The organism is Cellulomonas sp. HD19AZ1 (assembly GCF_004535805.1).
Classification (GTDB): domain Bacteria; phylum Actinomycetota; class Actinomycetes; order Actinomycetales; family Cellulomonadaceae; genus Cellulomonas; species Cellulomonas iranensis.
The window spans coordinates 288,358-403,700 of the sequence record NZ_SPHX01000005.1 but is presented as its reverse complement, the minus strand read 5'-3'; the positions used below and the strand labels follow the sequence as shown (position 1 = coordinate 403,700).

Annotated in this window: 101 protein-coding genes, 3 tRNA genes, 1 pseudogene and 1 riboswitch (2 of these 106 only partly in view); of the genes and pseudogenes, 62 read left to right on the top strand and 43 right to left on the bottom strand. The window is 75.2% G+C overall.

Features of this window, described 5'->3' with window-relative positions:
• The 3 genes from E4A51_RS12910 to E4A51_RS12900 form a co-directional block, all read left to right on the top strand.
• A protein-coding gene (locus E4A51_RS12910) for an MFS transporter (protein ID WP_046530176.1) crosses the window boundary here: on the top strand, positions 1 to 1,113 show its 3' portion. The gene continues 210 nt to the left of window position 1, outside the view; the window shows 1,113 of its 1,323 coding nt (coding positions 211–1,323); its start codon lies beyond the left edge, outside the window; its stop codon occupies positions 1,111 to 1,113.
• A 106-nt stretch (positions 1,114 to 1,219) separates the two neighbouring features.
• Entirely contained in the window at positions 1,220 to 3,028 is a 1,809-nt protein-coding gene (locus E4A51_RS12905; protein ID WP_134851976.1) for a DUF4012 domain-containing protein, read from the top strand.
• 137 nt (positions 3,029 to 3,165) lie between these two features.
• Entirely contained in the window at positions 3,166 to 3,861 is a 696-nt protein-coding gene (locus E4A51_RS12900; RefSeq protein WP_134851975.1) for an LPXTG cell wall anchor domain-containing protein, read from the top strand.
• Between the two features lie 76 nt (positions 3,862 to 3,937).
• Here E4A51_RS12900 and serC read toward each other — a convergent pair whose 3' ends face one another.
• Entirely contained in the window at positions 3,938 to 5,080 is a 1,143-nt protein-coding gene (gene serC / locus E4A51_RS12895) for a phosphoserine transaminase (protein WP_240696471.1), read from the bottom strand.
• A 125-nt stretch (positions 5,081 to 5,205) separates the two neighbouring features.
• Between serC and E4A51_RS12890 the strand changes: the two genes are divergently transcribed.
• The 4 genes from E4A51_RS12890 (at position 5,206) to E4A51_RS12875 (ending at position 8,930) form a co-directional block, all read left to right on the top strand.
• Complete coding sequence (locus E4A51_RS12890) at positions 5,206 to 5,895, top strand: metal-dependent transcriptional regulator (protein ID WP_046530178.1); 690 nt, start codon at positions 5,206 to 5,208, stop codon at positions 5,893 to 5,895.
• Between the two features lie 283 nt (positions 5,896 to 6,178).
• Positions 6,179 to 6,401: riboswitch (cyclic di-AMP (ydaO/yuaA leader) on the top strand.
• A 3-nt stretch (positions 6,402 to 6,404) separates the two neighbouring features.
• On the top strand, positions 6,405 to 7,184 hold the full coding sequence (locus E4A51_RS12885; RefSeq protein WP_046530179.1) for a C40 family peptidase: 780 nt from the start codon (positions 6,405 to 6,407) through the stop codon (positions 7,182 to 7,184).
• Positions 7,185 to 7,393: 209 nt separating this feature from the next.
• Positions 7,394 to 7,888, top strand: a complete 495-nt coding sequence (locus E4A51_RS12880; RefSeq protein ID WP_052748567.1) for an HNH endonuclease — start codon at positions 7,394 to 7,396, stop codon at positions 7,886 to 7,888.
• Between the two features lie 109 nt (positions 7,889 to 7,997).
• Positions 7,998 to 8,930 (top strand): universal stress protein, encoded by a 933-nt coding sequence (locus E4A51_RS12875; protein WP_134851974.1) that lies wholly within the window; start codon positions 7,998 to 8,000, stop codon positions 8,928 to 8,930.
• A 19-nt stretch (positions 8,931 to 8,949) separates the two neighbouring features.
• On the opposite strand, the gene E4A51_RS12870 is transcribed toward E4A51_RS12875, so the two are convergent.
• A complete protein-coding gene (locus E4A51_RS12870; RefSeq protein WP_226236958.1) occupies positions 8,950 to 9,447 on the bottom strand; it encodes an Lrp/AsnC family transcriptional regulator in 498 nt (165 codons plus the stop codon).
• A 162-nt stretch (positions 9,448 to 9,609) separates the two neighbouring features.
• Between E4A51_RS12870 and E4A51_RS12865 the strand changes: the two genes are divergently transcribed.
• Together E4A51_RS12865 and E4A51_RS12860 are read left to right on the top strand one after the other, a co-directional pair.
• Positions 9,610 to 10,806 carry a hypothetical protein gene (locus tag E4A51_RS12865; protein ID WP_134851972.1) on the top strand — a complete coding sequence of 399 codons (1,197 nt, stop codon included), beginning with the start codon at positions 9,610 to 9,612 and terminating at the stop codon, positions 10,804 to 10,806.
• A gap of 92 nt (positions 10,807 to 10,898) precedes the next feature.
• A complete protein-coding gene (locus E4A51_RS12860; protein ID WP_134851971.1) occupies positions 10,899 to 11,351 on the top strand; it encodes a GNAT family N-acetyltransferase in 453 nt (150 codons plus the stop codon).
• Between the two features lie 55 nt (positions 11,352 to 11,406).
• Here the strand turns inward: E4A51_RS12860 and rocD are convergent, their stop codons facing one another.
• The 3 genes from rocD to E4A51_RS12845 form a co-directional block, all read right to left on the bottom strand.
• Positions 11,407 to 12,633 carry an ornithine--oxo-acid transaminase gene (rocD, locus tag E4A51_RS12855; RefSeq protein WP_070318628.1) on the bottom strand — a complete coding sequence of 409 codons (1,227 nt, stop codon included), beginning with the start codon at positions 12,631 to 12,633 and terminating at the stop codon, positions 11,407 to 11,409.
• Positions 12,630 to 13,457, bottom strand: coding sequence for a dimethylargininase (gene ddaH / locus E4A51_RS12850; RefSeq protein WP_046530184.1), 828 nt, complete (start codon positions 13,455 to 13,457; stop codon positions 12,630 to 12,632). The genes rocD and ddaH overlap by 4 nt, the downstream gene beginning before the upstream one ends.
• A gap of 201 nt (positions 13,458 to 13,658) precedes the next feature.
• Positions 13,659 to 14,150 carry an SRPBCC family protein gene (locus E4A51_RS12845; protein ID WP_134851970.1) on the bottom strand — a complete coding sequence of 164 codons (492 nt, stop codon included), beginning with the start codon at positions 14,148 to 14,150 and terminating at the stop codon, positions 13,659 to 13,661.
• 33 nt (positions 14,151 to 14,183) lie between these two features.
• Between E4A51_RS12845 and E4A51_RS12840 the strand changes: the two genes are divergently transcribed.
• Complete coding sequence (locus E4A51_RS12840; RefSeq protein WP_134851969.1) at positions 14,184 to 15,176, top strand: aldo/keto reductase; 993 nt, start codon at positions 14,184 to 14,186, stop codon at positions 15,174 to 15,176.
• Positions 15,177 to 15,192: 16 nt separating this feature from the next.
• Here the strand turns inward: E4A51_RS12840 and E4A51_RS12835 are convergent, their stop codons facing one another.
• The 4 genes from E4A51_RS12835 to E4A51_RS12820 form a co-directional block, all read right to left on the bottom strand.
• The gene (locus E4A51_RS12835) at positions 15,193 to 15,567 is read right to left on the bottom strand and encodes a hypothetical protein (RefSeq protein ID WP_134851968.1); all 375 of its coding nucleotides are present in this window, start codon (positions 15,565 to 15,567) and stop codon (positions 15,193 to 15,195) included.
• A gap of 29 nt (positions 15,568 to 15,596) precedes the next feature.
• Positions 15,597 to 16,250, bottom strand: a complete 654-nt coding sequence (locus E4A51_RS12830; RefSeq protein ID WP_134851967.1) for a nucleotidyltransferase domain-containing protein — start codon at positions 16,248 to 16,250, stop codon at positions 15,597 to 15,599.
• Between the two features lie 91 nt (positions 16,251 to 16,341).
• The gene (locus E4A51_RS12825; protein WP_070318622.1) at positions 16,342 to 17,115 is read right to left on the bottom strand and encodes a hypothetical protein; all 774 of its coding nucleotides are present in this window, start codon (positions 17,113 to 17,115) and stop codon (positions 16,342 to 16,344) included.
• A gap of 1 nt (position 17,116) precedes the next feature.
• Complete coding sequence (locus E4A51_RS12820) at positions 17,117 to 17,614, bottom strand: OsmC family protein (protein ID WP_134851966.1); 498 nt, start codon at positions 17,612 to 17,614, stop codon at positions 17,117 to 17,119.
• A gap of 304 nt (positions 17,615 to 17,918) precedes the next feature.
• On the opposite strand from E4A51_RS12820, the gene E4A51_RS12815 reads away from it, so the two are divergent.
• The 10 genes from E4A51_RS12815 (at position 17,919) to E4A51_RS12770 (ending at position 32,967) form a co-directional block, all read left to right on the top strand.
• Positions 17,919 to 18,326 carry a transferase gene (locus E4A51_RS12815; protein ID WP_233421030.1) on the top strand — a complete coding sequence of 136 codons (408 nt, stop codon included), beginning with the start codon at positions 17,919 to 17,921 and terminating at the stop codon, positions 18,324 to 18,326.
• Positions 18,327 to 18,459: 133 nt separating this feature from the next.
• Positions 18,460 to 19,551, top strand: coding sequence for an AraC family transcriptional regulator (locus E4A51_RS12810; RefSeq protein ID WP_070318620.1), 1,092 nt, complete (start codon positions 18,460 to 18,462; stop codon positions 19,549 to 19,551).
• Between the two features lie 212 nt (positions 19,552 to 19,763).
• Positions 19,764 to 26,723, top strand: a complete 6,960-nt coding sequence (locus tag E4A51_RS12805; RefSeq protein WP_134851965.1) for a DUF5979 domain-containing protein — start codon at positions 19,764 to 19,766, stop codon at positions 26,721 to 26,723.
• A gap of 117 nt (positions 26,724 to 26,840) precedes the next feature.
• Positions 26,841 to 27,512, top strand: a complete 672-nt coding sequence (locus tag E4A51_RS12800; RefSeq protein ID WP_134851964.1) for an AIM24 family protein — start codon at positions 26,841 to 26,843, stop codon at positions 27,510 to 27,512.
• A gap of 221 nt (positions 27,513 to 27,733) precedes the next feature.
• Entirely contained in the window at positions 27,734 to 28,993 is a 1,260-nt protein-coding gene (locus tag E4A51_RS12795) for a hypothetical protein (protein ID WP_134851963.1), read from the top strand.
• A 211-nt stretch (positions 28,994 to 29,204) separates the two neighbouring features.
• Positions 29,205 to 30,017, top strand: a complete 813-nt coding sequence (locus E4A51_RS12790; RefSeq protein WP_240696470.1) for a hypothetical protein — start codon at positions 29,205 to 29,207, stop codon at positions 30,015 to 30,017.
• Positions 30,018 to 30,244: 227 nt separating this feature from the next.
• Positions 30,245 to 31,327 carry a hypothetical protein gene (locus tag E4A51_RS12785; protein WP_134851962.1) on the top strand — a complete coding sequence of 361 codons (1,083 nt, stop codon included), beginning with the start codon at positions 30,245 to 30,247 and terminating at the stop codon, positions 31,325 to 31,327.
• Positions 31,324 to 31,872 (top strand): hypothetical protein, encoded by a 549-nt coding sequence (locus E4A51_RS12780; RefSeq protein ID WP_134851961.1) that lies wholly within the window; start codon positions 31,324 to 31,326, stop codon positions 31,870 to 31,872. Before E4A51_RS12785 ends, E4A51_RS12780 begins: the two co-directional genes overlap by 4 nt.
• Positions 31,873 to 31,894: 22 nt before the next feature.
• Positions 31,895 to 32,614: a trypsin-like serine protease gene (locus tag E4A51_RS12775; RefSeq protein WP_167748910.1), complete on the top strand. Its 720-nt coding sequence runs from the start codon at positions 31,895 to 31,897 to the stop codon at positions 32,612 to 32,614.
• 41 nt (positions 32,615 to 32,655) lie between these two features.
• On the top strand, positions 32,656 to 32,967 hold the full coding sequence (locus tag E4A51_RS12770) for a hypothetical protein (RefSeq protein WP_134851959.1): 312 nt from the start codon (positions 32,656 to 32,658) through the stop codon (positions 32,965 to 32,967).
• Positions 32,968 to 33,141: 174 nt separating this feature from the next.
• On the opposite strand, the gene E4A51_RS12765 is transcribed toward E4A51_RS12770, so the two are convergent.
• The 5 genes from E4A51_RS12765 to E4A51_RS12745 all read right to left on the bottom strand — a co-directional run bounded on the left by E4A51_RS12765 (position 33,142) and on the right by E4A51_RS12745 (position 38,270).
• On the bottom strand, positions 33,142 to 34,716 hold the full coding sequence (locus E4A51_RS12765; RefSeq protein ID WP_134851958.1) for a hypothetical protein: 1,575 nt from the start codon (positions 34,714 to 34,716) through the stop codon (positions 33,142 to 33,144).
• A gap of 53 nt (positions 34,717 to 34,769) precedes the next feature.
• A complete protein-coding gene (locus tag E4A51_RS12760) occupies positions 34,770 to 35,009 on the bottom strand; it encodes a hypothetical protein (protein ID WP_134851957.1) in 240 nt (79 codons plus the stop codon).
• A gap of 354 nt (positions 35,010 to 35,363) precedes the next feature.
• Positions 35,364 to 35,837 carry a hypothetical protein gene (locus E4A51_RS12755; protein ID WP_167748909.1) on the bottom strand — a complete coding sequence of 158 codons (474 nt, stop codon included), beginning with the start codon at positions 35,835 to 35,837 and terminating at the stop codon, positions 35,364 to 35,366.
• 199 nt (positions 35,838 to 36,036) lie between these two features.
• Positions 36,037 to 36,621 (bottom strand): hypothetical protein, encoded by a 585-nt coding sequence (locus tag E4A51_RS12750; RefSeq protein ID WP_134851955.1) that lies wholly within the window; start codon positions 36,619 to 36,621, stop codon positions 36,037 to 36,039.
• An 8-nt stretch (positions 36,622 to 36,629) separates the two neighbouring features.
• Positions 36,630 to 38,270: a hypothetical protein gene (locus E4A51_RS12745; protein ID WP_134851954.1), complete on the bottom strand. Its 1,641-nt coding sequence runs from the start codon at positions 38,268 to 38,270 to the stop codon at positions 36,630 to 36,632.
• Between the two features lie 521 nt (positions 38,271 to 38,791).
• Here E4A51_RS12745 and E4A51_RS12740 point away from each other — a divergent pair.
• Positions 38,792 to 38,864: transfer RNA gene (locus E4A51_RS12740), tRNA-Arg, on the top strand.
• Between the two features lie 303 nt (positions 38,865 to 39,167).
• Here E4A51_RS12740 and E4A51_RS18395 read toward each other — a convergent pair.
• On the bottom strand, positions 39,168 to 39,335 hold the full coding sequence (locus E4A51_RS18395) for a hypothetical protein (protein ID WP_167748908.1): 168 nt from the start codon (positions 39,333 to 39,335) through the stop codon (positions 39,168 to 39,170).
• A gap of 147 nt (positions 39,336 to 39,482) precedes the next feature.
• Between E4A51_RS18395 and E4A51_RS18860 the strand changes: the two genes are divergently transcribed.
• The 3 genes from E4A51_RS18860 to E4A51_RS12730 all read left to right on the top strand — a co-directional run bounded on the left by E4A51_RS18860 (position 39,483) and on the right by E4A51_RS12730 (position 40,723).
• Entirely contained in the window at positions 39,483 to 39,617 is a 135-nt protein-coding gene (locus E4A51_RS18860; protein ID WP_255430620.1) for a hypothetical protein, read from the top strand.
• Positions 39,614 to 39,994, top strand: coding sequence for a HicB family toxin-antitoxin system (locus E4A51_RS12735; protein WP_134851953.1), 381 nt, complete (start codon positions 39,614 to 39,616; stop codon positions 39,992 to 39,994). The genes E4A51_RS18860 and E4A51_RS12735 overlap by 4 nt, the downstream gene beginning before the upstream one ends.
• A 204-nt stretch (positions 39,995 to 40,198) precedes the next feature.
• Positions 40,199 to 40,723, top strand: a complete 525-nt coding sequence (locus E4A51_RS12730; protein WP_134851952.1) for a hypothetical protein — start codon at positions 40,199 to 40,201, stop codon at positions 40,721 to 40,723.
• A 99-nt stretch (positions 40,724 to 40,822) separates the two neighbouring features.
• On the opposite strand, the gene E4A51_RS18590 is transcribed toward E4A51_RS12730, so the two are convergent.
• Complete coding sequence (locus E4A51_RS18590; protein WP_134851951.1) at positions 40,823 to 41,707, bottom strand: hypothetical protein; 885 nt, start codon at positions 41,705 to 41,707, stop codon at positions 40,823 to 40,825.
• A 92-nt stretch (positions 41,708 to 41,799) separates the two neighbouring features.
• Between E4A51_RS18590 and E4A51_RS12720 the strand changes: the two are divergent.
• Positions 41,800 to 42,698 (top strand): annotated as a pseudogene (locus E4A51_RS12720) (IS5 family transposase).
• Here E4A51_RS12720 and E4A51_RS18855 read toward each other — a convergent pair.
• From E4A51_RS18855 to E4A51_RS12705, 4 genes are all read right to left on the bottom strand, one after another.
• Positions 42,695 to 42,820, bottom strand: coding sequence for a hypothetical protein (locus E4A51_RS18855; RefSeq protein WP_255430619.1), 126 nt, complete (start codon positions 42,818 to 42,820; stop codon positions 42,695 to 42,697). The pseudogene E4A51_RS12720 and the gene E4A51_RS18855 overlap by 4 nt on opposite strands.
• Before the next feature lie 180 nt (positions 42,821 to 43,000).
• Positions 43,001 to 43,249 (bottom strand): hypothetical protein, encoded by a 249-nt coding sequence (locus E4A51_RS12715; RefSeq protein WP_134851950.1) that lies wholly within the window; start codon positions 43,247 to 43,249, stop codon positions 43,001 to 43,003.
• 117 nt (positions 43,250 to 43,366) lie between these two features.
• Positions 43,367 to 44,425, bottom strand: coding sequence for an IS110 family transposase (locus E4A51_RS12710; protein WP_206120048.1), 1,059 nt, complete (start codon positions 44,423 to 44,425; stop codon positions 43,367 to 43,369).
• A 533-nt stretch (positions 44,426 to 44,958) separates the two neighbouring features.
• Positions 44,959 to 45,291: a hypothetical protein gene (locus E4A51_RS12705; RefSeq protein ID WP_134851949.1), complete on the bottom strand. Its 333-nt coding sequence runs from the start codon at positions 45,289 to 45,291 to the stop codon at positions 44,959 to 44,961.
• Positions 45,292 to 45,374: 83 nt separating this feature from the next.
• Here E4A51_RS12705 and E4A51_RS12700 point away from each other — a divergent pair, with 83 nt between their 5' ends.
• Positions 45,375 to 45,875: a hypothetical protein gene (locus E4A51_RS12700; protein ID WP_134851948.1), complete on the top strand. Its 501-nt coding sequence runs from the start codon at positions 45,375 to 45,377 to the stop codon at positions 45,873 to 45,875.
• Positions 45,876 to 46,334: 459 nt separating this feature from the next.
• Here E4A51_RS12700 and E4A51_RS12695 read toward each other — a convergent pair whose 3' ends face one another.
• From E4A51_RS12695 to E4A51_RS12690, 3 genes are all read right to left on the bottom strand, one after another.
• Positions 46,335 to 46,694: a hypothetical protein gene (locus E4A51_RS12695; RefSeq protein WP_134851947.1), complete on the bottom strand. Its 360-nt coding sequence runs from the start codon at positions 46,692 to 46,694 to the stop codon at positions 46,335 to 46,337.
• A gap of 91 nt (positions 46,695 to 46,785) precedes the next feature.
• Complete coding sequence (locus tag E4A51_RS18985; protein ID WP_370297500.1) at positions 46,786 to 47,037, bottom strand: HGGxSTG domain-containing protein; 252 nt, start codon at positions 47,035 to 47,037, stop codon at positions 46,786 to 46,788.
• Between the two features lie 43 nt (positions 47,038 to 47,080).
• Positions 47,081 to 47,515 (bottom strand): hypothetical protein, encoded by a 435-nt coding sequence (locus tag E4A51_RS12690; RefSeq protein ID WP_134851946.1) that lies wholly within the window; start codon positions 47,513 to 47,515, stop codon positions 47,081 to 47,083.
• A 522-nt stretch (positions 47,516 to 48,037) separates the two neighbouring features.
• Between E4A51_RS12690 and E4A51_RS12685 the strand changes: the two genes are divergently transcribed.
• Positions 48,038 to 48,457 (top strand): nitroreductase family deazaflavin-dependent oxidoreductase, encoded by a 420-nt coding sequence (locus E4A51_RS12685; RefSeq protein ID WP_134851945.1) that lies wholly within the window; start codon positions 48,038 to 48,040, stop codon positions 48,455 to 48,457.
• A 117-nt stretch (positions 48,458 to 48,574) separates the two neighbouring features.
• Here the strand turns inward: E4A51_RS12685 and E4A51_RS12680 are convergent, their stop codons facing one another.
• On the bottom strand, positions 48,575 to 50,962 hold the full coding sequence (locus E4A51_RS12680; RefSeq protein ID WP_134851944.1) for an endo-1,4-beta-xylanase: 2,388 nt from the start codon (positions 50,960 to 50,962) through the stop codon (positions 48,575 to 48,577).
• A gap of 377 nt (positions 50,963 to 51,339) precedes the next feature.
• On the opposite strand from E4A51_RS12680, the gene E4A51_RS12675 reads away from it, so the two are divergent.
• Together E4A51_RS12675 and E4A51_RS12670 are read left to right on the top strand one after the other, a co-directional pair.
• The gene (locus tag E4A51_RS12675; RefSeq protein WP_134851943.1) at positions 51,340 to 53,226 is read left to right on the top strand and encodes an endo-1,4-beta-xylanase; all 1,887 of its coding nucleotides are present in this window, start codon (positions 51,340 to 51,342) and stop codon (positions 53,224 to 53,226) included.
• Between the two features lie 402 nt (positions 53,227 to 53,628).
• Complete coding sequence (locus E4A51_RS12670) at positions 53,629 to 55,776, top strand: DEAD/DEAH box helicase (protein WP_134851942.1); 2,148 nt, start codon at positions 53,629 to 53,631, stop codon at positions 55,774 to 55,776.
• A 3-nt stretch (positions 55,777 to 55,779) separates the two neighbouring features.
• On the opposite strand, the gene E4A51_RS12665 is transcribed toward E4A51_RS12670, so the two are convergent.
• Positions 55,780 to 56,325 (bottom strand): DUF427 domain-containing protein, encoded by a 546-nt coding sequence (locus tag E4A51_RS12665; RefSeq protein WP_134851941.1) that lies wholly within the window; start codon positions 56,323 to 56,325, stop codon positions 55,780 to 55,782.
• 94 nt (positions 56,326 to 56,419) lie between these two features.
• On the opposite strand from E4A51_RS12665, the gene E4A51_RS12660 reads away from it, so the two are divergent.
• Both E4A51_RS12660 and E4A51_RS12655 read left to right on the top strand, forming a co-directional pair.
• On the top strand, positions 56,420 to 56,677 hold the full coding sequence (locus E4A51_RS12660) for a type II toxin-antitoxin system Phd/YefM family antitoxin (protein WP_134851940.1): 258 nt from the start codon (positions 56,420 to 56,422) through the stop codon (positions 56,675 to 56,677).
• A complete protein-coding gene (locus E4A51_RS12655) occupies positions 56,662 to 57,069 on the top strand; it encodes a PIN domain-containing protein (RefSeq protein WP_134851939.1) in 408 nt (135 codons plus the stop codon). Before E4A51_RS12660 ends, E4A51_RS12655 begins: the two co-directional genes overlap by 16 nt.
• Before the next feature lie 47 nt (positions 57,070 to 57,116).
• Here E4A51_RS12655 and E4A51_RS12650 read toward each other — a convergent pair whose 3' ends face one another.
• Complete coding sequence (locus E4A51_RS12650; protein WP_134851938.1) at positions 57,117 to 58,310, bottom strand: Fic family protein; 1,194 nt, start codon at positions 58,308 to 58,310, stop codon at positions 57,117 to 57,119.
• A 150-nt stretch (positions 58,311 to 58,460) separates the two neighbouring features.
• Between E4A51_RS12650 and E4A51_RS12645 the strand changes: the two genes are divergently transcribed.
• The 6 genes from E4A51_RS12645 to E4A51_RS12620 all read left to right on the top strand — a co-directional run bounded on the left by E4A51_RS12645 (position 58,461) and on the right by E4A51_RS12620 (position 64,461).
• Positions 58,461 to 59,345 (top strand): siderophore-interacting protein, encoded by an 885-nt coding sequence (locus E4A51_RS12645; RefSeq protein WP_134851937.1) that lies wholly within the window; start codon positions 58,461 to 58,463, stop codon positions 59,343 to 59,345.
• Between the two features lie 87 nt (positions 59,346 to 59,432).
• Positions 59,433 to 60,395, top strand: coding sequence for an ABC transporter substrate-binding protein (locus tag E4A51_RS12640; protein ID WP_206120046.1), 963 nt, complete (start codon positions 59,433 to 59,435; stop codon positions 60,393 to 60,395).
• Between the two features lie 25 nt (positions 60,396 to 60,420).
• A complete protein-coding gene (locus tag E4A51_RS12635; RefSeq protein ID WP_134851936.1) occupies positions 60,421 to 61,479 on the top strand; it encodes an iron ABC transporter permease in 1,059 nt (352 codons plus the stop codon).
• Positions 61,476 to 62,600 carry an iron chelate uptake ABC transporter family permease subunit gene (locus E4A51_RS12630; protein ID WP_233421028.1) on the top strand — a complete coding sequence of 375 codons (1,125 nt, stop codon included), beginning with the start codon at positions 61,476 to 61,478 and terminating at the stop codon, positions 62,598 to 62,600. The genes E4A51_RS12635 and E4A51_RS12630 overlap by 4 nt, the downstream gene beginning before the upstream one ends.
• Positions 62,597 to 63,421, top strand: a complete 825-nt coding sequence (locus E4A51_RS12625; RefSeq protein ID WP_134851935.1) for an ABC transporter ATP-binding protein — start codon at positions 62,597 to 62,599, stop codon at positions 63,419 to 63,421. The genes E4A51_RS12630 and E4A51_RS12625 overlap by 4 nt, the downstream gene beginning before the upstream one ends.
• Before the next feature lie 143 nt (positions 63,422 to 63,564).
• Positions 63,565 to 64,461 carry a L,D-transpeptidase gene (locus E4A51_RS12620; protein WP_134851934.1) on the top strand — a complete coding sequence of 299 codons (897 nt, stop codon included), beginning with the start codon at positions 63,565 to 63,567 and terminating at the stop codon, positions 64,459 to 64,461.
• 58 nt (positions 64,462 to 64,519) lie between these two features.
• Here E4A51_RS12620 and E4A51_RS12615 read toward each other — a convergent pair whose 3' ends face one another.
• A complete protein-coding gene (locus E4A51_RS12615) occupies positions 64,520 to 66,388 on the bottom strand; it encodes a glycoside hydrolase family 15 protein (RefSeq protein WP_134851933.1) in 1,869 nt (622 codons plus the stop codon).
• Positions 66,389 to 66,490: 102 nt separating this feature from the next.
• Positions 66,491 to 66,685 (bottom strand): hypothetical protein, encoded by a 195-nt coding sequence (locus tag E4A51_RS12610; protein ID WP_134851932.1) that lies wholly within the window; start codon positions 66,683 to 66,685, stop codon positions 66,491 to 66,493.
• Between the two features lie 134 nt (positions 66,686 to 66,819).
• On the opposite strand from E4A51_RS12610, the gene E4A51_RS12605 reads away from it, so the two are divergent.
• Together E4A51_RS12605 and E4A51_RS12600 are read left to right on the top strand one after the other, a co-directional pair.
• The gene (locus tag E4A51_RS12605) at positions 66,820 to 68,445 is read left to right on the top strand and encodes a DNA polymerase ligase N-terminal domain-containing protein (protein ID WP_240696468.1); all 1,626 of its coding nucleotides are present in this window, start codon (positions 66,820 to 66,822) and stop codon (positions 68,443 to 68,445) included.
• Positions 68,446 to 68,600: 155 nt separating this feature from the next.
• Entirely contained in the window at positions 68,601 to 69,347 is a 747-nt protein-coding gene (locus tag E4A51_RS12600; RefSeq protein ID WP_070318589.1) for a GAF and ANTAR domain-containing protein, read from the top strand.
• Between the two features lie 9 nt (positions 69,348 to 69,356).
• On the opposite strand, the gene E4A51_RS12595 is transcribed toward E4A51_RS12600, so the two are convergent.
• From E4A51_RS12595 to E4A51_RS12585, 3 genes are all read right to left on the bottom strand, one after another.
• Positions 69,357 to 70,040 (bottom strand): response regulator transcription factor, encoded by a 684-nt coding sequence (locus E4A51_RS12595; protein WP_046530206.1) that lies wholly within the window; start codon positions 70,038 to 70,040, stop codon positions 69,357 to 69,359.
• Complete coding sequence (locus E4A51_RS12590) at positions 70,037 to 71,281, bottom strand: sensor histidine kinase (RefSeq protein WP_240696467.1); 1,245 nt, start codon at positions 71,279 to 71,281, stop codon at positions 70,037 to 70,039. Before E4A51_RS12590 ends, E4A51_RS12595 begins: the two co-directional genes overlap by 4 nt.
• A 117-nt stretch (positions 71,282 to 71,398) precedes the next feature.
• On the bottom strand, positions 71,399 to 72,598 hold the full coding sequence (locus E4A51_RS12585) for a TIGR04053 family radical SAM/SPASM domain-containing protein (protein WP_134851931.1): 1,200 nt from the start codon (positions 72,596 to 72,598) through the stop codon (positions 71,399 to 71,401).
• Between the two features lie 122 nt (positions 72,599 to 72,720).
• Here E4A51_RS12585 and E4A51_RS12580 point away from each other — a divergent pair, with 122 nt between their 5' ends.
• The 3 genes from E4A51_RS12580 (at position 72,721) to E4A51_RS18385 (ending at position 75,497) form a co-directional block, all read left to right on the top strand.
• Positions 72,721 to 73,716, top strand: a complete 996-nt coding sequence (locus E4A51_RS12580) for a CPBP family intramembrane glutamic endopeptidase (protein WP_134851930.1) — start codon at positions 72,721 to 72,723, stop codon at positions 73,714 to 73,716.
• A 121-nt stretch (positions 73,717 to 73,837) separates the two neighbouring features.
• The gene (locus E4A51_RS12575; protein WP_134851929.1) at positions 73,838 to 75,133 is read left to right on the top strand and encodes a helix-turn-helix transcriptional regulator; all 1,296 of its coding nucleotides are present in this window, start codon (positions 73,838 to 73,840) and stop codon (positions 75,131 to 75,133) included.
• 217 nt (positions 75,134 to 75,350) lie between these two features.
• The gene (locus E4A51_RS18385) at positions 75,351 to 75,497 is read left to right on the top strand and encodes a hypothetical protein (protein WP_167748907.1); all 147 of its coding nucleotides are present in this window, start codon (positions 75,351 to 75,353) and stop codon (positions 75,495 to 75,497) included.
• A gap of 133 nt (positions 75,498 to 75,630) precedes the next feature.
• On the opposite strand, the gene E4A51_RS12570 is transcribed toward E4A51_RS18385, so the two are convergent.
• A complete protein-coding gene (locus E4A51_RS12570) occupies positions 75,631 to 76,773 on the bottom strand; it encodes an SLC13 family permease (RefSeq protein WP_134851928.1) in 1,143 nt (380 codons plus the stop codon).
• Positions 76,774 to 76,887: 114 nt separating this feature from the next.
• Positions 76,888 to 78,189: a nitrate/nitrite transporter gene (locus E4A51_RS12565; protein WP_240696466.1), complete on the bottom strand. Its 1,302-nt coding sequence runs from the start codon at positions 78,187 to 78,189 to the stop codon at positions 76,888 to 76,890.
• Between the two features lie 465 nt (positions 78,190 to 78,654).
• Between E4A51_RS12565 and E4A51_RS12560 the strand changes: the two genes are divergently transcribed.
• Entirely contained in the window at positions 78,655 to 83,349 is a 4,695-nt protein-coding gene (locus E4A51_RS12560) for a hypothetical protein (RefSeq protein ID WP_240696465.1), read from the top strand.
• 545 nt (positions 83,350 to 83,894) lie between these two features.
• The gene (locus tag E4A51_RS18380) at positions 83,895 to 84,059 is read left to right on the top strand and encodes a hypothetical protein (protein ID WP_167748906.1); all 165 of its coding nucleotides are present in this window, start codon (positions 83,895 to 83,897) and stop codon (positions 84,057 to 84,059) included.
• 122 nt (positions 84,060 to 84,181) lie between these two features.
• On the opposite strand, the gene mscL is transcribed toward E4A51_RS18380, so the two are convergent.
• From mscL to E4A51_RS12545, 3 genes are all read right to left on the bottom strand, one after another.
• Positions 84,182 to 84,829, bottom strand: a complete 648-nt coding sequence (mscL, locus tag E4A51_RS12555) for a large conductance mechanosensitive channel protein MscL (protein WP_087509007.1) — start codon at positions 84,827 to 84,829, stop codon at positions 84,182 to 84,184.
• Between the two features lie 43 nt (positions 84,830 to 84,872).
• A complete protein-coding gene (locus tag E4A51_RS12550; RefSeq protein WP_240696464.1) occupies positions 84,873 to 85,595 on the bottom strand; it encodes an SAF domain-containing protein in 723 nt (240 codons plus the stop codon).
• A gap of 105 nt (positions 85,596 to 85,700) precedes the next feature.
• Complete coding sequence (locus E4A51_RS12545; protein WP_134851926.1) at positions 85,701 to 86,051, bottom strand: FmdB family zinc ribbon protein; 351 nt, start codon at positions 86,049 to 86,051, stop codon at positions 85,701 to 85,703.
• A 180-nt stretch (positions 86,052 to 86,231) separates the two neighbouring features.
• Here E4A51_RS12545 and E4A51_RS12540 point away from each other — a divergent pair, with 180 nt between their 5' ends.
• Complete coding sequence (locus tag E4A51_RS12540; protein ID WP_070318577.1) at positions 86,232 to 88,802, top strand: penicillin acylase family protein; 2,571 nt, start codon at positions 86,232 to 86,234, stop codon at positions 88,800 to 88,802.
• Positions 88,803 to 88,851: 49 nt separating this feature from the next.
• Here E4A51_RS12540 and E4A51_RS12535 read toward each other — a convergent pair whose 3' ends face one another.
• Entirely contained in the window at positions 88,852 to 89,511 is a 660-nt protein-coding gene (locus E4A51_RS12535; protein ID WP_134851925.1) for a 5-formyltetrahydrofolate cyclo-ligase, read from the bottom strand.
• Between the two features lie 134 nt (positions 89,512 to 89,645).
• On the opposite strand from E4A51_RS12535, the gene glp reads away from it, so the two are divergent.
• From glp to E4A51_RS12505, 6 genes are all read left to right on the top strand, one after another.
• Positions 89,646 to 90,890 (top strand): gephyrin-like molybdotransferase Glp, encoded by a 1,245-nt coding sequence (gene glp, locus E4A51_RS12530; protein ID WP_134851924.1) that lies wholly within the window; start codon positions 89,646 to 89,648, stop codon positions 90,888 to 90,890.
• 35 nt (positions 90,891 to 90,925) lie between these two features.
• Entirely contained in the window at positions 90,926 to 91,528 is a 603-nt protein-coding gene (locus tag E4A51_RS12525) for a GNAT family N-acetyltransferase (protein WP_134851923.1), read from the top strand.
• A gap of 93 nt (positions 91,529 to 91,621) precedes the next feature.
• Entirely contained in the window at positions 91,622 to 92,788 is a 1,167-nt protein-coding gene (locus E4A51_RS12520; protein ID WP_134851922.1) for a hypothetical protein, read from the top strand.
• 102 nt (positions 92,789 to 92,890) lie between these two features.
• Positions 92,891 to 92,966 (top strand) — tRNA-Ala (locus tag E4A51_RS12515).
• Between the two features lie 326 nt (positions 92,967 to 93,292).
• Positions 93,293 to 94,429, top strand: a complete 1,137-nt coding sequence (locus E4A51_RS12510) for an NlpC/P60 family protein (RefSeq protein WP_134851921.1) — start codon at positions 93,293 to 93,295, stop codon at positions 94,427 to 94,429.
• Positions 94,430 to 94,487: 58 nt separating this feature from the next.
• Positions 94,488 to 94,560 (top strand) — tRNA-Ala (locus E4A51_RS12505).
• 180 nt (positions 94,561 to 94,740) lie between these two features.
• Here the strand turns inward: E4A51_RS12505 and E4A51_RS12500 are convergent.
• The 3 genes from E4A51_RS12500 to E4A51_RS12490 all read right to left on the bottom strand — a co-directional run bounded on the left by E4A51_RS12500 (position 94,741) and on the right by E4A51_RS12490 (position 98,129).
• The gene (locus E4A51_RS12500; RefSeq protein WP_082740278.1) at positions 94,741 to 95,667 is read right to left on the bottom strand and encodes a PHB depolymerase family esterase; all 927 of its coding nucleotides are present in this window, start codon (positions 95,665 to 95,667) and stop codon (positions 94,741 to 94,743) included.
• A 159-nt stretch (positions 95,668 to 95,826) separates the two neighbouring features.
• Entirely contained in the window at positions 95,827 to 96,900 is a 1,074-nt protein-coding gene (locus E4A51_RS12495; protein WP_070320630.1) for a methyl-accepting chemotaxis protein, read from the bottom strand.
• Positions 96,901 to 97,013: 113 nt separating this feature from the next.
• Positions 97,014 to 98,129, bottom strand: coding sequence for a YeiH family protein (locus tag E4A51_RS12490; RefSeq protein ID WP_240696463.1), 1,116 nt, complete (start codon positions 98,127 to 98,129; stop codon positions 97,014 to 97,016).
• Between the two features lie 115 nt (positions 98,130 to 98,244).
• Between E4A51_RS12490 and E4A51_RS12485 the strand changes: the two genes are divergently transcribed.
• On the top strand, positions 98,245 to 99,174 hold the full coding sequence (locus E4A51_RS12485) for a LysR family transcriptional regulator (RefSeq protein WP_070320629.1): 930 nt from the start codon (positions 98,245 to 98,247) through the stop codon (positions 99,172 to 99,174).
• A gap of 116 nt (positions 99,175 to 99,290) precedes the next feature.
• The gene (locus tag E4A51_RS12480) at positions 99,291 to 100,688 is read left to right on the top strand and encodes a UTP--glucose-1-phosphate uridylyltransferase (RefSeq protein ID WP_070320628.1); all 1,398 of its coding nucleotides are present in this window, start codon (positions 99,291 to 99,293) and stop codon (positions 100,686 to 100,688) included.
• 98 nt (positions 100,689 to 100,786) lie between these two features.
• Here the strand turns inward: E4A51_RS12480 and E4A51_RS12475 are convergent, their stop codons facing one another.
• The gene (locus tag E4A51_RS12475) at positions 100,787 to 101,053 is read right to left on the bottom strand and encodes a GlsB/YeaQ/YmgE family stress response membrane protein (RefSeq protein ID WP_070320627.1); all 267 of its coding nucleotides are present in this window, start codon (positions 101,051 to 101,053) and stop codon (positions 100,787 to 100,789) included.
• 176 nt (positions 101,054 to 101,229) lie between these two features.
• Between E4A51_RS12475 and E4A51_RS12470 the strand changes: the two genes are divergently transcribed.
• On the top strand, positions 101,230 to 102,723 hold the full coding sequence (locus E4A51_RS12470; RefSeq protein WP_134851920.1) for a family 20 glycosylhydrolase: 1,494 nt from the start codon (positions 101,230 to 101,232) through the stop codon (positions 102,721 to 102,723).
• Between the two features lies 1 nt (position 102,724).
• Here the strand turns inward: E4A51_RS12470 and E4A51_RS12465 are convergent, their stop codons facing one another.
• Positions 102,725 to 104,665: a dolichyl-phosphate-mannose--protein mannosyltransferase gene (locus E4A51_RS12465; RefSeq protein ID WP_233421213.1), complete on the bottom strand. Its 1,941-nt coding sequence runs from the start codon at positions 104,663 to 104,665 to the stop codon at positions 102,725 to 102,727.
• A 280-nt stretch (positions 104,666 to 104,945) separates the two neighbouring features.
• On the opposite strand from E4A51_RS12465, the gene rsmI reads away from it, so the two are divergent.
• Positions 104,946 to 105,818, top strand: coding sequence for a 16S rRNA (cytidine(1402)-2'-O)-methyltransferase (rsmI, locus tag E4A51_RS12460; protein ID WP_070320634.1), 873 nt, complete (start codon positions 104,946 to 104,948; stop codon positions 105,816 to 105,818).
• A 109-nt stretch (positions 105,819 to 105,927) separates the two neighbouring features.
• On the opposite strand, the gene E4A51_RS12455 is transcribed toward rsmI, so the two are convergent.
• A complete protein-coding gene (locus tag E4A51_RS12455) occupies positions 105,928 to 106,536 on the bottom strand; it encodes an isochorismatase family protein (RefSeq protein ID WP_070320625.1) in 609 nt (202 codons plus the stop codon).
• Positions 106,537 to 106,898: 362 nt separating this feature from the next.
• Between E4A51_RS12455 and E4A51_RS12450 the strand changes: the two genes are divergently transcribed.
• The 7 genes from E4A51_RS12450 to E4A51_RS12420 form a co-directional block, all read left to right on the top strand.
• Positions 106,899 to 108,212, top strand: coding sequence for a sorbosone dehydrogenase family protein (locus E4A51_RS12450; protein WP_240696462.1), 1,314 nt, complete (start codon positions 106,899 to 106,901; stop codon positions 108,210 to 108,212).
• A gap of 91 nt (positions 108,213 to 108,303) precedes the next feature.
• A complete protein-coding gene (metG, locus tag E4A51_RS12445) occupies positions 108,304 to 110,091 on the top strand; it encodes a methionine--tRNA ligase (protein ID WP_070320543.1) in 1,788 nt (595 codons plus the stop codon).
• Positions 110,092 to 110,106: 15 nt separating this feature from the next.
• Positions 110,107 to 111,039 carry a TatD family hydrolase gene (locus tag E4A51_RS12440; RefSeq protein ID WP_134851919.1) on the top strand — a complete coding sequence of 311 codons (933 nt, stop codon included), beginning with the start codon at positions 110,107 to 110,109 and terminating at the stop codon, positions 111,037 to 111,039.
• A 162-nt stretch (positions 111,040 to 111,201) separates the two neighbouring features.
• Positions 111,202 to 112,398: a ubiquitin-like domain-containing protein gene (locus E4A51_RS12435; protein ID WP_134851918.1), complete on the top strand. Its 1,197-nt coding sequence runs from the start codon at positions 111,202 to 111,204 to the stop codon at positions 112,396 to 112,398.
• Between the two features lie 239 nt (positions 112,399 to 112,637).
• On the top strand, positions 112,638 to 113,915 hold the full coding sequence (locus E4A51_RS12430) for a resuscitation-promoting factor (RefSeq protein ID WP_134851917.1): 1,278 nt from the start codon (positions 112,638 to 112,640) through the stop codon (positions 113,913 to 113,915).
• A gap of 397 nt (positions 113,916 to 114,312) precedes the next feature.
• Positions 114,313 to 115,266: a 16S rRNA (adenine(1518)-N(6)/adenine(1519)-N(6))-dimethyltransferase RsmA gene (gene rsmA, locus E4A51_RS12425; protein ID WP_070320546.1), complete on the top strand. Its 954-nt coding sequence runs from the start codon at positions 114,313 to 114,315 to the stop codon at positions 115,264 to 115,266.
• Positions 115,263 to 115,343: the start of a 4-(cytidine 5'-diphospho)-2-C-methyl-D-erythritol kinase gene (locus E4A51_RS12420; RefSeq protein WP_070320547.1), read on the top strand. Its footprint extends 852 nt past the window's final position; 81 of the gene's 933 nt are visible here — the first part of the coding sequence; the start codon lies at positions 115,263 to 115,265; its stop codon lies off the right edge, out of view. The genes rsmA and E4A51_RS12420 overlap by 4 nt, the downstream gene beginning before the upstream one ends.

Genomic DNA, 115,343 nt, shown 5'->3' with positions numbered 1-115,343 from the left:
CTCGCCGACCGGTTCGACCGGCGCAAGCTGCTCGTGCTGACGCAGGTCGCGCAGGGCGCGCTCGCGGCGGGCCTCGGTGCCCTGGTGCTGTCCGGGCACGCGCAGCTGTGGCACGTGTACGCGTTCGCGGGCCTGCTCGGGGTCGTGACGGCGATCGACGCGCCCGTGCGGCAGACCTTCGTCGCCGAGCTCGTGCCGCAGTCGCGGCTCTCGAACGCCGTCGGCCTCAACAGCGCGTCCTTCAACGCGGCACGGCTCATCGGACCGGGGCTCGCGGGCCTGCTCATCGCGGCCGTCGGCAGCGGCTGGGTGTTCGTCATCAACGCGGCGACGTTCGCCGCGACCATCGGCTCGCTCGCGCTCATGCGCCGGTCCGAGCTCTACCCGATGCCGCACGCGCCGCGGGCCAAGGGGCAGATCCGCGAGGGCATCGCCTACGTGCGCAACCGGTCCGACATCCTCGTCATCATGGTCGTCGTCGGCGTGGTCTCGACCTTCGGGCTGAACTTCCAGCTCACGAGCGCGCTCATGGCGCGCACCGAGTTCGGGCGGGGCGCGCAGGAGTACGGCGTGCTCGGCTCGGTGCTCGCGATCGGCTCGCTCACCGGTGCGCTGCTCGCGGCCCGGCGCGACCGCCCGCGCGTGCGCCTCGTGATCGGCGCGGCGTTCGGGTTCGGGGTCGCGACGGGCGTGCTCGCGCTGATGCCGACGTACACGTCGTTCGCGGTCGCCTGCATCCCCGTGGGCCTCGCGTCGCTCACGATGATGACGGCGGCGAACTCGAGCATCCAGATGTCGACCGACCCGGCGATGCGCGGCCGGGTGATGTCGCTCTACATGATCGTGTTCCTCGGGGCGACGCCCGTGGGGTCGCCGGTCGTCGGGTGGATCGGCGAGACGTTCGGGGCCCGCTGGTCGATCGGCATCGGCTCGATCACGGCGCTCCTCGTGTCGGTCGGTGCGGCGTGGTGGGCGCGCAGGCGCTGGGACGTGCGCGTGCGCTACCGCGTGGGCGCACGGCCGCACCTGCAGGTGCTGCACCCGGCGGACCGGGCGCGGGCGTCGCAGCGCGTGGCCGCGCAGGACGCCGCGGACGCGCAGCACGCCGCCTGACGCCACGGCGTCGCACGCGGGGCGCCGTGGTCCGACCGGGCGAACTGCGGGGTGAAAGCCGCCACGCCCGACATGTCCGGAAAGCGTGCTGTGTCACGATCCACGCATGGACGTGACGCCGACGGTGACGGGCCGGCCCGCCGAGGCCGCCCCTCCGCTCCGGCCGCCGCAGGCGGGCGGGACCCCGCGCCCGCACCGGGGGCGGACCGTGCGGCGCGCGCTCGCCGGGCTGCTCCTGCTGGTGGTGCTCGCCGGTGCGTGGGTCGGCTTCCGCGCGTGGCAGGCGGCGACGGCGCTGCAGGACGCGCGGCGGCAGCTCGCGGGCGTCGACCTCGACGCCGCGGCGCTCACGTCCGCCGGGGACCTCACGGGCCTGCACGCCGCGACGTCCCGGGCCGCGGCCGCCGCCGAGGACCCCGTGTGGCGGCTCGCCGAGCACGTCCCGTGGCTCGGGGACCAGCTCGCGGCCGTGCGCGTCGTCGCGACCTCGCTCGACGACGTCGTCGCCGGCGCGCTGCCCGCGGCCGACGACCTCGCCGTGCTGCTCGACGGCGGCGCCCGCGGGGCCGACGGCCGGTTCGACCTGGCGGCGCTCGGCGCGGTGGCGACGCGCGTGGCGGACGCGGCGGGCGCGGTCTCCGCGGCGCGCGAGCGGCTCGACCGCGTGGAGCCCGACGCCCTCGTCGGGCCCCTCGCGGGCCCGGTGCGGCAGGCGCAGGGCGCCGTGGACCGCCTGGACCGCGCGGTCGGCCCCGCGGCGCGCGTGGCGGGCGTGCTGCCCGCGATGCTCGGGGCCGACGGGCCGCGCACGTACCTGGTGCTCGCGCTCAACCCGGCCGAGCTGCGCGCGGCGGGCGGCATCGTGGGTGCGGTCGTCGAGGTGCGCGTGGCCGACGGCGCCGTCGACGTCGTGGCGATCCGCACCACGGCCGACCTGCGCGGCGTGCGCGACCCCGTGCTGCCGCTGACCGACGAGGAGCGCGCGCTGTGGGGCGACGGGCTGGGCCGGTGGGTGCAGAACGCGTCCTCGACCCCCGACTTCCCGCGCACCGCGGCGCTCGTGGCGGCCCACTGGGCCACCGTGTCGGGCGACCCGGTGGACGGCGTGCTCGGCACCGACCCGGTCGCCGTCGCGGCGCTGGTCGACGCCACGGGCCCCGTGCCCGACCCCGACGGCGGCGCGCTCGCGGGCGACGGCCTCGTCCGGGCGCTGCTGCGTGACGCGTACGTGCGGCACCCGGGGGCGGAGGCCTCCGACGCGTACTTCGCGCACGTCGCGTCGAACGTCGTGGCGGCGGTCGGCGCCGGGCAGGGCGACCCGCAGCGCCTGCTCGCCGCCGGGCGGCGCGCGGTCGACGAGCGGCGGCTGCGCGTCTGGTCGGCGCGTGCCGACGAGCAGCGCGTCCTGGCGGCGACGGTCGCCGGGGGAGCGTTCACGTCGGGCCCGTTCGCCGACGACCCCGGCCTCTTCCTCGACGACGCGACCCAGGGCAAGCTCGGCGCCTACCTCGACGCCGACGTGACGTTCCGTGACGCCCGCTGCGTGGGGCCGGACCCCTCCGTGACGGCGGTCGTGCGCCTGCACCTCGAGCCGCCGGGCGCCGTCGCGTCGGCGTTGCCGGTCGTCGTCGGCGCGCCGGGCGAGGGCGTCGCGCCCGGGACGCTCCTGACGTCGGTGTCGGCGTGGTCGGGGCGCGACGGCGAGCCGCTCGTGGTCCGGCGGGACGGCGCGCCGGCCACGGGCCGCGTGACGCGCGCCGACGGTCGCGTCGTCGTGCAGGTCGCGTCCCGGCTCGCGCCCGGGGCGACCCAGGAGCTCGCGGTCGACCTGCCGCTGCACGACGGGGCCGTGACGCTGTGGACCACGCCGACCGTGACGTCGCCCGGTGCGGCGACCTTCCGGTGCCCCTCCTGACCGGTCGACCACGCCCGGACGGGTGAAAGACGCCCGAGACGTCCGAATCACCCGTCCAGGAGTAGGCCAGGGGCTCTCGACGCGCGAAGATGGTCCCGAATTGTCCGTTTCTTCTCACCCCGTCTCGGGAGGCAGCCATGCGCACGTCCGTCCGGGTCTGCGCCGTCGCAGGCCTTCTCCTGCTCATGACCGGGCTCGCCCCGACGGTCGCCACCGCCGCCCCGAGCGACGTCGCCGCGGCCGACGACTGCACGCGCGGCACCGACGACTACGGGGCCGAGCTGCCCTGCGAGGTCGACGTCGCGGCGCTGAGCGCGGTGTGCGACGCCGACGTCCCGCGCCTGCAGTACGCGCTGGACCCCGTGGGCACCGACCACCGCACCGTCACGATCACGTTCGTCAACCCGACCGGCGGGCCGGACGTCGTCTACGCCGACCAGCCGCTGTCCGGCTCGGTGCCGTGGCCCGGCGCCGTGACCGACGCGTCGGGGCGCGGGGTCGACTGGCCGGGCTGGCGCCTCGAGGGCGGCCGCTGGGTCGAGGGCGACGAGTACGACTGGGCGCGCGGCTCGGTCCAGGTCGACTTCCACGTCAACCCGACCGCGTCGGCCGTCACGACGTACCCGCAGTCCTCCGCGAGCTGCCTCACGTCGCCCGAGCGGTCCGACGTGCTCGTCGCCGGCGGCGACGTCGCGTCGGCGGCCGGGCCGCGCGTCCGTGCCGAGGTGCTGTCCGCCACGGGGGCGACCGCGGGACCGGTCGTCCTGGTCGGGGCCGGCCTGGTGCTGGCCGGGGCGGCCGGGGTGCTGGTCGCACGCCGTCGCCGCGCCTGACGCGCGGGTCGCGCCTGACGCGACGGAGCCCGGCACCGCGCGGTGCCGGGCTCCGTCGCGTCGTCCTGCCGGCGGGTCAGACGAGCTGCGCGACCACGTGGTCGACGCACGCCGTGAGCGCGCGCACGTCCTGCGGGTCGACCGCGGGGTACATGCCGACGCGCAGCTGGTTGCGGCCGAGCTTGCGGTACGGCTCGATGTCCACCACGCCGTGCCGGCGCAGCACGGCCGTCACGGTCGGTGCGTCGATCTCGGGCGCGAGGTCCACGGTCCCCACGACCGGCGAGCGCAGCGCGGGGTCGGCGACGAACGGCGTCGCCCAGTCGCGGCTCTCGGCCCACGCGTACAGGTGCCCCGACGACTCGGCGGTGCGGGCCGCGGCCCACGCGAGCCCGCCGTGCGCGAGCATCCACTCGACCTGCTCGGCCAGCAGCACGAGCGTCGCGACCGCGGGCGTGTTGAGGGTCTGCTCGGCGCGCGAGTTGGTGACCGCGGTCGTGAAGGACAGGAACTCGGGCACCCAGCGGCCCGACGCCTCGACGCGGGCGGCGCGCTCGACGGCCGCGGGCGACGCGAGCGCGAGCCACAGCCCGCCGTCCGACGCGAACGACTTCTGCGGCGCGAAGTAGTAGACGTCGGTCTGCGCGACGTCGAGCGTGGTGCCGCCGGCCGACGACGTGCCGTCGACGACCACGAGCGCGCCGGACTCGCGCGACCCCGGCACGCGCCGCACGGGCGCGATCGCGCCCGTCGACGTCTCGTTGTGCGGCCAGGCGTACGTGTCGGCGCCGTCGACGAACGCGGGGACCGCGACCTCGCCGGCCGGTGCCGACACGACGTGCGACGGCTCGAGGAACGGCGCGCGCGTGGTCGCGGCGGCGAACTTGGCGCCGAACTCGCCGAACCGCGCGTGCGCGGCGCGGCGCTCCACGAGGCACAGCGTGGCGACGTCCCAGAACGCGGTCGAGCCGCCGTTGCCCAGCACGACCTCGTAGCCGTCGGGCAGGTCGAACAGCGTCGCGAGGCCCGAGCGCACGCGCGCCACGACGTCCCGCACGGCGGCCTGCCGGTGCGACGTGCCCAGCACCGTGCGCCCGACCGCGGCCAGCGCCTCGACCTGCTCGGGGCGCACGAGCGAGGGGCCGGACCCGAACCGGCCGTCGCGCGGCAGGAGGTCGGCGGGGATCGTCACACGGGCGAGGGCGTCGGCGGCGGGCACGAGGCGAGGATAACGACGCCCGACCTGCGGCCCGCAGCCCGTTCACGTGGGCGGGTCCGACTACCCTGGGCACCTGAGGCGGTCCCGCAGCACGGGCCGTGGCACGCGACGTGGGAGGCCGAGCGGTGAGCGACCTGATCGACACGACCGAGATGTATCTCAAGACGATCTACGAGCTCACCGAGGAAGGCATCACCCCGCTGCGTGCGCGCATCGCCGAGCGGCTCGGGCACTCCGGCCCGACGGTCTCGCAGACCGTCGCCCGCATGGAGCGCGACGGCCTCGTGGTCGTCACGGGGGACCGGCACCTGGAGCTCACGCCCGACGGCCAGTCGAAGGCCGTGCGGGTCATGCGGAAGCACCGTCTCGCCGAGCGGCTCCTCACCGACGTCATCGGCCTGGACTGGCCCCACGTCCACGAGGAGGCGTGCCGCTGGGAGCACGTCATGAGCGAGCGCGTCGAGCAGCGGCTCGTGGCGCTGCTCGACCACCCGCACTTCGACCCGTACGGCAACCCGATCCCCGGGCTCGACGAGATCGGGGAGGCGCGCACCGAGGTGCGGTTCCTCGACGGCGTCGTGCCGCTCACCGGCGAGCGGGCCGCCGCCGGCGGCACCGCGGTCGTCGCGCGCATCGCCGAGCCGCTGCAGGTCGACGTCGAGCTGCTCGCGCGGCTCGCCGAGGCGGGCGTGCAGCCGGGTGCGCACATCACGGTCGAGCGCGTGGCGGGCGTCGTGACGGTCGGCGTCGCGGGCTCCGGCACGGTCCTGGACCTGCCCGAGGACGTCGCGCGCCACATCTTCGTCGGGGTCTGAGCCCGCGCGCGGGCCGTGCCCGTCGCGCAGGTCGTCGACCCGTCGGGACCCACGAGGGCGGCCCCGCACCGGACCGGTGCGGGGCCGCCCTCGTCGTGCCGTCGTGCCGCCGTCGACGTGCGCGCGTCAGGTGTCGACGACTCGAAGGTTGGCCTGGCGTGTCGCGCGGCGTGTCGGACGTCGGTCCATGACCTCCCCGAGATCTTCGTGACCAGAGCGTGACAATCGCGCCGGGGGTCATGTACGTTCGTCCTGCTTCTCGGAACCCTCCTCCGTGGAGCCCTCGAGCGGAACGCCGAACCCTGCCGCCGCTCGCAGGTCCGTACGACTCGCCGGCAGGGGCGGGGGAACCACTTTGCGGGTACCGGTGACGGTGCCCTTGGGGTGAAGCCGGGCGGACGGTACGGCAGCACGCACGAAGGTGCGGGTGGCCGTGGCGGACGACCGGCCGGGTGATCTCCCACCCGAACCCGACAGCTCACCTCGTAGGCGCCAGGAGAGGCACCACGTTGTCCGAAAGCACCACCCGGGCGCGACACCGCGCCGCGCGTCGTCCTTCGACGCCGCTCACCGAGCTGGCCTCCGCCGCGTCGGAGCAGATGGGGACCGTCGGTCGGCGCACCGCCGTCGTCGCGGCCTCGTCGGGTCTCATGGTCTCGATGGTCGCGGTCCCCGCGACCGCCGCGGACCACGTCGCCGCCCCCGCGCTCGCCGCCGTCGACACGGCCGCCCTCACGGCCTCCGCGCGTGCGGTCCTCAACACGTCCCCCGTGGTCGCGTCGCCCGCCGAGGCCGTGTTCACGGTCGACGCACCGGCCGTCACGGCCGAGAAGCCGGCCCCGCCGCCGCCGCCGGAGCCGGTCCGCACGCGGACGGCGTCCCGCACGGCCGAGCGTGCGGCCGCGACCCCCGCGGCGCAGACGCAGGCGACCAACAACCCGATCCCGCAGTCGGTCTCCGGCAACGCGGTGCTCGAGGTCGCGGCGCGCTACGTCGGCGTCCCGTACGTCTCGGGCGGCTCGACGCCCGACGGGTTCGACTGCTCGGGCTTCACGTCGTACGTGTACGCCCAGCTCGGCATCTCGCTGCCGCGGACCTCGTCCGCCCAGCGCAACGCCGGCCAGGTCGTCTCCCGCGCCGACGCCCAGCCGGGCGACCTGATCTGGAGCCCCGGCCACATCGGCATCTACGCCGGTGGCAACCAGATGATCGACGCCCCTCGACCGGGCAAGACGATCCAGTTCCGGTCGATCTGGCAGAGCAACCCCACGTTCATCCGGATCGGCTGAGCCGGTCCGATGCCGCGAGGCCCCGACGACGTCCACGTCGTCGGGGCCTCGTCGCGTTCTCCCGGGCCGCAAAGGACGTGCGCGTACGCTGGTCCGGCATTCACGCTGTTCCTCGCCCACGGCCGGCAGCCAGCCGGTCCGACCACCGGGAGTGCACCGTGCTGACGACCGCCGCCGACCAGGCCCCCCGCACCGACGCGCGCGCGGACGTGCCCGCGCGGACGCTGCTGCTCAACGCGAGCGGCGAACCGCTCTGCATCGTCACGCTGCACCGCGCGGTGGTGCTCGTCATGACCGGCAAGGCGACCGTCCTGGAGTCCGACGGTCACGTGCTGCACTCCGCGCGCGTGCAGATGCCCGCGCCCGTCGTGCTGGTGCTCACGCGGTACGTGCGCGTGCCCACGCGGCGTCCCGTGCCGCCGACGCGGCGCACGGTCCTGCAGCGCGACGACCACCGCTGCGCGTACTGCGGGGGCGGCGCCGACACCGTGGACCACGTGCACCCGCGGTCGCGCGGCGGCCGGCACGAGTGGACCAACGTCGTCGCGGCGTGCCGGCGCTGCAACCACCGCAAGGCCGACCGCACGCTGCACGAGCTCGGCTGGGAGCTGCCCTTCCTGCCGCGCGCCCCGCGCTGGTCCGTCACGGTCGGCGGCGCCGCCGGGCGGCCCGAGCCGGCGTGGTCGCCGTACCTCGTCGCCTGACGCGCGACCCGCGCGGACCCGGTGCCGTCGGGCGCCGCGCCCTGTGCCACGATGGCAGGGCCGGACCATCGGGCGCACCGGGGCGCCGCACGCGACGCAGGAGGGCGACATGACGCGCGAGCACGAGATCCTCGTGGGGGTCGACGGGTCCACGGCGAGCCTGCACGCGCTCGACTGGGCCGCCGCCGAGGCGCGGACCCGCGGACTGGGGCTGCGCGTGCTCGTCGCCTACTCGTTGCCGTCGTTCACCGCCGCGTCCCTCGACGGGGGCTACGCCGCGCTCGACGACGACACCATCCGCGCGGGTGCGCAGGCCGTGCTCGACGAGGCGCTGGGGCACCTCGGCTCGCCGGGGGTCCCCGTGCAGGGGCGTGTCGTCACGGGCGACGCGGCGGCGGCGCTGGTCGAGGAGTCGCGACGCGTCGAGCTCGCGGTCGTCGGCACGCGGGGCCGCGGCGGCTTCGCCGACCGGCTGCTGGGCACCGTGTCGTCGGCGCTGCCGGCGCACGGCTGGTGCCCGACGGTCGTCGTCCCGCTGCGGGGCGACGACGGGCACCCGCTGCCCGACGGGGAGGTCCCGCTGCTGCGTCCCGTGCGCCGCATCGTCGTGGGCGTCGACGGGTCGGCGCCCGCCGAGGCGGCGCTGCGCGCGGCGATCCGCGAGGCAGCCGCGTGGGGTGCCGAGCTGTTCGCGGTGTCGGGCGTGCCGATCGCGTCGATGGCGGGTGCGCTCGCGTGGCTCCCGTCGGCGGTCGACCACGAGCAGGTCCTGAGCGACGCGCAGGAGGGCCTCGACGTGGTCGTCGACCGCGCGCTGGCCGGGCACCCGGGCGTCGTGGTGCAGCGGCGCGTGCTGGACGGCACGGGCGCGGAGCTGCTCACGGAGTTCTCGGAGGCCACCGACCTCATCGTTGTGGGGTCGCGCGGTCGGGGCGGGTTCGCCGGGCTGCTGCTGGGCTCGACGAGCCAGGCCGTGCTGCACCACGCGCGGTGCCCGGTGATGGTCGTGACGACGCGCTGCGAGGACCCGGCCGCGGGCTGAGGTCGAGCGCGGTCCGGGGTCAGGCGTCCCGGGGCGCGTCCGGCGCGGCGACCGCGGTCGCGGGCACGGCGTCGGGTCGGCGCACGAGTGCCGACAGGACGACCGTCGAGCGGGTGCGCGCCACGAACGGCTCGGCGGCGAGCCGCTCGACGACCTCCTCGAGGTGCCGCATGTCCCGTGCGCGGACCTGCACGACGAGGTCGACGTCGCCCGTCACGGTCGACGCGGTGACGACCTCGGGGTAGCGCTCGACGGCCGTGCGCATGGTCGCGGGGCTCGTGGAGCCCTGGCAGAAGATCTCGACGAACGCCTCGGTGTGCCAGCCCAGCGCGGCGGGGTCGAGCTGCACGGTCCAGCCGCGGATCACGCCGCGCTCGCGCAGCCGGTCGACGCGTCGTTTGACGGCGGGTGCCGAGAGCGAGACCTCCGCCCCGACCTGGGCGAACGTCGCGCGGGCGTCGCGTGCGAGCGCGCGCAGGATGGCGCGGTCGAGGGAGTCGAGCCGGTCGGGGTCCACGGCACCCATCGTGGTCCATCGAGACGACCGCGCCCTGATCGCCGCAAATGCACGGATGTGCAGGACATCTGGCCATATGTGCCACCGATTGCGACACGCAGCCTCACGTCGGAGGCTGCACGTGCCGATGCGTCCAGCAGGCGCGACGACGTGGGGGAGACCATGAGCGAACGGCAGGGCACCGGGGCAGGCCGCGACGGCCGACCCGCGGGGGGTGCCGCGGCGCCCGTCGAGGCACCTGCACGCGCGGTCCCCCTGATCCCCACCCAGGCGGGGCACGTGCTGTCGGGCCCCGTCCCGGTCGTCCCCGCGTCCGGTGTGCCGCAGCAGCGCACGCCCGCGAACGGCGACCCCGGCGAGCCCCCGGCCACGGACGCCGCGTCGCCCGCGTACCCGTCGCACCGGCGCCAGGTCGTCGCGCTGCTCACCGCCGCGGCCGTCCTGGTCTCCGCGGGCGGCGTGTGGGCCGTGCAGCAGGAGCGTGCGGCGCGCGCGGACGCGGCCCGTGCCGCGCAGGCCCGCGTCGACGCCGTGCGCGCGGGCGTGGGCGACGAGCTCGCGGCCGCCCGCGTCGACGGCGTCGTGGCGGGTGCCGCGGTCGCGACGGTGCAGCGCGCGGCGGCCGGTGACCAGGCGCGTGCGGCGGTCGAGCACGCGTCGGCGACGCTCGCGTCCGCACCGCAGGCGGGCGACGGACCGCGCGGCGCGCTCCAGCAGGCGATCGACGCGACGTCCGGGGCGGTGGGTGCACCGGCCGTCTCGCTCACGACGCTCCGGACCGTGACGGCCGGTCTCGCGGCGCCCGAGAAGGGCGTCGTCGACGCGCAGGCCGCGTGGCAGGCCGCCGAGGACGCGCGCGTCGCGGCCGAGGAGGCGGCACGTGCCGCCGCCGCGCAGGCGGCCGCCGCGCGCGCGCCGAAGGCCGCGACCACGCGTCGCGCGCCCGCTCCCGCCCGCAGCGGCGGCGCCGCCGCGGCCGCACCCGCCGCGCCCGCCGCTGCGGGACTGCCCGTGGCCGGTTCCGAGGGCTCCGCGGGGGCCGTGGGAGCGGCGCTCAACGCGCACCGCGTCGCCAACGGGCTCGGCGAGCTGAGCATCGTGCGGTCGGGGGCGCGCGTCGAGCATGCGATGCAGATGGCGGCGTCCGACAGCATCTGGCACTCGGGTACGCGCGCGGGGTCGGCGAAGGCCCGGCCCGAGATCGTCGGGCGCGTGAGCCCCGGCGACGCGACCCGCATGATCCGGGCCTACGCCAACTCGAGCGGCCACAACGCGCAGATGCTCGGCGCGTACTCGACCGCGTACGTCGGCGTCGTCATGCACGACGGGTGGATGTACACGTCGATCACGTTCGGCTGACGGGGCCGCGCGGCGGGTCGTGCGACGGGGGTCGGCCGGGGCGGGTGGCAGGATGGCGCCCGCCCACCCGCCGCCCACGCGAGGAGAACGCCGTGCTCGCAGCGACCGTCCGCCCGTGCGCCGGGCCCGCCGAGCACGCGGCCCTGGCGCGCGTCTGGCGGCGCGCGGTCGACGCGACGCACGACTTCGTGGCGCCCGCCGACCTCGACGAGATCGAGTCGCAGCTCGTGCCCGCGTACCTGCCGGGCGTCCGGCTGACGGTCGCCGAGGCCGGCGGCGTCCCCGTCGGGTTCGCCGGCACGAGCGGCGACGAGCTCGCGATGCTGTTCGTGGACCCTTCCTGGCAGGGCAGGGGCGTCGGCGGCGCGCTGCTCGCGCACGTCGTGCACGAGCAGGGAGTGACGCGCGTCGACGTCAACGAGCAGAACGCGGCCGCCGCCGAGTTCTACGCGCGGCGCGGGTTCACGGTGGTGGGGCGCAGCGCGACCGACGAGGCCGGGCGGTCGTACCCGTTGCTGCACCTGCGGCTGACCGCCGCGGGCTGAGCCGGACGCGCGGCGGGCCGGCGCCCGGGCGCGCGCGGTGCGCACCCGGGCGGGCTCAGCGCGCCGTGAGCGCGTCCGTGAGGCGGTCGAGCGCGGTGTCGAGGTCCGCGACGTCGACCGTGAGCGGCGGCGCGAGGCGGATCGTCGCGCCGTGCGTGTCCTTCGCGAGCACGCCGCGCGCGAGCAGCCGCTCGCACAGCTCGCGACCGCTCGCCGGGCCCCCGGGGGCGGACGGTGCGACGTCGACGCCGGCCCACAGGCCGATCGTCCGCACGTCGGACAGCAGGCCGCGGTCGACCAGCGGGTCGAGGCGGTCGCCCACGTGCTCGCCGAGCGTGCGGGCGCGGGCCTGCAGCGTGCCGGGCGTCAGCAGGTCGACCACGGCGAGCGCGACCGCGCACGCGAGCGGGTTGCCGCCGAACGTCGAGCCGTGCGTGCCGGCGGTCAGGACCTCGAGCACGTCGGCGCGGCCGACCACCGCCGACACGGGCACGATCCCGCCGCCCAGCGCCTTGCCGAGCGTCACGAGGTCGGGCCGCACGTCGAACCGCTCGCACGCGAGCGTCGACCCCGTGCGGCCGAGGCCCGACTGGATCTCGTCCGCGACCAGCAGGACGCCCGCGTCGTCGCACGCGCGCCGCACGGCCGCGAGGTAGTCCAGCGGCGGCACGACCACGCCCTGCTCGCCCTGCACGGGTTCCAGCAGCACGGCGACGGTGGTCTCGTCGATCGCGCGCGCCAGGGCCGCCGCGTCGCCGTACGGCACGGTGACGAAGCCCGGCGTGAACGGACCGAACCCGCGGCGCGCGTCGGGGTCGGACGAGAACGACACGATCGTGGTCGTGCGGCCGTGGAAGTTGCCGTCGGCGACGACGACCGTCGCGCGGTCGGCGGGCACGCCCCGCACCTCGTAGCCCCACTTGCGGGACGCCTTGATCGCGGTCTCGACGGCCTCGGCGCCCGTGTTCATGGGCAGCACGAGGTGCGACGTGCCGGCCAGCAGCGGCCCGACGAGCCCGGCCAGCGCCTGCGCGAACGGCTCGAGCAGGTCGTGGTCGAACGCGCGGGAGGTCAGCGTGAGCCGGTCGAGCTGCGCGTGCGCGGCGGCCACGAGCGCCGGGTGCCGGTGGCCGAAGTTGAGCGCCGAGTACCCCGCGAGCATGTCGAGGTAGCGGCGACCGTCGGTGTCGGTGACCCACGCGCCCTCACCCGTCGCGAGCGTGACGGGCAGCGGGTGGTAGTTGGGCGCCAGGGCCGACCCGACGACGGGCGTGGTGGTCACCGGCGGATCTCCAGCGTGCAGCACTTCGCGCCGCCGCCGCCCTTGAGCAGCTCGGACGTGTCGACCGGGATCGGGGTGTAGCCGCGGTCGCGCAGCTCGCCCGCGAGGTGCGTCGCGCGCGGTGCCACGACGACGTGCAGACCGTCGGAGACCGCGTTGAGGCCGAGCGCCGCGGCGTCGTCGTCGGTCGCGACCACGGCGTCGGGGAAGAGGCGCTCGAGGACCGCGCGCGACCCGGCCGAGAACGCGGGCGGGTAGTACGCGACCTGCGGGGACGCGGGGTCGGACGACAGCACGGCGAGCGCGGTGTCGAGGTGGTAGTACCGGTCGTCGACGAGCTCGAGCGAGATCACGGGGCGGCCGACGAGCTCCTGCAGCTCGGCGTGCGACGCCCGGTCGGACCGGAACCCGGTGCCGGCCAGGATCAGGTCGCCGACGACCAGCAGGTCGCCCTCGCCCTCGTTGACCTGCTCGGCGGTGTGCGTGACGAAGCCGCGGTCCGCGAACCACTTCTGGTACGCGGGGCCCTCGGCGGCGCGCTCGGGGTAGCGGAAACGTGCCGAGTACACGACTCCGTCGACGACGGTGGCGCCGTTGGCCGCGTAGACCATGTCGGGCAGGCCGGGGATCGGGTCGATCGTCTCGACCGTGTGGCCGAGCTCGAGGTACGTGTCGCGCAGCGTGCGCCACTGGCGCACCGCCAGGTCGGTGTCCGTCACGCGCTGCGGGTCCATCCACGGGTTGATCCGGTAGGACACCGTGTAGTGGGTCGGCTCGCACATGAGGTAGTGGCGGGGCGTGGCACCGGGTGCGTGCGCGGTCATCGGGCTCCTCGAGGGGGACGGGGCCGCCACGGGGGTGGGGGCGGCCGACCCTTCGAGGGTACGAGCGTCGCGGCGTCCTCCTGGACAGGTGACGTTGCGCGTGCGGGCGCGATCCGTTGCGCTGTGGGTGCACGCAGGGTCGATCCGTTGCGTCGAAACGCCTGCGAAACACCGATCCCGCGCGTCGGCGTGCCGCGAGGCTCAGCCCGCGCGCAGGTCGCGCGCCGCGCGGTGCAGCACCACCCGCAGCATGAGCCCCAGCACGGGCGCCGTCAGGCGCGCCGTGAGCGCCGCGGGCAGCGGCCCCGCGAGCGGCACGCGCTCGGACCACGTCACGCGGCACGCACCCGGGCCCGTCGGCAGCACGACGATCGTCGCCTCGCCCAGCAGCACCGGGCCCCGCTTGGTGAACACCGCGACACCCGCCGCGCCGCCCGCGTCGGCGCCCGGGGCGTCGTACCGCGTGACGACCATGCGGTCCACGAACCCCGGCAGCCCGCGGCGCGCTCCGGGCCCCGACACCGCCTCCACGCGGGTGCCCAGGCGCGGCGGCCCGTCGGTGCGCACGCGCGTCAGCGGGACCCACGCCGCGTGCCGGCGCGCGTCGGTCAGCGCCGTCCACGCGGCGGCCGCGGGCACGGGCAGCGCGCGCGTGACCGCGACGGCACCGGGGGCAGCAGGGGGCGTCGGCATGCGTCGATCCTCCACCGGGGTACGGTCGTCGGCATGCGGAGCAGGGTGCTGGGACGGACGGGTCGTGAGGTCGGCGTGATCGGGCTGGGCTGCTGGCAGCTCGGCGGCGACTGGGGCGAGGTCGGCGACGACACGGCGCACGCCGTGCTCGAGGCCGCGGTCGCCTCGGGCGTGACGTTCCTTGACACGGCGGACGTGTACGGCGACGGGCGGTCCGAGCGCGCGATCGGCGCGTTCCTCGCGTCGCGCCCCGACCTCGCCGGGTCGGTCACGGTCGCCACCAAGATGGGCCGCCGCGCCGACCCGCACGTCGCGGAGGCGTACACGTACGACGCGTTCTGCCGGTGGACCGACCGCAGCCGCGTCAACCTGCGCACCGACACGCTCGACCTCGTGCAGCTGCACTGCCCGCCCAGCGCGGTGCTGCGCAGCGACGACGTGTACGACGCGCTCGACCGGGTCGTCGAGGACGGCCGCGCGGCCGCCTACGGCGTGTCCGTCGAGACCGTCGACGAGGCGCTCGCGGCGATCGCGCGCCCGCACGTCGCGTCGGTGCAGATCATCCTCAACGTGTTCCGCCGCAAGCCGCTCGAGCAGGTGCTGCCCGCGGCGGCCGAGGCGGGCGTCGGAATCATCGCGCGCGTGCCGCTCGCGTCCGGCCTGCTGTCGGGGAGGTACGACGAGCAGACGCAGTTCGCGCCCGACGACCACCGCGCCTACAACCGCCACGGCGAGGCGTTCGACGTCGGCGAGACGTTCTCGGGCGTGCCCTACGACGTCGGCGTCCGCGCCGCGCGCGAGGTCGCCGCCCTCACGCCGTCGGGCATGACGACCGCGCAGCTCGCGCTGCGCTGGATCGTGCAGCAGCCCGGCGTCTCGGTGGTGATCCCCGGCGCACGCACGCCCGCGCAGGCGCAGGCCAACGCGGCTGCCGACGCGTTCCCCGACCTGTCGGACGAGACCCTCGCGGCGCTCGCCGACGTGTACGACCGCGACGTGCGGGAGCACGTGCACGCACGCTGGTGACGCCGCCCGCGGCGCTTCAGTCGATCGAGGAGAGCGCCTCCACGAGGTGCTCGGCGTGGCGCAGCATGGTCCGTACCTTCTCGACCGTCAGGTACTCGGTGCCGTAGTGCGCCGCGGACTTGTCCCGGATGACGGATCGGAAGTGGCGGGCGAGCTGAGCGCCGTCAGGCTGCGTCCGCTCGAGGAGCTCGCCCGCGCGGGCATGGTCCTGACCGGCGTACCGCTCGCCCGAGCGGTGCCCGCAGACCGCGTCGGCCGCCGCGATGGCGGCGAGCGCCGCGAGACCGGCGGCCACCTGCCTGTACGCCTCGTCCTCTTCGACCGCGAGCTGGGCGACCTGGAGGTAGGTGCGTGCCACACGGGCGCGCATCCGCACGTCCGTGGCCGACATCGCGCGATGGCGGTCCTCCTTGCGCGGCGTCACGAGGCGGGGCGGAGCAGCTCGTCGACGGACGGCCCGAGCACCCGACGGGCGTCCGCGCGCAGGGACTCCACGAGGGGGTCGCCCGCGTCGCGCGCGAGGGCGAGGCGGCGGGGTGTCGTCAGGTAGACCTGGACGGCCTGCCCTGTCCATCGCCTGCCCTCGACCTCGAGCCGGTCGGCGAGGTGGTCGCCCCCGGTGCCGTCGGGGACGACGACGAGCAGGTCGAGGTCCGACTTCTCGTCCGCGGTCCCTCGCGCCACCGACCCGAACACGCTCACGGTGACCTGGGGCGTCAAGGTCTCGCCGGTCTCGCCGTCGGCGACCGGAGGGTGGCTCTCTGCGACGAGGTCGGCGACGCGGCGTGCCAGCGCCTGCCAGGGGTCGAGGGCCCGGAAGGCGGCGTCGACCGCCGGGTACGCCAGGTGCGCGTCGTTGAGCTCGTACACGTTCGACGCGCCGACGGCGTGCGTCGTGACGATGCCCTGGGCGACGAGCCGGGCGAGTGCGTAGCGCACGCCGCGCTCCGAGCCGGTGCGCGCCAGCCGGTGCACCTGGGCGCCGGTCAGCGGCGTGCCCGCGCGCCAGAGCGTACGGAGCACCGTCGGGTCCAGTGAGGGGCCGAACACCCGTTCGGGGTAGGGCCAGTCCATGGAAGCACCTTCGTCGGCAATATTCTGCGGATATCCGCAGGATATCTCCGAATCCGTGCCTGGGGAAGCAGCAGGTGCCTCGGATCGGCGATCAACGTCGGCGCAGCAGACCCCGTCGGCGCGCGGGTCGGCCGGAGGTGGGCGAAGGCGCGACCGCGTCGGCCTGCCCGACGACGTGCGGGGCGGTCGCGAGCTGCGCGTGCACGGGCACGGCCTCGACGACCCGCGGGAACGTCTCGGGGGCGGGGCCGAAGGCCAGGCGCGCGCCCTTGACGACGCCCTGCCCGAGCGCGCGCCCGCCCGCGACGCCGATCGCGGCACCCAGGCCGTAGGGCGCGAGCCGCCCGACCGCGAGCCCGCCGAACCGGGCGGCCTGCGTGCGCAGCAGCTTGCGCGTGAGCTGGTTGTTGACCTTCTTGACCGTGCCCATCGGCATGCGGGTGAGCAGCACGCGGCCCACGCGGAACGTGGTCAGCTCGGTCGCGTCGCTCACGACCTTCGCGCCCGACTCGCCGAGCAGGGTCGACAGCAGCAGCGCCTTGCGGCGCTCGGTGTCGGTGACCTCGATGCCGTGCACCGACGCGACGGCGAGCGCGAACGCCGCGGACGCGCCGAAGAACGTCGCGACGTCGCTCACGGTCAGGGCGGTCGCGAGGCCCGTGCCGACGATCGGCGCGGCCGCCGCGGCGCCGACGGCGCCGCCCGTGCCCGCCACGACCAGCAGGTACTCCTTCTCGAGGAGCTCGACGACCCGGGCCGGGCTCGCGTCGGGGTTGCGGCGCCGCACGCTCTCGACGTGCGCGTGGATCGTCGCTGACGGGATCGTCACCGCCTTGTCGAGCGCGCCCTGCACGAGCCGCGGCACGTCAGCGCTCCCCGGACACCGTGAGCGTCGTCGTGGCGCCGTGCTCGAGCGTGCGCCCGACCGTGCAGTGCTGGTCGACCGCGCGGTGCACGACCGTCAGCAGTCGGTCGCGCGTCGCGTCGTCGAGGCCCGAGAGGTCGACCTCCATGACCTCGGCCAGCGCGGGGTAGCGGTCCTCGGTGGGGTGCGTCGCGCCGCCCACGCGGATGGTGACCCGGACGTCGTCGCCGAGGCGGTGCACGAGCGCGGCGTCGGCGGACAGGCCGCTGCACGCGCCGAGCGCGATCTTCAGCAGCTCGCCGGGGGAGAACGCCTCGGGGTCGCCCACCGACCCGATCCGCACCTCGGCGCCGCGCGAGCTGCGGCCGACGTACTGCCGCGTGCCGGTGCGCTCGAGCCACAGCGCGGTGTCGCCCGCGTTGGCGAGCGGGTCGGGGGTCGCCGTCCCCGTGGGTGCCGGGCTCCCGGCGACGTCGCGCGCGTCCTGGTCGGTCGTCATGGGGCGATCCTCGCACGCGGTCGCGCCGGGTTCTCGGTGAGTGCGCGACGGTGCACGGGCCGCCGCGCGGGGCCCGCCGAGCGCGGGCTTCGGCCGCTCCCGGGCCGCGGGAGGCGGACATTCCCCGCGTTCGGCGACCGCCCTGGCTCGGGCCGCGTGCGTCGTGCGGGGGGCGGGGGTGGCGACGGGGGACGGTGGCGCAGGTCACGGCGTCGGGGACCGGGTCGCGGGACTCGCGTGAAGGTCGTGTGACGGGCCTTCCCGTGGGAACAGACCATGGGGTCGGATCGTTGCGATGAGCAGGATGAAGCGATACGAGGAACTCGAGACCGAGGACGGCAAGGTCGTCCGCTACCAGCGACACGAGAACGGCGGCGGCCTCGTCGCCAAGGGTGCGCGCGTGCACGACAGCGCGTTCGTGGCCGACTCCGCGTGGGTCGACCCGGGCGCCGTCGTCGAGGCCGGCGCGTCGGTGGGCCGGTTCTGCTGGATCGAACCGGGCGCCGTCGTCTCCGAGCGCGCGCGACTGGGTTCGCACGTGCACGTCGGCCGTGACGCGGTCGTCGGCCGCGGCGCCCGCCTGGGTGCGCGCGTCGAGGTCGGTGCGGGTGCGCACCTGGACCCGGCGCTCGTCGTCGAGCCCGAGGCGCGGATCGCCGACGGCGCGCACGTCGAGCGCACCGGCTTCCCGCCGCACGTGCTCGCCGCCTGACGCACGCCTGAGAGCCGGCACGCCGCCCGGGCCGCCCCGGGCGGCGTGAGCGTGCCCGCGCGGGTCGTGCAGCGCGGTCGTGAGCAGCGACTTCACCCGGAGGGGCACCGTGCGGCCCGTTAGCGTCGGGGCCATGTCCCACGCGCAGCCCCCGCCGGCGGACCCGACCTCCCCGCCGACCACCGCCCCTGCGGGCGACGCCCGCCCCGCCGACGAGGCCCGTCCGGCGGTCGTGCTTCGCCAGGACCGCTCGACCGAGTCCGTGCTCGAGTGGGTCGAGCGGCTGGTCGGCCAGGGCCCGCAGGCCGTGGGGCGCGGCGAGATCAGCGCGCTCATGGCGCCGATGGGCTGGGACCTGACGTTCCCCGACGGCGCCGCGACGTCCGCGACTCTGCACCCGGTGGTCGCCGACCGCATGGTGCTGTTCCGCTACGCCGGCTCGCGGTACACGGCGGTGTCCGACCGCGCCCCGCTCGCCGTGCCCGCGGGGCCGCGCCTCGCGGTGGTGGAGCTCGTCGAGCAGGGGCACGGGCGCGTGCTGCGCGGCGACCACGAGCTGCCGATCGGCCCGGGGGACGTCCTGCTGCACCCGCCGCGCGGCCGGTACGGCGTCGCGTGGGAGACGGGCCCCTGCCGGCGGACCGTCGTGCTGCTGACGACGTCCCTCTACGGCCGGCGCCCCGACGCGATCCTGCGCGACGAGGACCTCGTGCTGCGCGACGCGCCTCTGGCGCCGGCCGCGCAGCACCTGCTGGAGGTGCTCTTCGACGACGACGTCGATGCCGTGGTGCGTCTCACCGCGACGCAGGCGCTGCAGGGGCTCGTGGCGGCCACGGTCGCGTCGGCCATCGACCGCGGGCAGGCGCCGCCCGAGCCGGGGATGCGCGACCGGGTCCGGGCGCTGCTCGTCGAGCGGTACGCGGACCCGGACCTCGACGCGGACGTGGTCGCGCGCGAGCTGCGCATCAGCAAGCGGCACCTGTTCGCGCAGTTCGAGGACAGCCGGGACTCGTTCGCGACGACGCTGCGGGACATCCGGCTCGAGCACGCCGCGGAGATGCTCGCGGGTGCCGACGACGGCGTGACGGTGCGGCGCGTCGCGCGCGAGACGGGGTTCGCCGGGACCGCCCAGCTGGGCCGGGCGTTCCGTGACCGTTTCGGGCTGACGCCCACGCAGTTCCGCGCCGCGGCGCTGCGCGGCCAGCCGCTGCCGACGTCGCGCTGACGGAGCGGCAGGTCAGGGCCCCGGCGGGGCCGTCGGCCGTGTGCGCCGCCTCACCTCCGCGACCACCTCCGCGACCGAGCCGAATGCGGCGAACCGGACCGCGTTGACGATTCGTGCGCGCGTGCGTGACGTACCGCGCAGTCTCACCCCGGTGAGGGGACCTAGGGCCTCCATGGTGTGGGCGACCCCCACCCCTCGTCGGAGGCTCCCGCATGCCCACGCAGTCCCGAGGTCGCGCTCCCGTGCGCCGCCTCATGTCGTTCGTCGCAGCGGCGCTCGCCGCGTTGCTCGCGCTGCCCGTGCTCACGGCACCGGCGGCTGCGGCAGACCCCCAGTACCTCGGCATCACCAAGTCGGTGGACCGCGGCGAGCTCGCGCCGGGCGACACGTACACGTACAGCGTGCAGGTGGCGTGCTCGGAGGCGTCGTGCCTCGACGCGGTGCTGACGGACCCGCTGGGCGAGCACGCGGGGCACGAGCTGCTGGACGTCGAGCTGCTGCCGTCGACGCCGGGTCTGACGTTCGTCCCGACGTGGACGTCGGGCGGCACGACGTCGGCGACGGCGCCCGCGGTCGTCGCGGCCGACACGCGGCTCGACGTCGCGTTCACGCAGCCGACCGTCAGCCCGACGGGTGAGGGCATCCAGGCGGGTCAGACGTTCTCGGTGCAGCTGACGCTGCGCGTGCCGACCGACCTGCCGCCGGGCACCACGACCACGCACGTCAACACCGCGACGGTCACGGCGACCAACTCGGCGCCCGCGACCGCGTCGGCGCAGGTCGAGGTCACGGTGCCGGTGACCGTGGCCGTCACCCCCGCCAAGTCGTGGACGCCGGCCCAGCAGGCGTTCGCCGCGGGTGCGCCGTCGACCATCACGATCGGCGCGACCAACGCCGCCAACGTGCCGGCCGACGCGCTCGTGCTGCAGGAGCCCGCGGTCGCGCCCGAGGGTGCCGCGACCCTCGACGCCGCGAACCCGTTCACGCTCGTCGACCTCGTGTCGCTCAGCGGCGTGCAGGTGCCGACCGGCTGCACCGCGGTGCGCGTCGACGCGTACGTGCAGCGTGCGGGCTCGTGGACGTGGGTCGCGGGCGACGGCGGTCTCGTGCTCCCCGGCGGCGTCGACGCGGACGCCGTCGGGGGCCTGCGCGTGACGTGCGACGGCCCCGTGGCCGTCGGCGACACGCTGTCGCTCGACCTGGGCGTCGCGCAGCGCGCGACGCACCGCACGACCGGCGCCGATCTGTCGGTCGCGACGAGCTCGCTCACCAACACGGTCGCGGCGACCGTCGAGGTCGACGGGCAGGACCCGGTGTCCGCGACGGCGACCGCGCCGTACCGCGTCGACCCCGCGCGCCTGGGCACCGAGGTCGTCAAGGACTTCGCGCCGGCGCGCGTCTCGGCCGGCGAGCCGAGCGTGCTGAGCCTCGTGGCGTCGCAGACGTCCGACGTGCCGGTCCGCGAGCTGCGCGTGAGCGACCTCGACTTCTTCGGCGCCGACCCCGCGTTCGGCGGGTTCGACGGCGCGCCGTCGTGGCCGACCGGCGCGACGGGCGCGTCGGTCGTCTACCACCTGTCCGACGGCTCGACGCCGTCCGTCACGTTCGCCGCGGGCGACGTGCCGGCCGCCCCCGCGCTGGGCGCGGGCGTGCACGTCACCGGGTTCGAGCTCGTGTTCACGGGCTCGATCGCGCCGGCCGCCGAGCCCGCGCGCGCCCGCGTCACGGTGCTCACCGCCGAGACCGCGACCGGCCCGGTGCGCCAGCTCGACAACACCGCGACGGTGCGCGTCGAGGCGCCCAACGGCAACACCGCGCAGGGCACGGACAACGCGCGCCTCACGGTCGTGCCCGCGTCCATCGAGGTGGGCCTGGCCAAGACGGTCCGCCCGAACGCCCAGCTGCGCCCGGGCGACACCGCGGTCACCGAGCTGCGCACGACGCTCGCGGTGTCGTCGTCGTACGTCACGGCGCGCGACCTCGTCGTCACCGACGCGTGGGACGGCGCCGCGCGCGGCTTCTGGGACGGCTTCGACCTGACGGCGATCGCGCCGACGCAGGTGCCGTCGGAGACGTCGGTCGAGGTGCGCCTGCAGACGTCCGTCGGCACGTGGGTCACGGTCCGCACGGAGCCCGCGCAGGGCGCGGCGTGGCTGCTGCAGCTCGACGCCGCGGAGCTCGCGGCCGGGCTGCCCGGCGGCACCGCCCTGTCCGACGTCACGGGCGTCGAGCTGCGCCTGCACGACGCCGACGGCTTCGAGGAGAACACGACCGTCACGCCGTACCTCGTGACGACCGCGCGCGGCACGCTGCGCAGCGGCGGCACCCTGCCCGAGGGCACGACGACGCTGCGCAACGCGGCGACCGTGGTCGGCAGCGGCACGACCGGCGGCGGCACCCCGGTGTCCGACGGCGACGACGCGGACGACGACGCGGCGGTCACCCCGCCGCCGCCCGGCACGGGCCCGGTGGAGGTCCGCAAGACGTGGACGCAGCCGACGGTCGCCGCGCAGTCGGGCCAGCAGCGCACGACGCGCGTCGCGTGGCGGACCGCCGCGGGGGCGTCGTCGGTGACGCTCACCGACCCGGCCGCCGCGACGGACCCGGCCGCGGCCGACCCGGCGGGCACGCTGCTCGACGCGTTCGACCTGGTGCGCGTGCAGCCGATCGCCTACTCGGCGACGCCGTTCACGAACGGCTGGTACCTCAGGTACGACCGCGTGACCGACGTGCGGCTGCTGCTGCCGGACGGCGCGGGCGGCCGGTCCTGGCAGTCGGTCACGGCGCCCGCGGGCGGCTGGACCAACGGCGGCGGGTTCGTCGGGTACACGCTGACGGCGCAGCAGCGCGCCGACGCGTGGGGCGTGCAGCTCGTCCTGGAGGAGAACGGCCCCGCGCGCGCCGCGGCCCGCCAGGCCGGCGCCGCCCTCGACCCGTTCGCGCCGGCCGTGGGCACGGGCGTCGCGGCGTCGTCGATCGACCGCACGCTCGACCTGCAGTGGCAGATCCGTGAGGTGCGCCGCACGGGCGGCTGGGTCACCGACGAGGAGACCTACAACGCGGGCGCCGCGGGCGTCGTGCGCAACACCGTGGGCATCGCGGCGCAGCGCACCGACGGCGTCGTGACCGCGCAGGAGCGCGCGGACATCACGATCACGGGCTCGACGCCGCTCGTGCGCGTCGACAAGACCGTGTCGACGGGTGACGTCGCGTACGTGCCGCGGCCCGGCGTGGTCCCGGCGGACCAGTGGCCCACGCGCACGTTCGGCCTCACGGCGTGGAACGACGCCGTGGCCCGCGCCTCGTACCTGCGCATCACCGACCCGGCCTGCTCCGACGTCGACGTGCAGGGCACGGCGTGCGCGCTCGCGGACCCGACCGCCGACCCGTTCGCGGCGTCCGTGGACTGGCTCGCACCCGGCAGCGGCGAGAGCCCGTTCGACCGGTTCGACCTGACGAAGGTGCGGTTCTCCGCGACGCGTCCGGCCGAGGTGGACCTCGCGGCGTCGACCGCGTGGCTGCTGCGGTACGCCGACGGCGACTACACCAGCGAGCGCACGACCGTCGCGGCGCTGCTCGCGATGACGCCCGCGCAGCTCGCGGACGTCGTGGCGCTGAGCGCGACGTTCCAGGGCACCGACCCGGCGGTGACGGGCGGCACGATCACGCAGGGCAACCGCCTGCGGCTCGACCTCGACACGCGCCTGCGCACCGAGGTCCGGTCGACGGGCCAGGCGCAGACGCTGCGCGCCGGCGAGTCCGTGACGGTCGAGAACCACATGTACGCCCAGTCGTACGACCCGGTGCTGGACCCGGCGGGCGCGACGATCGCCGCCGGCACCGACGGCGTCGACGTGCGCCTCACGGGCGGCGAGATCAACGTGGGCGTCGCCAAGACGATCTCGCCCGCGGTGGTCACCGAGCCGACGCGCGACGAGCCGCTGACGGTGCGCCTGACGGCGACGAACGGCACGGCCCCGGCGGGCACGCTCGCGCCGGCGCAGGTGCGTCTGCAGGACGACGCGACGACGTCGCCGGAGTTCTGGGACCGGTTCGACCTGGTGGGCCTGGGTGCGGTGACGCTGCCTGCGGGCGCCGACCAGGTGCAGGTCGACGTGCACGGGCCGTTCGGGCCCGGCGGCGCGGACGCCTGGGTGACGGGTACGCCGGGGGCGACCCCGACGCTGCCGGTCGCGGCGGAGCGCGCCGGTGAGGTCGACGGCGTCCGGTTCGTGCTGTCGCGCGCCGACGGTGCGTTCTTCTCGGACGCGGTGCCCGCACCGGGCTGGTCGACGACCGCGCAGCTGCAGGTGCGGCTGCGGGACGTCACGCGCACGGGCGGCGACCCGATCGTGCTGGACGCCGACCACCACGAGGTGACCAACACGGTGGTGGGCCAGGCGGACCGGCTCAACGGCGAGGCGTCGCAGGAGCGCGCGAGCGCCGCCGCGGTCGACCTCTTCGAGGGCACGCACCGCCTCGCGGTCGACAAGCTCGCCAACGAGGGCAACCGCACCGTGCAGGTCGGCACGGCCGTGCCGTGGGACCTGTCGTTCCGCAACGCGGGCAGCGGCTACCTCGACGTCGCCGAGCTGCGCGACACGCTGCCCGAGCACCTCGTGTGGACGGGTGAGACCGCGCCGGTCGTGACGGTGCCCGCGGGCAGCGCCATGGGTGACCAGGTGACCGTGTCGGTCGACGGCGACGACCTGGTGCTCGCGTGGCCGCAGGACGCGCGCCGCCTGGCGCCGGGCGAGCGCGTGGCCGTGCGTCTGGTGCTCGAGCTGCAGCCCGGTCTGTCGGCGGGGCAGCGCGCGGTGAACACCATGGCCGTGCGCACCGCGCAGACGCTCGAGGCGTGCACGCCGCTCGACGGCTCGCGCCCCGTGACGGGCGCGTGGGCGGACGACGCGACCACGTGCGGCTCGGCCGACCACGTGTCGCCGCGCGCGGGGTCCAACCTGTTCGCCGTCAAGGGCGTGCGGGGCTCGCAGCCCGGTGCGGCGACGGCCGACGGCCAGGAGTGCACGACGCGCCTGACCGCGACGGGCGGCCACTACCACCGCACGCCGTGCATCGCGCGATCGCTGGCCGGTGCGCAGGACGACTGGGTGCTGCGCGCGCAGAACGCGGGCACGACGAGCGTCGACGAGCTGACGATCTTCGACCCGCTCGCGGCGACCGGTGACCGCATGATCATCACGGGCGGCGAGCGCGGCTCGGTGTACCGCCCGCAGGTCGTGCCCGGTTCGCTGCAGGTCACGGCGCCCGCGGGTGCCGTGGTGGTGACCGAGGTGACGACGACGGCGGACGTGTGCGCCGGCACGTGGGCCGGCCTGCAGGACCAGGCCGTCTGCGAGCAGTCGGGCGAGACGTGGTCGGTGGCCGACGACGCGACCGACTGGTCGGCCGTCACGGGCCTGCGCGTGCACGTGGACCTGCGGCCGTCGGCCGCGGGGGCGCTGCTGAGCGGGCAGTTCGTCGACGTGACGTTCTCGACCGTCAACGTGCTGGCGGGCGACGACGTCGTCGACGGCGTGCCCGCGGGCTCGGCGGCCGACGCGGTGGTCGCGTGGAACCAGTTCGGCGTGAAGTACCACGACGTGGGTGCGCCGACGTGGTCGAAGATCGCGCCGCCCAAGATGGGCGTCGAGGTGCTGACCGGCCCGATCGAGGTCCGCAAGGTCGTCGAGGGCCCGGCGGGCGGCTACGCGCCGGCGTCGTTCGGCGCCGACGTGGTCTGCACGCTCGACGGCGTCACCCTCGACCTGGGGGCCGCCGCGACGCTCACGCTCGACGAGGGCAACGGCTGGACGGCCCGCGTCGACGGCGTGCCGGTGGGTGCGCGGTGCGACGTCACCGAGACCGGTGAGCCCGGCAGCCACGGCGAGACGACGCGGTCCGGCACGGTCCGGCTCGAGGTCGACGCGCCCGCGGGTGCGGACGGCGCCGTGCCGACCGCGCAGGTCGCGACGCTGACCAACACGTACGCGTTCGGCGGCCTGAGCGTCACCAAGCGCGTGGACTCGACCGCGACCGCGGGCCTCGAGGGGCCGTTCACGTTCGCGCTGACCTGCACCGCGGCGGGCACGGGTGCGCCCGTGACGTTCGACGGCGCCGACGCGCTGACGTTCACGCTCGCCGACGGCGAGACGTTCACGGCCCCGGACGAGGTCATCCCCGCCGGTGCGACGTGCGCGCTGACCGAGACCGACAGCCGCGGCGCCGACCGCGTGCTGCTGGTCGGGGATGGCGTCGTGCCGACCGGTCCGGGTGCGGCCGACGTGACCGTGGGCGCCGACGGCGCAAGCGTCGAGGTCGTCAACGGGTTCGACGCGGGTGTGCTCGAGGTCCGCAAGGTCGTCGACGGCGCCGGTGCGGCCACGTGGGGCGCGGGTGCGTCCTTCGGGTTCTCCGCGGTCTGCACGTACGACGCGCGCACGGTGCTCGACGAGTCGTTCGACCTGCTCGCGGGCGGGCTGCGGACGTTCGGGCCGTTCCCGGTGGGCACGTCGTGCCGCGTGCTGGAGACGGCCGCGGGCGGCGCCACGAGCTCGGTGCTCGCACCGGCCGACGGCGTCGTGACGGTCGAGCCCGCGTCCGACGAGGGCGAGGTCCCGGCGGCCGTGGTGACGGCGACCAACACGTTCGACGTCACGTCGGTCGAGGTCGTCAAGCAGGTCGCGGGCGCCACGACGGCGCCGGGCGCGGCCGGGCCGTTCACGGTCGAGCTGGTGTGCACGTGGCCGGTCGACGGCCAGGACGTGCCGCTCGACGTGCCCGGCGGTGCGCAGCGCACGCTGCGGGCGCCGACCGCGCTGACCGCGTCGTGGACGGGCCTGCCCGTCGGCGCGGACTGCACGGTCACCGAGACGGAGACGGGCGGGGCCGCGCAGGTGGCCGCGACCGTGCGCGTCGAGGGGCGCGAGCCCGTGAGGTCGACGGGTGCCCGCGTGCCCGTCGTCGGGCTGGCTGGGACGACCGCGCCGGGGCAGGCCGTGGTCGAGCTGGTCAACACGTTCGACGCGCCGCCGGCGGACGGCGGCACGACCGCCGCGGACCGTGACCCGCTCGCGCTGACCGGTGCGGACGTGCTGCGCGCCGGCCTGGGGGCCCTGCTGCTGCTGGCAGCCGGTGGCCTGCTCGTCGCCCTGCGGAGGCGACGGGCCTGAGGACCGGTGGCGGCCGGCATCCCCCCCGACGCCGGCCGCCACCGCTGCACGACGCCGTCCGGGTGAACTCACCCGGGCGGCGTCGTCGTGCCCCCGTGGGGGTGCAGGATGACGCCCATGCGTAGCGACATCTTCGACCAGGCGAACCTCGAGGTCGAGAACGGACAGCGGTTCTTCCTGCAGAACTCCAAGATGCTCAAGGTGACCCTCGGCGAGCCCGTGCTCGCCGCGAAGGGTTCGATGGTCGCCTACCAGGGGGCCGTGCAGTTCCACCACAAGGGCTCGGACACGCTGGCGAAGTTCGTCAAGCGCGCGATCAGCTCCGACGACCAGGCGCTCATGACCGTCTCGGGGCAGGGCGACGTGTTCTTCGCACGGTTCGCCGAGACGGTGTTCATCATCCACCTCGAGGGCGACGCGATCAGCGTCGGCGGCGCGTCGCTGCTCGCGTTCGACGCGACCCTGCAGTGGGACCTGCACCGCACGCGCGGCGCCGGCATGATGACCGGCGGCCTGTTCAACACCCTCATCCAAGGCCACGGGTCCGTCGCGCTGACGTCCGACGGCCAGCCCGTCATCCTCGACTGCTCGCAGCAGCCCACGTTCGTCGACCCCAACGCCGCTGTGTGCTGGTCGGCGAACCTCGTGCCCGAGGTCGTGTCGAGCATGAACATGAGCTCGCTACTGCGCGGCGGCACGGGGGAGGCGTTCCAGTACAAGTTCCACGGCCCGGGCTTCGTGGTCGTGCAGCCGTCCGAGGGGTTCGCGGGGCTGGGGCAGACGAGCTGACGCCCCGTCCCGGCCTGCGGGTGTGAGGGGTTGTCGTCGCCTCGCGACGGCAACCCCTCACGCTCTCCCGGGGCGGGCGGGCGGGAGGTGCGGGGCGGGCGGGAGGTGCGGGGCGAGGACCAAAGGGCCGCGCGCCGGTCAGGGCGGGGCCGAGAGACTGCACCCGGCGCCGCGACCTCGGCGGCGCACGTCGCTCACCACCGGGCTCGAGGACGGGACGCATGGCACGACTCTCGTGGGCCGGCCCCGCGGCCCTGCTGGCCGCCGCGCTCGTCGCGTGCACGCCCGCCGCACCGCCGCCGGTCGAGGCGGAGCTCGAGCGGGGGCCAGGTCCGTCGCAGGCCGTCGTCGACGGTCCGGTGACGCTTCGCCTGCCGGACGGCGCCGAGGTGGTCCCCACGCCGCTCGCGCTCGCCTCCGCGCGCGCCGCCGTCGAGGGTGCCGACTTCGCGGTGCTGTCGCGCACGCCGGCCGACGACACGCTGCTGGGGCTCGACGTGCTGCCGACCGGGGATCTGGTTGTTCAGCGCGTCCCGGAGAACCAGTACCAGGGCGGTGCCGCGGTCGCCGAGCCCTCGGCCATCGGCACGTACGACGGGCACCGTTTCGAACCCTGGCCTGAAACGGACGGCATGGTGCCCGGGGACGCACCGCGTCAGCTCTACGGCGCGGACGCAGGGCAGGGCGCCGTGGCGTGGGCCGAGACAGCCAGCATCCGGCTCGACCAGTCGAACTGGCGGGTGTTCGCGCGGGACGACACGGGGCGGACCTCGCTCGTGGCCACGTCGGAGGAGGTGATCGACGGGCCGATGCCGGTGCTGAACGGCGACGCCCGCCCCGTCGTGGCCGACGGCCGCGTGTACTGGGCGACACCCGCCCCGGCCGGCGCCGGCGATCTTCAGATGCAGGTGGTGTCACGCGACGTGCGCGGCAGGGGACCGCTCAGCGTCGAGGCGCGGGGCGCGGCCAGGCCCGCCGTGGGCGACGACGGGCTGTACGTCGTGCGCACCTACCGCGACGACCCGACGATCGCGGACGGTCGGTCCGTCGTCGCGGCTGCGGCGGGCGGGGGCGACACGGCGCCGCTGCTGACGGTGGACGGGCCACCCGGTGTCAACGTCGTCGACCTGGTCGCCGACGGCTCACGCCTCGCGTTCGTCACGTCCGCACCGTCCTTCAGCACGGGCACGGTGTACGTGCACGACCCGTCGAGCGGCAGCCTGGTCGCCGTCCCGACCGCGGGCGCCGGCCAGCGCACGGACCTCGCGCTCTGCGGCGACCGGCTCGTCTGGACGACGAACGACGGCAGCGGTGTGGCTGCCGGCACCGTCTTCGTCCTCGACGTGCCGACCCTCGACCTGCGCGAGGTCGAGGTGGAGGGCGGTTACGGCACGGTCATGTGCGCGGGTGACGTCGTCGCCTGGCAGTCGCTGCCGTCACCGGACGGGTTCGCGACGACGACCGTGGTGCGCTGGGGGTGAGGTCCCGCGCCGTGCGCGCGATGCAGCGCACGGTGCCGGCCGGCCGGTGCACGCCGAGCGGTGGGGGCCGAGCGGTGCGGGCCGGGCGGTGCAGCCCGGACGGTGGGTGATCGCCCGGTCGGCGCCTGTCACAGCGGGCGGTGCGGCGTGGGTCGGACGTCACGCCCGCGGGGGCTGGCCTGCGGGTTCGCGTGTCGGTACGTTCGCGACCGTGCGTCTGAACCGGCCGTCGGCCCGTCCCGCCCTGCTCGCCGTCGCCGCGGTCGCGGCCCTCGCCGCGTGCTCGTCCGGCACGTCGCCCACGCCGGGTGCGTCGCCCAGCACGTCGGCGCCGACGGTCGTCGCGTCGCCGTCGCCCACCGCGTCCGCGACGCCCGACGTACCCGTGGTCGCGGCGCCCGCGGAGTGCGACGCGGTCGAGCTCGCGCCTGGGGCGAGCGTCACGGGCGCCGACCTGTCGGCGTGCGTCATCGGGTTCTCGCTGGCCGCGGGCAGCGGCCACGAGCACGTGCAGTCCGGCGACTCCACCGCCGAGGTCGACTTCGTGTTCTCCGACGCGCCCGCCATGACCGGCACGATGGTCGACGCCGACGGCACCACGTCGTTCGTGCTCACGCAGGACCGGTCGTGGATCACGATCGACGGTCGCTGGGTCGAGGGCGACGTCACCAGCAGCGACTCCGAGAAGGTGCTCGCCGGCACGGTCGGCACCGGGTACCGCACGCTCGCCGACCCGTCCGTCAGCGCCGGCATGATCGCGATGTCGCCCACGTACACGGTGCAGCCCGACCAGGACGTCGTCGACCTGGTCAACGGCGGCGAGGTGCACGCGTGGCGCCTGCAGTCCGACGCGCCGTTCAGCATGGCCGGCGTCGACATGCAGGAGCTCATCGTGTGGCTCGCCGACGGGCACGTGGTCGTCGGGACGCAGGGCACCGGGACGTTCGGGGGAGTGCAGACGACGACCGTGCAGCAGTTCACCGACTGGGGCGTGCCCGTGGTGGTCGAGCCGCCGGTGGGGTGAGGTGGGGCGTCCGGGTGGAGAGGCAGACCTTCGAAGAGCCTGTCGTCGATCGGACTGCCGTTCGCCCACGGTGGGCCCCCGTGTGTCGCTACGGTTCCGCTCACCACGTGATGCCCCGCGTGCTCATCCCTGGGGCTCACCCCGTCGAGCAGGAGGTCCAGCGCCGCATGCGAGCTGCCTCGACAACTATCCGCACCGTGGGAAGTCTCACGGTCACGTTGCTCACCGTGTCTGTGCTCGTCGGCGCTGCGCCAGTCGACACCCCCGGCGGAGAAGTGATCGCCGAGGGGACTTTCGATCTGAGCGACGCGGACGCGGCTCCCCCTCCCTCGGCCACCCTCTTCGCCTGGCCCGCCAACGAGGTGCTCGCCGACCTCGAGGTCGGCGAGCAGGTGCATCTCGAACCTGTTGGCGCTGCGGAGGTCGCGGGCGACGGATCCTTCACGGTGACGGTCGACGACGCCGAGACCCTGGAGAGCTACGCCTCCGGCTACGGCGAGGTGAACCTCTACCTGAGCGCCGACAACGGCGCGTCGGAGTTCGCCAGCTCCTTCGCCGTCTCTGTCGCCGATGTCGCCCAGGGGAGCGGCGACGACGCCAGCGTCGTCGATCTCGGAACCGTGAGCGAGGTAGGACACCTGGTCGAGGAACCTGCTGCTGCCGGCGAGGTCGAGCTCGGGGGCTACGTGGAGAAGTCGTGCTCCACGGCCAAGCGCACGAACCTGGGGAACTTCTGGGTACCGATCGGCGGTCTGTTCTCCACGAACCCCGGTTCGTCGGTCGACTTCCAGTACTCCACCGGTCAGTCCAGCACGCTTGGTGTCGCTGCTTCGACGAAGGGGCCGACGACGGGATTCAGCGTCAGCGGCACCAGCTCCATCAGCTCGACGAGCACGGTCGACTACCCGACCATGTCCGGTAAGGGAAGCAAGCTCGCGCGAACGCAGGTGCGGTACGGCAAGTACGCGGTCACGTGCCAGACGGTGCGGCAGCAGCCCAAGCCCGTCTCCGTGACGACCTACACGGTCAGGCCCGATCTGTGGGTCGGTGGGACGAGCTTCGCTGCTGTGTCGACACCGTCCGCGAGCTACTGCACGTCCTACCTCAAGGGCTCGACCTTCACCAAGGACAAGAGCAAGCAGGTTCAGTGGAACGGTGCCGTCACGGTGTACGGGGTGGGCCTGAGCGCGCAGACCGGGTGGAGCTCCAAGGGCAAGCTCGTCGTCAAGTTCCCGAACGCCGGTGGCAAGGTGTGCGGGTCCGGTGGGTACGCGACGGAGTCCACGGCCTACCAGATCGTCGTCAAGTGAGCAGGGCGGGGGTGCGCGCGTCCGCGGTGGCCCTCGGGTTGGTCGTCGCGGGGGCGGTGCTGAGCGCGTGCGCCCCCGCCGACGACGGCCCGCTGACGGGGCCGCGCCCGGAGGCGGACGACGTCCACGTGTGCCTGCCCGCGGGCACCGACCGGCAGGTGTACTTCGGTGAGCCGTTGACCAACACGGGGGACGAGCCGGTGGAGATCACCCGGATCACCGGGTCGGGGGACAACCTCGACACGGTGCACTACTTCGTCGACGTCGAGGGCCCTGCCCGGGGAGAGCTCCTCGGGGGGTTCGCGTGGCCTGCCGGTGACGACCTGATCGGCCCCGAGGAGCAGGTGCTGGCACGTATGGCCGCGCCTGACGGGACGGTCGTCGAGCCCGGGGCCACGGTGTCGCTGATCGTGCAGGCCGTGCCCGAGTCGCCGGACGAGTACGCGGCGGTCAGCAGAACCGTCGTGTACTACCGCAGCGGCGGGGACACGTACCGCGAGCCGGTGCTGGTCGAGTACGGGGTCGCACCCGGTGCGCAGTGCTGAACGTGGTGCCGCCGTCGCGCTGGTGACGCTGCTCGCGGCCGCCGGGTGCACCGGCCCTGCCGCCGAGGGCTTGCCGGCGGGGGCGTACGTCGCCGTGCTCAACGCCAGCGCGGCACCGTCCCGCACATGGGCGAACACCTTCTGCTCGGGTGCGTTGGTCGCCCCGGACCTGGTCGTGACCGCCGCGCACTGCTTGCGCGACGGCCCCCTGCCCGACGTGCTCGTCGGCGAGCACGACCTGTGCGCCGACCCCGTCGCCGGTGAACGCCGCGCCGTCGTGCGACGCCTGCTCGGGGAAGGTCCGGCCGCCGAGCTGGCGTTGCTGCGGCTCGGGCAGCCCGTCGCCGCCGACGTCGCGGAGGTCGCGTCGCTCCCCGACATCGGCACCACGACGGTCGCCGTCGGCTGGGGGCGTGTCGACACCGACCAGAGGCGGCCCTGCCAGGCCAAGACGATGCCCCTACGGGTCGTGGACGGCCACGAGTGCACACCGGTCCTCGCCGCCGCTGATGACGCCGACCGCGCACCCGGCCGGTGGGTGTGCATGACCCCGACCGGCACGCAGAACACCTGCATCGGCGACAGCGGATCCGGTGCCTACACCCTCAAGGGCGGGCGCCTCCGTCTGCAGGGCATCACCCTGGGAGGGCTCGGCTGTGGACCCGACGAACCTGGCCTGTACGCGAGCCCCGACGCCGTCGCGGTGCTGCTGCAGCAGGCCGGGCAACCGGGGGCTTCGTAGGCTGGGTCGAGGGCGACGTCACCAGCAGCGACTCCGAGAAGGTGCTCGCCGGCACGGTCGGCACCGGGTACCGCACGCTCGCCGACCCGGCCGTCAGCGCCGGCATGATCGCCATGTCGCCCACGTACACGGTGCAGCCCGACCAGGACGTCATCGACCTGGTCAACGGCGGCGAGGTGCACGCGTGGCGCCTGCAGTCCGACGCACCGTTCAGCATGGCCGGCGTCGATATGCAGGAGCTCATCGTGTGGCTCGCCGACGGGCACGTGGTCGTCGGGACGCAGGGGACGGCACGTTCGGGGGAGTGCAGACGACGACCGTGCAGCAGTTCACCGACTGGGGCGTGCCTGTGATGGTCGAGCCGCCGGTGGGATGAGGTGGGTCGGGCCAGGGCATCGAGCCGGCCGACGAGGCTGCGTGCAGGCGCGCCGGCCGATGTCCGGCCACCTGGCCGTCGGGTACCGCCGGTCACGCACGTGGTCCCCGGCTCATCCGCGAGCCGGGGACCACGGCGCCGTGCATCGACGTCAGCAGGTGAAGGCCGCCTGGCACACGCGGACGTCGTACGGGCTGAAGTCGACCTGCATCAGTGGCCAGGACGACACGATGCCGACCGCCTGGCCGTTGATCGTCCCGCCGCCCCAGTTCAGGCCCACGAACGTCACGTCGTTGGCCGACGGGCTGTTGGTGACCCGGAACACCGGGCCGCCCGAGTCGCCGCCCTGTGACGAGTAGGTGCCGATGTACTGGCAGTTCTGCGCGATCCCCGGCATGCCGTCGATGTTGGCGATCCGCACGCAGCTCTGCGTGATGGAGCCGGTGCTCATCCCCGACGTGCGCCCGACCGCGCGGACGGCTCCGGTCGGCGCACCCGCGGCCGTGATCCGGTAGGTGCTCGTCCCGTTCCAGGTGCTGTGGTCGTTCAGGGAGGACGGCCGGGCGATGTAGCCGCGCGTGGTTCCGGTGTAGTCGCCGTCGTACGCGCCGAACGCCGCGTCGCTCAGGCGGCACTGGTTGCCGGAGGGGCAGTTCACCGAGCCCGACGTGTCGCCGTACGGGTTGCCCGTGTAGAGCGGCGGGTCGAGGACCTCGTAGCCGATCCGGTTGGCCGTGTTGATGATGCTGCCGAGCGGCACCGACGGCTGCCAGTGGTAGGTGCCGTCCGCCTGGGCGTAGTCGATCGAGCAGTGCGAGTTGGTGAGGTACCCGTTGAGCGGGGTCGTGAGGTTCACGATCCGCGCGTTGACGCCGAGAGTGCAGTTGTACGCGCTGAAGATGGTGCCGATGTCCCCGAAGATCGGCTTCACGAACTGGATCTGCTGACCGCCGGCGACGGGACGGTGGTCGTCGCGCAACGTCGGGGAGAAGTCCGCCTCCACGATCTTCAGAGCGTCGTCGGGAATGCCGAGACCCTGCGCTCGTGCAGTGATCGCGGTCGAGTCGGACCCCGGTGGGACTCCGATCGTGACGGTGTTGTGGCGTTCGTCGGCGTCCGAGAAGACCAGGCCGGAGAGGTGCTCGTCGATCGTCGCCTGCCACTGCTTGAGCTGGTCGAAGGTGTAGGTGGCCGAGGTGGTGCGCACGCGCGCTCCCTCGGCCAGGGCGCCGAGCACGTCCAGACGCTCGATGTGCTGCTGCGTCGCGCGCGCCGTCATCGCGCGGGCGATGTCCCCGGCTGAGCGCAGCCGGAGCGACGTCGGTGCCGTGGTGGCGACGGTGACGACTTGCCGACCTCCCTCCTCGTCCAGCCACGCGCCGGCGAACCCGTCGAGGCCGCGGGTGGCCTCCAGGAGGGCCTGGTCGGCGTCGACCAGGCTCGGGTCGACCTGCACGGGTGTGGTGATCTGGCTGAGCTGCCTCTGCACCGCTGTGAGCGTGACCGGGTCGACGGTGGGTGCCGGCTGGGCGGGCTCGGCCGCGGTCGGGCCGACCCCGGCAGCGCTGGAAGCGCCGGCCAGGACGAGCAGAGTCAGCGCGGCAGCGGTGCAGGACAGTGAACGGGTACGGCGGAGCATGTCGATCCCTCCCCGGGATGGCATGTGACCGGTTCGCCGGGCGACATCGTCGTCATCCCGACCCTGACGAGTGATGACGCTAGTCATGGGTCATGCGCAGGAGAGACCGCCGAATGAGGCTCTTCTTCACTCGAACGGGTTCACAACCAGGGCATCGCCCAGAGAGTCCACGCAGCGACTGCGGTCATGACGACCAGCGCTCCGATGATGACGACGACGGCCGCCGCGCTCAGGGTGCGAGGACGCGCAGCCAGGAGCACGGACGTCAGCACGGACACGGCGAGCGCCGCCGTGAGGGGCCACGCGGCGCCCACGCGCCGCGGCTCGCAGCCCGCCGGCGCGGGTGCGATGGCGAGGCAGGTGCCGTCGACAGGGGTCACCCACCGCACGGCGAACCACGACCATGCGCTCAGGAGAAGCCCACCGACGACGCTGATCACGACCACAGGCACGCGGCGCCGGCGCGGTCCCTGGGCCTGCGGGTGGCGATGCTGTTCCATCGGAGAAGTCTGCCGTAATCGACGCTTCTCTTGCCTGCCTTTCGGCGCGGCGGCGCGAGGCCGTGGTGACGGACTCCGTCGTGAGCCGCTGGCCGTCTCGTGTCGTCGCGGCCCGCGTGCTGCTCAGCAGTGCCGGTCGAGATCGTCGACAGGTCTCTGACCACGCCTCTCGCCTGTCCCCTCAGCCAGCCCCGCCGAGGACAGGTCACGCACGCGGACGAGTGCCGCGCAGCGTCAGTCTTGCACGGGCCGCGAGCGGCGAACCAGGTACCCGATCAACGTCAGAGCAGCCAGCGGAAGGACCGGGAACACCGCGAACAACGTCACCGCTTGCGGCACCGCCGTGCACTCCTGCGCGAAGCACCTACCGTCCAGCGTCGCCCACAGCGCCACCGCCCACACCGCGACCACGACGCACGCGACGGCCTTCGCCAGGACATCGCGCCGCAGCGGCCCGCGCTCGCGACGCGCGGTCGCGACGTCCATGAACACCGCCACGACTCCTGCGGCGAGTAGCAGGCCGTCGGCGGTGATGCACCAGATCCACCCGGGGATCACTGCGCTCATGAACAGCGTCACGTAGTCGACGGCTGCCAAGCCCATCGTCACGGCGAACGCCACCCAGATCGCCGACCACAGCCGCTTGCTTGTCACCAGGTGAGCGTCGGTGTCCTGGCTAGCCACATTCGGGGATGTCGACATGCCCATGCTTCCCTGCCTCCGATACGTCGATCTGGGCTCCGGCGGTCAGTTCCGATTCCACCCAGGGGGTTTGAATGTCGTCGCTCAGGACGGTGAAGCAGGTCCGTTCGGACGGCCGACACGAGGGCGGCCAGGCAACCGATCATCCCAAGGAAGGCGAGCGCGACCACGATCCAGCCCGCGGTGCGCCTCCAGGTCGTGAAGGTCACCTTGACCTGGTGCTGACGGCTTCATCGACGGCCAGGAGGTGAGCGATGCAGCCGGTGGCGATCGAGCGCAAGGAGCTCGCGTCGATCAGCACTCGGTCCCCGGCGAGAGCGATGCTCGCGTTCTTGAGCTGCGTCTCAGTGGATTTACGCGATTTCAACTGCATCCTGGTGAGACTTCCGAGCCCGTGGGCTATCGAGTTCCGGGCGGTCGCAACCCCCATCACGAAATCCCACGAGATTCCTCGAATGCCGAGCCAGTCCTTGTAGTGGTCTCGTTGGCTTTTCCAGGAGGATGTCGCGTTGATTGCTGCGGATTGCCACAGTTCCAAAAGGCGTTGCGCCGTGGGTAGATCCATCTCCGCCTCGACCTCGTCGATCAGGCGGTCGGCGCAGAACGCTTCGGTGATCGAGGCGATCCGGATGACTGCGGCGTCGCGCTGCTCCCCGAGGCGGGATTGCTGTGCTGAGCGCAGGCGCCGGCGCGCAGGCGGGGAGCTCGCCGCGGTGCGTTCGGCTGTGAGGTACCCGGCGACCGCGCGGTTGATCAGGGTGCACGCAGTCTCGGCCGCCTCGGTGGCCACGTAGGGGATCACGGTCGCGCGTGCCCGCGCCGCACCCGGGTCGGCTTCCCCTTGCGGGGCGCTGTCCCCCCGACCATCACCCGGTCGACGCCGTCCTCCGCGACTTCCTGCGCCAGCGCGGTTGAGACGCGAGCGAGGCCCCACAGGGCCAGGCTCCGCCAGGTCGGGCCGATACGTCCTAGAGCCGTGACGAGGTCTTCCCCGTCACCACGGCCGATGTTTCCGAGAGCTGCGGCCGCGTGAGCAGCAACCGCGTCTGGCTTGGTCTCGATGCACTCGCGCAGCCACAGGACGTGCCGTCGAGCGAGGCCGCTGCCGCGTTGGTAGCTCGCGACGTGCGCGATCCAGATCGCCTGCCAGTCGCTGAGGATCGAGCTCGTGACGACGTTGTCGAGCAGGTCGCGGACCTTGGTGCGGTGATCGGGTCCACCCTGCGAATAGCGGATCAGATAGTCGGCGAGCTGTGGGGTGAGGGACGGTGCGCTAGCCAAGATCCCGATCGCGTGGTCGAGTACCGTCGGCGAACCGCTGGCCCCGAGAATGGGCAAAGCGCGCCCGAGCAGCGACTGCGTGATTGCGACGCTGGTTCGGGATCGTGTTTCGGTAGATCGATCCGCTTCCACCCACTTGGCAAGGGCGCGCTCGGCGGCGTCCATAAGAACCGGGGTCGCGTCGATCTCCCTCAGTTCCCCCGCAGTGGCTACAAATGCGGCAGATTCCTCGTCGTCGTTCCCGCTGAGCGGATCCGCCGCGAGCGACGTCGGCTGTGCGATCGCTTCCTCACCCGCATAGGTGTCCACCCAGAAGTTCTGAAGCTCTTCGGCGCCCACGAAAAGCTCACGCTCGGCCCTGGCGAACTTGTCGAGATCATCGCGGTAGCTCTGCAGCGAGTAGGTGAACGTCTTCCGCTCGTTCATCACTAGGCCGAGGTGCCGCATCTCGAAGGCGCACAGCTCGAGTGCGCGTCGAGCCTCGCTCAGGCTCGGCGCCCCGATCCGGAAGTCGTCGGAGTACGTGACGGTCTTGAAGCCGCGGCGACGCATCTGGCGGCGGACGCGATCGATGTAGACGTCTCCCAGGACATCACTCGAGGCGTGAATCTGGGGGATGCCGACGCTGCGGCCCATCACGCCGGCCGCCAGGGTGAGCAGCTGGTCGACGATCGGTTCGTCGCCGGTCTGCGCAACGAGTTCGTCGGCCAGCAGCCCGTGGTCGACGAACTCGTAGTAAGCAGTCACGTCCGTCACCGCGATGTGCGAGAGTGGAGTCTCGCCAGGCTGGGCACGCTCGGCTTCCTCGATCAAAGCCCGTTTGAACTCGGCGGACGGCGTTCGCCGCGTCACGGTCTCAGGGAGCCGCGGGGCCAGGAGGTTGCAGAGGTGCCGGTAGGCGACGGCGTCGAGCAGACCCATCACCGTGAGCGGACGGCTGCCGCTGACGTCCTTCTGGGCGAACACGACGTCGCCGAGGTCCGGCGGCGTCCCCAGAGAAGCCCTGCCTTTCACGAGTCGAGCGATCTCCTCGCCGTGTCCTAGCAGGGCCGCGTAGTCCCGACGGTGGGGTAGCAACCGGTGCTGCGAAGCCAGCTCGGCCTCCACCGCGGTGGCCAGGACATCGGGTGAGGCGGTGGCGACGTCGACGAGCTCCATGGGCACCATGGTGGCCGCTGGAGTCGAGTGGCGTGTGTCGTTCGCGCCCACATGTAGTCGCGCTCACCCGGACGGCGGCACGCAAGCCCTGTTCGGCTGCGTTGGCAGCCGGATGTCGGTTGCCTGCGAGCCGGTTCGCTCGACGACGGACCAGGATGGAGGTGGTCTCGTGCCCGCGATGTCCGAGTCCGCGGCCGACGGCGCGATGGCCGAAGTGACTCAGATCCGCCCCGCGCTCTCAGTGTGCTGCGGCGCGACCATGGTCACCGATCCAGACCCCGACGGGACCGGCGATCAGTACCGCTGTAGCGCGTAAGGCTCTACCCCGAACCGAACGGTGACGACACCAGCCCTCTCGAGGGGCTGTCGGCGCACCCCGAGTCACGGCACCGGTAGGCTGAACCCGCGCCGATCGGACCGCACGGCCCCGACCGGTGCAGCACGGGACCAGCGAGACCACGATCAGCAGTGCCGGTCGAGATCGCCGGCGGGTTTCTGACCACGATTCCCGCATGTCCCGCGCGCCTGTAGCTCAGGGGATAGAGCACCGCTCTCCTAAAGCGGGTGTCGGCAGTTCGAATCTGCCCAGGCGCACACCGGTATCACCACAGGTCAGGTGCCATTTCCTGCTGTGACAGATCGTGTAGCACCACGCCGCTGGGGGCTCGTCGGGTGCTCCCGAGTGCACGCCCGTGACCAGGGCTTACAGCCACATCCCGTGACGCGTAGCACCTAGGGAGCCCCCAGAGATGGCGCCTGATCGAACCCCCGACCAGGTCCGTGCTGCGGCCGCGGCGCCACACAGACCTCGGTCGGGTCCTCGCCGAGCCCGCGGCGCAGATCGTCGACGAGGTGCTGTGGTGGGTCATCCGGAACCGGCTGCGCGGCCGCCGGTAGTCAGCGGCGGCGGATGTCCGGCGCGCCGAGCCACACGTACTTGGTCTGCCACCGGCGGTCGCTGATGTCGACGAGGGCGTCGCGTCTGACCCGGTCGACCGCGCGGGTGGATGTGCTCGACGCCGTCGTGCTGCCAAACGATGTGTGCGGCATCGACTGCCTGATCATCGGCGATGATCGTCGGACATAGCAGCGCTCAGAACACTGCGATCGACCGACACGCCACGCGACGGAGAAGCGCGCACCGCGGAATCGATCGGTGGCGTGTGGATCGACGCCACCGGACCAACTCCCGGACTTGAGCGGCAGGATGTGGTGGCGAACGTTGTCGCGTCCCACACCCGGTGGCAGCGCCCCAGCGGCGTGAGCATCACGGTCCCCGACGGGCACCGCACCATCAGCCCCGGCGTCTACCGCCAGATCACCAAGGCCCTCAAGGAGACCCGATGAGCACCACCTACACCGCCACCGCGGCCCGCGAGGGCCGCTGGTGGACCATCACAGTCCCCGACGTCGGCGTCACCCAGTCCCGCCGGCTCGACGACGTCGAGGGCATGGCACGCGAGCTCGTCGCCGTCACCCTCGACGTCCCCCTCAGCGACGGGACCGTGACCGTCGAGGTCGCGAAAGTCGGAGACGTCGACGTCGCTGACCGCCTCGCGACTCTCCGCCGGGAGCGCGCCGAGGCGGAGCGCCTCGAGGCGGCCGCGCGCGAGCACACCGCGGCGCTCGCGCGGGACCTGGTCGCGCGCGACGTTCCTCTGCGGGACGTGGGTGCGATCCTCGGGGTGTCGCACCTGCGCGCGCACCAGCTCGTCGCCGGCTGAGGCGCGCCGGCCACGTGGCGGAGCCCACGAACATCAAGCGCGAATCAGGCATGGCTGAGACCTCCTGGCGCTACGTTGTGGCGCATGATGCGCGCGCGCGTTCGTGAGGGGGTGGGTCGAGCTGGGTTACGGCTCCACCATTGGGCGGAGCGACGGACGTGGCGCCCGAGGGGGCTCAGCTGGCACCTCATCCGGGTCCGCCCGGTGGTGTTCGAGGACACAGACTCGCTGCGGTTGCTGCTCGAGCGGCTCAAGCCGCTCGGGGTCAAGGAGTTGGTGGTCGGCCCCCTGTTGCTCGCCGAGGTGCATCAGTTTGATGCGTCCGATCCGGGTGCGGCTGCTGAGGCTGCAGCGGAGCATGGGCGCGTCGAGAGGCGTGAGCTGCAGATCACAGGTGCGTGCTCGACACCGCTAGCGAACGGCATGTTCGGTGTGAACCCCTGGGTCGTCACGTTCACACCAAAGGAGACGACCATCCAGGCGGTCGCATCCGGCCCCGACGACTGGAGCGGCGAGCGCGCGGAACGCGAGACCCGTGCTATTGCCGACGTGGTGGACATGTACACGAGGCCGGTCCGATGGGTGCGGCGGAGGCGGCCCGTGCTGGATCCGGGGAGGATGATCGCGGCGCTGCAGCGGGAGCACGATCGCAAGATGGCGTGGTTCGCGGCGATGTGGGGATTCCTCGGCGGTCTGCTACCGGGTGTCGTGGCGCTGCTACTCGACTGAGCAGGGGCGGGTCGACGATGCGACCCGGCCCCGGTGTTCAGCCCTCAGGGAGTCGCCCGCCAACCGGCTCGAACGACCCGTCCTCGAAGACGTGCAGCGTCATCGGAACCGGGACGCTGTGCGCCGCTGCGGAGCGCGGACCGCGTCCCCCGAGTGCGCCGGCAGGAACAACGCCGTCAGCCCGTGCGTGAGCGCGTCGATCCGGTCCGGGGAGTCCCCATCACCCGTCCACGAGAGCATCTGCCCCTCGAGCTTGCTGAGGCGGTCCGTGCCGTCCGCGGCATGGTGAACCCGGCCCGTCTCGTAGTACGCGGCGACGGCCTCCGCGCGGACACGCTTCGACTGTCGGGCCGTTACCGGGGTGACCTTCGGCGCGAGCTGGGTGACGCGGCGGCGGCCCTTCACCGCGGCCCACGTGGTGCGCATGACCTCGAGGACCATCTCGCCGCCCTGGTTGTCCTCGACGACGACCTCGGTGCCGTTCCAGTCCAGGAGCGCGTCCCACGCGGCCGTGCCCCACTCGGTCGGCGTGCCGCGCAGGGTCCGGTCGTTGAGGACCCACCCATGCCCCTGGGTGTCGAGGCCGACGACGACGATGCCGGTGTAGCCCGACGTGCGCTTCGACTTCGCGGCGGGGTCGACAGAGACGATGACGCGGGCGAGGTCCTGCCACACGTCGCCGGTGCGTGCACGGTTGAGCTCGATCCACGGCGCCTTCCACACGGCGCCCTCCACAGGCGCGGGGCGCTGCTGGTACAGCGCGGCCCAGGTGCGCGCGGTCGACCGGGTCTTGATCGCCTCCCACTGCTCCCTGGTGCGGCCGCGCGCGGACACCATGTACTCGCCGACGTCACGGCCGAGCGGGTCGTTCGCGTCGTCGGCCTGCGCGGGGATCGACACGACCCGCCACAGGTGCCCGTCCTCCGCGGCGAGGATCCGGCCCGCGAGGTCGTCCTCGTGCCACCGGGTCAGGATGAGCACCACCGGGGCGCCCGGTGCGAGGCGGGTCGCTGCGGTCTCCTGCCACTAGGGCGTGTCTCCTAAGGGTTGGTCGGGTCCGCTGCGAGGCTGTTCGGGTGTCGCGTGATGCCGTTCTGTCGGATGCCGAGTGGGAGCTGATCGCCCCGCTGATGCCCTCGATGGCCCCCGGTGGTGGTCGGCCGTTCGCTGATCACCGCAGGGTGGTCGAGGGGATCATCTGGCACTACCGGACGGGCTCGCCGTGGCGGGACCTGCCCGCGTCGTTCGGCCCGTGGCAGACGGTCTGGAAGCGTCACGCCCGGTTCTCCAGGGATGGGACCTGGGACAAGATCCACGCCGCACTGCTCGCGCAGGCCGACGCTGAAGGTCGGATCGACTGGGCGGTGTCGGTGGACGCCACGGTCAACCGTGCCCATCAGCACGCCGCGACCCTGCCGCGCATCACGGGGGGCTCGGTCGAATCACACGAATCTGCTGATCGAACCCCCTGATCACGGCATCGGCCGGTCCCGAGGCGGGCTCTCGACGAAGATCCACCAGCTCGTCGACGGCGGCGGCTTGCCGATGGTCGTGCTCGTCGGCGCGGGCCAGAGCAACGACTCTCCGATGTTCCCGGTCCTGCTCGAGCACCTGCGCGTCGCGCGCCTTGGTCCGGGTCGGCCGCGCACCCGCCCGGACCGGGTGCGGGCGGACAAGGCGTACTCCGCCCGCGCGCACCGGGCCCTGCTGCGCGCCCGCGGGATCGGCGCGGGTCATCCCCGAACCCTCAGACCAGATCCGCAACCGCAAGAGGCGAGGAGCCGCAGGCGGTCGCCCGCCGGCCTTCGACCCGGTCGACTACCGCGGACGCAACGTCGTCGAACGCGCCTTCGCCCACCTCAAGCAATGGCGCGGCCTGGCGACCCGCTACGACAAGCACGCCGTGACCTACCGCGGAGCAGCCGTCCTACGCGCGATCCTCCTCTGCCTCAAACGGTTAAGAGACACGCCCTAGTCCCACGCGCGTTCCCGGTAGGTGGGGGAGTCGGCTTCCTCGCGGCCCTTGATCGGGTCGTCGATGATGAGCATGTCCACGGGGCGTCCGGTCATGGCGCCGCCGACGCCAGCGGTGAACACGCCGCCGTCGTGCCCGGCGAGCTGCCACTCGTGCTGCGCGGACAGGTCGTCGCGGACGCGGAGGCCGAGGTCGGCGCCGTGCGTGGTGATGTCGTCGCGGATCGCGCGGCCCCAGCGGCGGGCGACGCCGGCTTCGGAGGACGCGATCGCGATGCGCAGGTTCGGGTTCTGCGTGAGGCCCTACAGAGGGAACCGGCGGGACGCGCGCTGGGACTTCCCCTCCTGTGGGGGCATCGAGATGATGACGCGCGCGTCGGGGGTGGTGAACGTCTGGACGAGTGCGGCGTCGATGACGTCGAGCGCGGGCGTCTGCATGGTCCGTGGGTCGAGGAACCGGGCGAGGTCGCCGGGGGTGGCCCAGCGGGGTGGGGGCGGGGGTTCGAACATGCGGGCGGCGTGCTCCCACCACTCCACGGTCGCCGCGGTCACGGGTGCCCTCGCGCGCGGTCGGACTCCTCGAGCAGCGCGTCCATGACGCCGAAGTGCGCGCGGGCGGCCGCGTTGTCGGTCCCGGGGTGGATGTTCGACCGACGCTCCTATGGATCGTCAAGCCGGTAGGGCACTGTGTTCGAGTTGGCGGAACAGGTCGCGGGCGATGTAGCGCTTGAGGCAGCGGCGGATCTCCCGGTCGGTCTTGCCCTGGGCTCGGCGCCGTTCGATGTAGTCGCGGGTGCGTGCGTCATATCGGGCGCGTGAGAGTGCCACGACGTGCAGAGCGCGGTTGAGCTGACGGTCACCCGAGCGGTTGAGTCGGTGGCGGGTGCGCATCCCGGACGAGGCCGGGATCGGGGCGGTGCCGGCGAGCATCGCGAACGCAGCCTCGGAGCGGATGCGCCCGGGGTGGGACCAGCTGATCAGGACCTGCGCTGCGACGATCACCCCGACCCCGGTCTGCTCGAGCAGGTCCGGGCGCCAGGCCCGCACGATGGCGGCCATCGCCTGCTCGTGATCGCGGGCCTCGCGCTGCAGGGCGAGGACGCGCCGGGCCAAGGTCCGCAGGACCGACGCGGTCGTGATGATGTGCGGGTCCCAGCTCGCGCGTTGCCGCAACCGGGCCGCCGTGCCGGTCATGACCGCGGTGCTCTGGCCGCGGAAGACAGCACGCAGGGTCTCCGGGGCTGTGGTCACCAGGGCGTGCAGCTGACGTTGCGCGAGCGTGGCCGCCTCGACCGCGCTGCGGCGAGCAGCCATCAGCGCGGCGAGCTGCCCGCGCGGACCATCAGACGTGACCTGCGCCAGGTGTGCCCGGCCCAGCGCCTCACGGGCGGCGCGGGCTGCGTCCAGCGAGTCGGACTTCGCGCCGTGACGTTGCGCAGAACGTGCCGGGCGATCCACCTCGACGACCTGCTCGCCAGCGGCGCCCAGGTGCCGGGCCAGGCCCGCGCCGTAGCCACCGGCTCCCTCCAGGGCCCACGCCCGCCCCTGAGCATGGGTCGCGGCCCACGCAAGCAACCTGTCGTAGCCGCCCGCGTCGGTCCCGACCGTGATTTCGGCGAGCACACCGCCGGTGACCGCGTCCACGACCGCAGCGGTGTGAGTGTGCTTGTGGGTGTCGACCCCGATGACGACATCGACGACCTCGGCAAGACTGGGCATCGCGTTCATCTCCTTGATCCGGGGGAACGTGAAGGGTTCCGGCCCGGCTGGAGACGGCAGGACTGTGACGGGACACGCCCGCAGCCACGGGCGGTCAAGCTCCTGATCAGGCCAGCAACTCCGGTCGGGCCGGGGCCGGCAACCACACGCGGACAAGTCGGCTGCAAGGCACGAAGCCAGTCAGGCCAAGGGTCACACGTGCAGTCACCGACCACAGCCCACCGCACTCAACGAGGCTGCGTCGAGATCCTCACAGCCAGGCCAGGAGCCGGCTGCCGGGAGACGGATCACGAGGACGTGCCGTGCGGTGGCGAGCGTGGCGGTGTGCCGGGCGCGGGTGTGCTCGTCGCCGATGAACGTGGGCCGCCAGCGCCTCCACGACGACGTCGTCGCCGCGTGGATCCCAAGCAGGGCGAGCCAGGCGACGAGCGCGAGCGCCGGGAGGGTGGCGACGCCGAGGAGGTAGATCGTCGTGCGTCCTCCTCTCGGGCCTGGTGCTCGAACGGCAGGTACAGCCCCTCGAACGCCTTCCGGGCGGCGACCTACGCGGCCTTCGTCTCCTCGCTCGGGTCCTCGTAGTCGCGCGCGATGACGACGTTCCACCCGGGGAACGGGTCCCACGTCCACAGGCGCGGCGCCTGCACGAGCGACGAGGCCGCGACGGCTCGTTCGCGGAGGCTGATGCCCGAGCGGCCCATGCCGCCCCAGCGCCGGCCGACGTCGATGAAGGCATGGTCGGCGACGCGTGCGGGGCGTCGGGCGCGCGCCCACCGCTGAAGGGTGGGCCACACGGCGGCCACGATCCACGCTGCGACCGCGGTGGCGGTGACCACTGCGGGGAGGGTGACGAGGCTGATCCAGAAGGCTGCGCTCATGCCCGGATGGTGCGCCGGGGGTGTCACTCATTCCGTCACGCGTTCACCCTCGCAGGGGCGGTCTGCGCGACAGAATGGCCGGCATGACCTGGTGGCAGACGCTCCTCGTTGGTGCGGTCCCCGTGACCATCACGGCCCTTGCGCTGCTCACGCAGCAGGCGCTCACCGCGCGGTCAGCGCGCGAGCTACACAGGATGCAGACCCGAACGTCTCGACGCGACGAGGTCCTCGCCGTCCACCGCACCGCGCTCACCCAACTGGGTGCCATCGAAGACACCGTGCGCGAGCCCGCGTTTCGGACACTGGATGCAATCGACAAGGGGAAGTCTTGTCCCGCCGGCATCGAGGTTCCCCGCGAGCTCTTCCGCGCGGCTGATGATGCCGTAGCGGCTGTCCTGCTCCTGTGCAGCGAGCAGAGCGGGAAGACGTGCTTGGAGTACGACCGGGCCGTGAACGCTCTCGGGGCAACTGTCTCGATCCCGGGCCGCACGGCTGATGAGCTGCACGCGGCTCTGGACGCGGCTTCGAGCGCGCGCACGGCGTACACCCTGACCGCGCGGGTAGAGCTCGGCGTGAAGGCATGACACTCGACTCCTGGCTCGCTCTCGCCGCGGTCGTCGTCGGCCTCATCGTGACCGCCGCGAGCTGGGTAGTCGCCCGCCGACGGTCACCCCGCGACGACATCCTCGACGACATCAAGATCCGCGACGCCCTGCCGATCGGCGAGGTCCGTGATCGACTCGAGGACAGCATCGACGAGCGCGTCGTACGCATGGCGCGGCGTTCCGAGCGCCGCCGCAACGAGGACCTCCTGGGCATCGCCAGCCCGGTCTCGCTGCTCGGCGTCCTGGCCTTCATCGCCGGGACCTTCGCGGACACCCGATGGGTCTTTTATGTGGGGGGCGCCCTCGTGGCGATCGCCTTCACGCTCCTCGGCATCGGGGCACCGAAGGAAGTCCCCGAGGGGAAGGCCAGGCTCACGCCCCGCCGGCCGCCAAGAGCCGCAGGTGCCGAGGCACCACCTCAGCCACAGCCCGACCCCACTACGTCACGAACGCGTCCCGCCACCCCTCCGCCGGGCCCATCCGCCCCACCGGAGCCACGACCACGGTCAGCGGCGCGTCGAGGATCTGCCGGATCACGTTCCCCACGACCTGACCCTGCTGCTCCGCCAGCTGGATCTGCCGCTCAGCCACCCCCGCCCGCAACGCCGCGACGGCGAGGTTGGCGAGCCGGTCGCGCTCCTCGTTGAACAGCCGCAGCCACACCGACATCGCGGCCTTCGACTCGACCTCGGACGCCGGCACCGACCCGAAGTCGACCAGCCCCACGGTATCCTCGTCGTCGACCTCACGGCCACCGAACGTGAGGCCCATGCCTCCGGCGGTCTCCGTCTTCGTCATCGTCACGCCCCACGCCAGGGCCCCCTGCCGAGGTCCCGGATCTGCTCCCGGTAGCCGTCCACCAGGCCGGGCAACACCTCGATCAGCCCGATTAGCACCGACCCGGGGTCCGCGACACCCCCGCCGGCGCACCGAACGACCCCAGCGCGCGGCGAGCGCGCTCCTCGCCCTGACGGCGCTCCGCACCGGCGAGGGCCTGCGGGGACTTCCCGCCGTGGAGGCGGCACACGCGCTGGCCGGCCATGCGGGGCTGTCCGCAGTGGGCGCCGCGGCGGGTGTGGGCGGTGCAGCGGGCATGGGGTGTCCCGCACTTGTCACACGGTATGGGGTCGTCGTCCCACATGGCTGGGGGGCGTGGCATGCCCCGAGTGTGCTGCTAGGGGGTGTCAGATGCAGCCGGCGCTCTCGACGGTGACGCTCTTGACGGTCCGGGTGGACGCGGTGGGCACATCGAGAGTGGTCAGGGTGTCAGGGTTGACGCCGAGCGCTCGCCCACGCACGTTGTCGATGGTGTCGCCGTACTCGTCCTTGAACTGGACGTTCGCGTAGAAGCCCTCTGCGCACGCTGGGTCGTTCGCGACCAGTAGGTGTGCGCACGTCTGGGTCCCGATGGGGCCGCAGCCCGTCTTGACGGGGCCGGTGTGTACCCAGGCGCCACCGAAGTAGGGGTCGAGGGTGGCGATGTCGTAGCCGTCGAACGCCGGAGGGACGCGAGAAGTCGGGGTGCTCGGGGTTGGCGTCGAGGCACACGCGGTCGCGATCATGAGTACGACGGCGCTGACCGTGAGTGCACGAGTGGCCGCAATCCATGAGGGTCGCATGGGCTGACGGTAGTGAGACGAGCCTGCCGTTGGGGGTGTTCGCCTGCGTAGACATCAGACGAGTCGTCCCCGGGTGGCGAGCGCGTCAAGGACTGCACGGATGGCATACGAGCGGTGCTCGGCGCCGTGGTCGTCGAGGAGGCCCAAGGGGCTCGGGGTCACGGGCGATGTCGACTGTGACCGCGTCGACGAGCTTGACACGGTCGCAGCTTCGCGCCGAGGCGTTCCTCGCAGCAGCCCGCCAGCCCCCCACAGGAGCCCAGGCACCATCTGCGACGGCCGGAACAGGGCAGATGTCGGATCGTCGCCGCTCTCCTGCAGCGGGTGTCGGCAGTTCGAATCTGCCCAGGCGCACAGTCGTGTTGCGTCGGCCAGGGCCGGGTGGGTGCTGCGGTCGTGACCGCCTCCAGCTGGCTGGTCCTGGGTGAGCGACCGGTCGCCTGACGTAGACGGCCTGCCGCGGACGCACGCGGTGGACGTCGCGGGCGTGCAGACTGGAAGCACTGCACCCGGGAGGACGTCATGCCGTTGGCCCGTGGGATCATCCGCCTCAACAAGCGGTTCACCAACCCGGTCATGCTGCGGCTCGCGGGGATCGGGTCGATCGTCGACCTCGAGCACGTCGGCCGGAAGACCGGGACTGTGCGGCACACCCCGCTCATTGCGTTCCGTCGCGGCGGCGTGGTGACGATCGCGCTGACCTACGGCTCGGACGTCCAGTGGTTGGCGAACGTCCGTCACGCGGGTGGGTGCCGGATGCGGATGGGTCGGGAGATCCTCAGTCTCGGAGCGCCGCGCGTCCTGGAGCCCGCCGACGCGATGACCCGCATCCCGCAACCCCAGCGTGCGCTGCTGCGCTGGCCCATCCGGTGCCGCGACTACGTCGAGCTTCCGGTGCTCCGCCCGCCGGCCCCCGAGGGCGTCGACACCCGCGGACGATGAGGACTCCGCGAGCGACGCACCACCGACGAGCACCGGGCGATGTGGGATCTGGTCAACCCTCACCACCGGACAAGCGGACGGCAGAGTCGTCGGCGACCGCAGGCGCCGCCGATCACCTCACCCGCAGCTCACCCCCGCGTACCCGGCGTCGTACCCGCTGAGCCCGGCTCCCCACGCGACGATCCCCGCCCCGGTGACCCGCACCGTCCCGGCGTCGACGCTCGTGCCCGGCACGGTCCACGTCTTCTGCACGCTCGACCCCGGCCACACCAGCCACCCGCCGACCCCGCGCCACGGCGACGTCGCGGCGACCAGCACGGGCACCCGCTCGGTGTTCCGCACGTGCACGGTGACGCGCGGCTTGCCGTCGACGCACACCGCCTCGGCGGACACGGCCAGCGCGACGGACCCGCGCGTCCCCGGCGCGCCGAACGGTGTCACGGGGGCCGACGGCGCCGACGCCTCCGACGTCCCGACCGCGTTCGTCGCGGTCACCGTGAACGTGTACGCGGTCCCGTTCGCCAGCCCCGTGAGGGTGCACGCGGTGGTGTCCGTCGTGCACGTGGCCCCGCCCGGCTGCGCGGTCACGGTCGAGGACGTGACGGCGCTGCTGCCGTCGTCGGACGGCGCGGTCCACGACACGTCGGCGGTGCCGTTGCCCGCGGTCGCGGTGACGGACGTCGGCGCGGACGGCGCTATGGCCGGCGGCTGCGCGACCTCACCCGGCCACTGCGCCACGGTCTCGGCAGTACCACCGGCGCCGAGCTTCTCGACGCGCAGCGCGTTGATCGAGAACGCGTTGCCGCCCCCGCCGCCGCGGATGCCGATGTTGCCGATCAGGCCGTCGGCGGGCTGGTCGCCGTCGAGCGTGATCTCGGTGACCAGGTCGTAGCTGCCCATGTTGACCATGCCGCTGTTGAAGTACGCGGGGATGTGGGTGGCCACCTGCCCGGCGGCGTACTGGTGGTCGTTGATGACCGCGCCGTCGCCCGTGGTGTACCCGCCGTTGGTGTTGTCCTTGAGCCAGCGCACGCGGATCGCCGTCGTGCCCTTCGCGGTGTAGTTGACCGTCAGCCGGTACGTCGTGCCGGCCTCGGGGCGGAACGCGACCTCGCCGTCGTCGGTCGTCGACCACGGCCACACCGCCGCGTCGTCGCCCAGCACGACGTTCGCGCCGCTCCACGCGTCGCCCAGCGACGTGTCGTACACGTGCACGCCCGGCACGGGCTCGCGGTCGCCACCACCCGGCAGGTCCACGTACTCGTGCGTCGCCAGGAACTCCTCGGGGTACAGGATGCCCAGCAGCGCGAGCTTGGCCTTGCCGTCGTAGTCGTACGGCATGGCGAACTCGCCGCCCTTCCAGCCCTGCCGCACGTCACGCACGCCCGCGAGCTTCACGGCGTGCACGACCTTCGGGTTGCCGGTCGTGTTGCCCGGCCCCGCGCCGTAGTCGCGGTAGATCTTGAACAGCTGGGCGTACTTCATGCCCTGGTTGTTCTCGGCCTCGGGCGTCAGCTCGCCCGGCGGCAGCGCGATGTCCATCTCGGTGACGTGCACCTCGACGTCCCCGAGCGACGCGAACAGCCGGATGTTCTGCTCGACGGCCGCGACGTCGGTGGCCAGGTTGTAGTGGCCCTGCATGCCGATGACCTCGATGAGCGGGCGACCGCCCGGCCGCTCGCCCGCGTGCCGCGCGTTGATGTCCTTGACCATCTCGTAGACCACGCGCGCCTTGGCGGGGGAGTCCAGCCCGAAGTCGTTGTACGTGAGCTTGACGTCCCAGCCGTGCGCGTCGACCACCTCGGCGGCCTTGACGAACGCGAGCTCCACCCAGTCGGCGCCCAACGCCTGGTACCAGCCCTCGCCCTTGGCGAGCGACCCGCGCCAGTCCGCGGGGTTCGCGGTGCCGACGGCCTCGTTGACCACGTCGACGGCCACGAGCCGGTCCCCGAAGTGCCCCAGCACGTTCTCGACGTGCGCGTTCAGGTTCGCCAACGCGGTGTCGCGGTCGAACGTGCCCGGCTGGTCGAACCGCGCGGGCGGCGCGTCCCACATCCACGTCGGGGACTGCGAGTGCCACGCGAGCGTGTGCCCGTACAGCGCCAGGTCGGGGTTGCGCGACGTGTACCGCGCGAACGCCGCCTCGGCCGCGTCGTACGTGAACACGCCCTTGTCGCGCTGCGTGCTCTCGGGCTTCATCTCGTTGCCCGGCGTGTACGACGCGTAGTTGTACAGCAGCCCCTCGATCTCGCCCGCACCGAAGATCCCCATCGAGAACCGGTCGGCGTGCTGGTCCTTCATGGGCGGGTAGTGCTCGAACGTCTGCCCGGGCTCCGGCAGCGCGGCCGGCTCGGGCGCGGCCGCCGCGGGGCCGGCGGGCCCGAGCGCGCCGACGGCGAGCACCGCGGCCAGCAGCGGTGCGCCCACACGGGCGGCGGTGCGGCTCGCGCGACGACGACGGGGGACGAGCGGGCGCAGGGGTGCGGTGACGTCCGGACCCGGCATGGGTGCCTCCAGGGGCGCTCCCCGGCGCGACGCTGCGCGGGGCTCGGCGACGGCGGAGGACGACGGCAAACGTTCTCCGCCCGTGATGACGTCGAACCTAGCCCGCGACGCTCCGGGGTTGTCAAGAGTCCGCCACGTCCGGTTGGTCGGGTCTTGACGTCCGTTTCCGACGCCGCCTACGTTGACCCCACGCGGTGTGGCGAGCGTTTGCCGTCGACGACGACGGTGGCGCCGCCCGGGACCCGACGCCGGGTCCACCCGCGTCGCCGCGGGCGGTCGTCGCCCGCGCGTCGAACCCCTGAGCAGCGCGGACGTGCGGGACGACGTGGTCCCGCGGTGCGCGCCTGCCCGGGTCGACCCTTGGGGAGGAGCAGTCGATGACCCGACGGACCAGAGGTGGCGGGACCGAGGAGACGGCACGGCACGACGCTCGGCGGCGCGCTGCCAAGCGCCCGGCGCGCTGGGCCGGCGCGGGCCTCGCGGTCGCGCTCGCGACCGTCGGGTTCGTGGCGCCCGCGCACGCCGCGGTCGACGCGGCCACGTACGACGTCACGATCCGCGCGACCGGCGCGGGCACGGTCACCGGCGGCGGCACGTACGCGCCCGGCGACACGGTCGAGCTCACCGCGACGCCCGGGGCGGGGCAGGTGTGGGCCGGCTGGACGTCCGCCGACCTCGCGTGGATCGGCGCGCGCGCCCTGTCGTTCACGATGCCCGAGGGCGACGTCACGCTCGAGACGTCGTTCCGGCCGCAGATCGCGCCGCTCAAGGAGGTGTACCGCGACTACTTCGACGTCGGGAACATCTACTCCAACGCCGGCACCTACGCGGACGGCTCGCAGGCGTCGTCGACGATCGCGCGGCACTACTCGGTGATGACCGCCGAGAACAACATGAAGCCCGACCAGCTGCTGCCCAACAACAACATCGACCCGGTGACGGGCGAGTTCACGTTCAACTTCGGGCCGGCCGACGCGTTCGTCGACCAGACGCTCGCGCGCGGCATGAAGGTCCACGGCCACGTGCTGGTGTGGCACGGGCAGTCGCCCGCGCGCATCAACAGCGGCGCCACGGGCGGCACGCGCGCGCAGGCCAAGGCCAACATGGAGGAGTACATCCGCGAGGTGCTCACGCACTACCGCGGCAAGGCCGAGTCGTGGGACGTCGTCAACGAGGCGTTCGTCGACGGGCTCGCGGAGTTCGACCCCGCGACGCAGGACTGGCGCGACTACCTGCGCGGCGGCCCCAACGGCGGGCAGTCCCGCTGGTACAGCGCGTACGCGAACGGCGCCGACACGGCCGCCGGCGAGCACCCCGCCGACTTCCTGTACGACGCGTTCGTCTACGCGCGCCAGTACGGGCCCGAGGCGCGCCTGGAGTACAACGACTTCAACGTCTTCCAGTCCGAGGGCAAGGCGCAGGCGATCCTCGCGATGGCCACCGACCTCAACGCCCGGTACGCCGCCGAGCACCCCGAGGACCCGCGCCAGCTGGTCGAGTCGATCGGCCTGCAGTCGCACAACTACATCAACCAGACCCCCGCGTTCGCGTGCTCGGACCGCACGCGCCTGCGCTCGCTCGTGAAGGACGCGGCGGCCGAGTGGCAGCCGGGCGCCTGCTCGAACGAGGCGTCGGTCGAGCGGTCGCTGCAGCTCATCACCGAGGCCGGCTTCACCGCCAGCATCAGCGAGCTCGACCTGCAGGTCTGGGAGGCGTGGAACGGCCAGCCCGAGGGCGAGGACCGCGCCGCGTACCGCGACCTCACCGACCCGACCGTCGCCGACCGCATCTCGCGCGGCGAGTTCGACTACTGGGTCGGCAAGATCAGCAACCGCGCCGAGCTCGAGAAGATCCAGGCGCAGCGGTTCGCCGAGTACTTCGCGGTCTACAAGAAGTACTCGACCGACATCAACCGCGTGACGTTCTGGGGCATGACCGACCAGGCGTCGTGGCGGTTCACGCACAACCCGCTGATCTTCAACAGCGACTTCTCCGAGAAGCTCGGCGCCGCCGCGTCCGCGAACCCCGAGCGGTGGCTCGGGCAGCGGCACCCGGTCGTCGACACCTCGAAGCTCGAGGCCGCGATCGTTGAGGTCAAGGCGCTCAAGCTCAGCGCGAAGGACTTCACGGGCCTGAGCATCGCGCGCGTCAAGGCCGTGCTGGGCCGCGTGATCGCGGTGCTCGCGACGCCCGGCGCGCAGGGCAAGGTCAACGCCGCCACGGCCGCGCTGCACGAGGCGGTCGCCGCGCTCGAGCGGCGGTAGCGGCGGCGCCGGCGGGTCCAGACGGCAGCAGGGCGGGGCACGACGCCTCGCCCTGCTGCCGTCTGCCGTGTCCGCCCCCGGCCATCGACGGGCGCGCCGCGCGGCCCCGCGTCGCGCCCGACGTGCCGCCACCCGCGTGACGTCGGCCTCGCGCGCGGCCCGGCGCTCGTGGATCGGGCCCCACGTGTGATCAGATGGGGTCCTCGCGTCGTCGACGCGCCGGGAGAGCTGGGAGCGGACCTCGAGGTCCGTGGCCCGCCCCCGACGGGCGGACGGCCCGTGCCGCCGTCGGCGCACGCACCGGTCTGGTGCGCCGCCGGGCGTGAGCGGCCCCGCCGTGGGCCGCGGCCCGTCGTGCTGCACCGTGCTCGCGGTGCAGGCATCGCAGTTGGAGGAGGACCTGTGGCCCGAGCCGGCCAGCGACGCCCCGGGCGTGCCCGCCCCGACGCGGGCGGCCAGCGCCGTCGCGCCGCGCACCCCGACCAGGAGGGGATCATCCCCGTCCTCGCCGGGATCGCCCGTGAGGTCGACGACGCCGTGCAGCGCACGCCCACGCGCTCCGGCGTGCGGACCAAGTTCCAGGTCGTCGCGCTGCTCGTGCGCGAGGAGCGCGCCCGCGTCATGGGCGACGCCGACCTGTCGGAGGCGAAGAAGGCGCAGCAGCTCAAGCGGCTCGACGGCGTCGCGACGCAGCTCGCGCGCATCGCCGCGCGCGACACGACCCTGCTGACGCTGCTCACCGACGACGCGAAGCTGTCCGACGCCGCGCGCTCCTACAAGGAGACCGTGATGCGTGCCGGGGGGCTCGACGTCCCCGACGAGCCCGAGCCCACGCCGGCCCCCGCGCCGACCGCGGGCACCGACAAGCGGGTCGTGCCGCAGTCGGTCATCGCCGCGCGCCTGGCCAACCCGTTCCTCGCACCGGACTTCGAGGCCGCCGCGGCCCTGCGCGCCGCGCCCCGCACGCACCGCCTCGACGGGTGGGAGCTGCTCGAGCCGCTGTTCCGCTCGTTCGAGCGTGCCGCCAACGGCTCGCCCGCGTGCATGGAGCTGCCCGACGTCCGCACCCTGCCGGGCCTGCACGGGCGCGAGCTCATGCCGCACCAGGCGCGGCTCGTGGCCGCCGCCGCGCGCGGGCACCGCACGTTCCTGCTGGCCGACGAGCCGGGCCTCGGCAAGACCGCGCAGGCGCTGCTCGCCGCGCAGGCCGCCGACGCGTTCCCGCTGCTCGTCGTCGTCCCCAACGTCGTCAAGACCAACTGGGCGCACGAGGTCGGCATGTGGCTGCCGCTGCGCAACGTCACCGTGGTGCACGGCGACGGCGAGGACGTCGACGGGTTCGCCGACGTCGTGGTCGTCAACTACGACATCCTCGACCGGCACGCCGGGTGGCTCGGCACGCACGGGTTCCGCGGCATGGTCGTCGACGAGGCGCACTTCATCAAGAACAAGACGTCGCTGCGCTCGCAGCACGTGCTGGGCATCGCCGACAAGATCCGCCTGCGTGCCACGCGGCCGCTGCTCATGGCGCTGACGGGCACGCCCCTCATCAACGACATCGAGGACTTCCGCGCGATCTGGCAGTTCCTCGGCTGGATCGACGACGACAAGCCGCTCGCACCGCTCATGTCGGCGCTCGAGGAGACGGGCCTGACGCCCGCCGACCCCGGGTTCTCCGCCGCCGCGCGGTCCGCGGTCATCGACATGGGCATCGTGCGGCGCCGCAAGGTCGACGTGGCCGCGGACATCCCGGCGCGCCGCGTCGCGGACCTGCCCGTCGAGCTCGACGGCGCGGTCGGCCGCTCGATCCGCGCGGCCGAGGCCGCGCTCGCGCAGCGCCTGGTCGAGCACTACCGCTCGGCCGTCGCGGCCCGCGGCGAGATCGTCGACCGCGTGGACCTCGACCTCGCGCGCCGCGTCGCGGCCGCCGAGCTCAAGGACGCGTCGTCGAAGACGAAGGGCGAGAACGTCTTCACGATGGTCCGCCGCATCGGCCAGGCGAAGGCCGGGCTCGCGGCGGACTACGCGGCGCAGCTCGCGCGGAACGTCGGCAAGGTCGTGTTCTTCGCCAAGCACGTCGACGTCATGGACGCCGCCGAGCAGCTGTTCACCGAGCGCGGCCTCAAGCACGCGTCGATCCGCGGCGACCAGACCCCGCGCCAGCGCGAGAAGAACGTCACGGCGTTCGTCGAGGACCCCGAGGTGCAGGTCGTCGTGTGCTCGCTCATGGCGGCGGGCGTCGGGCTGAACCTGCAGGTCGCGTCGAACCTCGTGCTCGCCGAGCTGCCGTGGACCGACGCCGAGCAGACGCAGGCCATCGACCGCGTGCACCGCATCGGCCAGGACCAGCCCGTCACGGCGTGGCGCGTGATCGCGGCGCAGACCATCGACGCGCGCATCGCCGAGCTCATCGACGCCAAGTCGGGGCTCGCGGCGGCGGCGCTCGACGGCGTCGCGCTCGACGAGGACGCCGCGTCGACGGACGTGCAGCTCGACGCCCTGGTCGGCCTGCTCACCGACGCGCTGCGCGCCGAGGGCGTCGCCGCCTGAGCGTCACCAGCCCCAGGTGCCCGCGCCGCCCTTGAACGGCCCGACGACGCGGCGGGTGCGCCACCCGCCGTAGAAGTCGCCCTCCTGCGCCTCGACGGCCTCGCCGTCGACCGTGCAGACCAGCCCGGCCGGGTAGAGCGCGACGTGGTCGAGCAGCGCCTCGTACCCGGGCCGCGGGTCCGGGTAGCCCCACGCGGCGCGCGGGCGGACGACGCGCGTACCCGCGTCGGTGCCGACGACGTCGAAGTACGTCGCGCGGCCCTTGAACTCGCACACCGTCGAGGCGCCCGCGACCGGCACGAGCGCGCCCGGCGCGACGTCGGCCAGCGGCAGGTAGTACGTCGGCGGGTGCGACGTCTCCAGCACGCGCAGCGCGCGCCGCGTGTCGACGACGACCGTGTCCCCGAGCCGCACGACGACGTGCTCGTCGCTCGGCACGACCGCGGGCGGCCGCGGGTAGTCCCACACCGACTCCTGCCCGGGCCCGGGCGGGACGGCGGCGCGACCGCCGGGCGGGGGAGTACGCGGGTGCCAGGTGTCCGACGTCATGGCCCCACTGTCGCCCGCGGGCCGACGGCGCGCACCCGCGGCAACTACGGGGTCACTTCTATCAGATTCTCAGATGTGCGCGTACGATCCTGTCATGCGCACCGTCACCGCCACGCGCGCCTCGCGCGGGTTCTCCGACCTGCTGGACGCCGTCGAGCGCGGGGACACGATCGCGATCACGCGTGGCGGGCGCGTCGTCGCCCAGATCGCGCCCGCGGTCTCCACGACCGGCAGCGCGCTCCGCGCGGCGCTGGCGGGGGTCCCCACGCTCGACGACGACCTCGAGGGCGACGTCGCCGCCGCGACCGCGCTGCTCACGACCGACGAGAGCGACCCGTGGCGCGCCGGCTGATCCTCGACACCACGACGCTGATCGCCTACGAGCGCGGCACCGTCGACCGCGGCCTGTTCGACGACGACGACCTCGCGATCGCCGCGGTGACGGTCGCGGAGTTCCGCACGGGCATCGAGCTCGCCGACACCGCGCGACGGGCAGCCGACCGTGCGCGGGTGCTCGCCGCGATCACGTCGGCGATCACCGTGCTCGACTACACCGAGCGCACCGCCGCCGAGCACGCGCGCCTGATCGCGCACGTCCGCCGCGCGGGCCAGCCGCGGGGGGCGCACGACCTGATCATCGCGGCGCACGCCGCCGAGCACGGTCGCACGGTCGCGTCGTGCGACGCCCGCGCGCGGTTCGGCGACCTCCCCGAGGTCCGGGTGGTCCTCGTCCCGCGGCGCTGAGAGTCGGCGAATCGGCGCGGGCCGGCCCCGAGTGTGCGGCGCCCGGCTCACCGTCCCGCGCGTCGCCGCCCCGCCCGTGCCGAGAAGGCGTCCATCGCGGCGAGCACCTCGGCGGCCTGCCACACCCGCGCACGGTGGCCCGTCGACGGCGAGTGGAGCACCCCGGCCTCCTGGAGCACCTCGATCGCGTTCCGTGCCGCCCGGTCGGACACCCCGAGCGCGCGGGCCGCGTACTCGGCCGTCACGACGGGTTGGGAGAACAGCAGGTCCGACAACGGCCACGCTGCCGAGTCCGACCGTGCCGTGATCGCGTCGCGCCAGCGCGTGCGGGCGGCGACGACCTCGGCGGCGAGCTGGCGGCCGTTCGCGGTCGCGGCGACCGCGGCCGACGCGATCTGCTCGACGATCGGGTCGAGGTCGCCGTCCCGGTAGGCGCCGAGCGCGCGGAAGTACGACTCCGGGTCGCGCAGCAGCCCGGCGGACACCGGGACCGTCGTGTGCAGCGCGAGGCCGCGTCGACGCAGGACCGTGTGGACCAGGACGCGCCCGGTGCGCCCGTTGCCGTCGGTGAACGGATGGATGGTCTCGAACTGGGCGTGGACGACGGCCGCCAGGACGAGCGCCGGCACGTCGTCCCGTGCGGCGAACGCGACGAGGTCGTCGACGAGCAGGGGAACGCGGTCGTGGTGCGGCGGGACGAAGTCGGCGCCGTGCGGACTGATCGGCGAAGCGCCCACCCACACCTGCTCGGAGCGCCAGCGTCCCGCGGTCTCGGGCTCCGACTCCGCCAGGAGCGCGCGGTGGACGGCGAGGATGCCCGCCGCGGTGACGTCGTCGCCCGCGGCGAGGGCGCCCGTCATGGCTCGGACGTTGGCTGCGACGAGGTCGGCGTTCTGCCGGGACGGCACGCCGAGCGACGCGAGCGCGAGGTTGCGCGCGTTCGTGGTGAGGTGCTCGATCTGCGAGCTCGACGCCGACTCGGTCCGCAGGAGCACCGTCGGCATGGGGACGGGGAGCGACGCCATCGCGCTGTCGAAGCGTGCGACGTCGAGCGTCGCCTCCTCGGTGAGCGCCGCCACCCGGGCGCTGACGCGCGGGTGCGCCGCCGCGATCGACGGTGGCACGGCGGCCTCGTAGGGCCGCGCGACGCGCCGTCGCTGGAACGCGTCGAGGTAGGGGCTGGTCGCCGCCCAGGGCAGCGTCTCGTGGTCGACCGCCGGCCACGGGTGGTCGGTGGTCATCCTTCTCCCCGGTTCGTCACGAGTTGAAGCCTACGGCCATACCCTTCACTCCGCCTGTGCCGGCCGGAAGCGTCGTCGCGGTCGGTCCCCCTCCTGGGTCGCGCCCGCGCGGACTGGACGTGAGGGCTGAGGTATGGCAACCCTTATCCCGTGCCTCCCGCCGTCGAGCCCCGCTTCCGCACGTCGCCGAACGTGCTGTTCGCGACGGTCGTGACGCGCGTCGTGCGGCTCTCGCCCGGGTTCGTGCGCGCGACGCTCACCGGGCCCGACCTGGGCGTGTTCGCGCCCTACGGGCTCGACCAGCGCATCAAGATCCTGCTGGGCGAGCCGTGCGACGGCCTGCTGCCCGGGCTGCCCGAGCGCGAGTGGCGGCGCGTGTGGCGCGCGGTCCCCGAGCACCGGCGGCCCGTGCTGCGCAGCTACACCGCCTACGAGGTGCGGCCCGACGCGCGCGAGCTCGACCTCGACTTCTACGTGCACGACCCCGCGGGCCCCGCGAGCGAGTGGGCCCTCGCCGCGCGCCCCGGCGACCCGCTGCTGGTCTCGGGCCCCGACGTGCGCGCGGGCGCGCCCGACCACGGCGTGCAGTGGTGTCCCGGCGGCGCGACCGAGCGCGTGCTGCTCGCGGCCGACGAGACCGCGTACCCCGCCGTGCGAGGGATCCTCGCGGCGCTGCCCGCGGGTGTGCGTGCGACGGTCCTGCTGGAGGCGGGCCACGCGGCCGACGCCGCGACGCTCGACGACGTCACGGCCGGGCGCGACGCGCACGTGCTGCTGCGCGGCGGGCGGCGCGGCGGGCAGGCGCTCGTGACGGCCGTCGAGGCGTGGGCCGCCGCGCACGGGCCCGCCGCCGCGGCCGCGGGCGACGCGTTCTACGCGTGGGTCGCGACCGAGAGCACGCGCCTGGCCGGGGCGCGCGCCGCGCTCGCCGGGGCGGGCCTGGCTCCCGAGCGCATGCACACGCAGGGGTACTGGCACGACCGCCCGCGCGGGGTCCCCGCACCCGAACCCGCTGGCTACGCGGTCGCCGTGTGACGGACCGCACGTACGCGGTGAGGTAAGGCTTTGCTAACGTCACCCCCGGTTCGCGACGGGCGGACCGTCACGGACGAAGGAGTTGGCGTGCGTTCAGCAGTCTCCACGGTGCGGTCGCGGGTCGCGGTGCTCGCGGCCGTCACGGCCCTCGGTCTCGGCCTCTCGGCGTGCGCCGCCGACGCGGACGCCGGCACCGCCGACCCCACGCCGTCCGTCTCCGCCGACGCGTCCGACGCGCCCCGCGTCGTCGAGCACGCACGCGGCGAGACCGAGGTCCCCGCGCACCCGCAGCGCGTCGTCGTCCTCGAGCCCGTGCAGCTCGACACCGCCGTCGCGCTGGGCGTCGAGCCCGTCGGCGCGGCCGTGCTCAACGAGGCCCTCGGCGTGCCCGCCTACCTCGGCGACGCCGCGGCCGACGTGCAGACCGTCGGCACGGTGCAGGAGCCGAACGTGCAGAAGATCGCGGCCCTGCAGCCCGACCTCATCATCGGCACCGAGTCGCGCCACTCCGCGCTGTACGACCAGCTCTCGGACGTCGCGCCCACCGTCTTCATGGCCACGCAGACCGACCCGTGGCAGGACAACGTGCGCTTCACCGCGACCGCGCTGGGCGACGAGGCCGACGCGCAGAAGCTGCTCGACGCGTACGACGCCCGCTGCCAGGAGATCGCCGACGAGTTCGGCACCGCCGGCCAGACCGCGCAGCTCATCCGCCCGCGCGACGGCATCCTCACGCTCTACGGGCCCACGTCGTTCGCGGGCAGCACGCTCGAGTGCGTCGGCTTCACGACCCCCGAGCGCGACTGGGAGAACTCGATCTCGGTCGACGTCTCGCCCGAGAACGTGCTCGACGCCAAGGCCGACCACGTGTTCGTCACGACGACCGACGTGACCGACGAGTCCAGCGTCCCGGAGGCCGTGCGCGCCAACGCGGCGGCGTTCCCGCAGCTGCACCTGGTCGACCAGGCGTGGTGGATCACGGGCGTCGGCCCGCTCGGCGGGCAGGCCGTGCTGGACGACATCGAGAAGATCCTCTCCGCGGCGTCCTGATCCCCACCCGCCGACCCGCGCACCCGTGAGCACCGCAGCACCGACCGCCCGCCCGGCGACCCTCCGGTCGCCGGGCCGGGCGCGCCCGCCGCGCCGGCACGCCGCCGGCTGGGTGGTCGGCGCGCTCGCGGTGCTGCTCGGGGCCGTCGCGCTGTCGGTGCTGGTCGGGGCCAACCCCGTGCCGCCGGGCGACGTGCTGGACGCGCTGCTGGGCCGCGGCACCGACACCGCGCGGTTCGTCGTGTGGGACCAGCGGCTGCCGCGCACGCTCGCGGGCCTCGTGGTCGGCGGCGCGCTCGGCGTCGCTGGCGCGCTCATGCAGGCCTTCACACGCAACCCGCTCGCCGACCCGGGCCTGCTCGGCGTCAACGCGGGCGCGGCGTTCGCGGTGGCCCTGGGCATCACGTTCCTGGGCGTCACCACGCCCGCGGGGTACATGTGGCTCGCGTGCCTCGGCGCGCTGGTCGTGGCCGTCGGCGTGCACGTGCTGGGCGGTGCGGCTGACCTGCGCGCAAGCCCCGCGCGGCTCGTCGTCACGGGCGTCGCGGTCGGCGCCGTGCTCGCGGGCCTCACGAGCGGCCTGACGCTCACGCACCCCGACACGTTCGACCGCATGCGCGGCTGGGCCGCCGGCAGCCTGCTCGAGCGCGGCCCCCAGGTCGTGCTTCCGGTGCTGCCGCTCGTCGTGCTGGGCCTGCTGGTCGCGGCCCTCACGGCGCGCAGCCTCAACGCGGTCGCGCTCGGGCCCGACGTCGCGCAGGCGCAGGGCGTCGACGTGCGTCGCACGCGCGTGCTCGTGCTCGCCGCGGTCACGGTCCTCGCGGGCGGCGCGACCGCGATCGCCGGGCCCGTCGCGTTCGTCGGGCTGATGGTGCCGCACGTCGTGCGGTGGACGCTGGGCACCGACCAGCGCCGCGTGCTCGCGGGGTCGCTGCTGGGCGGGTGCGTGCTGGTCGTCGCGTCCGACGTCGTGGGGCGCGTCGCCGTGCCGCCGGGGGAGATGCCCGTGGGCGTGGTCACCGCGTTCGTCGGCGCGCCCGTGATGATCGCGCTCGCGCGCCGCCGACGGGCCACGGCGCTGTGACCGCCACGCGCCCGGACGTGCGCGACGCCGCCGGCACCGCCGCCCCCGCGGCCGCACCCGCGCGCCGTGCCGCACCCGTGCGGCTGCTGCGCGGACCGCGCCCGCGCGTGCTCGTCGGCACCGACCGGCTGCACGTGGGCGTCGGCGTGCGCGAGGGCGTGCTGTGCGTCGTGCTGGCCGCCGTGCTGCTCGTCCTCGCGGTCGTCGGGCTCGCGGTCGGCGACTTCCCCGTGCCGTGGCCCGACGTCGTGGGCGCGTTCACGGGCCGCACGCAGGGCCTCGCGGCGACCGTCGTGCTCGAGTGGCGGCTGCCGCGCGTCGCCGCGGCCGTGCTGTTCGGCGCAGCGCTCGCCGTCGCGGGCGGCGTGTTCCAGGCCGTGACGCGCAACCCGCTCGCGAGCCCCGACGTCGTCGGCCTGTCGAACGGCGCGTTCACGGGCATGCTCATCGCGCTCGTGTCGCTGGGCGGCGGCTGGGCGTCCCGCACGGTCGGCGCCCTGGTGGGCGGGGTCCTCACGGCCGTGGTCGTGCACCTGCTCGCGCACCGCGGCGGCCTGCAGGGGTTCCGGCTGATCGTCGTCGGCATCGGGGTGTCGTCGATGCTCGGCGCGTTCAACACGTGGGTGCTGCTGCGCGCCGACCTCGAGACCGCGCTGCTCGCCTCCGCGTGGGGCGCCGGCACGCTCACGACCGCGACCGCCGAGCTCGTGCGGCCCGTCGCGGTGTGCGTCGTCGTGCTGCTCGCCGTGGTCGCGACGCGGGCCGGCGCGCTCGCGCAGCTCGAGCTGGGCGAGGACGTCGCCGCGACCACCGGCGTCGCCGCGGGCCGCGACCGCACCGTGCTGCTGGTCGCCGCGGTCGGGCTCGTCAGCGCCGTCACCGCCGTCGCCGGGCCCGTCGCGTTCGTCGCGCTCGCGGCCCCGCAGATCGCGCGCCGCGCCGCCGGGTCGCCCGGCATCCCGCTCGCCGCGAGCGCGGGCGTCGGCGCGGTCGTGCTGCTCGGCGCCGACCTCGTCGCGCAGCACGTGCTGCCCCTGACCGTGCCCGTCGGCGTCGTCACCGTCGTGATCGGCGGTGCGTACCTGCTGTGGCTGCTGCTCCGAGAGGCGAGGACCCGATGACCGCCGCGACCGCCACCACGTCCCCGGACCACCTCGGCACCGCGTCGCGGCTGCGCGCCGAGCGCGTGACGCTGCGCTACGACGCCCGCACGGTCAGCGAGGACCTCACGTTCGCGGTGCCCCACGGCTCGTTCACCGTGATCATCGGCCCCAACGCGTGCGGCAAGTCCACGCTGCTGCGCGCGCTGTCGGGGCTGCTCGCGCCCGCCGCGGGGCGGGTGCTGCTCGACGACGCACCGCTGACCTCCTACGCGGCGCGCGAGCGGGCACGGCGCCTGGCGTTCCTGCCGCAGACCATGACCGCGCCCGAGGGCATCACGGTCGCCGAGCTCGCCGCGCGCGGCCGGTTCGCGCACCAGCGCGTGCTGCGCCGCTACTCGGCGGCCGACGTCGACGCGGTCGAGCGCGCGCTCGCCGCGACCGGTACGACCGACATCGCCGACCGCCGCCTCGACGAGCTGTCCGGCGGGCAGCGGCAGCGCGCCTGGATCGCGATGGTCCTCGCGCAGGACGCGCCGCTCGTGCTGCTCGACGAGCCGACCACCTACCTCGACGTCACGCACCAGCTCGAGGTGCTCACGCTGCTGCACCACCTGCACGTGCAGGGCCGCACCGTCGTCGCCGTGCTGCACGACCTGCACCACGCGGCTCGCTACGCGACCCACCTCGTCGCGATGAAGGACGGGCGCGTCGTCGCGCAGGGCGACCCCGCCGCGGTCGTGACGGCCGAGCGCGTGCGCGACGTGTTCGGGCTCGACGCCACGGTCGTGCCCGACCCGGTGACGGGTGCGCCGCTCGTCGTGCCCGCGGACACCCGCTGACCGCTGCCGGGCGCGGCGCCCGTCGGCCGTGGACCGCGTCGGGTCGGCGCCCGCCCCGCGCAGGGACGGCCTCCGTCCCGAGCCGGGACAGCGAGGGCGCCCGCACCCTGGTGCCCCCGCCCGACCGGACGCACCATGGACGCGTGAGCACCCCGCCGCGCCCCGGTCCGACCGCCGCCCTCGTGGCGGCCGTCGTGGCGCTCGCGGCCGCGTGCGCGCCGTCGTCGCCGACCTCGTCGCCCGCCGCGACGCCCGAGACCGTCGTCGTGCGCGCGCCCGTCGTCGCCGCCAAGGCCGCCGTGCCGCCGCCCCCGACGCTCGCACCCGTCGACCTCGCGTCCCTGCCGGTGGTCGAGCCGCGCGTGGTCGTGCCGGGCCTGCCCGGCGACGACGGGCTCGAGCAGCTGCGCTCCGACGACCCGGCGCTCGGCACGTGGCGCACCGCGACCGTCGTGCGCGACACCGCCGCGTACGACGCGCCGTACGGCACGCCGCGCGGCACGGTGCCGACGGCGACGCTCGACGTGCCGACCGTGCTGCCCGTGGTGGAGCGCCGCGCCGGGTGGCTGCGCGTCATGGTCGCGACCCGCAGCGCGCTGCCCAGCCAGGACCCGGCGCAGGTCAACGGCCGCACCGCGTGGATCCGCGAGGAGGACACGGCGGCGAGCGGCACGAGCTGGCGCCTGCACCTGGACCGCGCGGCGCTCACGCTCACGATCGACGACGGCACGACGCCCCGCACGGTGCCCGTCCTTGCCGTGGGCGCGCCCGGCACCCCGACGCCCGCGGCCGCGCAGTTCCTCACCGGGTCGCAGTGGGACCAGCCCGGCACGTACACGCCGCGCAGCCTGCTGCTGTCGAGCCAGAGCGAGACCATGGACGCCTACGACCGACGCACCGGCACGTCCGCGACCGCGATCCACACGTCGCCGTTCACCGCGACGGGTGCGATCTCCAACGGGTGCGTACGCGTGACCGCCGACGTGCTCGACCTGCTGTGGGGCAAGGTGCCGCCCGGCACGGTGCTGACGGTCTCCTGAGCGGCCGTGCGCGGGCAGCGTCCGGGGCCGGGCCGCCGCCCCCGCCGGCGGACCACCCTCAGCCCGCGCCGCCCTCGCGCGCCCGCACCGCGGCGATCGCGTCCGCCGCGCGGATCAGCCCGATGTGGCTGAACGCCTGTGGGAAGTTGCCGATCAGCCGCCCGGCGTCCGGGTCGTACTCCTCGCTCAGCAGCCCGAGGTCGTTCGCGTAGCCCACGAGCTGCGCCATGAGCTTCTCGGCGTCCTCCAGCCGGCCGCTGTTCGCGTGCTGCTCGACCAGCCAGAAGCAGCAGATGAGGAACGGGTGCTCGTCGCCCTCGAGCCCGTCCATGCCCGTGTCGGTGCGGTACCGGTGCACCAGGCCGTGCTCGTCGGTCAGCTCCTGCTCGATGCGCGCGACCGTGCCGAGCATGCGCGGGTCGTCGTACGCGAGGAACCCCGTGTGCGGCAGCTGCAGCAGCGACGCGTCGACCTCGGTGTTGTCGTACGTCTGCGTGAAGCTCTCGATCTCGGGGTCGTAGCCGCGCTCGTCGATCTCGGCACGCAACCGGTCGCGCAGCTCGCGCCACCGGTCGACCGGCCCGTCGAGCCCGTGCTCCTCGACCGCGCGCACGCCCTGGTCGAACGCGGCCCACATCATGGCGCGCCCGTGCGTGAAGTGGTGCAGGTCGCCGCGCATCTCCCAGATGCCGTGGTCGGGCCGGTCGTAGTGCGTCTCGGTGTACCGCAGCAGGCTCTTCTGCAGGCCCCACGTGTACTCGTCCTCGCCGACGCCCGCGTCGCGCAGCATGCCCAGCGCGATCATCACCTCGCCCACGACGTCGGCCTGGTACTGGTCGGCGGCGCCGTTGCCGATCCGCACGGGCCGCGAGCCCTCGTAGCCGTCGAGGTGGTCGAGCTCCTTCTCGTCGAGCTCCCGCTCACCGCCCACGCCGTACATGATCTTGACGTCGTCGGCGTCGCCCGCGACCGCGCGCAGCAGCCAGTCGCGCCACAGGCACGCGCCCTCGGTGAGGCCGTGCGCGACCGCGACCTCGATGGTCAGGGCCGCGTCGCGCAGCCACACGAACCGGTAGTCCCAGTTGCGCACGCCGCCCAGCTCCTCGGGCAGCGACGCGGTCGGCGCCGCGACGATCCCGCCCGTCTCGCCGTGCGTGAGCGCGCGCAGCACCAGCAGCGAGCGCAGCACGAGAGGGTCGTGCGTCGTGCGGACCTCGAGCTTCGACGACCAGTCCGTCCAGAAGCTCACGGCCGCCGCGAGCGCCTGGTCGGCGTCGATCGGCTCGGGCGGGTCGGCGTACGACGGGAACCACACGAGGTCCCAGTCGAGCACGTCGCCCTCCTCGAGCCGGAACCGGCCGCCGAGCCGCGGCGTGCGCGCGCCGCCCGCCGCCGAGAACGCGCCGGGCTCGGCGGACGTGCCGTCCTGCGCGACGCCGTCGTCGCCGTCGACGCGCGTCAGCAGCGGGCCCGTGACGAGGATGCCCTCGGGGCCCGCGAGCGACTGCAGCGCCTCGCGGCCGTGGTGGTCGACCACCCGCACCCACGGCGTGGCGCGCGCGTAGTCGAACCGCAGGCGCAGGTCGTGCTCGACCTCGACCGTGCCCTCGAGGCACTCGACCTGCCGCACGAGGTCGTCGCGCCCCGACGTCAGGGGCAGGAAGTCGGTCACGCGCGCCGTGCCGGTCGGCGTGCGCCACGTGGTCTCGAGCACGAACGTCTGCGGCAGGTACCGCCGCTCGATGACCTCGCCGTCGACCGCCGACAGCTTCCAGCGCCCGTCGTCGGGCCCGCCGAGGATCGCGGAGAACGCGGCGGGGGAGTCGAAGCGTGGCAGGCACAGCCAGTCGACGCTGCCGTCGCGGGACACGAGCGGTCCGGTGCGCAGGTCGGACAGGAGGGCGTAGTCCTCGAGGTGCGTGCTCACCTCGTCCTTTCTACGGTGCGGACGCCCGCCTCGCAGGACGGGCGTCCGGTTTCGCCCGGGTCCGGGCGGCCGACGGGCGCCGCACGGACCCGGGCGTGCGGGTCAGTCGGCGCGGTGACGGCCGCCCTCGCGCCGGCCGTGGTTGACGTCCGCCTCGTCCGGGCCGGGGCCCGTGTCGACGGGCGGCTGCGTCTGGTCGGCGTCGTGCGCGTGGTCGTGGTCGTGCGGGTGGTCGTGCTCGTGCGTGTGGTCGTGGGTGTGCCCGCCGGGGTCCGCGGGGCCGGGGTTCTCGCTCATCGGGTGCTCCTTCGCTCGCCGTCCCCCGATCGTCGCGTCGCCCCGGACGATCCGCACCCTGGTGGACGGACGTGCACGGTTGCGGGCCCTCCCGACGCGACGCACGCTGTCGGTACGACGGGCCGGGAGGTGGCGTGAGCGGATCGGACGCGCTCGGCACGTACCGCGCGATGCGCGACTTCACGCGCACGCCCGAGCCGTCCGGGGCGCCGCCCGCCACGGACGGCGCGGTCGAGCGCCGGTTCGTGGTGCAGCGGCACCGCGCGCGCCGGCTGCACTACGACGTCCGCCTCGAGCTCGACGGTGTGCTGCTGAGCTGGGCCGTGCCCAAGGGCCCGACGCTCGACCCGGGCGTGCGGCGCATGGCCGTGCACGTGGAGGACCACCCGCTGGAGTACGCGGGCTTCGAGGGCGTGATCCCGCGCGGCGAGTACGGCGGCGGCGACGTGATCGTGTGGGACCGCGGCACGTGGGTGCCGTACAAGAGCGACGACCCGGCCGCGGAGCTGCGCGACGGCCAGCTGCACGCCGAGCTGCACGGCGAGCGGCTGCGCGGCAAGTTCCTGCTGGTGCGCAGCGACAGGCGCGGGCGGGACAGCGGCGACGGCAAGGAGCAGTGGCTGCTGATCCACAAGCACGACGAGCACGCGGTCGACGGCTGGGTCGCCGAGGACCACCCGACGTCGGTCGTGTCGGGGCGCACCAACGACGAGGTCGCGGCCGACCCGGACCGGTTGTGGCGCTCGGGCGTGCCCGCGGCCGAGGCCGAGGTGGACCTGCGGGACGCGTCGCCGGCACCACCCGCACCCCTGCCCGCCGACGACGACGCGCTCGCGGCCCTCGACGACCTGGGGGCGTCGGGCACGTGGGAGGTCCACGGCCGACGCCTGCGCGTCACCAACCTCGACAAGGAGCTGTTCGGCGGCCGCGACGGCGAGCCGCCCGTCACCAAGCGCGACCTGCTGCGGTACGCGGCGCGCGTCGGGCCCGTCGTGCTCCCGTACCTCGCGGGGCGCGCGCTCAACATGCACCGGTTCCCGCAGGGCGCCGGCACCGCGGGGTTCTGGCACAAGCAGCTCCCCGACCACGCACCCGACTGGGTGCCGCGGTGGGACCGCCCCGACGTCGACCCGGGCGACACCACCACCTACCTCGTGGTCGACGAGCCCGCGGCGCTCGTGTGGGCCGCGAACTTCGGCGCGCTCGAGTGGCACGCGTGGACGTCGCGCACCGACGCGCCCGACCTGCCGACCTACGCCCTGGTGGACCTCGACCCCGGGACGTCGACCACGTGGGACGACCTCGTGCTGCTGGCCCGCCTGCACCGCGACGCGTTCGAGCACCTGGGCGTCCGCGCGTACCCCAAGCTCACCGGGAAGCGCGGCATCCAGATCTGGGTCCCGGTGGCCCCGGGGCCGTCGTTCGACGACACGCGCGCGTGGGTCGAGCGGCTCTCGCGGACGGTCGGCCAGGTCGTGCCCGACCTCGTGAGCTGGCGGTGGGAGGTGCGCGAGCGCGGCGGCCACGCGCGGCTCGACTACACGCAGAACGCCGTCAACAAGACCCTCGTCGCGCCGTACAGCCCGCGCGCCGCCCCGGGCGCGCCCGTGTCGGCACCGATCACGTGGGACGAGCTCGACGCCGACTGGCTGCGCCCCGACGCGTTCACGGTGCGCACGGTCCTCGACCGGCTCGCCGACGTCGGCGACCCGTTCCGCGGCGTGCTCGACGCGCACCAGGTGCTGCCGCCGCTGCGGTGAGGGGGTGCGGCGCCCGCCCGGGCCGGTCCCCTTGAGCGGCCCCGAGACGCGTGCCAAGGTGAGGACGTCGCAGGCGCGCACCCGCCCCCGTCGACCCAGGGGCATCCCCACGCGCGCCTCGCAGGGGCGGCGCGACGCGGCGGAAGGGGCACCCGGTGCGGCCAGGGCAGGACGACGCGGAGGCGGCGCGGACCGAGGCGTTCGCCGAGCTGGCCCGCATGCAGCCCGTCGACTCCGGCTCGCTCGCGTCGCTGCACGAGCTCCTGCTCGTGGTGCGGCGCACGCTGCCCGGCGTCGAGGACGTCTCGCTCACGCTGGGCGAGCCGGACGCCCCGACGCACGTCACGACCACGAGCCCGGGCGCCGCACGGGCCGACGGCTGGCAGGTCATGGCGGGCGAGGGGCCGTCGTTCGACGCGTACCGCGACGGGGCCACGGTCACGAGCGCGCGGTGGACGGCCGACCCGCGCTGGCCGCGCGTGGCCCGGCACTCCGAGACCGCCACGGGCGGACCCGCCACCGCCGTCCCCGTGCAGTACGGCGACCGGCGGTGGGGCGTGCTGACGTGCTACGGCGACCAGGTCCACACCGCGGACCAGGTCGAGGCCGTCGAGCTCGTGGCCGGGACGGTCGCCGCCGTGCTCACCGGGTCGCGCCAGCGTGACGAGCTGCGGGCGCTCGTCGCGCAGCTCGGTGAGGCCCTCGAGTCGCGCGCGACGATCGACCAGGCCAAGGGCGTGATCATGGCGCACCGCGGCGGCACGCCCGACGACGCGTTCGACCACCTGTCGGCCATGAGCCAGCACCGCAACGTCAAGCTGCGCGAGGTCGCGCGGGACGTGGTGCAGAGGGCGACCGCCGCGCGCCGCGAGCGGACGGACGGCGCCGGCTCCGGCCGGTGACGCGGTGCGTCAGACGTCGCCCGCCTCGTGCACGCAGATCGCGATGTGCGTGCGGTTGTCCGCCGGCAGCTTCTCCAGGATCCGGCTGATGTGCGTCTTCACCGTCGCGACCGTGATGAACAGCTCGGACGCGATCTCGGTGTTCGACAGCCCGCGCCCGATCGCACGGGCCACGTCGCGCTCGCGCTCGGTGAGCGCGTCGAGCTTCTGGCGCGCGGCCGCGCGTCGTTCGTCGCGCGGCTGGTCGGTGACCGACGCGATGAGCCGGTCGGTGACCGACGGGGACAGGGTCGTGCGGCCCGCGCCCGCGTCGTGCACGTGCCGCACGATCTCGGCCGGCGGCGTGTCCTTCAGCAGGAACCCCGCGGCGCCCAGGCGCAGCGCGCCCAGCACCATCTCGTCGGTGTCGAACGTCGTGAGGATCACCACGCGCGCGTCGGGCTGCTCGGTCAGCAGCCGCTGCGTGGCCTGCAGCCCGTCGAGCCGCGGCATGCGGATGTCCATGAGCACGACGTCGGGCGACGTCGCGCGCACGACGTCGAGCGCCTCGAGCCCGTCGCCGGCCTCGCCGACGACCTCGATGGTCGGGTCCGCGCCGAGGATGAGCCGCAGCCCGACCCGCACGAGCGTCTCGTCGTCGACCAGCACGACCCGCGTCGCCGGCCGGCCGTCGGCCGTGGTGGTGCCCGTCATGCCTGTCCCTCCGTCCCGGCCGCCCACGGCAGCCACGCCTGCACCGCGAACGTGCCGTCCGGGCGTCGTTGCACGTCGAGCTCGCCGCCCGTGAGCCGCAGCCGCTCGGCGAGCCCCGTGAGCCCCCACCCGGACGACGGCAGGGGCGTCGCCGGCGGGTGGTCGGGCATCCGGTTGGTCACCTCGACGCCCACGCGGTCGCCCGGCGTGCCGTGCAGCCGGACCTTCACGGGCGCGCCCGGCGCGTGCTTGCGCGCGTTCGTCAGGGTCTCCTGCACGACGCGGTACAGGTGCCGGCTCGTCGACAGCGGCAGCCGCGCCAGGTCGTCCTCGGCCACGTGGTCGAGCACGTACGACACGGGCGACCCGGCGGCGCGCGTGCCGTCGACGAGCTCGTCGACCTGCGCGAGCGTCGGCTGCGGGCGCGACTGCTCGTCGGCCGCCGCGGGGTCGCGCAGCAGCCCGAGCACCTCGCGCAGCTCGCCGAGGGCCTCGTGCGCGTTCTCCCGGACGATCGCCGCGGTGTCGCGCACCTGCTCGGGGTCCAGGCCGGCGCGGTACTCCAGCGCGCCGGCGTGCAGCGCGACCAGCGAGAGCCGGTGCGCGAGCACGTCGTGCATCTCGCGCGCGATGCGGTTGCGCTCGGCGGCGCGGGCCGTGTCGCCGCGCGCGTCGGCCTCGCGGCGCGCGATCGCGGCCTGCTCGCGCAGCGACGCGACGAGCGCGCGCCGACCCCCGATGAACAGCCCCGTCACCACGGGCAGGGCCATGCCGACCAGCACCGACAGCAGCAGCACCCACTGCGGTGGGTAGGGCAGGTCGTCCGGCAGGAAGACGTTCTGCAGCGCGCGGTCGGCCACCAGGCCGGCACCGAACCACAGCGCGCAGACCGACAGGATCTCCGCCCAGCGGCGCCGCGTCGCCAGCGACACGACCGCGAGCGACGCGATGCCCGCCGAGAACACCGAGAACGACCCGAGCACGACGAGCACGCCCGTGATCGGCAGCGGCGCACGGTGCCGCAGCACGTACAGGACCGCGGCCACCACGAGCACGCCCAGGTCGACCGCGATCCACACCTCGGCGAGGAGGTTCGTCCTGCCCGTCATCTCGGCGCGCGCGATGCCCGCGCCGTACACCGCCGTGCCCGAGAAGAACCCCAGCGGCAGCGCGAGCATGAGCCGCCACGTGTGGGACCACGCGCGGCGGGCGCGGCTCGGCGGGGCGGGCGTCAGGGACACGCCGTGATGCTAGGCGCCCCGCGGGCCCGCCCGGATCGGTCGCGCGGACGACCGGGTCGGCCGCCCGGACGACGACGCCGTCCCGCGCGGACCTGCGTGCGACCGCGCGGGCCCGTGTCAGGACGCGAGCAGCGCCGCGACGTCGTCGGGGTGCGGGAACGACCCGGGGACGTACCCGCACAGCGGGTCCGACGCGAACGGGTCGCCCGTCGCGGCGTACGCGCGCGAGCGCGACCCGCCGCACACCCGGCCGAACTCGCACGCGCCGCACCGCCCGGTCAGCCGGGCGGGGTCCCGCAGCCCCGTGAACAGCTCCGACGTCCGGTAGATCTCGGTCAGCGGCTGCTCGCGCACGTCGCCCGCCGACACCGGCAGGAACCCGGACGGGTGCACCGTGCCGACGTGCGACACGAACACGAACCCGTACCCGGCGTTGACGTTGACCGGCGGGCGTCGCACGCGCGCGCCGTCGCCCCAGCCGAACGCGGCCGTGCGCTCGGTCAGCTCGGCGTACAGCTCGCCCAGGCCCAGCGCGGCCACGTGGTCCTCGCCGCGCGCGGCGAGCACCGCGCGCTGCAGCGACACGCGCCGGAAGTGGTGGCCCTCGGTCGTCTTCACCGGCACGTGCGGGCCCAGGTCGTACAGGTGGTTCATGACGTCCTCGGCCTGCTGCGGCGTGAGCGCCCCCAGGTCGACGCCGCGGCCCATCGGCACCAGCATGAACGCGCTCCACGTCATCGCGCCCTGCGCCCGCACGAGGGCCGCGAGGTCCGGCAGCTCGTGCACCGTGCGGCTCGACATCGTGGAGTTCACCTGCACCTTCATGCCCAGCTCGCGGGCCGTCGCCCACGCCTCGACGGTGCGGTCGAACGTGCCCGGCACGCGCCGGAACCCGTCGTGCACGGCGGCCGTCGCGCCGTCCAGCGACAACGACAGCGCCGTCACGCCCGCGTCCTGCAGCGCGCGCAGCGCCGCCCGGTCGAGCTTCTCGGTACCCGACGGCGAGACCGCCACCGCGAGCCCCAGCGCGCGCCCGCGCCGCACGAGCTCGGTGAGGTCCTCGCGCTCGAAGCAGTCCCCGCCGGTGATGACGAAGATGGGGGACGGCCGGCCGAACGCCGCGACCTGGCGCATGAGCTCGGTCGCGGCGTCGGTGTCGAGCTCGCGCGGGTGCCGGCGCGGCTGCGCCTCGGCGCGGCAGTGCACGCACGACAGCGCGCACGCGCGCGTCGCCTCCCAGATGACGAGCAGCGGCCGGTCGGCCGGGTCGTGGCGGACGGTGCGGACGACGGGGCCGTGCGGGCGCATGCCGAGCATCAGACACCCGCCGCCGGCCCGGGGTCCGGGACGAGCGTCCCTTCCGCGCGGACGACACCCACGGCCGCGCGGTCGGTCGCGCGGCCGATGCGTCGTGCCGGGCCCGCCGTGACGATGGTCGGGTGAGCAGCCCGCACGTCGTGCCCCCGCCCCCGACCGTCGCCGCGCCCCCGACCGTGTCCGCCCCCCGGGCGGTGCGCGCGCGCGAGGTGCCCGGGACCTACGCGTACCACCGGCTCCAGCGGACCCGTCCCGGAGCCCGGTGGTGGCGGCCGCTGCTCGTCGGGCTCGTCGCGCTCGCGCTGTACGTCGCGCTGCTCGCGCTCGGCGGCGGCGCGCTCCTCGTCGCCGCGTTCGCGGGCGGCCCGGCGTCGTGGGACGCGCTCACCGGCCTGGACGTCACCGACCTCCTCGACCCCCTCGCGTTCACGCTCGCGATGCTCTCGATCATCGCGATGCTGCCCGCCGTGCTCGTCGCGACCCGGCTGCTCGGCGCGCGGCCCGTCGGCCTGCTCGCGTCCGTCACGGGGCGCGTGCGATGGGGGTGGGCGCTGCGCTGCCTCGCGCTCGCGGCGGGTCTCGCGCTCGTGGTCCACACGGGTGACGCGGTCGTGGCGGCCGCGTCCGGGAGGCCCTGGCAGCCGCACGTGGACGCGGGCGCCTGGCTGCTGATCGGCCTGGCCCTGCTGCTGGTGCCCGCGCAGTGCGTCGCCGAGGAGGTCGTGTTCCGCGGGTACCTCCTGCAGACCGTCGGCGCGTGGCTGCGGCACCCGGCGTTCGCGATCGCCCTGCCCGTGCCGCTGTTCGTGCTCGGCCACGAGTACGTGAACCTCGCGATGCTCGACATCGCGCTGTGGGCGTTCGCGATGGGCTGGGTCACGTGGCGCACCGGCGGCCTCGAGGCCGCCGCGGCCGCGCACGTCGTCAACAACGTCGCGGTGTTCACGCTCGGCGCGGTGGGCCTGGCCGACCTCGACCTCGTGGACGTCGGGCCGGTCGCGCTCACGGTGTCCACGGTCCAGACCCTCGTCTTCGTCGGACTCGTCGAGGTGCTCGCGCGGCGCGCGGGCGTCGCCCGGGAGCGCGTCGTGGCCGCGCCGGCCGAGGGTGAGATCTGACACGGCCCGTGGCGATTCGTCGTATCCGCGTACGTTGCGTCCGTATCGGTCAGTCGTGCCGTGACACGAGTCGCCCCGGCCCCTCTTCCGTGCGGCGGGGTCGGTCCCTATCGTGAGATCCGTGCACCCCGTGAGTGAACGCATCCGTGACGCCCGCGAGCGCAGCGGCCTGTCGCAGGCCGACCTCGCGCGTGCGGCGATGATGCACCCCAGCTACGTGTCCCACCTCGAGCGCGGCGTGCGCGGTCCCGGCGACGCGGCCCTCGAGCGGCTCGCGCGTGCCCTCGGAGTCACGGCGCAGTACCTCGAACAGGGTGACCGCTCGCCCGAGTACCTCGAGTCGGAGGCCGCGCTCGTCCGTGCGCGGCAGCTCATGCGCGCGGGGCGGGCCCCGGACGCGGCGCGCGAGCTCGAGCAGGTCGAGCTCGCGGCGCTCGATGTCGACCAGGCGGCGAAGGTGCTGCTGGCGCGCGCCGAGGCGCTCGACCTCGCGGGTGACCTGGAGACCTCCGCGCAGCTGCTCGCGGACGTGACGCACCGGCTCGTCGTCGGCCACCGTCCCGAACGCGCGACGTACGCCGCGACCCGCCTCGTCATGGCGCTCACCGAGGCCGGCGACCTGCACGGCGCCGTGCGCGCGGGCGAGGAGCACCTCGCGACGCTGCGCGAGCCCGCCGCCGGCACCGACGAGATCTTCCGCCTCGAGTCGACGCTCGTGTGGGCGTACGTCGCGCGCGGGGACGTGACCTACGCGCGCGTGCGCGGCCAGGACCTGCTGGGGCGGGCCCTGGTGCACGGTTCGGCGCGCGCCGTCTGGTCCGTCCACTGGAACCTCGCGTTCGTCGACGACGCGCTCGGCGACCACGACGACGCGCTGTCGCACCTGCGCTCGGCCCTCGCGATCGCCGGGGGCGACGAGGTCGAGCGTGACGTGCCCCGCCTGCGGCTCGACCTCGCGCAGCTGCTGCTCACGGTGGACCCGCCGCGCCCCCGCGAGGCGCTCGCGGAGCTCGACGCGGCCGCGACCGCGCTGGAGGTCGGCGAGTCGCAGGTCGAGCTCGCGCGCGCGGCGACCACGCGGTCGCGCGCCACGCTGCTGCTCGGTCAGCACCGCGCCGCCCTCGCGCACGCCGCGCGCGCGGTCGAGATGCTCGCGACGGGTGAGCGGCGCGACGCGGCCGCCGCGCACGAGGCGCTGGGCGACGCGCTGCTCGCCTCGGGCGAGCGGCCCGCCGCGATCAAGGCGTACCGGCAGGCGGCCGACCGGCTCGACCTGGCACCCGCCGGGCGGCCGACCGCACGCGCGTGGCGCCGGATCGGCGACCGGCTGCGCGTCGCGGGCGACGACCGCGCGCACGTCGCCGAGGCGTACCGGCGGGCCATCGACGCCGCGGGCGTCGGCGTCGTCCGCGCCTGACGAGCACGTCACCCCGACGGGTGAGGCGGCCCGTGACGGGCACGCCGTCCCGACGGGCGAGGCCCCGCCTCGCCGCGGCGGCCGCGACACGCCCGGGTGACGGCCGAGCCGGGAGCGTCTACCCCGGTCGGTCGCGGGTCATTGCGGTCTAGACACCGCCGTGGGGACCATGCCGAGGTACCGGATCGTCCGGTGCGTCGTTCGAAGGGGTCCCCTCATGAAGAAGCTCTCGCTCGCTCTCGTCGTCGCCCTCGCCGCGTTCTCCGGCGTGGCCGGTGCCACCGTCGCGTCGGGCGCGCCCGTCACGCCGGGTACGCCCGGCCCGTCGGTCACGATCCTCTCGCCGTGCTGCAAGGTGATCTGACGGACGCGCTCCCACGGTGACGACACCTGCGCCGCCGCTCCGGGGCGACCACGCCGGCCCCGGGGCGACGGCGCAGGGCAGCGCTCTCACGTGCACGTCGGTGACCGGTGCGCACGCCGCGCACGTCCTCGCATCAGGACGTCAGGACCAGCACGCCGACGCCCGCGGCGACGGTCAGCGGGGCGACCACCAGCCCCAGCAGCACGTACCGGCGCCACGACACGTCGACCCCCGCGCGTACGAGCGCCCGGTGCCACAGCAGCGTCGCGAGCGACGCCCACGGCGTCACGAGCGGGCCCGCGTTGACGCCGACCAGCAGCGCGACCAGCAGGAGCGGGTCGTGCGCCGCGGTCGGCTCGAGCACGAGGTACGCGGGCAGGTTGTTCACGAGGTTCGCACCGACCGCGCCCGCCGCTGCGACGGTCCAGGGCCCGCCGCCCGCGAGGTCGTGCTGCAGCAGCGCGCGCAGCCCCGCCTCCTGCAGCGCCTCGGCCGCGAGGAAGAGGCCGGAGGCGAACACGACGAGCGGCCAGGGCACCAGGCCGGGCGTGAGCGCGCGGGGCCGGCGCCACGCGGTGACGACCAGCAGGACGACGGCCGCGGCCGTCGCCGGGATCCACACGGGTGCGCCGCTCACGAGCCCGACCAGCAGCGCGACGACCACGCCCGCGCTCCAGCGCAGCAGCACCTGGTCGTCGGCGGGCGGCTCGTCGTCGCCCACCGTGTAGCGGCCCCGCAGCTCGCGGCGGTGCAGCAGCGCGACGGCCGCGACGGGCACGACGACGCACGCGAGCGCTGGCGCCCACGTGAGCGCGACGAACTCGCGGATGCCCCCGACGTGGTGCTCGGCCAGCAGGTTGGTGAGGTTGGAGACGGGCAGGAGCATCGACGCGGCGTTCGCGAGCCACACCGTGACCAGCGCGAACGGCCGCGCGTCGAGCCCGGCGTGCAGCGCGACGGCCAGCACCACGGGCGTCAGCAGCACGGCCGTCGTGTCGAGCGACAGGAAGACCGTGCACACGACCGCGAGGGCCACGACCCCGCCCCACAGCAGGAGCGTGCGACCGCGTGCGCGGCGCGCGACGCCCGCTCCGACCGCACGGAACAGCCCGGCCTCCGCGGCCAGCTCGGTCACGACCGTGACGGCCACGACGAACGTCAGCACGGGCCAGACGCGGTCGACCAGCGCGAGCGCGGCGTCGCCGGGCAGCACCCCCGTGGCCAGCGCGACGAGGCCGGCGCCGAGCAGCACGGCGCCGATGACGAGGGTCCTCACCGGGCGGCCCCCGCCACGTGCGCGAACGACGGGGAGCGGCGCGGGGCGCGGGGCGTCCCCGGTGCGGCGTTCACGGTCACGTGCACAGCGTGCACCCCCGCGCTCCGTGGTGCGTCATGACGCGCGCCGCCGGCGCAGCGCCTCGCGCAGCGGCGGCACGGGGGTGCCGGCCGCGCTGAGGTCGGCGCGCGCACGGCGCCGGTGGTGCAGCACGCCGACCACGCCGACGACCCACGGCACGAGCAGCACCGCGAACGCGAGCCGCCACGCGTCCAGGGGGTACGTCGTCGCGCCCGCGGGGGAGACGAGCTGCAGCACGACCCCGACCGCGAGGACGCCCGTGATCGTCGAGACGAACCCGCCGGTGTTGACGAACCCGGTCGCGGTGCCGAGCCGGTCGCCGGTCGTGAAGGTCCGCGCGAAGTCGATGCCCACGAGCGACACGGGCCCGCCCGCGCCGATGACCACGGCGAACACCACGAGCTGGGCGAACGGGCGCGGCGTGGCGGGCAGCAGCAGCCACGCCCACACGGCGAACGTCGCGCCCGCGGACGTGAGCACGACCCACGACCGTCGCAGCGGGTGCCGCGACGTCCACCGGCCGACCAGCGGGCCCGCGGTCATGGCCGACGCGGTCATGGTCGTGAGCAGCACGCTCGCCTCGGCGGGCGTGCGGCCCTGCGCGGTGACGAAGAACGGCACGCCCCACAGCATCGCGACGACGTTGAAGGAGAACGGCGTGAGGAAGTGGGACCAGAACCCCAGCCGCGTGCCGGCGGGCAGCACGGCGGCACGCACGGCGTGCACGAAGCGCTCGCGGGCGGCGGTCTCGACGGCCGACGGCGCGGGGTCGGGCCGGCGCGCGAGCCCGGTCGCCGCGACGACGGTGACGGCCGCGCCGACGGCCGCGAGGGCCCCGAACGTCACGCCCCAGCCGCGGGCGTGCAGCACCCACGCCACGACCACGGCCGAGACGATCTGACCCGACTGCCCGACCAGCCCGGTGACCTGCACCATGACCGGCACGCGACGGGCCGGGAACCACTCGGCGATGAGTCGGCACGCGCTGATGAAGATCGCGGCGTCGCCCGCGCCGATGAGCACGCGCGCCGCCAGGGCCAGCGGCACGTCGTCGGCCAGGGCGAGCAGGCCCTGGCCCACGGCCATGACCGCCGAGCCGGTCGTGATCAGCACGCGGGCGCCGAACCGGTCGAGCGCCCGGCCCGCGGGGATCTGCAGCGCGGCGTACACGCCGAGCTGGAGCACCGAGAACATCGCGAGCCCGGTCGCGCTGAGCCCGAACCGCTGGACGGCGTCCACGCCCGCGACGCCGAGCGCCGTGCGGTGGACGACGGCCACCAGGTACGCGGCTGCCGCGACCGCCCACACCACGGTGGGGCTGCGACGCGTGCGCACCCACGTCCTCCGTCTCTCTCGTCCCGGCCCAGCGTAGGCGTCCGGCGCGTCGCCGCCGTGGGCCCGGCCGGCCGTGGAGCCCTCCGCCGGTCCCCTGACGTGGTGCGTCGCCGCGACACGCCGAGGCGGTGTCATGGATGACTCCAGAGTCATTGATTTTTCACCGGGTCGGGCGGGTCTGGACGTTTGACCGAGAGGCTCGCGAGGGGCAGCATTGATCCCGACGGTGCGCATCGCCTGCCCCCTGCGCGGTGCGCACCGTTTCAGCTTCGCACCGACGGGACGAGCCACACGGCTCGTCCCGTCGGTCGTTTCCGGGGTGTGCCGGCGGCGCCCCGGGCAACGACCCGCCGCCCGCGGGTCGCGGACGCGCCGCCCACCGCCCGCACCCCGGGATCCGCGCAACCCGGGCCGGCACGGCGTGGCCGCCCCGGGATCCGCGTGCCGCGCGGTTACCGTGCCAGGGTGACCGCTCCCGCACGCACACCCGGCCCGGGCGACCGGCCCGACGCCGACGTCGCCGCGTCCGCGGCGCCCGAGGCCGCGGACGGCCCGCCGGTCGCGCTCGTCGAGCCGCCGTCACCCGCCGAGGTCCTCGAGGGCGCCGTCGCGACGTGGCGCGCGGCCCTCGTCGAGGCGGCGGGCGCGTCGACGCTCGCCGACGTCGACCAGCTCGGCGAGGCCGCGCTCGACCTGTCGAGCGCGCACCCCTCCGGCATGGCGCAGCTCTTCGCCGGGCGGCCCACGCGGCTGTCCAACCTCGTGCGCGAGCCCGGGGCGCAGTCCGCCGCGCGCCGCCGCGCCCGCGCCGTCGCGGCGCGCGCGGCGGCCTACACGCAGCGCTACGGCATCGCGTCGACGTCGCTCGCGATCGGCGTCGCGACGTGGACGGACCGGTCGACCGCCGACCTCGCGTCGGACGACGTCGGTGCGCTCGCGCACGTCACGCGGCACCCGCGCACGCCCAGCGGACGGGGAGCCGGCGACGACGGCCCCGACGTGCCCGTGCGCACCGTGCGCGCCCCGGTGCTGCTGCGCCCCGTCGCGCTGCGCGCCCGCGGCACGGGCGAGGGCGACCACGAGATCGAGCTCGAGCCCTCCATCGAGGTCAACCCCGTCCTGGCGCGCGCGCTGCGCAGCCACGGCGCGCTGCTCGACCCCGGTGCGGTCGCGCGCGGCACGTTCACCGGTGCCGGGTTCGACCCGCGGGGCGCGCTGCAGCGGCTGTCGTCCCTCGGCGAGGCCGTGCTCGAGGACTTCCGGCTCGTCGAGCGCGTCGTCGTGGGCACGTTCGTGCACCCGGGGCAGATCATCGTCGACGACCTGGACCAGCTCGCGGGCACGCTCGACCGGCACGACGTCGTGCGTGCGCTCGCGGGGCTCGACGAGGCGCGCGCGGCGCTCGACGTGCCGCTGCCCGCGCCCGTCCCCGGGGACCGCGACCCCGCGCTCGAGCGCGGCATCGGCGACCTCGACCCCGCGCAGCAGCACGTGCTCGACGTCGTCGCGACGGGCTCCCACGTCTTCGTCGACGCGCCCACCGGCTCCGACGTCACCGGCACGCTCGCCGCGATCGTCGCCGACGCGGCCGCCGAGGGGCGCACCGTCCTGTACGTCCCGGGCCACCGGCGGGCCGCGGTGTCGCTCGTCGAGCGGCTCCAGCGCCTCGGCGTCGGCGAGATCGTGCTCGACGTCGAGCCGCACGCCGGGTGGCGCACCGCCGCCGCGCGCCGGCTGCTCGGCGCGATGACCCTCGAGCCGCCCGTCGTCGACACCGACGCCGTGCAGGCCGTCCGCGTGCCGCTCGTCGAGCAGCGCGAGCGGCTGCGCGCCTACGTGGACGCGCTGCACGCGACGCGCGAGCCGTGGGGCGTCTCCGCGTACGACGCGCTGCAGGAGCTCGCGCGGCTCACGGCCGCACGCCCGACGCCCGCGACGACCGTGCGGCTGTCGACGGACGTCGCGCGGCCTCTCGACGCCGAGCGGCGCGCGCACGTGGCGCGCGACCTCGTGCGCGCCGGCGAGCTCGGCGCGTTCCGCCTGCGCCCGCAGGACACCCCCTGGTACGGCGCCGACCTGCGCACCGCGGCCGACGCGCAGGTCGTGCGGCACCGCCTCGACCGGCTCCTCGACGTCACGCTCCCGCAGCTCGTCGAGCGCGCGGCGCAGGTGGCCGCCGAGACGGGGCTCACGCGCGCGACGACCCTCGACCAGTGGGCCGAGCAGCTGCGCATGCTCGACGGCGTGCGGGACTCGCTCGACGTGTTCCAGCCGCTCGTGTTCGAGCGCACCGCCGCCGACCTGGTCGCCGCGACCGCGACCAAGGAGTGGCGCGAGGAGCACGGCGTCCCGATGGGGTTCTGGGTGCGTCGCCGCCTGCGCAAGCAGGCCAAGGACATGCTGCGCCCCGGGCGCCCCGTCGCCGACCTGCACGGTGCGCTCATCGAGGTGCAGGCCCGCCGCGAGCTGTGGCAGGCGCACTGCCCGGCGGGCGGCTGGCCGCGGCTGCCCGAGGGCCTCGAGGTCATCGAGGCCGAGCACCTCGCGGTCCGGCAGGACGTCGAGGCGCTCGCCCTGGTGCTCACGACGACGCCCGGCGGCGGGCTGCTGACCACCACGCCGTTCGACGAGCTGCGCGACCGGCTCGTGCGGCTGCGCGACGGCGCGTCCGCGCTCGACACGCTGCCCGAGCGCACGCAGCTGCTGCACGGGCTGCGCGCGGCGGGGCTCGGCGACCTCGTCGACGACCTCGCCCACCGCCGCGTGGCACCCGCGCTCGCGGCGGCCGAGCTCGACCTCGCGTGGTGGAGCACGGTGTTCGAGCAGGTCCTCGGCGCCGACCCGGCCCTCGCGGGCTACGACGGCGCGGCGCTCGGCGCGCTGTCCGCGCGGTACGCCGAGCTCGACCGGCGGCACGTCGTCAGCCGCGCCGCGCCCGTCCTCGCGGCGGCGCTGGGTCGCGTGGCCTCGGCCGTCCGCACCCACCGCGACCAGGCGGAGGGGCTGTTCGCGGAGCTGGTCGACGAGCGCATGACGTCGCTGCGCGACACCGTCGCGCGGTACCCCGACCTCGCGCGTCGTCTGCGACCCGTGCTCGTCGCCGGGCCCATGCTCGTCGCGCAGGTCCTGCCCGCGTCGCGCACGGTCGACCTGGTCGTCGTGGACGCCGCGGCGCACCTGCCCGTCGAGGCGGCGCTGCCCGCGATCGCGCGCGGCCGGCAGGTCGTCGTCGTGGGCGACGCCCGGTGCGCGTCGGGCTCCGCGGTGCGCGAGCTCGCCGCCGTGCTGCCGACCGTCGCGCTGCACGCCGACGCGTCGCGCCGCGACCCGCACCTCACGCGGTTCCTCGCCGAGCACGGGTACGAGGGCGTCCTGGTCCCGACGCCGCTGCCCTGCTCGGCGCCGCTCGTGACGTTCGAGCCCGTCGACGGCACGGGCATGCCGGACCCCGCCACGAGCATGGTCGACTCGACGCGCGCCGAGGTCGAGCGTGTCCTCGAGCTCGTCGTCGAGCACGTGCTCCAGCACCCCGACGAGTCGCTCGCGGTCGTGACGCTCACGCCCCGGCACGCCGACGCGGTGCGCGAGGTCGTCATGGCCGAGGTCCGCGGCAACCCCGCGCTCGGCGCGTTCTTCGACGCCGGGCGCGTCGACCCGTTCCTCGTCGTCGACGTCGCGAACGTCGCGGGCCTGCAGCGCGACGCCGTGATCCTGTCGCTCGGCCTCGGCCGGACCCCGCACCGCCGCGTGCTGCACACGTTCGGCCCCGTGAGCCGCCCGGGCGGCGACGCGCTGCTGCTCGACGCGCTGGGCTCGACGCGGCACCGGCTGACCGTGGTCGCGTGCTTCACGGGTGACGACCTGGACCCCGAGCGGCTGCGCGGCCCCGGCCCGCAGCTCCTCGCCGACGTGCTGCGGTTCGCCGTCGAGCGCGGCGCGCAGGCGCCCGGCGCGGACGCGTCGGAGCGGCCCACGGGCGGGCCCGACCCCGACCGGCTCGTGCTCGACCTGGCCGAGCGGCTGTGGCGGCACGGCCTCGTCGTCGACGTCGACCACGGCGTGCCCGGCGGGGTGCGGATCCCGCTGGTGGTGGGTCACCCGGACCTGCCCGACGAGATGCTCGTCGCGGTCCTGACGGACGACGACGAGTACGTGAGCGAGCCGAGCGTGCGCGTGCGCGACCGCCTCGTGCCGGACCGGCTCGAGCGCCTCGGGTGGTCGGTTGTGCGCGTGTGGTCCGCCGCCGCGTTCCTCGACCCGCAGGCCGAGGTCGACCGCATCCGGCGTGCCGTCCACACCGCGCTGGTCGCGCGCCGGCCCGAGCTCGCGGCCCCGGTGTCCGCGCCCGTGCGGGCGGTGCCGGTGCCGGTCGAGGACGAGGACCACGCGCCCGTGCGGCCGTACGTCGACGGACGACCGGCCACGGGTGCCCAGCCGGTGGTCGCCCCGGCGACCGGTGCCGTGCCGGTGGTGCGCACCGCGACCGGTGCCCAGCCCGTGGTCGCGCCCGCCGCGACGGGTGCTGTGCCCGTGGTCGCGCCCGCCGCGACGGGTGCGGTCCCCGTGGTCGCGCCCGCCGCGACGGGTGCGGTCCCCGTGGTCGCGCCCGCGACGGGTGCGACGCCCACGGTGCCCGCCCCGCCGCGTGACGGTGCGACGCCCGCGTCCCGGGCCGCCGCCACGACCGGCGAGCCGACCGGCGCGAACCCGACCGGTGCGAACCCGACCGGCACGAACCCGACCGGTGCGGTCCCCGTGGTGCGGACGCCCACCGGCGTGACGCCGACGGTCGGTCCGCGGTCGGTCACGGGCGCGGTCCCCGCGGTCGACGCCGCGGGCGGGTCAGCCGTGCGCCGCGCGACCGACCTGGGCCCCGCGGGTCCGGTGCAGACGGAGGCGTTCGTGCACACGCCGCCCGCGGGCGAGCAGCTCGTGCTGCCGCTGCGCACGACCCCGCGCCCCGACGTCCGTGCCGGGCTGCCGATCAACGCCTACAGCGACGACCAGCTCGACGACCTGGCCCGCTGGCTGCGGTCCGACGGCGTGGAGCGCACGCGCGACCAGCTGGCGGACGCGCTGCGGGCCGAGCTCGGCATCACGCGCCGCAGCCACCGCGTCGACACGGCGGTCCGCGCGGCGGTCACCCGCGCCTTCACCTGACAGCCGCGGTCACCGGCAAGTGCGACGGCCGCGGTCACGGGCCCGTCCGACGGCTGCCGTCACCGGCCAGTCCGACGGCTGCCGTCGCCAGCCCGCTCGACGGGCGCTGCCCGTCATCCCCGACCGTCATCGAGGTCCGCCCGGTCCCCACGGCATCGAACCCACGCCGAACGCGGGGTTCGGCCGCTCGTGGTGTCCGAGAAGCGGCCGAACCCCGCGTTCGCGCGTGCGGGACGGGGCGTGGCTTCCGGGGAGGGGTGGCGGTCGGCCGGGGTGCGCTCGTGCGGTGGGAGGATCGGGGGGTGAGTGCTGCACCGCGTCGCCCCCGCCGGGCCGTGCGACCGTCGGGGACGGTCGGCACGGACGAGTCCGTCCTCCGCTCGGTGCACGCAGCGCCGCCCGCTCCCGCGGCGTCGGTGCCCGCGCCGTCCGCTCCCGCGGTGTCGGCGCCGTCCGTGCCAGGTCCGTCCGGTCGCGTGTCGGAGCCGTCGGGCGTCCGCGCAGCGCCGTCGGCCGGGACGCCGTCCACCGGGTCCGCTGCCGACGTGGCGACCGGCCGCCCGGGCGGGGGCGGGTCCGCCCCCGCCGACCCGGTGGACGACCCGTGGCGGGCGACCCGCTCGGCGGACGACTCGGACCGGGGCTGGGGGCGCGAGGAGCCGTCGTCGAACGACGACCGGCTGCGTCGGGAGAAGCCGCCCCACTGGTGAGCCCGTCAGGGCGCCGGGGCTCCGGCGGCTCCGGCGTCGCCCACCGCCGGGGCTCCGACGGCTCCGGTGTCGTCCAGGTGGCACCGCCCGTCCTGGTGCTGCGACGGGCCGGCGCGCCCGGGTCAGGGGTGCGTGCCCGGCGGGATGCTCGGCGGTGCGCCGGGCGCCGGGGGAGTGCCCGGTGCGGGCGGCGGTGCGACCGGTGGCGTGCCGGCCGCGGGGTCGCCCGGCGTCGTGGTCGTGTCGTTGACGATCGCGGGCGTCAGACGCTGCGACAGCAGGTCGCGGATCTCCTGCAGCAGCAGGATGTCCTCGGCCGGCGCCGCGGGCTCGTCCTCGACGCCCTTCTTGCGGCGCGCGGCGAGCGCGTTGAGCGGCACCACGATGAGGAAGTAGATCGCCGCGGCCGTGATGAGGAACTGGAGCAGCGCGTTGAGGATCACGCCCACCTGGATGGGGGCGATCGGGTCCTCGCCCGGGCCGGGGGTGCGCCACGTGTAGGGGCCGATGTCCCACAGGCCCGCGAGGTTCGGCTTGCCGAACACCCAGCCGATGAGCGGGCTGATGAACCCGTCCTGCAGCGCACCGACCACCGCGGTGAACGCGGCGCCGACGACGACGCCGACCGCGAGCTCGATCGCGTTGCCGCGCGAGATGAAGTCCTTGAAGCCCTGGAACACCTTGGCCATGCCCTTGACCTGGGAGCTGCCGCCCACGGTGCGGAGCCGGTCGCCCGCCCCCCGCAGCCCTTCGCGCATGCTGTCCGACACCGGGACCTCCCGCTGGTCGCCCTCACCGACTGGTTCCTGCCGATCATGGCACGACGACCGCCACCAGTCGGGACGAGGCGGACGACTCGGCCACGGCGAGGGCCTCGTCCGGCGTCAGCGCGACGACGACGGGCGGCGCCTCCTCGGGTGCGGCGACGCCCCCGAGCAGGCCGCCGCCCGCGCCGGCCGGGCCGTCGGCGGGGGCGGGGAGCACGAGCGCGCGCCGCGCGACGGTACGACCGTCGCCGCCCTCGGGTCGCGCCGCGACGAGGTCCACCCGCAGGCCCGGGGCGAGCAGCGCGGCCACCGCGGGGTCGTCGAGGCGCACCGCCGTCACCACGGTGCCGGGCGGCCCGGTCAGCGCGGCGTCCACCAGGAGTGCCGGCGCGAGCGGCATGCTCGCCGGCAGCGCGACGGCCGTGACCCCGCCGACCGCGTCCGGCACGGTGGTGACCGCGCGCTGCGGTGCGGCGCCGGGCGCGACCCGGGCCACGATGACGTCGCCCGGCGTCAGCGTCGTGCCGGCGGGCACGTCGCGGGTCAGCACGACCACGGGGACCGTGGGCGGTGGAGGTGGGCGCACCGCGTGCACGACCGCCGCGGCGGCCGCGCCGAGGCACAGCGCCGCGACGAGCGCGCGCGACCGCCACAGCAGCAGGCGCCACCGTCGTGCCGCCGTCGGGCGCACGACCGGCAGGGGCGGGGGCGCGCCCGACGCGGACCGGGCGGCGGGGTCCGGGCCGGGCGGCGTCGGCAGGAGGCTCACCTGCGGGACGCTAGGACCCGTCGGGTGCGCCGTGGGGCGCAGGACGCGCCACCGGGGACCGGGGCGACGCAGCGAGGCCTGTGGGCGGCCCGCGGCGTCCGGGCGTCAGGCGGACGCGGCCGGTGCTGCGGAGGTCGCCGGCGCCGCGGAGGTCGTGCCGGCCGACGTCGACGTCGACGAGCCCGACGTCGTGCCGGACGACGTGCTGCCGCCCGACGACGTGCCGCCGCTGGACGACGTGCTCGACGACGTCGTGCTCGAGGCGCTCGTCGACCCGCCCGCGCGGGCGTCGTTGCGGTAGAAGCCCGAGCCCTTGAACACGACGCCGACGGACGAGAACACCTTGCGCAGGCGTCCGGCGCACTCGGGGCAGACCGTGAGCGAGTCGTCGGTGAAGGACTGCTGGACCTCGAAGGCGTGCTCGCAGGCCGTGCAGCGGTAGGCGTAGGTGGGCACTGGTTCTCCCTCGTCGTCGCCGGGCGTCCCCGACGGTCCTCGATCCGATCCCCGGGGCTGCGCAGTGCGCTGCGGCGTGCTGCCGGAGCACTCCTCGCGGGTCCTGCGGCTTGGCACTCTCGGGGTCCGAGTGCCAACTGTACGCCTCCCGTCAAGCGGCCTCGCGGGTACCCTGCGAAGGTGCCCCGTCGCCATCGTCTGCGGACCGCGTCCGTCGTCGTCGCCGTCGTCGTCGTGCTCGCGCTGCTGGCCACCGCGCTCGTGACGACCCTCCTCGTGCGCCGCCCCCTGCCCGAGGTCTCGGGCACCCTCGAGGTCCCCGGCCTCGCGGCCGACGTGCAGGTCACGCGCGACGCACGCGGCGTGCCGACCATCGTCGCGGGCTCGACCGACGACCTGTTCCGCGCGCAGGGGTACGTCACCGCGCAGGACCGCTTCTTCGAGATGGACTACCGCCGGCACGTCACCGCCGGGCGGCTGTCCGAGCTCGTCGGCGCGAACGAGCAGGCCCTCGAGGCGGACAAGGTGATCCGCACGCTCGGCTGGCGGCGCGTCGCCGAGCAGGAGTGGGACCTGCTCACCGACGACACGCGCGGCTACCTGCAGGCGTACGCCGACGGCGTCAACGCCTACCTGGCCGACCGCGACCCGGGCGCGATCGCCGTCGAGTACACCGTGCTGGGCCTGCGCGTGCCGCAGACCGCGCCCGCGCCGTGGGACCCGGTCGACTCGCTCGCGTGGCTCAAGGCCATGGCGTGGGACCTGCGCTCCAACTACGACGCCGAGCTCGAGCGCGCCATGACGTACCGCGCGGTGCCCGACGTCGCGCGCGTCGAGGAGCTCTTCCCCGCCTACCCGCAGGACCAGCACCTGCCGATCGTCACCGCGACCGACGTCGCGGACGGCGCGGCCACCGTCGCCGACGGCGCCGGCCTCGCGCTCGCCGACGACGCGCTGCAGGACGCGCTCGCGGCGGCGGACCGCGCGCTCGCCGCGGTGCCGCAGCTCGTCGGCCGGGGCGAGGGCGTCGGCTCGAACTCGTGGGTCGTCGCGGGCGAGCACACCGCGTCCGGCAAGCCGCTGCTCGCCAACGACCCCCACCTGGGCATCTCGGCCCCCGGCATCTGGTCGCAGGTCGGGCTGCGCTGCGCCGACGTCGCGGCGGACTGCCCGTTCGACGTCACGGGGTTCGCGCTCGCGGGCCTGCCCGGCGTGATCATCGGCCACAACGGCGACCTCGCGTGGGGCCTGACGAACATGGGCGCCGACGTCACCGACTTCTTCCTCGAGCGCGTCGACGGCGACCGCGTGCTCGTCGACGGCGAGCGGCGCCCGCTGCAGGTGCGCACCGAGACGATCTCCGTCGCGGGCGGCGACGACGTCGAGCTCGAGGTCAGGGCCACGGCGCACGGCCCGATCGTGTCCGACGTGCTCGACCTCGACGGCGTCGCGCGCGGACCCGTGCCCGACGACGCGCCCGGCTCACGCTTCGAGGTCGCGCTCGCGTGGACCGCCCTGACGCCCGGCCGCACGGGCGACGCCGTCTTCGCGATGATGACGGCGTCCGACGCGGCCGACGTCGCCGCGGCGGCCGTCCTGTTCGAGGTGCCCGCGCAGAACATCGTCTTCGCGACGACCGACGGGCACATCGGCTACCAGGCGCCCGGGCGCGTGCCCGTGCGGGCCGTCGTCGACGGACCCGTGCCGTCCGACGGCACCTGGCCCCGTCCCGGCTGGGACTCGCGCTACGACTGGCAGGGGTGGGTCGAGCCCGCCGACATGCCGCGCGTGCTCGACCCCGCCGAGGGCTTCGTCGTGGCCGCCAACCAGGCCGTCACGCGCGCCGGCGAGGGGCCGTTCCTCGCCCGGGACACCGACTACGGCTTCCGCAGCCAGCGCATCCGCGACCTGCTCGCGCAGCAGATCGCCGCGGGCGACAAGGTCGACGTCGCCTCGACCGCGGCGCTGCAGACCGACCGGCACAGCCCCTACGCCGACGTCCTGGTGCCGGCGCTGCTCGAGGTCGAGCTCGACGACGCGTTCGACGCGGGCGGCCAGGAGCTGCTGCGCACGTGGGACCGGTCGATGGACCCGGACTCGGCGGCGGCCATGTACTTCGCGGCCGTGTGGGCGCAGGTCCTCGAGCTGACGTTCACGGACGACCTGCCCGCCGGGCACGGCCCCGACGGCGGCTCGCGGTGGCTCGAGGTCGTGCACGGCATGCTCGAGGACCCCACGTCGCCGTGGTGGGACGACCGGACGACGTCGGGCGTCGTGGAGGGCCGCGACGACGTGCTCGCGCGCGCGCTCGTCAACGCGCGCCACGAGCTGACCGCGCACCTCGGCAGCCGCACCGACGACTGGGCCTGGGGCAAGCTGCACGTCGCCGCGCCCGAGCACCCGGTGCTCGGTGGCGAGGGCGTGCCGGGCGTCGTGCACGCGCTCGTGAACCCGCGTGCGCAGCGCGTCGGCGGCGGGTCGTCGATCGTCGACGCGACGGCCTGGGACGCCGCGAGCGGGTCGTACGCCGTGACGGCGGCCCCGTCGATGCGCATGGTCGTCGACCTCGGCGACCTCGACTCCTCGACGTGGGTGAACCTCACGGGCACGTCCGGCCACCCCGCGAGCGTGCACTACGCCGACCAGCTCGAGGCGTGGGCGCGGGGCGAGCAGTTCGCGTGGCCCTACTCCGGGGCCGCGGTCGAGGCCGACGCGGTCACCCACCTGACGCTCACGCCCGCGCGCGACTGACCCCGGACGGCACGCCCGCCCGGCGCCCTGACGTCAGGGGACGTCGCCGTCAGGCGTCGGCCGCGCCCGGTCCGAGCCGCCGCCAGCCGGTCGGCGTCGCGACGGCCGTGACACCCACGTCGTGAGGTGCGCGCGGCACCGACCCGAGCACCTCGTCCTCGTGGACCAGCGCGACCACGGGCACGCCCGGGCGCACGTGCGCGAGCACGCGGTCGTACCAGCCGCCGCCCTGCCCCAGGCGGCCGCCCGCCGCGTCGACCGCCAGCGCGGGCACGAGCACCACGTCCGCGTCGGCCAGCGCGGCGGCGCCCAGCGGGTCGCCGCCCGGCTCGGGCGGGCGGCCGGGGGCGCGCTCGCGCAGGTCGTCGGGGCCCGCGTACTCGGCCCAGTCGCGCTGCAGGCCCGTGCCCAGCACGGGCAGCAGGAGCCGCACGCCGCGCCCGGCGAGCACCTCGACCAGGGGGCTCGTGCCGGGCTCGGTCGGGCGGGACGCGTAGACGCTCACGCAGCGCGCGTCGGCCACCTCGGGGATCGTCAGCACGACGTCCGCGAGCCGCTGCGCGACCTCCGAGCGCTGCCGCGCCGAGCGGTGCGCGCGCTGCTCGCGGATCCGGCGCCGCAGCCGGTCCTTCTCCTCCGACGGGTCGCGGGGTCGTGCGCGTCGCGCCACCTCGTCCGCAGGGGAGGGGGGCTGGGCGACGGCGCTCATGGCACCAGTGTCTCAAAGTCCGGCCCCGCCGACCCGGACCGAGGTCATGCCCGTGGTGCGGCGCACGTGCCCGGCGAGGCCCGGTCGCGCGCGCCGGTCGCGGCGCACGGCCGCCCGGCAGGCACAATGCGCGCATGAGGACGGTCCAGGACCATCTCGCCGCCGTGCTGGCCGCCGCCGCACCCGTGGCGCCGCTCGACGTCGTGCTGCACGACGCGACCGGCTGCATCCTCGCGGCCGACGTGGTCGCGTCGGTCGACGTCCCGGCCGTCGCGGTCGCGGCGCGCGACGGCTACGCGGTCGCCGCGCACGACACGTACGCGTCGGGGGCGCAGGGCCCCGCGCTGCCGGTCGCGCACGACCTGCACTCCGGCAGCCCCGCCGGCCTGCGCCACGTCGGCGGCACGGCCGTGCGCGTCGCGTCGGGGGCGCCGCTGCCGCTGGGCGCCGACGCGGTCGTCCCCGTCGAGGAGACCGACCGCGGGCAGGCGCGGGTCGCGTTCCAGCGCGTCGCGACCGCGGGGCAGCACGTGCGGGTCGCCGGCGCGGACGTGCGCGCGGGCGAGACCGTGCTGACGGCGGGCACGCGGCTCGGGGCCCGCCAGATCGCGCTCGCGGCGGCCCTGGGGCGTGGGCGGCTGCGCGTGCACCCGCGCCCGCGCGTCGTGCTGCTGTCGGTGGGGTCCGAGCTGATCGAGCCGACGAGCGCGGCCCGCCCGGGCACGGTCTTCGAGGCCGACGGGCACGCGCTGGAGGCGGCCGTGCGGGACGCGGGCGCGACGCCCGTGCGGGTCGGCGCCGTCCCCGACGAGCTGGCCGCGCTGCGCGAGGCGCTCGAGGACCAGCTCGTGCGCGCCGACCTCGTGGTCCTCACGGGTGGGCTGTCCGAGCTCGCGCACGACACCGTGAAGGACGTCCTCGCGCCGCTCGGCACGGTCCGGCTCGACCAGGTCGCGATGACGCCCGGCCTGCGGCACGGGTTCGGCACGGTCGGTGCGCACGGCCTCGACGTCGTCGACGCGGGCGGCCGGACGGTGCCGCTGTTCGCGCTGCAGGGGCACCCGGTCGCGGCGCAGGTGTCGTTCGAGGTGTTCGTGCGGCCGGCGCTGCGCGCGATGGCCGGGCACGCCGAGCTGTTCCGCCCCTCGGTGGCCGCCGTCGCCACCGAGGGCTGGGCGTCGCCGCCCGGGCTGCGGCAGTTCGTGCCCGCCAGCGTGCTCGGATCCCCCGACGAGGGGTACCGTGCGACCCCGATCGGTGACCCGTCCGCCCCGTCGACCACGGCGCTCGCGCACGCCAACGCGCTGGCCGTCGTGGGGGAGGGGGACGTGGCGGTGCACCCGGGGAGCGTGCTGCACTGCCTCGTCCTCGAGGGGTGAGCCGCGCCCGTCGTCGCGCGGAAGGAGCGTGAGCCGTGGCCGTGGGGTGGCCCGTGGAGCTGGTCGACGGTGACGTGCGGCTGCGGCCGCTGCGGCGCCGCGACGGCGACGCCTGGATGCGCCTGCGCGCCGAGAACGTCGGCTGGCTCGAGCCGTGGGACGCGACGAGCCCCGAGCCGGTGCGCGGCCCGCGGCCCACGTTCGGGCAGTTCGTGCGCGCGCTCGCCGCGCAGGCGCGCGACGGGCAGGCGCTGCCGTTCGCGGTCGAGCACGAGCGGGCGCTCGTCGGGCAGCTCACGGTGTCGTCGATCCAGTACGGGTCGCTGCGGTCCGCGGCGATCGGCTACTGGGTGTCGCGGCACGTCGCCGGGCGTGGCATCACGCCCACCGCGGTCGCGCTCGCGACCGACCACTGCTTCGGCACCCTGGGCCTGCACCGCGTCGAGGTCAACATCCGGCCCGAGAACGGGCCGTCGCTGCGCGTGGTCGAGAAGCTCGGGTTCCGCGACGAGGGGCTCCGCGAGCGCTACCTGCACATCCAGGGTCGCTGGCGCGACCACCGGACGTTCGCGCTGACCACGGAGGACGTGCCCGAGGGGCTCGTGGCCCGCTGGCACCGGCGGCGCGCGCACGCCTGACGCGTCCCATTAGCACCGCCCCGGTCGGGTGGGTCGGCGCGACACGCCGCACCGGTGCGACGTCGCGGGCGCCGTGCCCCCTACCGTCGTGACGTGAACGATCTCGCAGGCCCCGCAGCGCTCGCGCTCGTGGGCCTGTGGGCGGCGTACCTGGTGCCGCACCACCTGCGGCACCGGCAGCGACTGCTGGAGGCCCGGGCCGACGACCGGTTCTCCACGGGGCTGCGCGTCGTGGCGGTGGCGAGCAGCACGCGTCGCCGTCTGGGGCGTGGAGCCGCGGCAGCCGGCATGTGGGGGCCGAGCACCAGATCACTGCTCACCCCGGGGACGGGGGTGCCGGCGACGTCCGCCGGCACGGCGACAGGAGGCAGGACCGTGGACCGACCGCACGCCACACCCGAGCGCATCTCCGCCGAGGCCGCGCGCCGGCTGGCGCAGGCCCGTGCGTCGCGTGCCGCCGCGGCCGCGCGCCGGGGTGCGGCCGCGCGCCGGCGCGGTCTGCTCGCCGCCGTCCTGGTCGCCGCGACCGTGGCCGGCTGGGTCGTGACGGGCCTCGTGCCCGCCGCGACGTGGCTCGCCGGGGCCGTGCCGTCGGCGCTGCTCGCGTCCGTCGTCGTGCTGGGGCGCCGTGCCGTGATCGCCGGTCAGGTGGCGGACGCCGAGTGGGCCGCGACGATCGAGCGCGAGGAGCGGCTGGCCGCCCGGCCCCGCACCGGCGCGACCCCGACGGTCCGCGCCCGCACGGGGGCGACCCCGGTCGTGCGACCGCGCACGGGAGCGACCCCCGTCGCGCGCACCGCGACGGACGTCGAGGCGCCCGTGCCGCTCGTCACCGGGTACGCCGTGCGGCCCTCGGACGCGCACACCGAGGTGTTCGAGCGGATCGTCGCCGACCGCGGCGAGTCGAGCGGGCCCGCGCGCCACGCGACCGGTCAGGTGCCGGTCGTGCGCCGGGACGCGCAGGGCACCGCGACCGAGGCCGTGCCCGCGGTCGACGGTGCGTCGCAGGACGAGGACGCGTGGTCGCCGGTGCCCGTGCCGCGCCCGACGTACACGATGAAGGCGCCCGCGCCGCGCCGTGACCCCGCGCCGCTCGGCGAGGGTGACGCGGACGCGTCGACCGCGCGCCGGCCGGCCGACGCGCCCACGGGCGACACGGCCGCCCCCGCGGCCGAGACGGTGGCCGAGCCGGTGGCGGAGACGACCGGCAGCATCGACCTCAACGCGGTGCTCGCGCGCCGCCGCGCGGCGGGGCAGTAGGCGACGGAGCCGGGTCGCCGCGCACGCGTGTGACGTGCGTCGCGACGGCCCGGCCCGGTTTCGTCGTGGGGCCCGCGGGGTGCTAGTGTGATCCCGCTTCAAGGGGCTGTGGCGCAGTTGGTAGCGCGTCTCGTTCGCAATGAGAAGGTCAGGGGTTCGAATCCCCTCAGCTCCACCAGCACGAAGGCCCGGGATCATCGATCCCGGGCCTTCGTTCGTCGTCCGGCCCGGCCTCGCGTCGTACGTCCGCGGAGATCGTGGTGTCGAGGACCGACATCCCTTGCCAAGAGCCGGACGTGGTGCGCGGGCGCCCCCGGTCCGCACCGGGCGCACAGGTCCCAGCGACGTTCCTCCACGAGCGGGCGACGTCCGTTGCCAGCATGCGGTGCAAGCGGCCGCACAGCAGCGGTCCGCTCGACCCGAGGGGGAGCAGTGAGAGACACGATCCAAGCGGTCCCGCGACGCGCCAGGGCGGTGGCCTCGGCGTGTGTCGTGGTGCTGATCATGCTGACGTGCCTGATCGCCGACGCCACCGACGCACGTGCGGCCGCAGGCGGCTTCCGGCTGGCGGCCGGGGAGCAGATCGTCGCCGGGCAGACACTGGTGTCGCCGGACGGCCAGCAGACCCTGGCGTTGCAGACCGACGGGAATCTCGTCCTCTACGGTGCGGCCGGGTCGCGCTGGCAGACGGCGACCACGGGCCGCGGAGGAGCCCGCCTCGTCCTGCAGACCGACGGCAACCTGGTGCTGTACGACGCCAAGAACTACCCGCTCTGGTTCACGAACACTCGCGGGTCCGGTGCCGACCACCTCGACGTGCAGTCCGACGGGAACGTGGTCCTCTACACCGCGTCGAACGGCGTCGTGTGGCAGACGAGCACCAGGTACCAGCCGGCGAGTCTGAGCGCCCCTGCCGACCTGCGTGCGGGTGACGTCCTCATGTCGCCGAACGGTCAGTACACGCTCGCCATGCAGACCGACGGGAACCTGGTGCTCTACGGCCCCTCGGGCTGGATGTGGCAGACCAGCACGCGAGGCTCCGGCGCCGTCCGCCTCGCCGTCCAGTCGGACGGCAACCTGGTGCTGTACACCTCGACCGACTACCCGGCGTGGATCGCCGGGACGCGGGGATCCGGAATCGCCCAGCTACGGCTCCAGGACGACGGGAACCTGGTGGGCTACCGTGCCGACGGGACCTGGGCCTGGCAGACGTACACCTACCCCGGCGGGAGTGCACCGGCGCCCGCCCCTGCCCCCGCACCTGCATCCGGGAAGGCCGCCACCGCGATCGCGTACGCGCGTCAGCAGATCGGCAAGCCGTACCAGTGGGGCGCGACGGGGCCGAACGCGTTCGACTGCTCGGGCCTGACGCAGCAGGCGTGGGCGGCGGCCGGCGTGCGGATCGCACGGGTCTCGCGCGACCAGTACACGACGCTGCCCCACGTGCCGTACGCGCAGGCGGCACCGGGTGACATCCTGGCCTGGGCGACGAACACCTCGAACCCGAGCACGATCCACCACGTGGCGCTGTACGTCGGGAACGGGCAGATGATCGAGGCGCCCTCTCCGGGCAAGCCGGTCCGGCTGACGGCGGTGCGGACGAACGGACTCATGCGCGACGTCGCGCGCCCGACGAGCTGACCCCGTCGAGAGCTCGGCGAGCCGCTCGCTCGTGGTCGCGGCGGGCTCCACGGCGTGCGGGGCTGTCGCGCAGTCGGTAGCGCGTCTCGTTCGCGATGAGAAGGTCAGGGGTCCGAAGCCCCTCGGCTCCACATGACGCTCGGACTCGACGCACGAGCGAGCGGCGTCGCAGACAGTGTGAGTCGTGCGTCCGGGGCCGGTGGAGCAGCCGGCGGATGTGGTCGGGGTGCTCGGCGCCACCTGCACCACGTCGCGGACGGGCTCGAGCGCGAGCTCGTCGCGGTGCGTGTCGGTGGACGCCGGGCCCCGCGTCAGGCCTCGCGTCCGTGCGCCAGCATCCAGGCGGTCACGTCAGGGGCGAACGCGTCCGACCACGTCGGGCCGTGCGCGCCGCCCACGATCGTCCACAGGCCGACCTCGGTGCCGTGGGAGCAGGACCAGCTGCTCGTCACGGTCTCGGGGCCGGGCAGCGTCGAGTCGTAGTCCGCGGTGCCGAGGGTCGGGCTGGCGTCGCACTCGTCGATCGCCCGCCAGTCCGCGACCGTCTGCTCAGCCCCCGGGTAGGGCGCCCCCGGGCCGACGCTGCCGCCCTCGTAGCGGATGACCTCGTCGGTGTCCGCCTGGACCTGCAGGACGCTGACGGGCCGGCCCGGGGCGCACGCCGACGGATCGGCGTCGTTCGCACCGGCGACCGACACGGCAGCGGCGATCAGGTCGGGGTGGTGGCACGCCATGCGCAGCGCCATGAACGCGCCGTTCGAGTGCCCGATGACGAAGACCCGCTTCGGGTCCACCGCGTACTGCGCCTGGACCGTCTCGATGACGCGGGTCACGAAGCCGTCGTCGTCGGGGTCGGCACCGTCGAAGGAGCAGCAGGCGGGCGTCGCGTTCCAGTACTGCTTGCCCGCCCTGTCGACGAGCCCCTCGGGGTAGGCGAGCAGGTAGCCCTTCTCCTCGGACTGGTCCCGCAGGCCGAGGTAGGTGGCCGTGCTCGCGCCGACCTCCGAGTAGCCGTGCAGCGACACGACCAGGGGCGCGGGTTCGTCGGCGTCGTACCCGGAGGGGACGTCGAGGGTGAAGGTGCGGTCGTCGAGGTCGACCGTGCCCGAGCTGCCGGGTGCGACCCGGGTGGGGGTCGGTGTCGGCGCGGCGGCGTCGGAGCCGCCGGTGCACGCGGCCAGCAGGAGCAGCACGGCCGCGGCCCATGCGGCGGTCTTTCGGGCGGACGTCGTCGTCATCGGCGGATGATGGCGCAGGTCAGAGGGATGGGGCAAGCCAGCCCCGGGGCGCCGCTCGTCCTGCAGTGCGGATGCGAGAGCGGTGACCGGTCTGTCTCGCCACGGGCCGGTGGCGACGGCGTGGGCCGGCTCCCCCGGGGCGAGGGAGCCGGCCCGGTCTCAGCGGCCGAACAGCTCGTGCAGCCGCGCGGCGCGGCCCGTGGCGTCCTCGGCCGACGCGCGCAGCTCGCCGACCGCGAGCACGGTGGTCCCGGCGGCGGCCGCGACCGCGCCGATGTCGCGGCTCATGCCGTCGGCCACGGCCGACTGCTCCTGCACGGCGGTCGCGACGGTCGCCTGCCGCTCGCGCACGTCGTCGATGCGGCCCACGATCTCGCCGATCGCGTCGGCCGTGCGGCCCGTGGTCGCGGTGATCGCGTCGACCATCTCGGTGATCTCGCCGATCGCCTCGTGCGTGCGGTCCGCGAGCGACTTGACCTCGCCCGCGACGACCGCGAAACCGCGCCCGACCTCGCCCGCGCGCGCCGCCTCGATCGTCGCGTTGAGGGCCAGCAGGTGCGTCTGCTCGGCGATCGACGTGATGAGCTTGCTCATCGCGCCGATGCGGCCCACGACGGTGGACAGCTCGGACAGCCGCTCGCTCGCGGTCGCGGCGGACTCGACCGCGTGCGCGGTGCCGTCGGCGGCCGCGGTCGTGCCGACCGCGATCTCGTGGATGCTTGCGGACATCTGCTCCGAGGCGGCGGCGACCGCGCCCGCGCGTGCCGACACGTCGTCGGCGTCGGACGCGAGCCGGTCGGCGAGCGTCGAGAGCGACGTCGACGACGTCAGCAGCTCGTCGGCGACCACGCGCGTCTCGCGCTCCTGCCGCTGCCGGGCGGTCACGTCGTCCCACACGCCCACGAACCCCTCGGGCAGCCGGTCGACGACGACCTCGAGCTCGACCTGCCCGGCCTCGACGGGCACCGAGACGACGACGCGGGCGGGGAACGTCGTCGACGACCGCACCACCTCGGCCAGGCGGTCGCGCAGGGCGCCCATGACGTGCGCGCCGTGCTCGCGCACGATGCGCCCCGAGAGCGCGTCGCCCGCGCGGTTGCGCTGCACGACCTCGCCGCGGTCGTCGGTCACGAGCAGGGGAGCGGGCAGCGCGTCGAGCACGGTGCGGGCGCCGAGCCGGGCGACGAGGGGCGCCAGGTCGTCGGGGACGGGGCGGCGGCGGGTCGCGAACATCGGGGTCTCCTCCGGGACGGAACTGCCGTCCGATCGGCCGCGGGCCGCGGGGACTGACGGTTCGGCGGGAGGTCGGGACGATCGTCCTGCGCCGTTCGGGTGGCGCGGCGCGCTCAGGTGGCGAGCAGGACGCCGACCGCCGCGAGGCCCGCGACCCACGCCGTGGACAGCGCCGCCAGCACGACCGGGCGCAGCCCGACGGCCCGCAGCGCGGCGAACCGCACGCCGCACCCGAGCGCGAACATCGCGGCGGTGAGGAGCGCGGTCTGCGCGGTCCCGGCCGCGGCGAGCAGCCCGTCCGGCAGCGGGACCGTGGACCGCACGACGACCGTCGCGAGGAACCCGGCCACGAACAGCGGCACGACCGGGGGGCGGCGTCCCGTCGTCGTGGGACCGTCCGCCGCGCGCACGGCGCGGCGGCGGTGCAGCGCGAGCGCCGCCACGACGGGTGCGAGCAGCAGCACGCGCGCGAGCTTGACGACGACCGCCGCCGTGAGCGCGGCGCCGCCGAGGGCCCCGCCGACCGCGACGACCTGCGCGACCTCGTGCACCGACGCGCCGGCCCACGCCCCGGCGCGCGCGCCGCGCAGCCCGAGCAGCGGTGCGACCAGCGGGACGAGACCGATCATGAGGGTGCCGAAGACGACGACGAGGGCGACGGCCGTCACGGTGTCCTGCTCGGCCTCGTCGTCCGGGTCGGTGACGCCCGCCGCCGCGGCGACGGCGGCCGCGCCGCAGATCGAGAACCCGCACGCGACGAGCACCGCGAGGTGCGCCGGGACGCGCAGCGCGCGCCCGAGCGCGAGCGTGCCGAGCACGCCCCCGGCGACGACGACCACGACGACCGCGAGCAGCGGCGCCCCGAGCGCGGCGACGTCCGCGAGCGCGAGCCGCAGGCCCAGCAGCACGACGCCCACGCGCAGCAGGCGGCGGGCCGCGACGGCGAGGCCCGGCCCGGCGGCCGCCGGGGCACCCGTGGTGTTGGCGAGCACGACGCCCAGCGCGATCGCGACGACGAGCGGGCTGACGCCGGGCAGCACGTGCGCCGCGCCGAGCGACGCCAGGGTCGCGGCGGCGCACAGCGCGAGCCCCGGGGTGAGCGCGCGGCCCCGGCGCAGCGCGAGGCACGCGAGGGTCGTCGCGGGAGAGGTGGGGGCGGGGCGGGCCGTGGCGCCGGGGGTGGTGGCGCGCGTGCGGTGCGGGGTGACGCGGGTCGGGACGGGTGGCACCCCGCCAGGGTGCGCGCCGCGCGGGCGCGGCAGTAGGGGCAGAACCCGCGCGGGGCACAACGTACGCTTGTGGCCGGACGGTGGAGGTCCGGACCGAGCACCCCGAGGAGGGCACGTGCACCGTGAGCCCGACCTCGCGGCGCTGCGCGCCCTCGCGCTCGTCGCCGAGCTCGGCAGCCTCTCGGCGGCCGCCGACCGGCTGGGCGTCAGCCAGCAGGCCGTGTCGCTGCGGGTCCGCGGCCTCGAGGGCACGCTGCGCACGCAGCTCCTCGTGCGCTCGGCACGCGGCTCGCACCTCACGCGCGAGGGGCAGCTGGTCGTCGGGTGGTCGGCGGGCCTGCTCGCCGCGGCGGACGACTTCACGGGCGTCGTGGGCGCGCTGCGCGCCGACCGCGAGCGCACCGTGCGCGTCGCCGCGAGCCTCACGATCGCCGAGCACCTGCTGCCCGGGTGGGTCGCGCGCTGGCGGGCCGAGCGCGGCGACGACGACGTCGTCGTCCGCCTCGAGTCCGTGAACAGCGCCGCCGTGGTCGAGGCCGTGCGGGCGGGGCAGGTGGACCTCGGCTTCGTCGAGACCCCGTCGGTGCCGTCCGACCTGGGCTCCGCGACGTTCGGCCACGACACCGTCGAGGTCGTCGTGCCGCGTCACCACCCCTGGGCTGTCGCGGGGACCGTGCGGGCCGTCGAGCTCGCCGCCACCCCCCTCGTGCTGCGCGAGCCGGGCAGCGGCACGCGCCGCGCGCTGGAGGACGCGCTCGCCGGGGCGGGGCACCCGCTGCACGCGCCGCCGGCGGCCGTGCTGCCCACGACCCTCGGCGTGCGCAGCGCCGTCATGGCGGGCGTCGGCCCCGGCGCCCTCAGCGCGCTCGCGGTCGCCGACGACGTGCGCGCGGGCCGGCTCGCGCGCGTCCGCGTGCACGCCCTGCGGATCACGCGCCCCCTCACGGTCCTGTGGGCGGGCGCGCGGCCGTCGGACGCCGCCGCGGACCTGGTCCGGGTGGTCCGCGAGGACGCCGACCGCACGCCCCTCGGCGTGCGGCACTGACCGCGCCGGGACCCCGCTGACCTGGACCGGCGTCCGTGACGCGGACGCCACCGACGTCCCGGCCCGACGTCCCTGCCCGACGGGTCCGACACGCCGCGGACCCCTAGTGTCGAGCCATGAACGGACTCGCCCTCGCCCAGCAGAAGATGCGTGACGCCGGCGTTCCCACGGCCGCGGTCGACGCGTTCACCCGGTTCTACGGCCTCCTCGAGAGCGGCAGCACGGGGATCGTGCGGGAGGCGGACGTCGCCCCGCTGACCGACGTGCCCCGGCTCGCCGACCTCGACGTGGACCCCGACGCGGCCCGCGAGGCGCTCGCGCGGACCGCGGTCGTCAAGCTCAACGGCGGCCTCGGCACGTCGATGGGCATGGACCGCGCCAAGTCGCTGCTGCCCGTGCGCGGCGACCGCACGTTCCTCGACGTCATCGCCGACCAGGTGCTCGCCGCCCGCGCGGCCACCGGCGCGCGGCTGCCGCTCGTGCTCATGAACTCGTTCCGCACGCGCGACGACAGCCTCGCGGCGCTCGCCGCCCACCCCGCCCTCGCGGTCGACGGCGTGCCGCTCGACTTCCTGCAGAACCGCGAGCCCAAGCTGCTCGTCGACGGGCTCGCACCCGTCACGTGGGAGGCGGACCCGTCGCTCGAGTGGTGCCCGCCCGGCCACGGCGACCTGTACCCGGCGCTGCACGCCTCGGGCGTGCTCACGGCGCTGCTCGACGCGGGGTTCCGCTACGCGTCGGTCTCGAACTCCGACAACCTCGGGGCGACCCCGGACGCGCGCGTCGCCGGCTGGTTCGCCGCCACCGGTGCGCCGTTCGCCGCCGAGGTCGCGCGCCGCACGCCCGCCGACCGCAAGGGCGGCCACCTCGTGGTGCGCCGCGCCGACGGGCGGATCGTGCTGCGCGAGACCGCGCAGACCCACGCCGACGACGCCGACGCGGCCGCCGACATCGCGACGCACGCGTTCTTCAACACCAACAACCTGTGGCTCGACCTCGAGGCGCTCGCCGCCGAGCTCGAGCGGACGGGCGGCGTCCTCGACCTGCCGCTCATCCGCAACGAGAAGACCGTCGACCCCACCGACAAGACCTCACCGCGGGTCGTGCAGGTCGAGTCCGCGATGGGCGCCGCGATCGAGGTGTTCGACGGGGCCGCGGTGCTCGAGGTCGGCCGCGACCGGTTCCTGCCCGTCAAGACGACCAACGACCTGCTCGTGCTGCGCTCCGACGTCTACGCCGAGGACGACGCGCACCGGCTCGTCGCGCGGGTCGACGCGCCGTTCGTCGACCTGGACCCCGCGCACTACGCGCTCGTCGGCGACTTCGACCGGCACGTGCCGCACGTGCCGTCGCTGGTCGAGGCCTCCTCGCTGCGCGTGCGCGGCGACTGGACCTTCGGCGCCGGGGTCACGGTGCGCGGCGACGCCGTGCTCGACGGCGACGGCGGACGCGTCCCCGACGGCGCGACGCTCGACGCGACGGGAGTGGCCGCCGCGGCGGACCTCGCCCGCTGAGGCCCGGGGGCCGGGCCCGCGCGTCCCCGTGGCCCGGACGCACGAGGGCGGTCCGACCTCGGTGGGTCGGACCGCCCTCGTCCTGCGTGCGGGTGGCGTCAGCGACGGCGCCCCGCCGAGCCGACGTACAGGCTCACGAGGATCGCCGCGAGGGCGACCTGGATGACGATCTCCAGCACGTCGATGCCCTTGGTCTCGTTCCAGCCGACCAACGACGCGATCCACGTGCCGATGAGTGCCGCGACGATGCCGATGATGATCGTCACGAGGATGGAGATGTGCTGCTTGCCGCGCACGACCAACCGGCCGAGCGCGCCGATGATCGCGCCGACCACGATCGCGCTGATGATGCCGTTGACGTCCATGGTGTGCTCCTCGCTCCCCGTCGACCGATGACCGGCCTGGGAGCAAAGTAGGACGGGTCGGGCGGTCCCGCCCGTCGAGCGGCCCGTCACGACCGGCTCGCGCGTCCGGCCCACCCGCGGCGCCCCGGAGGGGTAGGTTGCGCAGCGCCGGTGCCGTCCGTCCCCGAGGGAGTCCCGTGTCCGACGTCGTCGCCGTGGTGCCCGCCCCGCTCGTCGTCGAGCCGTCGTCGCGGCCCCCGTTCGTCATCACGCCCTCGACGGTCGTCGTGGTCGACGCGGCCGACGACCTCGTCCCGGTCGCGGTGCTGACCGCCGACATGCTCGGCCGTGCGAGCGGCCGCGCCGTCGAGGTGAGCCACGCCGACCTCGGCACCCCCGGGGTCGTGCACCTGCGCCTCGTGGACGACCTCCCGCCCGGCGACGAGGCGTACCGCGTGGTCGCGGGCGACGGCCGCGTGCGGCTCGAGGCCCGGACCGCCGACGGCCTCGTGCACGCCGTCGTCACGCTGCGCCAGCTGCTGCGCCCGCTCCCCGGGGGCGGCGTGCAGGTCGCGGCCGTGCGCGTCGAGGACGCGCCGCGCTACGCGTGGCGCGGCCTGTCGGTGGACGTCGCGCGGCACTTCGTGAGCGTCCCGGACCTCAAGGTCGTCATCGGCCTCATGGGGCACTACAAGCTCAACGTGCTCCACCTGCACCTCACGGACGACCAGGCCTGGCGGCTCGACTTGCCCTCGCGGCCCGAGCTGGTGCGGCGCGCGAGCGCCCGCGCGGTGGGCGGCGACCCCGGCGGGCACTACTCGCGCGCCGACTGGGACGAGATCCTGGCGTACGCGCACGCCCGGGCCGTGCGCGTGGTGCCCGAGCTCGACGTGCCGGGGCACGTCAACGCCGCGCAGCACGCCTACGGCGAGCTCAACCCCGACGGTGAGCCCGCCGACGAGTACCTCGGCATCGAGGTGGGGTTCTCGCGCCTGCACGACGACCTGCCGGCCACGCACGCGTTCCTCGCCGACGTCTTCGGGGACCTCGCCGAGATGACGCCCGGCGATCACCTGCACATCGGGGGCGACGAGGTCCTCGCGATGGGGCGCGACGAGTACGAGCGGCTCGTGCGGTCCGCCGCCGCCGCGGTCACCGCCCACGGCAAGCGGGTCGTCGCGTGGCAGGAGGTCGCGTCGGTGCCCGACCTGCCGCCCGGCACGGTCGTGCAGTACTGGGACACGCGCGTCGACCCGGCGCCGTTCGTGCGCGCCGCGCACGCCGGTGCGCGGATCCTGCTGTCGCCCGGCTCGCGCGTGTACCTCGACATGAAGTACAGGCCCGACTTCCCCCTGGGGCTGGAGTGGGCCGGGCACGTCGAGCTCCGCGACGCCTACGAGTGGGAGCCCGCGACCCTCGTCGACGGGCTGCCGCCCGAGGCCGTCGCCGGGGTCGAGGCGGCGGTGTGGACGGAGACGCTGCGGACGCTCGACGACCTCACCACCATGCTGCTGCCGCGGCTCGCGGCGGTCGCCGAGGTCGCGTGGAGCGACCCCGCGCGTCGGGACTTCGACGACTTCACCGAGCGGCTCGCCGCGCACGGCGAGCTCTGGGACCGGCTCGGGCTCGCGTGGCACCGCTCGCCGCAGGGCCGCTGGGCGGCACCCGTCGCGCCCGACCCGGCGGTCTGACTCAGATCCAGGTGGGCAGCCACATGCGCACGTGCCACTGCTGCCACGGGATCACCCAGCCCGCCCACACCGGGTAGAAGAACAGCCCGACACCCGCGACGACCGCGACGAACACGCCGACGGCGACGACGGTCGCCCGCCGGGCGCGCCGCTCGCGCGCCGTGCCGTCGGGCTCGACGCGCGGCCCGACCAGCAGCCCCAGCACGTACACGAGCGTGAGCACGACCCACGGGACGAACGCGACCGTGTAAAACGTGAAGATCGTGCGGTGCGCGTACGCGAACCACGGCACCCAGCCGGCGAGCAGCCCGGACAGCACGGCGCCGGCCCGCCAGTCGCGGTAGCGCACCAGCCAGAACAGCGCCACGAGCACCGCGGCCGCGCCGGCCCACCACAGCACCGGGTTGCCGACGGCGAGGATGGCCTGCGAGCACGAGTCCGCGCCGCACGCCTGCCTCGCCGCGTCCCCCGTGAGGCCCGAGACCTCGGTGGGGTAGTAGAACGACGTGGGTCGCCACTGCACGATCCACCCCAGGGGGCCGGCCGCGTAGGAGTGCGGCGTCTCCAGCCCGTTGTGGAACCGCCACATGTCCTGGTGGTACGCCCACAGCGAGCGGAGCGCCGGCGGCAGCCACGTCACGCCCTCGCCGGGGTGGCTCGCCGCCCACTGCCGGTTCCAGCCGTCGTTCGACGCGAACCACCCGGCCCACGATGCGACGTACGTCAGCAGGGCGGTGGGCACCATGACGAGGAACGCGACGACGGCGTCCTTCACGAGCGTCGCCCGGACCCAGGGCGCCACGCCCGCGGACCGGCGCGCGGTCGCGTCCCACGCGACCGTGAGCAGCCCGAACACCGCGAGGAAGTACAGACCCGACCACTTCGTGCCGATCGCCAGGCCGAGCGCGACACCGGCCGCGAGCCGCCACCAGCGGAACCCCAGCCCCGGGCCCCAGCGCAGCGGGTGCCCGGCGTCGAGGAGCGCCGCGGTGCGCGTCGCGAGGCGCCGTCGGGCCTGCTCGCGGTCGAGGAGCAGGAAGCCGAACGCCGCGAGGACGAAGAACATGAGGAACGGGTCGAGCAGGCTGATCCGCGACTGCACGATCGCCTGCCCGTCGAGCGCGAGGAACAGCCCCGCGACCGTCCCGAGCGCCGTCGAGGCGAACAGCCGCCGCGCGATGCGCGCGATCATCAGCACCGCGAGCGTGCCGCACACCGCCGCGGCCAGCCGCCACGCGAACGAGCTCTCGACGCCGCCCCCCAGGCGCATGCCCAGCGCGATCATCCACTTGCCGACCGGCGGGTGGACCACGTACTCGGGGTCCGTGCCGAGCATGCTGGTGTCGCCCGCCTCGAACCGCGGGTTGGGCTCGTCGCCCCACGACGCCTCGTACCCGCGGACCAGCAGCGAGAACGCCTGCTTGACGTAGTACGTCTCGTCGAACACCAGCGCGTGCGGGCGTGCGAGGTCCCAGAACCGCAGGACCCCGCCGAACGCCGTGACGGCCAGCGCCCAGAGCCACCCCGTGAGCCGCGCGCGGGGCGTCGCGTCGAGCGCGAGCGTGCCGGCGCCGAGCAGGCGGCGCAGCAGGCGCGGCTCGTGGGGCTCGTCGGGGTCGTGCGCGAGGGCGTCGGCCGTGGGCGCGCCGTCGGTGGGTGCGCCGTCCGCGAGGGGTGTCAGCACGGTCGTGGCCGACGCCCCGGACGCCGCCGTGGCGCCGTCGGGCCGTGCGGACGCCGCGTCGTGGTGCCGCGCGGGCGCCGCGCCGTCGCCCGGGGCCGGCGTCGCGTCGTCGGGCGGCAGCGGGGCGGGGTCGTCCGGCGGACCGGCGGTCGACGTGCGGTCGTTCGCGGCGTCGGGTGGGAGCGCGTCCGCCGTCGGGTCCAGGGGCGCCCCCTGCCCCGTCGGCTGGCGCTCGGTGGCGTCTCCGTCGGTCGGCACGGGGCCATCGTAGGGGTACGCGCACCGGGCGATCCGGACGTCCCGACGCGGGCCTCGACCCGCGGCGGACGGGCCGCGTCGCGGGTCGTGCCCGGGCGGGTGGGAGGCTGGTGCGGTGACCCCCACGACCTCGTCCGCGGACGCACCCGAGCCCGGCGTCGACCCCGCCCGCGCGTGCGGCGCCGAGACCGATCTCGAGACCGCCGTCGAGGCCGATCTCGGGACCGACGTCGAGCCCGACGTCGTGCTCGACGTCGCCGACGGTCCCGGCGCCGACGCGGTGCGGGCCCACGGCCCGGCGGGTCGCTCGGTGCGCGGCGGCGCGCTCGTGCTCGCGGCCACGCCCATCGGCGACGCCGAGGACGCGTCCGCCCGGCTGCGCCGCCTGCTCGCCGACGCGGACGTCGTGGCCGCGGAGGACACGCGACGCACGCGCGCGCTGGCCGCGCGGCTCGGCGTGACGATCGGCGGGCGCGTCGTCAGCCACCACGAGCACAACGAGGCGGGGCGCTCGGACGACCTGCTCGACGTCGTCGCGCGGGGCGGCACGGTGCTGGTCGTGACGGACGCCGGCATGCCGACCGTGTCCGACCCGGGGTTCCGCGTCGTGCAGGCGGCCGTCGCGGCGGGTCTGCCCGTCACGGTCGCGCCCGGCCCGTCGGCCGTGCTCGCGGCGCTCGCGCTGTCGGGCCTGCCGACCGACCGGTTCTGCTTCGAGGGCTTCCTGCCGCGCAAGCCCGGCGAGCGGTCACGCGCGCTCGCGGCCCTCGCGACCGAGCGTCGCACCATGGTGCTGTTCGAGGCGCCGCACCGGACCGCCGACGCGCTCGACGCGCTCGTCACGGCGTTCGGTCCCGACCGGCCGGGCGCGGTGTGCCGCGAGCTCACCAAGACGTACGAGGAGGTCCGCCGCGGCCCGCTCGCCGAGCTCGCGCGGTGGGCGCACGCGGGCGACGTGCGCGGCGAGGTCGTGCTGGTCGTCGGCGGCGCCCCCGAGGCCGGTCCGCGCGACGCGGCCGACCTCGTGCCCGAGGTGCTCGCGCGCGTCGACGGCGGCGAGCGGCTCAAGGCCGTCGTCGCCGAGGTCGCCGAGGCGGCGGGCGTGCCGAAGCGTGACCTCTACGCGGCCGCGCTCGCGGCGCGCCGCTCCTGACGGGCGCGGCACGACCGCCGGACCGCCCACGTCGGGGCGCCGCCGGGGGTGACCGCCCGGCGCTCGGGCCCCTGCCCGCCGCCGGGGCGGTGCGGCGGGCCGGTCGTGCTCAGAGCGCGTCGGACGCGACCAGCTCGGCGCCCGCGGCGGCCATCGCGTCGCGCGCCGCCGCGCCCTGCTCGGGCGTGACGGGCACCGTGAGGTCGGTCAGCACGCGCGCCCGCAGGCCCAGCGTGAGCGCGTCGAGCGTGGTCGCGCGCACGCAGTGCGACTCGGCGATCCCGACGACGTCGACGTCGGTGACCCCGGCGTCGAGCAGCAGCGCACCGAGCGCGCGCCCGTCCGCGTCGACGCCCTCGAAGCCCGAGTAGGCGGCCGCGTACTCGCCCTTGCGGACGCTCGCGTCGGGGCGCAGGTCGGCGAGGGCCGGGTGCAGCTCGGCCTCGGCGGTGCCGACGACCGCGTGCGGCGGCCACGTGTCGACGTAGTCGGGGTCGTCGGAGAAGTGCGCCCCCGGGTCGACGTGCCAGTCCTGCGTGGTCACGACGAGCGCGTACCGGTCGCGGTGCGCGGCCGCGTACCGGGCGATCGCCGCGGCCACGGCGTTCCCGCCCTCGACCGGCAGCGCGCCGCCCTCGCAGAACGTCGGCTGCACGTCGACGACGAGCAGCGCCCGCGTCCCGTCCGTGCCCGTGGCGGGCCCCTCGTCACGCGTCATGCACCCATCCTGCCCGCCACGACGCCACGACGTCCCCTCCGGGTCCTCCCACCCGCCGCACCCGCCCCCCGCCGCACCCGCCCCCGTCCCACCCGCGCCCCGTCCCACCCGCCCCGCGCGGGCTCCGCCCCCGCGACCTCCCGCCACCTCCGCCGCACCTGTTCCTCGACGGACAGCGGTACGGACCACGGACACCGGCACGCACCTGTCCGTCGACCCGTACCGCTGTCCGTCGGCGTGGGTGGGGTGTGCGCGGGCGGAGGTGCTGGTGTCCGCGCGGACCGCCGCCCGGCGGGCTTCGTGGTCGGCCGGTGCGGGGCGGGCGCGTGCGGTCCGCCCCGGCCGCGGGCACAGTGGGGTCGATGACGACGGAGCGACCGGGCGACGGCACGCGACGGGCGCCGGGCGCCGAGCCGGCGACGGTCCGCGTGACCGGGCGTGCGACGACGCGGGGTGCGGTGCGCGGTGCGGTCCCGCTGCTCGTGGCGGTCGCGCTCGCGGGCTGCGGGGCCGGCGGCTCCGCACCGACGGCGGACGTCACGGCGAGCGGGTCGGTGACGCCCACGCCGACACCGTCCGTGACGCCCTCGTCGACCCCGTCCGACGCCCCGGCCCCGGCCGTGCGCGACGTGCCGACGGTCGAGGTCACGTCCGTGCAGGACGTCGTCACCGGTCTCGACGTGCCGTGGGGCCTGGCCTTCCTGCCGGACGGGCGTGCGCTCGTGACGCTGCGCGACGCGGCACGGCTCGTGCTGGTCGGCGCGGACGGTGCGGTGACCGACGTGACCGGGCCGGGTGCCGACGAGGTCGCGGCGACCGTCGTGCCGCGCGGCGAGGGCGGTCTGCTCGGCGTCGCGGTCGTCCCCGGCGACGCCGCGCCCGGAGGTCCCGTCGACGTCGTGCTGTACGCGACGGCCGCGCAGGACAACCGGGTCCTGCGCGCGACGCTCGACGGCGCGACGCTCGGACCGGTCCGCACCGTGCTCGACGGCATCCCCAAGGGCGCGAACCACAACGGCGGGCGGCTCGCGTTCGGGCCCGACGGGTACCTGTACGTGACGACGGGCGACACGTACCGGACGGCCCTGGCGCCCGACCCCGCGAGCCTGGGCGGCAAGGTGCTGCGCGTGACCGCCGACGGCGCGCCCGCGCCCGGCAACCCCGACCCGGCCTCGCCGGTGTGGACGCGCGGGCACCGCAACGTCCAGGGCATCGGCTGGGCGCCCGACGGCCGTGCCGTGGCGTCCGAGTTCGGGCAGGACACGTGGGACGAGCTCAACGTGCTGCACGCGGGCGGCGACTACGGCTGGCCGGGGGTCGAGGGGCCGGGCGGGGCCGCCGGCGGCGCCGTCGACCCCGTCGCGGTGTGGGCGACGGCGGACGCGTCGCCGTCGGGCCTGGCCGTCACCGACGAGGGCGTGTACCTCGCGGGGCTGCGCGGGCGCACGCTGTGGCGGGTACCGCTGCGGCCCGTCGACCCCGCGACCCTCGCCGACCCCGCCGCCGACGCGGCCGGGTTCGGCGAGCCGCAGCCGCTGCTCGCGGGCGAGCACGGGCGGCTGCGCGCGGTGGCGGTCGCGCCCGACGGCGCGCTGTGGGTGCTGACGAGCAACACCGACGGGCGCGGCGACCCGGCGGCGGGCGACGACCGCGTGCTGCGCGTCATGGTCGGTTGAGGCCGCGACGCCGGGCCGCCCGACGTCCGGCCCGCGTCCGGCCCGCGGGAACCGCGTCGAGGACGACGGGCCGCCCACCTAGGATCGACGCATGTCCCGCATCCTGTCGGCCGTCGCGTGGCCCTACGCGAACGGCCCCCGCCACATCGGTCACGTCGCCGGCTTCGGCATCCCCTCGGACGTCTTCAGCCGGTACATGCGCATGGCGGGGCACGACGTGCTCATGGTGTCGGGCACCGACGAGCACGGGACGCCGATCCTCGTGCAGGCGGACAAGGAGGGCGTGACCGCGCAGGAGCTCGCGGACCGCTACAACCGCGTCATCGTCGAGGACCTCACGCAGCTCGGCCTGTCGTACGACCTGTTCACGCGCACCACGACGCGCAACCACTACGCGGTCGTGCAGGAGATGTTCCGCACGGTGCACAAGAACGGCTACATGGTCGAGCGCACCACGATGGGCGCGGTCAGCCCGTCGACGGGCCGCACGCTGCCCGACCGCTACATCGAGGGCACGTGCCCCATCTGCGGGTACGACGGCGCGCGCGGCGACCAGTGCGACAACTGCGGCAACCAGCTCGACGCGATCGAGCTGAAGAACCCGCGCAGCCGCATCAACGGCGAGACGCCGAAGTTCGTCGAGTCGGAGCACTTCTTCCTCGACCTGCCGGCGTTCGTCGACGCGCTGGGGGACTGGCTGCGCACGCGCACCGAGTGGCGCCCGAACGTGCTGAAGTTCTCGCTCAACCTGCTGGACGACGTGCGTCCGCGCGCCATGACGCGCGACATCGACTGGGGCATCCCGGTGCCGCTCGACGGCTGGGAGCAGAACCCCAACAAGCGCCTGTACGTGTGGTTCGACGCGGTCATCGGGTACCTGTCCGCGTCGATCGAGTGGGCGCGCCGCACGGGCGACCCCGAGGCGTGGCGGCAGTTCTGGAACGACACGGACGCGCGCTCGTACTACTTCATGGGCAAGGACAACATCACGTTCCACTCGCAGATCTGGCCGGCCGAGCTGCTCGGCTACGCCGGTCGCGGGTCGAAGGGCGGCGCGCCCGGCCCGTACGGGCTGCTGAACCTGCCGACCGAGGTGGTCTCGAGCGAGTTCCTCAACGTCGAGGGCAAGCAGTTCTCGACGTCGCGCGGCCTCGTGATCCTGGTCCGCGACATGCTCGCGCGCTACCAGCCCGACGCGCTGCGCTACTACATCTCGGTGGCGGGCCCCGAGACGCAGGACGTCGACTTCACGTGGGCGGAGTTCAAGCGCCGCACGAACGACGAGCTGGTCGCGGGCTGGGGCAACCTGGTGAACCGCACCGCGAGCATGGTGCACAAGAACTTCGGCGAGATCCCGGCCCCTGGGCCGCGCCTGGCGGTCGACGAGGCGCTGACGGCGGAGATCACGACCGCGTTCGGGCGCGTCGGCGACCTCGTGGGCACGCACCGGCAGCGCCAGGCGCTGCAGGAGGCGATGCGCGTGGTCGGCGAGGCCAACCGCTACGTGTCCGAGACCGAGCCGTGGAAGCTGAGAGGCGACCGCGAGCGGCTCGCGACCGTCCTGCACACGACGACGCAGGCCGTGAGCGACCTCAACACGCTGCTCGCGCCGTTCCTGCCGCACAGCGCGCAGGCCGTGCACGAGGCGCTCGGCGGCACGGGCACGTTCTCGCCGCAGCCGCGCATCGAGGAGGTCACCGACCTCGACGACGACACGCGGCACTACCCGGTCATCACGGGCGACTACCGCTCGGTGCGGGGCACGTGGCAGCCGCGCGCGGTCGTGCCGGGCACCAAGGTCGACAAGCCGACGCCCGTGTTCACCAAGCTCGACGACGCGATCGTCGAGGAGGAGCTCGAGCGGCTCCGGCAGTCCTGACCCGGGACGCCTGACGTGGTACGCAAGCAGCGCGAACGGGGCTGGCCCCCGCCGCCCGAGCCCCTCCCGTCGCCCGTCGTCGACGACCACACGCACCTCGAGTCGGTCGTCGGCTGGCGGGCGGACGGCTGGGACCCGGCCGACGCCGCCGCTCACCCGGACCTCGCGGCGCACCTCGCGCGCGCGGCCGCGGTCGGCGTGCCGCGCATGGTGCAGGTCGGCTGCGACCTCGACGCGGTCGCGTGGACCGACGCGGTGGTGCGCGAGCACCCCGCGCTGCTCGGCGCGGTCGCGATCCACCCGAACGAGGCGGTGCTGCACGCGGGGGTCCGGGAGGTCGCGCCCGACGGGCTCGAGCCCGACCCGCAGCCGCGGCACGACGTGCCGCTCGACGACGCGCTCGCGGCCGTCGCGGCGGTCGCGAGCGGCAACCCGCGCGTGCGGGCGATCGGCGAGACGGGGCTCGACTTCTTCCGTGCCGGGCCGCGCGGGCGCGAGGTGCAGCGGGAGGCGTTCCGGGCGCACGTCGCGCTCGCCAAGGAGCTCGGCCTGGCGCTGCAGATCCACGACCGCGACGCGCACGACGACGTGGTCGACGTGCTGCGCCGTGACGGGGCCCCCGAGCGCACGGTGTTCCACTGCTTCTCGGGCGGGGTCGACCTCGCGCGCGTGTGCGCCGCCGAGGGCTGGTTCTGCTCGTTCGCCGGGCCGGTGTCGTTCCCGGCCAACGAGGACCTGCGCGCGGCGCTGCGCGAGCTGCCCGCGTCGCTCGTGCTGGTCGAGACCGACGCGCCGTACCTCACGGTGCACCCGTACCGCGGGCGGCCCAACGCGCCGTACCTGCTGCCGGGCACCGTGCGCACGGTCGCCGAGGTCACGGGGCGTCCGCTGGTGGACGTGTGCGCGCAGGTCAGCGCCGTCGCGGCGCACGTGTACGGCGAGTGGTGAGCCCGCGCGGCCCCCGTGGGCGGGTGCGCCGGGGTGGTGGCGACGGTCACGGATCGGTTACGGTCTGTCCGGCGCAGCCGCCGGACGTCCGTCAAGGACGCCCGGGTTCGTGCCGATGACCACCCCAGGGCAGCGATCCCTCCCGCCGACCCGAAGGACACCGTGACCCGTCACGACCACGTGCCGGGGCGTCGCGCCACCGGCGCGCGCGCCCGGGCCGCACGCACCGCCGCGCAGGCGGTCGTCCTCGCGCTCGTCGTGGGCGGCACCAGCGCGTTCGCCGCGATGCACAAGGACGTGACGGTCGACGTCGACGGCAGCGAGGTGCAGGTCCAGACGTTCGGTCGCACCGTCGCGGACGTGCTCGCGGCCGGGCGCATCGACGTGGGCGACGGCGACCTCGTGGCGCCCGGGCTCGACGAGGCCGTGGGTCGCGACGGGCAGGTCGTGGTGCGGCACGGCCGCGAGATCGACGTCGAGGTCGACGGCGCGCCGCAGACGCTGTGGACCACCGCGCTGACCGTCGGCGAGGCCGTGGACGCGCTGGGGCTGCGCGAGGGCGTGCGGCTGTCGGCGTCGCGGTCGGACAGCCTCGGGCGCGACGTGCTGCGGGTGTCGACGCAGAAGACCGTGCACGTCGTGGTGGACGGCCAGGTGATCGACGGCGTGAGCAGCGGTGCGACGGTGCGGGACGCGCTCAAGGACGTCGGCCTCGTGCTGGAGGAGGGCGACCAGGTCTCGGTGCCGCTCGACGCGGCGGCGGTCGACGGGCTGGTCGTGCTCGTGACGCGTGCGGCGACGCAGGGCGAGACCGTGACCGAGGCCGTGCCGTTCGCGGTGCAGGAGGTCGAGGACCCGTCGCTGGTCAAGGGCAACCGCATCGTCAAGAACGCGGGCAGGGCCGGCCTGCGCACCACGACCTACACGCTCGACGTGGTCGGTGGCGTCGTCGTGGGCCGCACGGTGGTCGCGTCGGTCATGACCACCGAGCCCGTCGACCAGGTGGTCCGGGTCGGCACGGCCGAGCTGCCGGACCCGTCGACCGTCGCCGTCGAGCCGGGGACCGCGCAGGCCCTCGCGAAGGACATGGCCGCGGCGCGCGGGTGGGGCGACGACCAGTTCGCGTGCCTGGTGTCGTTGTGGAACAAGGAGAGCGGCTGGCGCGTGACGGCCGAGAACCGCTCGTCGGGCGCCTACGGGATCCCGCAGGCGCTGCCGGGCAGCAAGATGGCGTCGGTCGCGGACGACTGGCGCACGAACGCGGCGACGCAGATCACGTGGGGTCTGGGGTACATCGCGGGCCGCTACGGCGACCCGTGCGGCGCGTGGTCGCACTCGAAGGCCAAGGGCTGGTACTGACCGCCGGCGAGGCGTTCGCGTCGGTCACGTGACGGGGGTCTCGTCGCGCAGGGGTTGGACGACAGGTCACAATTCCGTTACGGTCGCGTGTCACCTTTGATCGGTCCGCCCTCCGCGGCCCGGGACCGGTGGCACCGACGGCCGTCCCTCACGGCCGCCGTGACCGCCGGATCGGGGAACCCCTCCGCGGCACGGACGCACGGCGCACCGGTGGTGCCCGTGGGCCCGCGCCGCTCCCCGTGCCCGGGCACAGCGACGGCTGGAGCCTCGTGCAGTTCTCGACCCGCCACACCGGTCCGACCCCGCCGACGGCCGACGCCGTCACGACCCCGCACCCCGACGCCGGACCGGACCAGGGTCCGACGCCCCGCACCGGGCTGCGTCGCCTCCGCTGGCCGTTCGTCGCCGCGGGTGCCGCCGTGCTCGTCCTCGCGGGCGGCGGCATCGCCGTCGCCAACGCCCACAAGACCGTCGCGCTCGACGTCGACGGCGACGTCACGCAGATCTCCACGTTCGCCGGCTCGGTCGAGGGCCTCCTCGACGCGCAGGGCGTCCAGCTCGGCGGCCGTGACACGGTGTCGCACACCGGTGCGCTCACGGACGGCGCCGAGATCGTCGTGCGGCACGCCAAGGAGATCGTCGTCCAGCTCGACGGCCAGGAGCAGCAGGTCTGGACGACCGCGCTCACGGCCGACGAGGCGCTCGAGACGCTCGCGACGCGAGCCGACACGGTCGCGCTCGTCGCGTCGCGGTCGGCCGAGCGCGCCGAGCTCCCGCTCGACCTCGTGCTCGACGGTCGTGCCGAGGTGCTCGTCGACGGCGGCGTGCTCGACGTGCCGGACGCGGGCGCGAGCGTCGGCACCGTGCTCGACGAGCTCGGCGTGACGCTGCAGCCGCTCGACCGCGTGCGCGTGCAGCACGACGCGAACGGCGTCGTGCAGGTCGTCGTGCAGCGCGTCGTGGTGCAGGACGTCACGACGACCTCCGAGGTGCCCTTCACGTCGCGCACCGAGGACGACGCGTCGCAGTACACGGGCAAGAAGGTCGTCGCGCAGGCGGGCGTCCCCGGCGTGCGGACGGTCGTCGAGACCGTCACGACCGTCGACGGCGCCGAGGAGTCCCGCGTCCCGGTGTCCGACGAGATCACGACGGCCCCCGTCGAGGAGGTCGTCAAGGTCGGCACGAAGCCGCGCCCGGCGCCCGCGCCGCGCGCCGCGAGCTCGGGCTCGACCGCGAGCTCGGGCACGCCGGGCCCGATCGCGGCGGGCGGCGACGCCGACTCGCTCAACTGGGCCGCGCTCGCGCGCTGCGAGTCGGGCGGGCGCGCGGACGCCGTGTCGTCGACCGGCAAGTACCACGGGCTCTACCAGTTCTCGGTCGCCACGTGGCAGGCCGTGGGCGGTGCGGGCCTGCCGTCGCAGGCGTCGGCCGACGAGCAGACGGCTCGCGCCAAGATGCTCTACAACCGGTCGGGCGCCGGGCAGTGGCCGCACTGCGGCAAGAACCTGTTCAGCTGACCCGCTGACACGTCGGCGAAGGGCGGTCCGGCACGTCTCCCCGACGTCCCGGACCGCCCTTCGCCGTCCCCGCCCCTGACCGCCGCCCACCCACCGCCGCCGCACCCCACCGGCTGCCGCACCGGCGCCGTCGAACGCGGCCTTGTGCCGGCGGTGGCGCCGCATGAGCGGCCGAACCCCGCACCGGGCGGGGAGGCGGCCGGGCGGGGAGGCGGCCGGGTGGGGAGGGGCACGGTGGGGGAGAGGGGCGTGCCGTCGACGAGGGTCGCCCGTGCCGTCCGTCGTCGGACGCGGACCTCCACCCGGTGGCGGACCCCGGGAGCGGCCGGACCCTGAGCCGGTGGGGTGGCGTGCTCGCGGACCGGGCACGGGCCGTCGGTCGTTAGGCTCGGGGGTCATGTCGGCGATCGCCCTGCTCGGGCCTGCGGAGATCCGCGCGCTCGCGGAACGCGCGGGCGTGCGTCCCACCAAGACCCTCGGGCAGAACTTCCTGCTCGACGCCGGCACCGTCCGCAAGATCGTGCGGCAGGCCGACGTGCGCGCCGGCGAGCGCGTCGTCGAGGTCGGGCCCGGGCTCGGGTCGCTGACGCTCGGGCTGCTCGAGGCGGGCGCCGACGTCGTGGCCGTCGAGATCGACCCCGTGCTCGCGACCCTCCTGCCCGAGACGGTCGCGGCGCACGTCCCCGGCCTCACCGTCGGGGACGCGACGCAGGACGACGTGTCGCGCACCGTCGTGCTGCGCGACGGCGACGGCCGTGCGCGTCTCACGGTCGTCACGCAGGACGCGCTCACGGTCACGGCGCTGCCGGGCGAGCCGCCGTCCGCGCTCGTCGCGAACCTGCCGTACAACGTGTCCGTGCCCGTGCTGCTGACGTTCCTCGAGCGGTTCGGATCGCTCGAGCGGGGGCTGGTCATGGTGCAGGCCGAGGTCGCCGACCGGCTTGCCGCACCCCCGGGCAGCCGCACGTACGGCGTGCCGTCGGTGAAGGCCGCGTGGTACGCCGCGGCCCGCCGCACCGCGACCGTCGGGCGGGCCGTGTTCTGGCCCGCGCCCAACGTCGACTCGGCGCTCGTGCGGCTCGACCGCCGCGAGCCGCCCACCACGACCGTCGCGCGCACCGAGGTCTTCGCGGTCGTCGACGCGGCGTTCGCGCAGCGCCGCAAGATGCTGCGCTCGGCGCTCGCGGGCCTCGCCGGCTCGTCGTCGGCGGCCGAGGCGGCCGTGCGCGCGGCCGGCCTCGACCCGCAGGCGCGCGGCGAGCAGGTCGACGTCGCGGGCTTCGCGCGCATCGCCGAGGCGCTGGGCCTCGCGCGGCCCGCGGCGCCCGGACCTGGCACAGTGGCACCGTGACCCTCACCCCCGTCGACGACCTGCCCGAGCGCGCCGTGCGCGTGCGGGCGCCCGGCAAGGTGAACCTGTCGCTGCGC

Coding starts and splice junctions, on each gene's coding strand:
- E4A51_RS12905 (WP_134851976.1), top strand. CDS start 1,220: ATGGACGTGACGCCGACGGTGACGGGCCGGCCCGCCGAGGCCGCCCCT.
- E4A51_RS12900 (WP_134851975.1), top strand. CDS start 3,166: ATGCGCACGTCCGTCCGGGTCTGCGCCGTCGCAGGCCTTCTCCTGCTC.
- E4A51_RS12875 (WP_134851974.1), top strand. CDS start 7,998: ATGACGCGCGAGCACGAGATCCTCGTGGGGGTCGACGGGTCCACGGCG.
- E4A51_RS12865 (WP_134851972.1), top strand. CDS start 9,610: ATGAGCGAACGGCAGGGCACCGGGGCAGGCCGCGACGGCCGACCCGCG.
- ddaH (WP_046530184.1), bottom strand. CDS start 13,457: ATGACCGCGCACGCACCCGGTGCCACGCCCCGCCACTACCTCATGTGC.
- E4A51_RS12845 (WP_134851970.1), bottom strand. CDS start 14,150: ATGCCGACGCCCCCTGCTGCCCCCGGTGCCGTCGCGGTCACGCGCGCG.
- E4A51_RS12840 (WP_134851969.1), top strand. CDS start 14,184: ATGCGGAGCAGGGTGCTGGGACGGACGGGTCGTGAGGTCGGCGTGATC.
- E4A51_RS12835 (WP_134851968.1), bottom strand. CDS start 15,567: ATGTCGGCCACGGACGTGCGGATGCGCGCCCGTGTGGCACGCACCTAC.
- E4A51_RS12830 (WP_134851967.1), bottom strand. CDS start 16,250: ATGGACTGGCCCTACCCCGAACGGGTGTTCGGCCCCTCACTGGACCCG.
- E4A51_RS12820 (WP_134851966.1), bottom strand. CDS start 17,614: ATGACGACCGACCAGGACGCGCGCGACGTCGCCGGGAGCCCGGCACCC.
- E4A51_RS12815 (WP_233421030.1), top strand. CDS start 17,919: ATGAAGCGATACGAGGAACTCGAGACCGAGGACGGCAAGGTCGTCCGC.
- E4A51_RS12810 (WP_070318620.1), top strand. CDS start 18,460: ATGTCCCACGCGCAGCCCCCGCCGGCGGACCCGACCTCCCCGCCGACC.
- E4A51_RS12805 (WP_134851965.1), top strand. CDS start 19,764: ATGCCCACGCAGTCCCGAGGTCGCGCTCCCGTGCGCCGCCTCATGTCG.
- E4A51_RS12800 (WP_134851964.1), top strand. CDS start 26,841: ATGCGTAGCGACATCTTCGACCAGGCGAACCTCGAGGTCGAGAACGGA.
- E4A51_RS12795 (WP_134851963.1), top strand. CDS start 27,734: ATGGCACGACTCTCGTGGGCCGGCCCCGCGGCCCTGCTGGCCGCCGCG.
- E4A51_RS12765 (WP_134851958.1), bottom strand. CDS start 34,716: ATGACTAGCGTCATCACTCGTCAGGGTCGGGATGACGACGATGTCGCC.
- E4A51_RS12755 (WP_167748909.1), bottom strand. CDS start 35,837: ATGGGCATGTCGACATCCCCGAATGTGGCTAGCCAGGACACCGACGCT.
- E4A51_RS12745 (WP_134851954.1), bottom strand. CDS start 38,270: ATGGAGCTCGTCGACGTCGCCACCGCCTCACCCGATGTCCTGGCCACC.
- E4A51_RS18395 (WP_167748908.1), bottom strand. CDS start 39,335: ATGATCAGGCAGTCGATGCCGCACACATCGTTTGGCAGCACGACGGCG.
- E4A51_RS12735 (WP_134851953.1), top strand. CDS start 39,614: ATGAGCACCACCTACACCGCCACCGCGGCCCGCGAGGGCCGCTGGTGG.
- E4A51_RS12710 (WP_206120048.1), bottom strand. CDS start 44,425: ATGAACGCGATGCCCAGTCTTGCCGAGGTCGTCGATGTCGTCATCGGG.
- E4A51_RS12705 (WP_134851949.1), bottom strand. CDS start 45,291: ATGAGCGCAGCCTTCTGGATCAGCCTCGTCACCCTCCCCGCAGTGGTC.
- E4A51_RS12700 (WP_134851948.1), top strand. CDS start 45,375: ATGACCTGGTGGCAGACGCTCCTCGTTGGTGCGGTCCCCGTGACCATC.
- E4A51_RS12695 (WP_134851947.1), bottom strand. CDS start 46,694: ATGACGAAGACGGAGACCGCCGGAGGCATGGGCCTCACGTTCGGTGGC.
- E4A51_RS18985 (WP_370297500.1), bottom strand. CDS start 47,037: ATGTGGGACGACGACCCCATACCGTGTGACAAGTGCGGGACACCCCAT.
- E4A51_RS12690 (WP_134851946.1), bottom strand. CDS start 47,515: ATGCGACCCTCATGGATTGCGGCCACTCGTGCACTCACGGTCAGCGCC.
- E4A51_RS12685 (WP_134851945.1), top strand. CDS start 48,038: ATGCCGTTGGCCCGTGGGATCATCCGCCTCAACAAGCGGTTCACCAAC.
- E4A51_RS12680 (WP_134851944.1), bottom strand. CDS start 50,962: ATGCCGGGTCCGGACGTCACCGCACCCCTGCGCCCGCTCGTCCCCCGT.
- E4A51_RS12675 (WP_134851943.1), top strand. CDS start 51,340: ATGACCCGACGGACCAGAGGTGGCGGGACCGAGGAGACGGCACGGCAC.
- E4A51_RS12665 (WP_134851941.1), bottom strand. CDS start 56,325: ATGACGTCGGACACCTGGCACCCGCGTACTCCCCCGCCCGGCGGTCGC.
- E4A51_RS12660 (WP_134851940.1), top strand. CDS start 56,420: ATGCGCACCGTCACCGCCACGCGCGCCTCGCGCGGGTTCTCCGACCTG.
- E4A51_RS12650 (WP_134851938.1), bottom strand. CDS start 58,310: ATGACCACCGACCACCCGTGGCCGGCGGTCGACCACGAGACGCTGCCC.
- E4A51_RS12625 (WP_134851935.1), top strand. CDS start 62,597: ATGACCGCCGCGACCGCCACCACGTCCCCGGACCACCTCGGCACCGCG.
- E4A51_RS12610 (WP_134851932.1), bottom strand. CDS start 66,685: ATGAGCGAGAACCCCGGCCCCGCGGACCCCGGCGGGCACACCCACGAC.
- E4A51_RS12595 (WP_046530206.1), bottom strand. CDS start 70,040: ATGACGGGCACCACCACGGCCGACGGCCGGCCGGCGACGCGGGTCGTG.
- E4A51_RS12585 (WP_134851931.1), bottom strand. CDS start 72,598: ATGCTCGGCATGCGCCCGCACGGCCCCGTCGTCCGCACCGTCCGCCAC.
- E4A51_RS18385 (WP_167748907.1), top strand. CDS start 75,351: ATGAAGAAGCTCTCGCTCGCTCTCGTCGTCGCCCTCGCCGCGTTCTCC.
- E4A51_RS12535 (WP_134851925.1), bottom strand. CDS start 89,511: ATGAGCGCCGTCGCCCAGCCCCCCTCCCCTGCGGACGAGGTGGCGCGA.
- glp (WP_134851924.1), top strand. CDS start 89,646: ATGAGGACGGTCCAGGACCATCTCGCCGCCGTGCTGGCCGCCGCCGCA.
- E4A51_RS12510 (WP_134851921.1), top strand. CDS start 93,293: ATGCTGACGTGCCTGATCGCCGACGCCACCGACGCACGTGCGGCCGCA.
- E4A51_RS12500 (WP_082740278.1), bottom strand. CDS start 95,667: ATGACGACGACGTCCGCCCGAAAGACCGCCGCATGGGCCGCGGCCGTG.
- E4A51_RS12495 (WP_070320630.1), bottom strand. CDS start 96,900: ATGTTCGCGACCCGCCGCCGCCCCGTCCCCGACGACCTGGCGCCCCTC.
- E4A51_RS12480 (WP_070320628.1), top strand. CDS start 99,291: ATGAACGGACTCGCCCTCGCCCAGCAGAAGATGCGTGACGCCGGCGTT.
- E4A51_RS12475 (WP_070320627.1), bottom strand. CDS start 101,053: ATGGACGTCAACGGCATCATCAGCGCGATCGTGGTCGGCGCGATCATC.
- E4A51_RS12455 (WP_070320625.1), bottom strand. CDS start 106,536: ATGACGCGTGACGAGGGGCCCGCCACGGGCACGGACGGGACGCGGGCG.
- E4A51_RS12450 (WP_240696462.1), top strand. CDS start 106,899: ATGACGACGGAGCGACCGGGCGACGGCACGCGACGGGCGCCGGGCGCC.
- metG (WP_070320543.1), top strand. CDS start 108,304: ATGTCCCGCATCCTGTCGGCCGTCGCGTGGCCCTACGCGAACGGCCCC.
- rsmA (WP_070320546.1), top strand. CDS start 114,313: ATGTCGGCGATCGCCCTGCTCGGGCCTGCGGAGATCCGCGCGCTCGCG.